Genomic DNA, 111,897 nt, shown 5'->3' with positions numbered 1-111,897 from the left:
TTTGAACTATCGGGAATTGACTGCCAGCCGCTTTATCTCTGAGAATGCCGTCAAGATGGTCGTGCTTTCGCCGCTGCTGGATATGGCTGGTTTTTATCGGCATCCCTTTCGTTTGGAGACCGAGGTGGAGACCTCCCTGGCCATCGAAGCTGAAGATGAAGGGGTATTGTATAAAGGCCGCATCGACGTGCTGCTGCTTTGGAAGAAGTTGTGGGTACTGATTATCGAGTCTAAAAGTGCGCGCTTCAACGTTACCCTCGCTTTACCGCAGACGCTGTTTTATATGTTGAGCGGACCGGAGCCCGTTGCGTTTGCATTAATAAGCAACGGCGAAGATTTCTTGTTTGCAAAGCTTACAAAGCAACCGGTTCCCAGGTATGCCCTCTCACGCAAATTTACGCTGGTAAGCCCCTCCAGTCAGGAACTTGGTGAAGTGCTGCGCATCTTGAAGCGCTGCAATTATTTGTTTCGCCAACAGTGAAGTGCGCTCCAGACTGTAGCTATACCCGCCCGGCTTCGAATATTTGCTGTGCTGTCAGAGCCAGTTGCGGGAGGATATCGAACGCAATGGTCTCCTCGCCGACGAAGGCTCTCTCTTCGTATAGCCCATCCACCAAACTCAATACCGTGACCCGCTCCCGGCCAGGATCGACTATCCAGTATTCGGTAATTCCCCTGGCTGCGTACTCCGAGCGCTTGTAGCGGTAGTCCCGATCTTCGCTGGCTTTGCCGGGAGAGACGACTTCGATCGCCAGTACCGGAGACGGCATTTCTGCGGTGATCGTCGCCCGTCCGCCGCCGATGGCTGCAAACAATTCCTCACTCAACACCAGCACATCCGGTATCCGCACGCGCGGACGACTTCCGGTCACCACGATTTCCGTATCTTTGTGGCGCACAAGCCGCAGGGGAACAAACCGGAGCAGTTGAGCAAGCAAGTAGATGGAGATCACATTGTTGCTGTCGGTTTCCGGGGGCATGGCGACGAGTTCTCCATCGACCAGTTCGTAGCGGGTGTCCGTCCCGTCGTCGAAGGCGAGAAATTGCTCCAGGGTCATTTTTCCGGCGGCTGTGGTCATGGCGATTGCCCTGCACTGTTGGCGTTGGTCGAGACGCTAGCGGGCACCAGGAGCGACTGCTTGCCCCGGCGCTCGATTTTGTAGCCCACCAGGCTGGTCCTCGATGGGCAGCACAGCGCGTCCTGCTCGGCGTAGCGCGAAAAGGAGACATTCAAAAAGGCTGGGTTGGTGAGATAGATGCTCTGCGACGCACCGTCGGTCCGCGAATTCATCGGTACTGGCGAGAGGGTGCCGGCAAATTGGCCGCCCACGAACACGAACGCCTGGTACTGCATGGGCCGGCACATGCCGTCGACGCTCGCGGCAGCCGTCGAAAGCGATGTGCCCGAGAAAATTTGCAACGGACCAAACAGCTTCCAACCGGCTCCCACCACCGCCCGATCCTCCGCGCTTGCCGGTACGCGCACCTGCTCTGCGCAGCGGCCGACGGTGGGGGAGTCGCCCTCGGGCTTCGGCGCTCTGGGGACGGATCCCTCCGGCTTGTTCCAATTGGTGAGCGGTTGGTCAAGCCAGGACGCTCTTGCTGGTGCTATCTGGGCCGCTATCGCAGCCGGGAGGGCAAGCGTTGCCGCTAGTGCAAGACCGATTTGATACATTCCAATGGGGTTGTGCATGCCGGTAAACCTGGGGGGAAGACACCTGCGTTATAGGATACCGGCAGTTCTGTCGCAAGTCCTACTGTTGAGACGCTGCTTGGATTGTTCAGTTTGGCGCAATCACTCAAACTTTCATAATGCGATCGGCCATCTGCCGCAACACCGTCTGCGGCGGCACGGACTTCCCAATGGGTGGGCGGTGCTTGTTGATGGCATCGACGAGCGCACTTTCATTGAAAACCGGTACGGCGGTGCTGTAGGGAAAAGTGTTGATCTGGACATGGTCCAGGGCAAAGCTGGCACGGCTAGGGAAGACTACAGCACCGTTTACGAATACTGCATACTCCGCGAAGAAATTTTTGAGTGCCATGACCTGCTTATCACATTGCTGCAATGGGTTTTCGCCGCGGCTAGATTTAATCGGGCTGCCGGTGTGTGTTTGCCAGGAGCTATTGGTATCGCCTCGGATCGTGCCTGTGTAGTTCTTGCCTTCGATCACAAAAATTCCACGATCACAGAGCAAGATATTGTCGTACCGAATGCTGTCTTTTTTGTAGGGGATTGCCACACCAGTCAACAAAATGCCATCGACTTGCAGTTGATGCAAAAGTAATTTGCCGATTTTTATGTCATACGGATCAGGGCTGCCAATCCGATGTTCCAGTTGCGTGTTAGTAGCTGTTTTCTTTGTATCCGTAAAATTGAAAAATGAGCCAAGACCTCCCCAGAAGGCTGTAATTCCGTCGCCTTGCCATCTGTAGGTTTTGCGAAAAAGCTCGACAGGCAAGATAATCAGGCAGCCAAACAGTACCACGGCCACCAGAGCCAGATAGCCATAAGCCACCCATGCTTGGGGTAAAGGCGTTGGCTGAAATAGACGAATCACTATTGCCGCAACTGCCAGAAAAGCCGCCCCTCCCAAGTTGACCGCATACAGTTGCAAAAATAATTTATGAGGCTGTTTGAACGGACCGACGATACCGACCAGCCCGACGGCCACAACTATCGGAGCCAGCGGCACCGTCAGACCGGCAGGAAACGTGTAGGAACCCTGGAAGGCCGCCATTGCAACGGTGACAATTTTTGTATCAAGCTGCAAGAAAAATAGTCCCAGGCTGCGCAGGTAAATGACGTTAAACCATTCTTGAATCCAGTAAAAGCACCACCCATAGGCACCGAGTATGATACCTAAAAAAATGATGGACATCGAAAACCGAACGAACACAATGAGCAGTTGCCGTCCAACCTCGGAAACACTGAAACCCATTTTTCTGAGCGCTTCCATCGTGATTCCTCCAGGGGAGTGATTGTGATGTCGGTTGCTGGCTTCGTCAGTACTGCGTCGGGCGGGACGTGCCTGATTGCGGTTTGCAGGGATTAGGCAATTGCCGCCCGGGGATCGGGCGGCCTGCCCGGAAAAGCTCGGTGTCCGAGAAGTAGAACGTGGTGGTCCTGCCTGGCCGGCACTGCTTTACCGCCGAGTAGCGCACCCGGTCTATCTGCCACCGTCCCCCGGAGGAGACAAGACGCATGGAGGTCGGCACCAGCCAGCGGCCATTGGAAGATTCAAATCGGACATCGCTGCCTATGGGTGGACGGGCGCGTACCTGCAGGACGAACTGTACCTCCTTGTGCCCCGCGCCTTCGTTCTGCCGGATGCTGCCAGGATCAATCCCTAGGAAGTTGCCCCGGCTCATGACAATCTCCGGTCGGGCTGCGATCGTACTGCGTAGGCGCTGTGTCGTTAGAGACTCCCTCAGATAGCCTTCCATGGAGGCTGTGCTATAGAACTGTTGCACCGTCTCAACCGGCGACAGCGCCACGATGCCCGGCTGCGGGATGGAGGGTCTGGAAGTCTTGGGATTGGCGAGAACGCCGGTTGGCTTCGCGGTGGTCGTCTGCGAAGCGTTATTGGCTTCCAGCCAGTTCCCTGCAACGAAAACCGCCAGAAGCATGGCCGCGACGACAAGCCAGTTCAGCTGCTCGCCGCTGGGCAAAGAAAATGCAAACGATCTGGACGGCTCCTTTTTTGTCGTTCGCCACTCAGGAGGTGGCCGTCGAGGCGGTTGTGATTGTGGTTCTTTTGGGGGCGGAGGGTCAGAGGAGGGTTGCGACGCTCCGGGAGGCGGTTGCTCAATCGAGACGACAGTCTCTCGCTTGTGATTTGCATTGACCTGCGGCGGACGGACAGGTGTCGGGCCTTTGGGTGCCTGGGTATTGGGTGTTTCAGTGAGCGGCTCGACGGAAACCGGCTGGGGTGGCGCGGGCACGGGCGGAGCGAGTGCCTCCTCCAGAGCAACCGGAACGTAGAGACTCCCCTGAGGGCGCAGGACCACCAGATCTTTGGAAGTGCCGCACCAGATTTGGCCGTGCCGATCTTCCAAAAGACACGGCACTCCCGTAGCAAAGCGATCCTCGTGCAAAACCTGCCAGTGCTGCCCATCGAAGTGGCGCAAAGCTTTCTCCGTTCCGCACCAGAGCCGACCGGCTCGATCGACCAGCAGGCACTGAACCCGCTCCGACCAATCCACCGACTGCCAGGTATGACTGTCAATCGTCTGGTACAATAGCCCCTTGTCTGTGCCGCAACACAGGGTGCCTCTCGGATCGCGGGCGAGGCTGGTAATATTCTTTTCCGGAATGATTAGCTGAAAGCTTCGTCCATCGAAAGTGGCAAGCCCCTGTTCGGAACCGCACCACAGGATCGGGTCCACCTCGGCGCCTTCATACAGCAGACAGTTGATGCATAAATCAGGAAGAGTATCCGACTCTGGAAAACGCCATTTGCCGCTGCGACGCTCCGCAAGCCCACGGTTGGTGCCGCACCAAACGACATGCTCCGCTTGTGCGAAAGCCAGGCTGCGTACGTCGCGTTTTGCCAATTCAGGTACGACGTGCCATGCTCCGAAGTGCCAATAGGCAAGGCCCGCGGACGTGCCGCACCAGGGTTTATCGGACTGGTCCAGTAGAGCGAGGCATTTGGCGCTTGCCGCAGGAAACTTCTCCTCGCGGATGAATTGCTGATCTTCAAAACGGCTCAGTCCGCTATCCGTTGCACACCAGACAACAGCTCCATGTTCGAGAAAACTTCGGACACTCTTGATATTCATGTCGCGACCAGTTTCCCTTTTTTGTGGAGTTTTAACCGTTCACTAGAGCCGTCAGCAACGAATAGCGCCGGCTCAACGATGCTGCCAATGTAGTTACCACTGCCTTCAATCTCGAAGGCGGCCTCTACCGCCTCGTGCTCCACAGAAAATCCAGGATCCAAGAAAACTTCGTAGAGAGTTTCATCTTCTGAAAGACCGTAGAACACTCCCCCGTTGTTCGGATTGAGGTGCACTTTCCTGCGAACCCGATAGGTCTCCATGTCCATCGACATCGGACGCATCGAAGTCCACTGGCTGCGGATTTGCTCTTTGATCAAGGTGTTATTGCCAAGTTTCAGGACTCGATTATAGAAATTTATATGCTCTTCTATTGCAGAAGGGTTCAGGGCGGGTTCTACCTGCGCTCTGGACTGACTGTCAAACGGCGAACTTCGGGTGGGCCGATTTTGTCGAGGTGCAGCTACAACTCCTCGATAAGGATCTCTTCCAGCCGGATTGCGCAGTATTTCAACCTGCTCCTGCACCTTCTGAACCGCGCTCTCCAGTTGCTGTACTTTTTGGCCGCCGCTATTTATTTCCTGTTGCTGCATATTCAATTGGGTGACCAGCTGTAGTACTTGCTTGCGCAATGGCTGAATTTCACTACTTTTGCGATTTACTGTGCGACCTAGTGACTGAAGCTGTAACCCGATAAAAACAAGTCCAAGTAGTAAAATTGCATTGATACCGAGGGCCAGGAAAATCAACCAGGACCAATCGGTCCTAGAAGTGGCTGCTGGGGATATCTGTGCCCAAGACCACCGCTCGTAGCTCACGAACATCGCCATGGTCAGCAGACCGCCACGGACGATTATTAGGGACTTTCGCCATCTGCTCCTGTTCATCAGCGACCTCTCAACCAGTTACCGACTTCCACCTTGAGCAGTGCTTTTAACGCACTGATAAACAGTGGCTTGATCACAACACTGCTTGGATCTTGAAGCTTATATTCATTCAGTTCATCTTGCACAAGATCGCGAATCAATGGTGCCGCCTTGGCATAATCGATCCTGCAAGCCAGGCTCTCCTTGGTGGCAGCGTAGGCATTGTAAACTTCAACAAACTTGCGCAAGTGCGCAAAATCAGCCGGAGCCCTGACACCCTTGACAAGCATCTCCGGCTCCAGATGTGTACTCCAGCTTATGATTTCACCTGCTTCGTTCAGAAAATCTTCGCCGGCAAGCTCGACGATCGCTTCTTCTTCTTTTTTGAGTGCGCGCTCGGATTTCAGCAGGCCGTAGGCCACCTCTGCCTTTGGTGAGCCACTAATGCGCAAATCCAGTTTGCTGGAGCTGCCGATGCCTGAAGCTGCTTTAAGAGCATTACTGAACAATTCATTTTGCCTGGCCGACCTGTCGAACACGCGTCCCAGGCTCAACCAGTGAAATGCACGGGCTCCATTGCCGCCTATACATACGTAAGGCAACTCGTTTGCGCCCCATTTTTCTTCCTGGCGCAGGCGTTTGAGCATCAGACCTGCGTAGAAGACTAAGCCCGCCAAACCTAACGTGATGAGGTGGATGAACTGGTAAAGAGAATCACTGGGTTTGGCAGCAGCCAGCAAGTTCGGCAAACGCTTGGTCAGTTGTATGCCATCTGATCTGATGAGAGAACCCGCCTCCGCATAAAAACTTCCCTTCAGGGCTTCAGCAAGCCCTGTGACCCAACTCGCTCCGAAGGCACTCAGAACCTCAGGATTGACCTTGAGCAGATCCAGAAAAATATTCTCACCGGCAAACTTGACGGAGGATTGTTGCAACAGCGCCGTATTGCTCCAGACAGAAATATCAGAGGTGCCACCGCCAATGTCAATACAGACTGTCCTCGCTAGAGAGACTCCCTCCTTATACTGAAAGTAACGGGCAGCCGCTTCGCTTTCTGTCTGGTACCTCAAACTTAATGAAGGAATGCTGAGCATCTCGGTAATTTCCTCCCAGGTATTTCGCAGACTGGCTTGTGAAAAGCCTGAGAAGGCAGTGGGATAAGAAATGTGCCAGCGAATGGCGGCAGCGCCTTTTTCGACGGCCATGGCTGCGCATTGGGCGGCCAGCTGCTTGAGAAAACCGGAGATCAGGCTCTGGTCTTCGGACCATTTAAATCCAGAGGCAATACCGTTTTTGTTCAAGTTGAGCGTTACTATCCCTTCATTGAAGTAGCGAATATTGCCTTGCTGAAAGGGCCACGTCCCTGTGGCGCCGCTTTCGGGACGAAACAGCGTAGGAAATGGTATTTCCGGTTGAATATCCCGTAGGAAAAATGTCGTCAGCCGGTCGCGATCATCCTTCAGTGAAGGCGTAACGTGCAGCAACTGGGCCGACCATTCGAGTGGTTGAGGCTCCGCTCCGCTTGTCGGTTGGACGTAGACATGGGTGGAAGAGGTACCAAAGTCAATTCCGATGGACCACACAGCTTCATTGCATTCTCTAAACTCCAGCTCTTTTAGCAAAAGAACCCCTACTTCCTGCTCGTCTCTGACATCCGGCAGATAGGCGCGGCAGATAAAAGCTGTGGGAGGGGATGTCAGTCGGGTAATCTCCCTCCTGTCGCTCTCGCTGCGCTGAATAATTTGGGTGGGAATTTTGGGAGTATTCTCGGTCCTGCTGTAGGGCTGAGCCATAAATAAATCTTGCGGGCTGCGCAGTGCCGAGTCGCAGTAGGTGTAGTAAAGTTGCCACAACTCGGCACGGAAGTTGGGCCAAACCTCCAAAAGTGGAACGTTGGAGCGACGTTCAATGGTGTCACTTGTATAGGTATATCGCAGAAGAAGATCTCGAAGTCGGCCGTCCACTCCGGCTAGCGGCAGACGCAACTCGATGGTGATAGCACCATTTTTCTCCGGCAGAAAGCTGATTCGCCGTTGGAGATCCTCGGCGCTCAAGTAGTCCAGTAGCTCGCCGGCAATGGGCAGAATCGGCACGACGCTCCGCCCGTCGTAGGTGAGGTTGCGCTGCCCCTCCACCTCTCGAATCGCTTCGAACGGCTCCGTCGAGCTGATGAGCAACAGGCGTTTGGAAAAAAGCATCGCAGCCGTGCGCCACTCGGCATCTCGAAGTGTCTCCTGGCCGAGGCGTCGTACTTTCTCTTTGTCTTCCTTGCGCACCTGCTGCAAAGCGGCAAAGTCGAGGCTGGCCAGAGTCTCGCGGCCAAATAAGGGCACCTGGGCGGGGCGGACGCGCCAGCAATCGGCGATAGACGGATCGACGACGAGCAATTGCACGGCGGGCTCGAAGCCGTCGCTGGGAACCAATCTGGCGGCGGAGTCCTCCAATTTGACTTCGCGGGCCTTGATGGGACTGTTGAGGTAGGAGTAAATTCCGATATCAAGACCCAGGGGGCGATTGCTGGCATCGTGGGCGACAGCCGGGCCGAGATCGCCGATGTACTCCACCAGCAAACCCGTGAGCCGATTGAACCGGTCGCCCGCCTGCACGCTGTCGATGCCGGGGTGACCGTTGAGAGCGCTCATCAGGTTTTGCAGCCAGTGGGCGAGCGCAGATCTTTCTTGGCCGGTCAAAAATGCGGCCGGATTTGTCAAGCCGCCCTCGTCAGCCCAGTTCACCCGCCCGTCGAAACGCCCCCGACTGTCCGCCGCCGTGCAGACGAGCGTGGTCGGAGAGGTCATGCCGACGGGCCGATTGTTGTAGTAAAGGACATAAAGCTTGTTCCAGGGGGTGTCTTCCGACAAAACCCTGTGCGGGCAAAGTCGCGCCGCAGCCCGCAAGAATGCCGAAGCCCGCTCGGGTTGGGTCACCGGGATTTCCAGGAGTTTCGCCTCAAAAGGCAGACTGCGCACTTCCCAGAGGGCGCACAGGGCCAGCAGTCCCCGCCATTCGTCGCGCACCCGCTCGTGCAGAGGATGCTTCTTGTCGAACAGCGCTTTTTCGAACAGCAATGGCCGCGCCCAAATATCCGGAATCGAGTCGATCGAGCGCTCGCCGGCGGGCAGTTTGGGCACTTTGATGCTGACGCCGACATCGGAGAGGAGCACACCGTTATGCGGGGTCCATTGGGTCGCTGCCACTGTGGGCACTTTGTTGACGGTGCTATCTAGTTCCGGCAGCATCGGAACGGCATCTTGCTTACCATCGGTCTGCATCGATGAATCCCCCGGTTATGGGCGTTGGCGGCATTCGTTGTAGAGGGCGTGGACAAACTGGCGCAGGCCGGACTCGGTGGAACCCGACTGGGGCTTGTAGCGGTCGAGCACTTTGGACACATCGTCCGGCGTCCGGTTGGGTCCGTCCGTGTCGAGTACTTTGAAGTGGTCTGTGCTCAGCAGGTGAACTTTTATGCCTTCCTGCGGCTGCTGAATGGTCTGTAGCCAGTTCATCAGGCGCTCACGGTACGAGAAAATGCACTGGGAGTCCTCCTCGCTCTGCTGGGACTGTCCTTTGGGAAAGAAAGCTTTGTACCATTTCGTCCACTTGAGCGGGCCGCCGCGCTCGTTGAGAAACTGATTTTGAAGCTGTCCATAAAAGAACTTCGAAGAATAGGCAAGGGCGAAGCGCAATAAATTGGCGAGCGGCTCCCGCAGGGCTGCACCCTCGGGCAGACTGTCCCAGCCGATGACTTTGGTGTTCAGGCGGGCGGTCATGTAGGTTCTTGTCTGCCGCTGCGCTGCATCTTTGAAAAAATGCAGCGCAGCGGCCGCCGCGTAGATCTCCAAAAAGTGTGGAGGATTGCGCTGCTCGGTGGATCCCAGGCTGTGGAATCCCACGGACGGCTGGCTGTCATTACCGAGCAGATAGACCGAATCGAAGATAGATCGGTCGGCTTCTTTGAGTCGGTCCTGGTAGTAGCCCAGAGCCGCCTGGGAGCGCAGCAGGAATTCTCCGGCCTTCGCCTGCAACTGGGCTGGATCTTTGCCGGGGGGAAACGAAAAGTACGGCAGCAGGAGCGCGCCTCCCAGCCGAAATTGTTGGCGGCGATCTTGAAGAGCGTCCGCGAGCAGCCGGGCCAGGGTGGGCAGTCCGGCCGCCCCCGTGCCCCCGAAGACCGATCCCACCAGAAAGATGCGCGCGTCGTTGTCGTTGCGGATCTGCTCACCAAAAAAGCGCTGCCAGGGCGAAGAACCCAGCAGGTCCACCGAGTCTGCAAAGACCGCCGCGCCGATCGAGGGCCTGCCCAAAAAGCCTTTATCGAGCGAAGCGTTCATTTCCTGTTCGCTGTAGAGTACCTCCATCAGCCCCGCCGCCACCGGATGCTGCTGGCTAAGAAATTCGTACTGAAACAGATCGCGCAGGACCGGTTGCTGGGTATTGGCGAAGGGCGACCAGACCAACGGCTCGGCGGGCACCCACTGCGTCTGCAGAAAAGGGCTGCCTGCATCGGATCCCCGCAAGAGCCGACTGGCTTCGACGTATTTGCCAATCGTCTGTTGGGTTTGACCGACGCTGCCGTTGGCCTTATCCGGATCGACCAGCAGGACATGAATGGGTTGGTCCAGTGCCACAGCGGCCGTCAGGTGCACCAGTGCCTCCACGCACTTGGCCCCCGTTCCGCCGATGCCAATAATGTAGTAACTCACAGATTTGCCTGCCTCAGATTATTTGCGCAACAGTGGACCGCCGAGTGGAACGAGGGCCACCGTATCCGGCGAGCCGACGAGCGTCGGCACGTAGAAGGCGGCGATGAAGTTCAGAAAATAGGCACCGTAAGCAATGTACTGGCTTTGGGCCGCAGGCAAGTTGAAGATGGCAGGTACAGTAACTGCCGCCAAGCCCAGGAAAGCCAAAATGTACCAGAGGGCGACGATCCCGCCGCTGACCACCTTCCAGACAAATTCGCCCATCACCCACCAAAAACAGCCAAGCACGAAACAGACCCCAATCCCGATGGTGCCCAACTGGCGAAAATCCGCGAGCCAGTTCGCCAGCGTCACCCGGCCGGCGGGTCGAATCAGGATGGAGGTTTCGATAAGCGCCGGCCAGAGCAACTGCGTCAGAACAAAGGCGACGACTGCTCCGACGATGGTCCAGATTAAGCCTGCATATCTACCCATGGAAGGCTCACCTACGGATGTAAAAGGGGATGGAAAGCTCTCGCCGGGCGCCGCCCAAGGCGACCGCCTGCAGGCTGCGCAAAAATTGCTTGAGGTGCAAAGTCCGGCTGGGTTCGCCGACGCCGTCCTCGGTGTTCCAGCTGTCCCACCAGGACGGATAACGCCCCGGGGCTGGGCGCAGATTGACCTCAAAAAAATAGTCGCCCTCCTGGGCGTTGCTCAGAAGCTTGGTGTTCACGCTGATCGCCAGGCCCAGGGGCGTGCCGGTCGGCAGCGGGCTCTGCGGCTCGGTAGAACAAGCCGCCGGATCGGAGCGCACCTGCACCGCGTCGACCCAGGGCACAGTCTTGGGACTCGATTCCGGCTCTAAGACCGCGACGCGGCTTTGCCAATCGCCCTGCCCGTCCAGGCCGACAGCGTAAGGAAGCAGGCTCAGCCGCGGACACACCCGAAAAGTCGCCCTGTCCGCCTGGCCCTGCTGGCGAAACCAGAAAGTCCGCCCATCCTCAAGCAGCCCCATGCTGATAAGACCGCCGTCGTCTTGGCTATCGAGCAGCGGCGCTTCCGCGAAGAAATTCACCCCGGCTTTGAGTGGTTGGCCCGAGAAGATGACAAATTGGGCGCTTTGCTCGAGGGTGCGGTTGGCGCGCTTGAGAGCGTCGAAGTAATGGGCGACGTTGGCCTGGGTGCCTATCACCAGGGCGTACACCGGCCGGTTGGCCTTGATCGACCGATTCGCTTCGGCGGTATCGAGGTCGTAGACTCTGCCCGCAAACAAACTCTCGATCCCCACCAGGCCGACGACCCAGTTCTTGTCCAGGTAGCGCGTTTTTAATAGACGCACCAGACTGGTGACGTCGGTGCCGCGCTGGTAGAGATCGGTGACGATGACAGCCAAATAATTGGGCTTTGTCGGGATATAGCGGTCGCTGAGCACCCTTTCAATTTCGGTGTATAGTCCGACGCCGCCGTAGAAACCGGGATCTTTGCCCGCCACGATGTTCAAGCGGCGCTCGGGGAGCGCCTCGACGCGGGTGCCGAATTTGTAGGCCTGTCTTGAAGATTGGGGAAATTGCTGCAGGGCGTCTTCGAGGGCACGCAACAACTCTTGATAGCGCGTGGTCGTTCCGGAGCGGGTGACGTAACCGCGCATCGAGTCTGTCCCATCCACGAACAAGCCGACCTGGATATCCTGCGAGTACTCCTGCTGGTTGGAGCGTGCCAGACAATCGTTCCTGGCGACCAGGCCCGCTTCGCAAGGTGAGGGCGGCGGTGCGACAGAAGTGCAGGCGGCTAGCAAGGATACGGCAAGCGGCACGATCGAGAATCTCAAGCCCGGCAGCCTAGAAGGGTTGAAACAGTATACATATAGCTTCTTGTTGCTGGATAAGCGGCGTGCTTAAAGAAGGTTTTACAAATTGTAGAACAACGATCCGTTGCTAATTTCAGCACAGACCACACTCTTATTGACACATGTACAGACATACATTCATGGCGGACTTCTGCCATTCTGCTCCGGGTCGGCGGGCGGTTGGAGCGGCTGCGGTTGCCGGTCGAGCACACCGGGGCCGTAGTAGTCCATGGCGTCGATGGTCATCCGGCCGCCGGCAAACGTGACGAACGCGGCTCCAAGATAGAGCGCCCCCTGGCGAGCGGCAAGTTCGATGCGCATCATCGCGGTACCGGGCTCGCCTGCCAGCACCCGCAGGTGTCCGAGGTTGTTGGGTTGCAGCAACTTGTTCAAGTCTGCTTCCGTCCGCAACCGCTCGCGCATGCGTGGCCCAAAAAGCTCGATCAGTTGTTCGTGGCGGCGATTGGGCGAGTCAAGCTGTTCGAAGAGCCGCACGATTTCGCCGCGGGCGGCCTGTTGCTGGGACGGGTCGAGGGGGGCAAGGCGCAATAGCCGCATCGTGTTGAACAGCCGATCTTCGCTGGTGGGCAAAAAAGTATCCTGGCGGAATGGTCGCCGCTTTGGCTGGGTCATACTTTGTGGGTCGAAGCCATCGATTTGCCACTGACCGACCACGTTGATGAGGCGCAGGCGCAAGCTGGGCAATGCCTTGCCGTCCGCTCCCCGCCGCTCGATCGTGTAGTTGAATGGGGCATCCGCTATCGCCCGCCCGGATTTGAGTCGACCGAGTGCGCCCGGCGAAACAAGTGCCGAGCGCCCGGCCTCAAACTCGTTGTCGATTTCGTCTCGAAATTCGGCGCTCAGCAGCGCGGGCGCCCATTCTCCCCGGTCTAGCGGTTCGAGAAAGCGCCGGGCAACCTCGTAGCGGGGGTCTGCCGGTGCCGGTTGGAGGTTGGGTTTCTTGACGGGTTCGGCCTGCCTGGGTGGGGTGGAAGCCCGTTTGGGCAGGGAGCGGCGGCGGGGTGTCTGAGGGAGCGATTTTGGCGGGGCATCGGGCTCCATCGGAGCAGGAAGCTGGGCAGCACCGGCATTGGCCAGCAGCCAGATCAGCATGCCGCTGAGAAGACACCCTCTGGGCATCGACAGAACCTCGGAATGGGCCTGTCCTTGAGCCTATGGGCAATGATTGAAAAAAACAACGACAATTCACCCCTCCCGGAACACCAGGTCCTCGGGGGAAACGAGCAGCTTCAGCCGCTGCCCCTCGACTTCGACGACGGTGTCGAAGTGGGTAAAATGGCCCGTCGAGAGAATCGTCACCTCGTCTTCGCGCGACTCCAGATACGTCTTGAAGCCCGCCAGCGACGGGTCGCCGTCATTGAGTTCAAGGTAATCGAGCAACCGGCGAAACAACTTGGGCAGGATCACCGCGTCGTCGGTGATGGTCTCAATGCTTTCCACTTCGAAGCCGGAATTGGTGACATCGGACGGCCACAGGCCCTTGTCCGCCTCGCGCCCCCCGACGGCGGCTTCGGTCAGTACCGTGCGCAGATCCGGAAAGAGCTTGGAGTAGAAAGTTGGGTAGGCAAGGCCCACCGAGAGCAGATGGTGATTGGCACTGGTGCGCAGCAATTCCCCATCGATAAACACATCGCCGCCGTCCTCCCCGTCAAGATCCCCCGCAAAGGCAAAAGCCACACTGCGGCCGTACTTGTCGGCAAAGCGAGTGAGGATCGAGCCCCGCACCGCCTCCGGTTCGGCGGCGCTGACGACTTCGTTGCGGCCGCGGGTCACATCGCCAAAGCCCAAAAACCGCAGCAGTTCGTCAGCAGCGGCCCGACCGTATTCAAAAGGCTGGTGTTGCACGCCCACACCGCTTACCTGCGGCTGGTAGTGCGTTTCGAGCGTATCGACCGCGTCGAGCCGCAGTTGCACCCCACCGGAGCGGTTGGGTCGTACACGGGTCGGCAGTCGGCGCCAGAGATCGGGGTTGTCAGGATAGAACTTGATCGAATCGCCGTCGGGGGCGGCCCCAACAATCTTGTATTGGCCTTTGATCAAAGTCAGCGGCATCGAGGGAACTCCAACAGTGGCAGAGCAAGCCATTGCAGCGATTCATGCATATTAACGCTTAGGTAATCCACGGGCTCAACTGTTAATATGTTTGAACGACTTGAGAGCAAAATGGCAAATCGCGCTCCCCAAACGGAACACCTTGCCGCAAAGCGTGGAAGGTGCCCAAAGCTGGCTCATGTCACAAAGTTGGAATTTGGGGACACTCCAGCTCTAAAGAGGAGTCACTATCTAATTTAAAGCCCGGGCTTTTCTCCCACGAACTTATCAATTCACAACACCCAAGAACCTTACTTGAGCTCGGCGGGGTCAAATTCGGTGACTCGTCCTAGTCGGGCAGCCAGAAATACATCGTAAGCCACGCAGTAGGTGATTGTGACGTCGTTGGCCTTGTTATAGAGACGGACAACTGTACCAGCTCCTCCTGGCTGGAGTGCAATGGGTTCTAGATCTCCGAAAAATAGACGGCGAATCGTATCACCGCCGCCCAATTCATCCCTTAACTTCTGCAACAGCGTTGCATGAAGGCGACTTTGCCCGGTTCCGCTTGCATCCTTCGGACTTTGAAGCGTGAGGATTTTACAAGTTCGGAGGAGGATTGATGCTCCCTAAGGTGGTCTGCTCTCAAAAAACGGGTCCAATCGCTGGGGGCCACCAAGCTCGGTCGCCGCCTGTGTACACTCACAGCAAAACCCGCGTTGAATTTTCGCCATGCCCGACACCCCCCTCGACGAAGAACGCGAACACCGGATCACCATGCAGATTGTGGTCGATGCCTACGGCCCTGAAGAGCAGGCCATGGGCTGGTACTGCTACCTGGAAAACACTTTGCAGTTCCCTTTTTCCGCCTGGTACGTCGATCGGCGACCCAGGACTGGGGGCGACACCAAACGGGAAGTCCAAGTGATCGGCCTCGCCGACTCGGAGAAGTGCGAAGCAGAAATCTACGTGCTGATCGATTGGGAGGGGGACGAACTGCCTGTTCCCCTGCGCTCGCTCGAACCCTTCACGCCGGATGAGAAGACCAGAGAAGCGGTGGAGGACTGGCACTACTGGATGAACCGAGGATACGGCTTCGCAGAACAGGGTGATGAGGATTATTGACTGGGCAGCATCCGACAGAAGCTGCAGATAACCTGGCCCACGCTCAGCAACTGATCCGGGGCTGCTCCCGATTGCGGTGCGTGGGTTAGACTGCCGATACCAGGCAAAGCGACCATGGAAGCACAAGCGCCCGTCTATCAATTTCTGGTGACCCTCCTGGACACAGAGCCTCCAGTCTGGCGCCGCCTACAGGTACCCTCCGCGCTCACCCTCGGCGGTCTGCACACCGTTCTGCAGGTGGTCATGGGCTGGCACAACAGCCATCTGCATGCGTTTCGGATCGGTACAACGCTTTATATGGACCCCGCCTTCGGCAACGACCCGCCCGCCGAGAACGAGTGCATCGTTTCGCTGCACGCCGTGGTCACCGGCGACGCATTTTCGATGATCTACGAGTACGACTTCGGCGACAGCTGGCAGCACGAACTTGTCCTGGAGGCCCGCCTGTCCGCCCAGGCGAAGGTCCACTACCCCCGGTGCACCGCGGGAAGAGGGGCCTGTCCCCCGGAAGATTGCGGCGGCCCTCCCGGATACGAGCAGCTACTCGAAACGCTGAGCGATCTCGAAGATCCCGACCATCAGGAACTGCGAAGCTGGGCCGGCAACTTCTTCGCACCCGAACTGCCGAACTTCAAGCTCATCAACAAGCAACTGCAGACGCTCTTTGCGCCCATGCCCGCCCGCCGCTCCCCAAAGCCGGGCTTCTCCCGCAACAGGAAAACCACCTGATCCACTTTTCCCACGTAGGTGCGCTACCGAAATAGAGCTCCAGTTGCCGCCTGATATCCTGGGACTATATCTTTACTTGCCCAATGCGCGGATGTAGCAGACCGTCATGATTGCCACTCCATCCACGGATTCTACCCAACGGGTCGTCCTCCACGACATTTCTTGGAACACCTTTGAGCAGATGCTGGCGGAGATGGGGGATCATCGCTCCGCGCGGTTGGCTTACTTTGATGGAACGCTTGAGATTATGAGCCCCTCGCCCAGGCACGAACGGATCAACCGGTTGCTCGAAAGGTTCGTACTGGCGCTGACCCAGGAACTTGCACTCGAGGTTTACGCCCTCGGTTCCACCACCTGGAAAATCAAGCCCCTGGCCGGTGTGGAACCGAACTCGTGCTATTACATTCAGCATGAATCGGCTATCCGTGCCCTCGCTCAGCAGAACCGGGAAATCGATCTCACCTGCGACCCCCCTCCGGACTTGATTATTGAGGTAGACATCGCCAGCAGTTCCAGGCCCAAGTTCGCGATTTATACCGCTTTGAAGGTGCCGGAAATCTGGCTGTACCGCGACGAGAAACTTGAAATTTACCACTTCGACGGCACTGCCTATCGGCAGCACCAGCAAAGCCTCGCCTTGCCCGGCCTGCGGATTGCCGACGATTTTGCGCGTTTTGTGCAACTGGCCCAGGCGCTAGGGCAAAATGCGGCGGAGCGGGAACTCAGAACGTGGGTGCGCGATCAAGTCCAACGGCGTCCGGGCGGTGGGCCGCTATAGTGAGAATGCATTTTTGATCGAAGGACTCACCGTGCAGGTCCGTTCGAGAGCCGTTTTTTCAACGATCCGTACCGAGGGGTCGCTTCTGCCTGCGGATCTGCTCGAACGGGTGGCCAAGGCGGACAAGGAACTGGGCGGTCTGCGGCCGGTCGAAGATTATTATCTGGCGCCGGGCGAGAAGCTGGGCGAAGCGGCGAGCCGGTCCTGGCAGAGGTTGCTGGGGTTCTGGAGTGCGTTCAAGGCCAAAAAGGACGCCCTCCTGGGCAACGAGCCTGCGACGACGCTGACCCGCGAGCGGTGGTTGTTGCCGCTATTCGGCGAATTGGGTTACGGGCGGCTTGTCGGAGCGGCCAAAGCCGTGGAGGTGGGCGAGAAAAGCTACGCGATCTCGCACTTTTGGCAGCAGACGCCGATGCATCTGGTCGGTTGCGGGGTGGGGCTCGACACGCGCACTGCGGGGGTGGCGGGAGCGGCGAAGATGAGCCCCCACAGTCTGGTGCAGGAGTTGCTCAACCGCTCGAACATGTATCTTTGGGGTTTTGTCTCGAATGGTTTGAAGCTACGCATCCTGCGCAACAATGTCAGCCTGACGCGCCAGGCTTTTGTCGAATTCGATCTCGAATCGATGATGGAAGGCGGGGTTTACCCGGACTTCGCCCTGCTGTGGTTGCTGTGTCACCAGTCGCGGGTGGAGGCTGAGAAGCCCGAGGAGTGTCGGCTCGAAAAGTGGTCTCGGGAAGCCAGGCAGCGGGGAACGCGCGCCCTCGATCAGTTGCGCAAAGGCGTGGAGGAGGCGATTGCCTGTCTGGGTCGGGTTGTTGGCCTGGAAATTCTGGATGCGTTAAAGAAAGTAGAGAATCCTTTTGCCATGGAATATATCGTGGAGAAGAAAAAGTGATGCGTCAAACTGAACATGTCTACATCGTCACGGATGAGAATATCTTGAGCGGTGAGCCAATTATCAAGGGAACTCGTACACCTGTGCGCGCAATCGTCGAAATCTGGCGCCAAGGCGTCTCGGCTGAAACTATTCCAAGCCGACTACCTCATCTGACATTGGCTCAAGTATTCGATGCGTTAAGCTACTACAGTGATCATCAGGACCAGATCAACTCTTACATAAAGAGTAATCATTTTCCAGAGCGCGTGCTGGAGCCCGTGTCGATCGACACATATGACAAACACACGACGACTTACGAACACATCGTTCTTGATAGAAATGGTCGTGCCATCATCGAGGGCACCCGGATCAAAGTGAAGCACCTGGCCGCTGATCATACCGCCTGGGCTTACGGACCCGAGGCCCTGTTGCATGCCTATCCCCATCTCACTCTTGGTCAAATCCTCTCGGCCCTGGCTTACTATTACGACCACAAAGAGGTAATAGACGCAGAGATTGGCCGCGATGCGGAGTATGCCGATCGCCTGCGCAGCGAACAGCAAGAGGATCCTGTCACCCAAAAGCTACGCAAACTCAAGGAAGCCCTGGCCGCCGAGGGTGATTTCTGAGCCTTGCTTACTACTTCGATGAAAATGCCCCCGGACCAGTGGCGCGGGAACTCCGTCGCCGGGGCGTGGATGTGCTCACAGTGGTCGAGGACGGTAGGGGTGGAACCTCGGACTCTGCCGTGCTCGATCGCGCTATCCAACTGGGACGGGTACTTTTCACCCAGGACGATGATTTGCTCGTCGAGGCGCAACGGCGGCAGGAAGCGGCAACTTCCTTTCCCGGTATAATCTACGCGCATCCGATGCGGGCGAGTATTGCCGAGTGCGTGAACGATCTGGAGATTGTTGCCAAGGCCATGGAGCCGCTGGAAATGGCCGACCGCGTTTGGTTTCTGCCCCTCTGAGCCAGATGGAGTCCGGCAGACGGCTTCCAGGGCAGCCGGTTCATCGTTTATCCTGGACAGGGGAACATAGGATGCTTTTCGGAGGAAGGGGCGACCGTGACCGATGCATCGTTCTTCGACGAGTCCACTGAGCAATCGCAGGTCAAGTCGGCGATCGTCTCGAAGTATTTTTGGGCCTGGGCACAGGTGATGATGAGCGCAGCGCGGAGGTATCCGCAGCGATCCAGCGGCAGGATTGCCTATATCGATCTGTTCTGCGGCCCCGGTGAATACGCAGATGGAGCCCCATCGACACCGCTGAAGGTTTTGGGGCAGGCCGTCGCCGACCCCAGGCTGCGGCAGATGCTGGTCACGATTTTCAACGACAAAGACGGCGATGCCTGCGAAACCTTGCAGCAAGCGATTCAGGATCTTCCCGGCATCAAAATCCTGCGCTATGCCCCGGAAATCTGGAACGAGGAAGTGGGCGAAACTATCGCCCGCCGCTTCAAGCAGATCAGCTTTGTGCCGACGCTATTCTTCGTCGATCCGTGGGGGTACAAGGGGCTGTCCCTGGAGCTGATCAACTCCGTCCTCAAAGACTGGGGCTGCGACTGCATCTTCTTTTTCAACTACAACCGGGTCTCGATGGGACTTGCTAACCCCGCCGTCAAGGCCCACATGGACGCCCTGTTTGGCCCGCCCAGAGCGCAAACTCTGCGCGAGCAGGTGGCGGCCCTGCCCCCGCAGGAGCGGGAACTCGCGGTGGTCGAGGCGCTCTGTCAGGCGCTCAAAGCCGGCGGCAGGTACGTGCTGCCCTTTCGCTTCAAAAACGCCTCCGGTGGCCGCACCAGCCACTACATTGTGTTTGTCTCCAAAGCCGAGCGCGGCTACATCCTGATGAAAGACATAATGGCCGGTGAGAGTAGCCATTCGCATCAGGGGGTTCCGACGTTCGAATATGCCCCCGCTCCACCGCAACGGAAACTTCTTTTTGAGATGTCTCGCCCTCTGGATACCCTGGCGGACGAACTGCTGCAACGCTACGCAGGCCAAAGCCTTAGCGTGGAGCAGGTCTTCCTGCGCCACCACGTCGATACACCCTACGTGATCAAAAACTACAAAGCCGCACTGCTTGAACTGGAGCGCCAGGGCAAGATCCAAGTGCGCGCGACCACTGGAACCCGTAGAAAAGGAACGATGGCCAACCATCTCTTCATTGTTTTTCCCGAGCCGCCGGTGACGCACGACGCTTAAAGTTGGCAGAGTGGTTCTGCAGCCAGGCCAAATGCTCCTCCCAAGCCGGCGGCATCTCGTCCCATACGCGGCCGTCCAGCATCCGCCCACCGGCTTTAGCCGTGTGGCCTCCCCACTGCTTGAAGAAAAAAGCCGCGCCCGCGTCGTGGGTTTGCTGCTGAATATCACGCACCCACTGCGGCTCGATGGGTCTGTGCTTTGGACCAGATTCTCCACCGACGATCACCCAGTCGATGCCTTCGAGGTCCATCCGCAATGCACCCAAAAGCGGCTCGCATGAAAGAAAGCGGACCCTGGCCGGTACCTGCTTCAGATGCTCAATTCGATGGACGTAGTTTTGATCTTCAACGGACACCCCCATCCACAGATTCTCAGGCCACGGCAACCGCGGCGCCAACTGAGTGAGCCGTTCATGGCGCTTGGTGAGCACCTGATAGACGTGCTGCGGCGTTTCGGCAATGACCTGAAAGATCTGCTCTAAATACTCCAGAGGCATCTGTTCGTGAAACAAATCGCTCATCGAATTGACAAAGACGCGACCGGGGATGCGCCACTGTTTGGGCTCCAGAAGCCTTTGCGGATGCAGGGTAAATTGAAAGCCATGGGCGAAATGGTTCTTAAATCGCCTGGTGAGCGCCTCGGCGTAGCAATAGCGACAACCTGGACTGACCTTGGTGCAACCGGTGGTCGGATTCCAGGTTCTGTCGGTCCATTCGATGGCCGTGTGTGTGGTGGTCATGGCTTTCAGTGTAATCTGCTACCACAATTTTGGTGAATTTTTGTCCATGTGCAGTTAGAGGGGCCTGCGGGCGCCGCCCTCGAAATCATCTTCAATCGCCAAACATTTGCGCCGTCCTGTAGCCCAGTTTCGCGGCAAACGGCCAACCGGACGGATGGCTACCGAAGGGACGCTGTGGAGAATGGGCGAGCGTCGAGCAGGACCAAGCTGCTTTCGACGCCTTCAAGCCGACCTGATGCAGGTACTCTGGACGATCGAAGCGGTCGAGCGGCTGGCCTTGATTCGGGAGGAGGCTAGCCGGGTCTCCTCCAAGTGGCCGCAATTTGTGACTTGGGCGTATCGCAACTGTGATCGCCGAGATGGCACGCTTTCCGCTGTCCGGACGTGCCGGTCGCCTGCGGGGGACGCGCGAGTGGGTGGTGGCCCGCACTCTCGATGTCATCGTCTACCGACCGGCGCGCGAGTCGGTGGTGATTGTCGGCATAGTCCACGGCAGGCAGGACTGGCCTGGTGTTCTTCCGTCCGATACGCGTTATTTAGAAAAGGCGTAGTTTAACTTCTTGAAACAAGAAGTTAAACTTCTCGTTAGAACCTCTAAAGCACCGTTGTGTCAGTTACCCATGAGATTTTAGAGCGAGCCCTTGCAACCCTGGGGGAGGTGTTGGCTGAACGCGGTGTCTTTTGCGAAGTTGTCGTTATCGGTGGTGGTGGGCTGGTCCTGCTGAATTTGCTTGAGCGTGCCACCCGGGACATCGATGTGGTGGCCCTGGTCGAAGGGAATCGCTACCAGAGCGCTCAGCCGCTGCCGAGGGTCTTAAGGGAAGCGGCTGCAGAGGTGGCGCTGTTATTGGGGCTGGCGGACGACTGGCTGAACGGTGCACCGACCGATTTACTGCGCGCAGGATTGCCCGAAGGATTTCGCGAGCGGGCTGTGGTCCGCACCTACAAAGCTTTGACCGTGCAGATAGCCAGCCGATACGACCAGGTGCACTTCAAGCTGTATGCAGCGGTGGATCAAGGACCCAAGAGCAAACATTATGCAGACTTGAAGCGGCTCAAGCCGAGCGCTGCAGAACTGATCGCGGCGGCCCGCTGGTGTCTCACCCACGCCGACGGCATCGAGCAGGATTTGCAGGCGGCCTTAAACAGTCTCGGGGTGGCCGATGTCGAACTTTAAAGAACGGCTGCTGGAACACACCTTGACCCTCTTGTGGAGCTTGTGGACGGAACTGGGAGTGGTGGGCCTGCAGCGACACCATGAACGTTGCCTGGTAGATCCTGAAGCGTTGCTGGCGGCGAGCTGGTGGCTGGGCGAGGAAGATCCCAGATTACTGGAGGAAATGTCCGACTGGTGCGCGCAGTACGCTCACTTGCTGGCGCTGCAGCGGATCCGCAGCCTGGAGAAACATCTGACGATTCCGGAGGTGACCGCTGCAGTTGAGCCACTATTTGGAAAATCTCAGAAGGGTAACCCCCACGCCTCAAGCGGCAGGAGCAGGTCTCAGCTTCCGCCGTTGAACCGGTCGTCGCTGCTGCTATTGCGCCTTGCTGCGATCTTCGGGGTTGGCAGCCGCTCGGCCACCCTGGCGGCACTGCTTGCAGACACCGGTAGCGGGCTGGGTGCCACAGAGATTGCCGCAGCCGTCGGTTACACGAAGCGCAACATTGCGAACACCCTCGAAGCGCTTCATTTGGGAGGTATGCTTCACAAGATCGCCCAGAAAAATCGGTGGCTGTTTCGGCTCACTCAACGCAAGCAACTGGTTGAGTGGCTCGGGCCGCTTCCGGAGAACTGGACCGGTTGGCCGTTTGTACTGAGCTTTTTTGTACTGTGGGCCAACTATGCCAAAGAAAGCGAAGGGGCTCCGCTGCTGAGGCGCGCGCTCAAGGCGGCGAGGATTGTCCACGGCATCCGGGCGCAGATGGGGGCTGCCGCCTGCGAACCGCCCCCGCTGGAAGGGGTACCCGAGCAGGATGTCGAACGTATCGAGCGCTGGGTACTGGAGGTTGCTGAGGAGGTGGCGAAGGGGGGATCCGTCTTGCTGAAGCGTTCGAGCCTGGCGGCTCCCCTTGTAGTCAACCTGGCGACCCGCAAGGGGTAGTGCCCATTAGACCTTCTCCATGGCCTCCGGCCGTCGGGCAAGTTTGGCCATCTCCTGTTCGAGGTCGATCCCCAGACCCTGGGCGACCCGCCGGCCGTAGTCCGCGTCCGCCCGGAACAGGTGGCAGATCTGGCGCAGTTGGGTCTCGCGGCGCGCAGCGGCCATGTGGCCGACGATGTTCAAGACCAGTTGCGACTTCTGGTCTTCGCTCATCAACCCACGCTCAAAGAATGCTGGTCATTGGCAACGGGGCTGCCGTTGCTGGTCGTCAGAAGCGGTTCGTCCGGCATAGCTTGCTCCTAAATCCAAGTACTCGATGTAGGGGCTTGCTGCCGTAACCTGGCGTTTGGGTAGACCCAAACGCGTTCAAGGTGACAGATAGCCGAATCGCGCGCTCCACCAAATCTGTCTTAAGGTAAAGATGGCTCCATCGTGATCGGGTTGCTGCCGCGCCTCCCGGTTCGAACAGCGCAACAGCACAGTGGGCCGTCCGTCTTCGTCGAAAGACAATCCCGCTTCGAGGGCTGCCGAACACACTGGACACGCCCATACAGCTGAGTGGGTCGACACAGATTCAGAGTCTAAAATCGGTTGTTCATCTGTGCCGATCTCCTTGGGGAGAGGGTCTGTTTTCGCCTCGGCGAGCACAGAATCTACAGACTCTGTAGGCGGCACAATTGTCGATTCTTCGCGCGAGCGCTGCCCCTGGGTAAGGAGACCGGGAAGGGCATTGCCTTCATGCTCGCGGAGATATCGGCTCAGCAAATGTGATGGCAGAGCCGATGCACCAGAAGCTTTCTCAAGCTGTGATCGAAAGATTCGCATGTCGCCAAAAACAATGAAGCTTTCTTTTGCCCGCGAGACGGCCACGTTCAGCATGTTCGGTTTGGCGTCAAAAAAGAAACTGCCCTTATGAAGCGCATCGTAGACCGACGAAAATATGACGATAGGCCGTTCTGCTCCCTGCAGAGCATGGACGGTTCCAACCGTTAAGTTGAGTATGCCGACGTTTCTCAGTGCGGTGCGAATCAAGCGCGCTTGCACTTTAAAAGGGGTGACAATTCCGACAATTTTTTCAATCGGCTGATTGTAATGGGCCTTCAGAGCCGACCGTTCCCGGACAAGCCAGGCGACAATGGCCTGCGCTTCGATCTCGTTTTGCCAACTGCCCGCGACTCGCTGTGCCTTGCCGTGGATGTCGCAATAAGCCATGGGCGTCAGATGGTGCTCACCCGAGAGCACAGGCATTTTGGTGGGCTCCTTCGTCTTTGGCTCCAGGCGCCCTCTGTAGCATAGTTCGTTGCAGTAGTTGATAATTTGTCGGACGCAGCGGCGGTGTTCGCTCAAAAACATTCCCCGTTGCTCCGGATATTTCTGGTACTTGCTTAGGCATTGGGCGATGCGCATGACAGAGCCCGCCGAAGCGCTGCGCCCGGTTATGTCGAAGTCGGGTTTTTGGGTTTGCTCCGATAACAAACGATGTTTGAGAAGATTCCCGCAATCGATGGCTTCAGGAATCGACCAGACCGGCTCGATTTGTTGTTCATCACCGACCACAAGAGCCTGCCTGGCCAGGGCGAAGGAAGCCCCCGCCACCTCCGGGCTCGCCTGTCCGGCTTCGTCGACAACCAGCAAGTCCAGAAATTCCAACAGCGGGGCGTTGTCCTGTCCAGCTTCGTAGACGCTGAAAAAGCGCGGCAGCATGTAGAACGTGGAGACAAAACAGGGAGTAAGCTTGGCGTAGCGCCGCCATCGGCGCTCCTCCTCTTTGTGTCTTGCGACTCTCGGACCTGTCAGCGCTTTTTGTAATAGTTTCTGCGTTTCAAGAAGCCAGCGCCCCTCCCAGTAATGGGTGGTGAGCAAAAAGGCCAGGTATCTTGCAGTGTCGAGCAGTTCATAGGTCGCTTCAGTAGCTTTCCGGCCATCCTCCGCCGATTGAATTTGCCGCATTGTGTCGACGACGAGCTTTTCGAACGGCTCTGGCAGGGCACTGCCCTGCCAGAGGGTACCCCGCATATGCTCAACCAAATCGATGATTTGGCGGTACCGGCCGTTGCAATCGAGCAGCTCTGATAAAAGCCGGTGGATGCACTCGACGAGTTGCTTTAACTCTCGATGCAGATGCTCAACGGCAACCTGAACCGAATCTATCGCCTGCCCGTATTGCCGTCGAGAATAATCGAGAAAATGCGGAATAGCTTGGCGAACATAATCCTCGTTTTCCAATGTTGCAAAGAAATTATTACTGCCTTTGATGCACTGGAAAGCTTTGGTCTCTTCGTCCGGCTTGGCTGCGGATACCAGGTACAGACCGTAGCTCAGCAACTCGGGCAGCCATCGACGGGCGAGTTCACCACCCATTGGCTCCTGGTTCCCAAAACTGGCGATGACGTTGGTGACTGCCTGGTTGTTAGTCGAGGCCGCTACGATCACGGGTGGTTCGCTGGCTGCGACTGCGCACTCCACCCACAAGCTGGCGACAAGACTTTGCACGAGGGTGGTTTTGCCGGTTCCGGGGGGACCATTGATAGCCAGTACCTCCCCGACTCCGCAGTTGAAAAAGTGGTGCAGTGCTTCGCGCTGCGAAGGCGACAGCGGGTAAGTGCCGCTCATCTGCCCTAAGTGACGTAGGGCTTGCCGACGCTGTTGATCCCGGTCGAGTAACGGGCAAAGGGTGCTCAAATGAGCGCCCGTGAAGTGGTACGCCAAAGGCGGCACAGTGTTCGCGAGCATGTACTCGTAGAGCTTGCGGACGTGTTTGGTGATCCCTGGAATTTGCGAGCCTTTAAAGACATACGCCTCAGGCGCAATGCGGAAGCCTTGCATCTCAAGATTGTCGTACCCCGCTCCTGCCACGTGTTGCAGCATCGTATGGCAGTATTCCCAGTATTTCGACCAATTATCAGTGGGCAGAGCTGCTCGGGAGACATAATCGTTGAATGCTTCGATGGTGCCGATCGTCAGGTATGCCTCGTTCGGTTCGAGCAACCGGCGCGCGATCCAGGGGGTCTGGGAGCCTACAGACAATTGTCCGCAGCGCGACACAACCGCCGGCATCCAGACGGGGGCCACAGAAGCGCCGGAACGCTCGTCAATCAGGCGGATGGGGCACAATTGCACCTCGACAAATTCGGTCTCCTGCTGCGCGACGGTCGGGCCGACTGCCTGCTCACGGGCAGCCTGGGGGCTGAGCGGATCAGGCCGAACGCCTACAGCCCGTGGGTGCGTTTCACCTGCAGTCTGTAAATCTTGGTCGTCCTTTTCAAACAACCACTCGACGATTTGTGCATTGAGGGCTCCTGTCGCCAGTTGCGCACGGGTCACGGCGCGATGGATCGTTTCTTCTTTGAAAACCTGGCCATCAAGCCCCAAGCGCTCTGCATCAAGTAAGCTGGTGTGCCAGTAGCTGATCACATCCAGGCAAGCGTGCTCGATGGAAGTAGCGGGTTGCGTTGACACAGTGTTGGTTGAAGATAAACGGCAGCTTCGAGGATAGCTCACGCTCTATTGTGTCTATACCCAGTGCAACAACTGTGTCGACACGGTGTAGACGCCAAAATCGGCCCAGTAAAATACAGGGGTGAGCCGACCAGCCCAAACCAAAGCCCATGAGTGACACGACACTTCCCGAATTTGTGAATTACTCGCTGCCGGTGGACCGGTTACTGCAACTGGGCGATGCCAACGGCACAGCTATCGATTGGCCCGACTACCTGGCGATGGGGCTGACGGCCGAACACATCCCGCAACTGATGCAGTTGGCGACGAACGTACCTTTGCATACTTCTGAAGAGGAAGTGCCGCAAGTTTGGGGACCGGTCCACGCCTGGCGCACCCTGGGCCAACTGGGTGCCGAGGCGGCCGTCGAGCCGCTGCTCGATCTGATGGGCCAGTTGCCGGAGGACGACTGGGTGTGCATCGAAATTCCGCGGGTTCTGCAGATGATCGGGATGGCGGCGCTGCCGGCCACCCTGGCGATGGTGAGTAATCGCGATCTCTCGACGGACATGCGCGGCAGTCCCCTCTCCGCCCTGACGCTGATTGCCCGCAAATACCCTGAAGCGCGCGAGACCGTCGTGGCGGAACTGACCAGCCAACTGGAGACGGCGGCGACCAACGACGCGGAGTGGAACGCCTTTTTGATTGGCAGTCTTATCGAGTTGGACGGCCTCGAAGCCCTGGCGGCGATCGAGAGCGCCTTTGCCACCGGCAATGTCGATGAAATATTTATCGGCGACTGGGACGATGTACAGGTGGCCTTTGGCCTCAAATCGCCCAGTCGGCTGCCCGGAGGGTGGTTGCCGCCTGCCTTCGGCTTCAGTGGGCGGGCAGGCGACAGCCACAAAGCGCGTAAGCGCGGTACCGACCAGCGGCGCAAGATGGCCAAGCGCTCGCGCAAACAGAACCGCAAGCGCCGCTGAAGTCGGCATGCACGGCCTTTTCAACCGGTGCCGACCAAGCCCGAGGCATCGCGGCTCATGCACCCCGAATTTCGAATTTGAAGCTGGTGTCCGTGGGGCGGCCGGCGACGGTGGCTTCCCAGCCGATGGCCGTAAGAAAGGCTTCCGCCGCGTCGGTCTCGACGACATCGACGCCCCATTCGCCCGGCCTGAGGCTGTAGGGGGCGTTGCCCAGGGCTGGGGTGGTCTTCAGACCCCCCAGTATCAAGGTGTCCGGTAGGCGGCCTTCGCCTTTGCGCTCGCCTGCGCGGTTTTTGGCGAGGGTGCGCCCGCACAGTTCGCCCACCTGGCGGGGGGTAAAAGCAATCGGAAAATAAATTTCCACCAACCAGTGGGGGCTATCCTCCAGGCACCGGCACTGCAAATCCGGGTAAGCGGCGAGCCCTTCGGTGAATATCTGGGCAAATTGCGCCGGGCTGAGCGCTTCCACCGCCGCAGTGGACGTGTCGAAGTTGTGGGACAGCAGCATCCGGGCTCTGAGGGGCTCCGTCATCGCAATACCTCCTGTTGTTCACCGTGAACATTCACCCTTCAGAATGCCACGAAGTCCCAGCAAAAAACCCCCCCAAAAATCGGCACCCTGAGGAGAGAATGCTGCCGTGGGAGGGCTCTTTCAGGCTAAGGGCAAAATTTTGCCGCGGGGCGACTTTTAAAGCTTCTCAATAGAAATTGAGATCACTCCTCATCGTCGGCGGCGGTGTCGTCGTCGTCGTAGAGTTGCTCGTCGTCGTCGACGAGATCGTCGAAATCTTCGTCCTCGGCGAGGGCCTCTTCATCGACCACATTGCGCGATTGCAGCTTGCCGCTGCGCCGCAGCCAGTCGAGGATGCTCTCGCGCTGGGTGGAGGGAAGGACAGCGGCCTTCTGGTGGCGGGGTTCTTCGCGTAACTGAGGGTGACGCATGGGACGGTCCGGCAATTGGGCTTTTTGATGTTAGCGCATCGGACTTAAAGTCCCAACCGCTCCAGCACCGGCCGGGTCGAAACGATGTGCCGCCCGAGGCCGAGCTGCTCGGGGGAGAGGCCCAGGGCAAGACCCACCAGCTGCGGCAGATGCAGCACGGGCAAACCCAGCTTGCGGCCCACCTGGCGTTCGACTTCGGGTTGGCGGGCGTCCAGGTTGAGGTGGCAGAGCGGACAGGGGGTGACCAGGCAGTCGGCCCCGCAGTCGATGGCATCCTGCAGGCGAACGGCCGCCATCGAAAAAGACGTTGGCGTGTCGTAACTCGACAGCGGAAAGCCGCAGCACTTGGTGCGGCCCTCGAAGTAGACGGGGGTAGCCCCCAGCGCTTCGAAGATCTTCTCCAGCGACTGGGGATTGAAGGCGTCGTCTACGCGCCGATGCGCCTGGGCACGCAGTAGATAGCAGCCGTAGAAGCTGCCGCAGCGCAGACCCGTGAGCGGACGGCGCACCCGGGCACGCAAGTTGTCGAGCCCCACGTCCTCCAGCAAGATCCACAGCAGGTGGCGCACGTCCACCGAGCCGTCGTAGTGGTGGCCGCCCCGGGCCAGCAGGGCGTTGATCTCGTCGCGGTAGGCGGAGCCGCGCTCGGCGCGCAGCTTGTCGTTCACCGCCCCCAGCACCCCCTGGCAGGTGCTGCACTGGGTGAGCATGGTCAGCCCCTGCTCCTCGGCCAGAGCGATGTTGCGGGCGTTGACCGCGTCTTGCAATCGCTGCGAATCTTCTTTGAGTGTGCCCGCGCCGCAGCAGGAGGCACTTTTGAGTTCCACCAGCTCGATGCCCAGGGCTTCGGTGATCAAGGCGGTGGAAGTGTACAGTTCCCGACAGGCGCCGCGGGCGACACAGCCGGGATAGTAGGCATATTTGAGGGGAGTGGCGATCATGATTGGGCGTCTTCTTTCTGGATTTCCTCGATCAAGTCGCGCACTTGCGCACAATTCTCGATGGGCCGGTGGCGCAGGGGCATCTTGCCCTTGGCGGCCATGCGCACGCCGAGGGGCACCAGGTTCCACAGCCCCTTAAAGTCGCGACCGACCACCTGCAGGGCGAAGCTGGCTTCGTCCAGCCAGCCGGATTCTTTGATCTGGCGTACCATCACCCGGCGGTGGCGCATGGCGGTGTTGGGCTGAGCCGCCTTGTCGGTGAGCAGTTCGTGGCGGATCTTCTGGATTTGATCGAGGGGCTGGACGCCCATCGGGCAGACCTCGTTGCAGTAGAAGCAGCGGGTGCAGCCCCAGGCAAATTCCGGTTGGTTGTACAGCGCGTGGCGCTGGGCGGTCCGGTCGTCGCGGTTGTCGGCCATCACCCGCTGGGCCTTGGCCAAGGCGTGGGGACCAACAAAATTGGGGTTGACCTCGCGGGAGTTGCACTCGGAGTAGCAGGCGCCGCAGAGGATGCAGTTGCCCGCCTGCTCGACGGCGGCGCGCTGCTCGGGCGTCTGCAGGAATTCTTTTTCGGGCGGGCGGCGAGCGGCCGTGCTCACGTAGGGATCCACCTGGTCGAGGTGCTTCCAGAAACTGGTCATATCGACCACCAGATCCTTAATCACCGGCATATTGCCCATCGGTTGAATCAATATCTCGCCGCGGGCGTCCGCCACATCGCGGATGCGGTTTGCGCAGGCGAGGGCCGAGCGGCCGTTGATGCGCATCGCGCAACTGCCGCAAATCGCGTTGCGGCAATTTTTGCGAAAGGCAAGGGTGCCGTCGATCTCGCCCTTGATGCGCATCAGGGCGTCGAGCACCGTGGTGCCGGGATCGACATCGAGCCCATAGCTTTTGTAATCCGGCGAACCCGATTCGGCCTGGCGGCGGATGCGAATAGTAATTTCCATCTAAAAATACCGGCAGTGTGGCTGGACGTAGCCACCAACACTACCATATCCGCTCGCCGGAACGCCTGGGGCGAATTTTAGTTCAAAATGAACAGTTTGTAATGGCGGCCCGGGATCAAAGTTGCCGGTGTTGCAGCACGGGCAATTGGCGGCGCACCGCCTCCAGACGCATGGGGTTGATTTCGCCGATGGCGATGCCGGTGGTGTCCCCGGCGTCGGAGAGCACGTTGCCCCACGGATCGACGATCATCGCGTGGCCGTAGGTTTGCCGACGCGGATAGTGCTCGCCGGTCTGGGCGGCGGCGATCACGTAGCAGGTATTTTCGATCGCCCGCGCCTGCAGGAGCACCCGCCAGTGGTCCTTGCCGGTGAAGGCGGTAAAGGCCGAGGGCACCAGCAGGACTTCCGCCCCCGCCGCCGAGAGGGCCCGGTAGAGTTCCGGAAAGCGCAGGTCGTAGCAGACCGATAGACCCAGATTGCCGAGGGTGTCGCTGCGCACCACCACCAGGTCTTTGCCGGGCACGATCGAGTCGGACTCGTGGTAAGTGTTGCCGTCGGGCAGGTTGACGTCGAACAGGTGCAATTTGCGGTAGCGGCCCAACTCCTGACCCTCGGGACCCACGAGCAGGGCTGTGTTGTAGCACTTGGCCGTCTGCTCGGCGAGCACCGGGTAGCCGCCGCCCAGCAGCGTCACCGCCCAGTCGCGCGCGGCGGAGACAAGAAATTTTTCGCTCATCTCGGCGATGCGCGGGGCGAGGGCGAGTTTCTCAGCCTCCAGTCCCAGAAAGGCAAAGTTCTCGGGCAGGCTGACCAGGCGGGCGCCGCGGCGCACCGCGATGCCAATCAGCGCATAGGCCTGGTCGAGGTTGGCCTCGATGTCGGCGGTGCTGGTCATCTGGATAGCGGCGGCCAGGTAGCTTTCTATCACTTAAAAATCCTCGTCCATGCTCGGTGCCTCGCCGGTGCTGTCGCGCTTGGAGCCGAGCAATTCCAGGCGGTCGACTTTGATAATCGGGCGCTCTTTAGCTTCTTTGGTGACTTTATCCTGCCAGCGGCTGAAGGTGAGGGCGCCGGACACGCCGATGAGTGAGCCTTTGCGCACGTACTCGGCGGCGATTTCGGCGGTCTTACCCCACACTTCGAGGTCGAACCAGTCGGGTTTGTCCTCTTCGCCCTTGCGCCGCAAGCGGTTGACCGCGAGGGTGAGGGTGCATTTGACATTGCCCGATTCGAAATAGCGCACTTCCGGATCCCGCCCGGCCCGACCGACCAGGGTCACCATGTTCAAACTCATCGCTGCTCTCCCGCGTTTGCCAGTAAAGCATAACAAAACTGCCATCTCCAACGCCCGGCGATGCAGACGCCATACGGGTGCCGCACAAACTAAAAACGCGATTCGAACTGCACCGAGAGGCTGACATCATCGAAGGTCTCGTTGCCGCTGACGCGGGTGACGATGTTGTCGTTGATGCGGTAGCGCAGGCCGAAGATCACCGGCTGGATGTTGTCGGTGATGTTTTTAAAGAGTGAAACCGACACCGCCGGGGTGAGGTCTTTGATCGCCTCGACACCGATGCCGATGGCGATGTTTTCGGGACTGGCGTTCGCTACCCGGCTGGCAAATTCGACGCGCAGTTCGTCCACACCCAGCAGCGAAGCGAGTTCCTGCTCGACCGGCCGGAGGAGCGTCGTACCCACCGCCGGGATGAGCCCGGTCAAAAGCGAACCGGCGTTGCCGCCGCCGCCAATCAGCGCGATGATCTCGGTCTCGTCGCGGTAGGGACTGGAAGTCAGTTCGATGTTCGGCTTGGAGGCGGTGCCGGTGACGGTCGCTTCGACGTCGACCTTCGAGGCGCGGCCGAGGTTGGCCTGGTCGGAAGGCAGACTGGGGTTGATGAGCCCGCCGCTGTCGAGGCGCGCCACCCCGCTGGTGAAAGATTCGCTGACGCGCGCTTCGGCCACCAGGTCCAGGGTCGGATCGAGGCCGCCGCCAAAGTAGAGAGCGTTGCGGCGGCTGCTGTCGAGGCGGAAGCGGGCCACCCCGATGGTGACCGAACCCTGCGGGACATTGATATAGCCTTCGACAGCCAGTTTGCCGAGCGGACCACTCAAGGCCAATAACCCATCGAGCCGAGCGCTCAGGGCCGTAATGTTGACGCGAAACTGCGGGCCGACCCGGATGCGCAGGTCGTCGAATTCGACCGGCAGCGCCGGAGCGCCGTTGCTGTTCGCCGTGCGCAATCCTGCGCCGGAGAGATTTTGAATATCCTGCAGCGACAGCAGCAGATCTCCGGGGCTCACCGTCAGGTTGCCGCCGATGCGCGGTGCGAGCAGCGCCCCGCCTACGCTCAGTTGGCCGTCGATGCCGCCCCTGTAGAGCCCCGGCAGGTTGATGTCGCCGACGATCGACAAAGCCAATTCCCCGCCCGCTCCGTTGTTCGGCAACAGCGCCAGTTCCCCTTCGCCCGTCAGGGGCGCCCCGCCCAAATTGGCCGCAAGTCGGTCGACCAGAAGCCGCCGCCGGTTGAAGCGCGCCGCGAACTGGTCGATGGCGAGGGTCGTCTGCAGCCGGGGAATTTGCACCTGGGTGTTGCGCAATTCGACGTTGCCGTCGATGAGCGGCGCTCCGTAGGTGCCCCGCACGGCGAGGGTCGCTTCCCCTTCGGCGCTCTGCCAGACAAGTTGATCGCTCAAGATGTTCAGTAGCGGCAGGTTCTCACCCGTCAGTTGCGCCCGGATATCGATCTGGTCGTTGTCGGGGTTGAGCAACGGGATGGGCAGACTGCCGACCAACTGGACACCACGCCTGCCGACGCCGATCGCGGTGTTGGCCAGGGACAGCCGCCCGGAGCGCAGGGTCAGCTCCGTGCGCACCGGATCTACCTGGCGGCCGTTGAACTCCAGCGCCTCCGCCGCGACATTCGCTTGAAAGGCCGGCGATGCGAGGGTACCCGTGAGGACCGCCTCGGTATTGATGTCGCCTTCGATTTGGGTACCCGTGGGCAGCAGCGGTTCGACCAGTTCGAGGGGCAAACGGTCGATGACCAGCCGCGCGTTCTGCTCGCCCGCCGGCGACAGGCGCCCCGAGAGGCTGCCGCTGCGCTCGGCGTAGCGGGCCTGGGCCTGGGTGAGCTCCAGGTTGCCGTCGCGGTAATCGCCCGCAGCCTCGACCGTGTCGAGACGGTACTGATCCCACTGCCAGTTGCGCCCAGCCAGCACAAAGCCCACCACCGGGGCGTTGCGGCTGCCGCCCAACCGGGCGCTCAGGTCGTAGCGCCCGCGCAGCCGCCGCAGATCGTCGGGGATAAAGGCACGGGCGGTGGTATCGATGCGCGCCAGGGTCACCTCCGAAGCGCGCTGGTAAACGGCAAGCAACTGCTGCAGCGGCAGGGCCGTTCCCCCGAGGGCAAGGGGGCCCAAATCCATCGCACAGCAGACAGGGCCGCTCTGGTCGGAAAACAGGGTGGTGAGCGAATAAAGTCCCAGAAGCTGCACTGCCTGCTCCAGGCGGCCCCGCTCGACGCGCAGCTCGAAGGCAATCGGGTCGTCCGCACCCAGACCCGCCTGGCCGCCCAGGGTGTAGCGGCTGTTGCCGAGGGTGATGAGCGTCGGCTCGACTGTGAGGCGGTTATTGGCCAGGCTCGCCCGCAGTCGGGTGGGACCGAGGGTAAATGCGTTGAGGCGGCCCCCGCTGAGGGTGGCATCGACGCGGCCTTCGTAGCCGCGGGCGGTGCGCGCGAGGTTAACCTCGGCGTCGAGGCTGCCTTCGATGGTGCGCAGCGGTCCTACCGGGTCGAGCTGCAACCTTTCTAGATCAAAGTTTTTGACTTGGGCGGCCAGTGTGATCAGCCCCTGCTCGAAGTCGAAGTAGCCGCGGCTTGCGGCGATGCGCGTGCGGTCGCTCAGCACGTCGAAAGTGATCAGGCGCACCCCCCGCGGCTCCAACCGCGCCTCGGCGAAGGCGCGCTGGTTGTCGCCCGTCAGGCGCGCAGACAGGGTATCGCCCCGCCAGCGCACCGGGCCGCTCAGCACCGGGGCGCGGTAGCGGCCCACCCCGGCGCCGCGCACCCGCAAGTCGAGGGCCAGGTCCGGCTGCTCCAGATTGCCCCTAAAGGTGCCGTTCCCATCGAGCTGCCCGTCGACGCGCACCGGCAGCGGCAGGGCTGTCAAGTCAAACCCGTCGAGGGCAATGCGCAAGTCGGCTGAGCGCAGGAGCGGACCGGGAGCGCCGCTCAGGTTGGGCCGCAACTCGCCGTCGGCCGTCAGGCCGTTGAAGGTGAAACGGTCGAGCTGCACGACTTGATCGCGCAGGCGAAAGGCAGTTGCGACGGGCGGCAGCAGCCGGTTGTTGACGAACGGCCGGGGGACGGTGAAGGTACCGGATCCCTGCAGCGAAGCGAGCGACTGCAAGCTGCCGCTCACTTCAACTTGGCCCTCGGCCGTACCGCCTAGAGCTGGGCTCGCCAGCGACAGCGGCACCGCGGCGACGGTCAGCTGCGCGCCGAACAGGCGGCGGCCGACCAGGTTCGCCTGGCCGTTTGCCAGCAGCTGCGCCGCGGTGCCGTCCAGTTGCACGCGGGTATTCTCGACAAACAGTTCGCTGCCTGCGAGCACGACGGTGCCGGTGCTCGAAAAGGCTTTTCCCTGCAACCGGCCGTCGCGCTGGTTAAAGTCGGCCCGCGCCAGCAGCCGGTTGGCAGGCCCGGCGATGCGCGCCTGAAAAGCGAGGCGGCCTACCCGCTCCACCGGCAGCCGGGCGTCGTAGCGCGCCAGAATCTCCTCCGGCACCACGTCCCGGCCGGTGGCCACAATGTCGACCTGCGCCTGCGCCCCGGGGGCAAAGTTCAGATCCGTGCGGCCCGCCACCTGGCCGCGGGCGATCTCGAAGCGAAAAGGGCCGCTGAGACGCAAATTGGTAAGCTGCTGCTCGGCCTGAAAGTTATTGACCACCAGCCGGTCGACCTGCACAGGGGTCTGGGCGCGCACCCGGGCGGTGGCTGTGAGCCTGTCGGGTCTTGCCAGCGGAATGCGCGCCTGCAGCGCGGTGCGCGTCACTCCGCGCACTGGCACCGGCGGTGAGGTAAAGGCCGGCACCAGTTGCTCCAGGGGACCCGCGACGATGAGATCGAGGCCCAGATCTTCGGGGAGGTTGAACGCCCCGGTGCCGCTCACGCGCGATCCGGCGAGCCGCCCCTCGATGCGCTCCAGGTTGAGCTTCGGCCAGGCGAGCTTTGCTGCGACATCGAGGTTGGTTAGGGGTGCGCGATAGGGTCTCAACAGCAGTTCGCCCCCGGTGAGCCTGAGTGGCCCGCTCGCCGCGAAGACACCGTTTTTGAGCCGCAGTTGCACCGCCCCTTCGGCGGTTCCCCCGCGCACCGACAGATCGCCCAGGTTGAGCAGCACCGCCGCCGTCGCCACCGGGATATTGCGCAACCGGGCGTCGATCGTGGTATCGAAGTCGTCGAGGTCGCTATTGCCCTCGGCTTGCACCTCGCCGCGCCCAAAGGGTGCATTGAGCGTGTAGGCGGCTCCTGTTGGGCCAATGTCGGCCAGCACGTCGATGCCTGTGAGTGTAAGGCTCTTGCCCCCCAGCACCCGATCGTCGTAGACGAAGGTCGCATCGTCGATTTCCACCCGGCTTAAAAGCTTATCGATGGTGCCGCCGCTCCGGGTCTCGCCCGCGGCAAAGGAGGGCAGGTTAAAGCGGCCCTGCGCGTCGCGCCTGAGCCGCAGCACCGGCTTCTCGACGCGGATGCGCGCATCGAGACCCTGGCCGAAGGCAAAGCGCAGCAGATTGAACCCGACGCTGGCGCTCGGCGCTTCGAGCAAGTCCGGCTTCTTGGGCGAAGCGACACTCACCGGACCCACGGCGATCCGCCAGGGCAAAAGCGCCTGCAATCGACCCAGGCGCACCGGCGTCTTCAGGGTGCGGCTGAGCTGTACTTCCGCCTGGGCGAGGGCGGCAGGCCCCAGCCAGACGGTCCCCAACCAACCCAGAACAACCACAAGCAGCACCAGAGCGCCACCCAGGAACAACAGCCGCCGGAATTTCACCAGCTCAACCCAAAGAAAAGTTAAGCTTCAGTCTAAGGGAAAGCGCCAAAATTGTTCACCTCCATTGCGAGGGAACCGCAGCCTTAGCCGATGTGCTTAATCAAATGCTCGGCAATGCGGTCCGCCGCCCCGGGACTGCCCATGCGTTCGATGCCGTTGCGGCGGATGCGCTCGCATAGCTCCGCGTCGCCGATCACCTGTTGGATGCGCCGGGCGAGCGTCTCGGGACCGCCGCTCACCAGTTGCACCGATTCGCCCAATAGCCGCGTTTGCGCCTCGGCAAAGCGATAGGTAAACTGCGGCCCCTCGCCGGGCATCGTGAAGACGGGTTTGCCGAGTCCCACGCACTGCTCGGTAGCGGTCCCGGCCATGGCGATGGCCAGTTGGGCGCGGTGCAGGCATTCGGCGAAGCGCCCCCGCTCCAGGTGCACCGCCAGATCCGCCCGGCGCAGCAACGCTCCTTCGAGGCGCCAGCCGGCAGGCAGGTGGGCACCGATACCCGCATCCTCCAGGCTGCCCGCCCGGGCGCACAGCACATGCACGGGTCTATCCGGCACCTCCCCCAGCCGTTCGACCACTTCGAGCATGCGCGCCAGGTTGCGATAGGCCTCCGGCGGGCGCGATCCCGGCAACAACAGCACCACAAGCGCTCCCTCGGGTATCGCCAGGGTGGTGGTCGGCTCCAGCCGGTCCATCATCGGGTTGCCCAGATAGGTCGCCCGCGGCACCCAGCGGCCGAGGTTCTCGGCGGTGAGCCGGTCGCGCACGTAGGAGGCCAGACAGGCCGGCCGGGTCATCAGCCAGCGCTCCAGCGGCGTGTAGTCGCTGGGCCGCCCCAGCTGGTAATAGTCGGACTTGGCGGTGCCCACGAAGGCGTAGGGCGCTCCCGTCAGGTAAGCCAGGGTGAGGACGACGACATCGCCCACCGCCAGGACCAGATCGCAGCCGGGGGCCAGCCTGCGCAACGTCCGCCACTGTTCGAGGGTGAGCTTGCCGAGGCCGCCGCGCACGTCCTTCCAGAGCTCGCGCACATCCATATAGATGAAGCCCCCCGAGGGCATCGTGCGCGTCGGGCCGACGATCTCCATGCCCAGGGCGCGGTAGGCCTGCCCCTCACCGACAATTGGCAGGGCGAGCACCTCGATGTCGTAGGCGAGCAAGGCCTCGGCAATTCGGGTGGCGATCAGATCCTCACCGTGACCGTTGCTCAAGCACAACAACCGCTTCTTCGACACGTGTATTCCCGATGCCTCGGCTGGCCCGACGCCGCTACTGGTGCATATTGTAGCCGCCTGCCAGTCGCCGCTGGCGCCGCGCTAAACTGGATAAGCCGAGCGAGAACGTTGAACTTGTACATTCCGAGCATCGAGGTGCGCCTGCTGCGCGAAGGCCTCGTCGAATCCGTCCACTACTGCGAGGCGGTCGTCGTCGATCACCGCGGTCGCACCCTGGCCCACGGCGGCAACAAGCAATTGCCCACCACCTTCATCCGCTCGGCCCTCAAACCCTTTCAGGCGCTGCCCGTCCTGCGCAGTGGCGCCCACCAGGCCTACGCCATGGACGACGCGGATCTGGCCTTGCTGTGCTCCTCCCACAGCGGCGAACTGGTGCATGCCCGGCGTGCCTTCAATTTGCTCTGGCGCATGGGGCTCGACCCTGCGATACTCGTCTGCCCGGTACCCCCAGGCCGCACCAGCCCGCTCGAGTACAACTGCTCGGGCAAGCACGCCGGCATGCTGGCTGTCTGCCGGCAACGCTCCTGGACCACCGAGCGCTACGCCGACCGGCGCCACCCGGTGCAACTATTGGTCGCCAAGACCCTATGTGAATTGCTCGCGCTTCCGTTCGACGAACTGGTCCAGGCGCGCGACGACTGCGGTGTACCCACCTACCAGTTGGCGCTGGCGCAGATGGCCTGGCTGTACGCCCAACTCTCTTCAGGCGAATCGGCCGAACTCGAATGCCTCGCACGCGCGATGATCCGCGAACCGGAGATGGTGGCAGGCGAAGGCCGCTTCGACACAGTCCTGATGCAGATGAGCGGCGGCGACCTGGTGAGCAAGGCCGGTGCTGAAGGGGTGCAGTGCATCGGTCGCACGGGTCAGGGCATGGGACTTGCCATCAAGGTCTACGACGGTTCCGACCGCGCCAAGTACCCGGTGGTCATTCATCTGTTGCGCCAGTTGGGCTGGATCGATCCGTCGGTGGCCGACGCTCTGGGCGACCGCTTCGCCGTACTGGGCGAACACCAGCGTCTCGAAGTGGTAGGCGAACTGGAGATGGCTTAGAGCGGTTTTCAGTTGCCCAGACAACGGCAGGCCGTCTGGAAAGCTCGATGCAACGGTTGGTATCCTGACACCTGGCTTGGCACGACAATCTGTGGAGCGAGAGGCGGAACCTCCTTCGGGTTCCCCTCTCGCGCTCTCCCCCTCCCCGCGTCGAGGGGGTGCCACCCCCCGACACCCCCCGGACCTATTGGCGCGGTAGGCGGGAGACTCGGTGCGTGGGCTTGGCTCATTTTTCTTGTGCGTGCACGCTTTGCGTGGCGACTGCGCCGAGATAGCTGGCAGGCAATGTCGCCGGGCTATTTCATGTCGATCTACGCGGATTCGATATGAGTAGTTGCTCCAGTTCGATGAGTCCCGGCACAACAATATCTGCAGCCGGATGAGCAGTCCCGGAAGGATTGATCCATGCAGTGGACAGGCCCGCCGCTTTTGCTCCCAAAATGTCGCAGCGCAAACTGTCACCTACAAACAATACTTGCGAACGCTGAACACTATCAATCTCAAGCGCCTCCACAGCCATCTCAAACAGCGCAGGCGAGGGCTTGATGCTCCTGATGTCAGAAGAAAATACAACCCCTCGAATATGTCAAGAAGCCCTGCTCGATCGAGTTCTTGCAACCATAGCTCCTTACGGGACCAGAGATTCGACACCAATCCAAGTCGGCGGCGATGGGAAAGCCGTTTCAACGCATCGGCAAATGGTGGCGGAACTGTGCCGAGTTCGTGAAGCGCCACCACAAGTTCAATCTCTTGCAGGTGTTTTGCACTGAGGTTGGGTGTGACGCGCTCGAGAACCTCTCGGACTTGCGGAAAGTCGTCGTACTTGAGTGGGTTTTCGTAATCGAGGGCCATGGAGTTGTAACAGAGCCGGATAATCTCCTCCACTTGCTTGGAATCAAGACAGCCGCCCAAGCCTGCGTAGGTGAAGGCAAAGTTCTCCTCCGGGCCGAATCGGTCCTCGCCGAACATGAACGTCCCGTTCATATCCAGGAGAATAACCCGTGCTTGTTCGAGATGTTGGAGAGCGGGTCGAGTTTCAGCCACTCTTGAGTACATCCGTTGCGGCCTATTCAGCGGCCCATCGTCAAGGCAAGTTTGGCACACTGATCACCGGCAAGTACCTGCGGGAGCGGACATGCTCTGGAATCCGGCTGGAACTCACGGGCTGAGCGGTTCTCGCAAACCTCTGCTGACTGCTACGTGTAAAGCCTGGGCTTTTCTAAGCAACCCTTCTTGATAAATCTGCATCAAGACTATCAACTGGAAGCGCTCCCCCTCGGCCAGTTCCCCTGCCTGCTGCCTGTCAAGCAATGCACTCAATTGCTCATCTTGCTTGGGAGACATTTGCAGTGCAGTCAACGCGAGGACTTCTTCATCGGACATTTCAGCGATTTTTTGGAAATTTTGGGATCTAGAAACCACGGGCAGCAAAGATAGGGCGATGGCATCGACTAGAATATCGGCGACTTCACGACTGACCAACTTAGCCAGGGATTCGGCGCGTTGGTACATCTCATCGGGGAGGCTAATGGTGATCTGAGTGCTCATCGGTGTCTGCTCGTCGCTCGGGGTTGCAGATGCATTCTGGGCTGGTGGACATGGGTCTAGCGGCAGCGCAGCGCTTCGAGGTCGACCTGGGGTAGACGGGTGCGCTCGGAGCCGCCCAGCCGGTCCATCGGGCCGCCGCGCACGTAGTAATCGCCCGTGCGCACCCCGCCGCCGATGGGCCTGCCGCCGCCAAAGAGCATTCCGAATAGACCCCCCAGCATGCCGCCGCCCCCGGCGGGGCTGTTGCCGGCGTCGAGCACCTCGACGCGGATATTGATATCGGCGCGACCAGGGCCGCGGTTGGTGATGTTGGCGGTGGAGGCGAAGACCGCCCCCTGCTGGTCGCGCAGTTGCTCAGTAAAGCTGAAGCGCACGTCGGAATAATCGTTGACCTGCCAGCACAGCCGGTCGAGGCGCTCGCCGGTGGCGACTTTGTAGGTGCTGTAGAGATTGGACAAGTCGCCCGGGAGGCTGATTTGTTCGCTTTGGGCGTTGCCGCTGCCGCTGCTGAAGCCGCCGCGCGCTTCGTAAATCTGCGAGACGAACCGCCAACTGCCGCGCACCCACTCGGGCACCACTTCCTCAAGTCCCAGCGAAAACGCCGAACCGCTCGCACTGGCGCGGTAAGGGGTGCGGCGCCGTTCGCCTTCGGCGCGCTCGGTGCTCGCCCGGCCGCTCAGGGACGGTTCTTCGACCGCGGCCACCCCCAACTGCCGCCTGAGGGCGTTGGCGTCCTTGCCGTCCACCTGCCCGTCGCCGGTGATGTCGGCGCGGCGGCTCTGCTCTTCGACGAGCAATCCCGAGCCGTCCAGGTATTGCTCCAGCAAGGTGAGATCCGCTCCCTCGGTTTTGCCGTTGCCGTCGATATCGCCCGCCTGCTGGGCTGCGAGCGGCCCGACGGACAACATCAGCAGCCCAGCGGCAAGCCAGACGCTTTGGATCGACGGGCGGTACATAGTCATCATCTTGGCGACAGCCTGCGGGGGCAAAGGGTTCCTCGATTGGCCCAACGGGTCAGGGGGCAGAGCCTGGTATCGGTCACAATGAAAGTGTAGCGAGGGGCAAGAATCGTTGTCATGATCCTCAAGCGCGAACACTTCGATGAAAAGCAAGCCCAGCTCTATGATGTGATCATCGCCGGCGGCGGCGCCGGTGGTCTGTCGGCGGCGGTGTACCTGGCCCGCTACAACCTCAAAGTCCTGGTGATCGAAAAAGGACGCGGCCGATCGTTCTGGATGCAGGATCTCTGGAACTATGTTCCCCGGGTGGTTAGCGGCAAAGAACTCATCGAAGGCGGCAAGGAGATGGCCCTGCACTACGGGGCCGACTGGCTCAACGGCTTTGTCGAAGCAGTCACCGACACCGGCGAAGAATTCCAGGTGCGCGTCAAGTACCGCTTCAAAAACAGCGACTACCCGGTCTTCCGCGCCAAATACCTGATCGCCGCCACCGGTCTGATGGATGTGCTGCCGCAGCTGGAGAACATGCAGAACGTCTATGAGTACGCCGGGTACAACCTGCACGTCTGCTTGATCTGCGACGGCTACGAGATGACCAACCGGCGCGCGGCCCTGATCGCGGGCAGCGAAAAGGCGATCAACACCGCCTTCGTGCTCAACTGGTTCACGCCCTACATCACCGTGCTCACCCTGGGCGCCTATCCGGTGGGGGACGAAATGCGCGCCAAGCTCGCCGACCACGGCTATCCGCTCATCGAAAAGCCGATCGCCCGCTTTTTGGGCAAAGACCACGTCATGGACGGCATCGAGTTTGCCGACGGCACATCGATCAAAGTGGATACTGGCCTCATTTCGATGGGTTCGATCCGCCACGACGGCTATCTCAAAAATCTCGATTTGCTCACCGACGGCGGCGACATCGTCACCGAGTACGACTGCCGCACTTCCCACCCGCGCGTCTTCGCACTGGGCGATCTTAAAAAGGGTCTCAACCAGGTGTCGATCGCCGTGGCCGACGGCACCCTCGCCGCCACCGCCATCTGGAAGGAGATCCGCCGCGCCAGTGCCCCGCGCAAGTGGACAGCTCCGCTACAGGAAGCGGCTGCCCGAGCGGAGGAGTCAGCTCGCCCAGAAATTAGCCTTGGAGCGCCGCGGGGAGGTTAGGGAACTTATTTGCGCACCTGCGCATAAATGCGCGTGGGCAGGCCCCAGACATAAATAAAGCCCTCGGCGGCTTTGTGATCGAAGCTGTCCCCTTCGGAGTAGGTGGCCAGCTCCACGTCGTAGAGCGAATAGGGACTTTTGCGGCCCACGACGGTGGCGGTTCCTTTGTGCAGGCGCACGCGCACCACACCGCTCGCCCGTTGCTGGGTGAAGTCGATGAACCCGTCGAGGGCGCCGCGCAGCGGACTGTACCACAGACCGTTGTAGACCAGTTGGGCGTAGGTGTCCTCGACACCGCGCTTGTAGGCGGTCACCTCCCGGGGCAGGGTGAGCGCTTCGAGGGCCTGGTGCGCCAGGACCAGCACCACCCCGGCCGGGCATTCGTAAATTTCGCGCGATTTAATCCCGACCAGGCGATTTTCGACCATGTCGATGCGCCCGACGCCGTTCTCCCCGGCCAGGCGGTTGAGTTCGCCCACCAGCTTCACCCCGCCCAAGGACGCTCCATTCAAAGCCACCGGCACGCCGCGCTCGAACTCCAGTTCGATGTAGGTGGGCTGGTCGGGGGTGTCCGCCACGCATTTGGTCATCGCGTAGACCTCCTCGGGCGGTTCCGCCCAGGGATCTTCGAGGACGCCGCACTCGACGGAGCGGCCCAGCAGGTTGAAGTCGATCGAGTAGGGCGATTTTTTCTTGACCGGGGCGGGGATGCCGTAGCGCTCGCCATAGGCGATCGTCTCCTCGCGGGACATGCCCCACTCGCGGGCGGGGGCGAGCACTTTCAGTTTCGGGTCGAGCGCGCCGATAGACACGTCGAAGCGCACCTGGTCGTTGCCCTTGCCCGTGCAGCCGTGGGCGACGGCGTCGGCCCCTACCGCCTGGGCGCACTTGACGAGGATCCGGGCGATGAGTGGCCGGGCGAGGGCGGTGGCGAGCGGGTAGCGCCCCTCGTAGAGGGCGTTGGCCTGCAGGGCCGCAAAGGCGTAGTCGTAGACAAAATCTTCGCGGGCATCCTGGACGATTGCCTGGTCGGCGCCGGAGGCGAGGGCCTTCTGGCGGACGGCTTCGAGATCTTCACCCTGGCCCAGATCGGCCGCCAGGGCCACCACCTGCTCCACACCCCATTCGTGCTTTAGATAAGGAATGCACACGCTGGTGTCCACGCCGCCCGAGTAGGCCAGTACGACTTTCTTCGCCCGCATCGCAACCTGCTTGTTGAATATCTGTCCGCAGCCATCTTAACGCGCGGGTCGCTTTGCCTTGGATGGGAACAGCCGGTTACAGATGTTCAGCGCATGGCCTGCTTTCGAAAAACGATCGCGATTGTTAATGTGTTGGCCGACGGACCGGCTTGTGCAGCCCTAGAATAGTAGCCTGACTTACTTTGCCGCCCTTGCCGTGAGCCTTAAGGAACTTCAGCCCCAACTGCTCGCCCTTTCTCCCGAAGAGAAAGCTCAGGCGATTGAGCTTTTGGCTCAAAGTCTTAGCAATTCCTGGCGTGGCGTCACGAAAATTCCCGATGTCGTCGGCGGTGACGCCTGCGTCGCCGGAACCCGTATCCCGGTTTGGGGCTTGATCAACTACCGACGCCTGGGAGCCGACGATGCTCAGATTCTCGCGGCCTTTCCCCAACTCACGGCTGCGGACCTGCGGAACGCCTGGGCTTATGCACAAGCCTTTCCCGACGAAATCGAGATTGCCATTCGGGATAACGAGAACGCATAGCTCATGGCCCAGTTGTATGCCGACGAGCAATTTCCGTTTCCAGTCGTCGTTTTGCTGCGGGCACTGGGACATGACGTATTGACGGCTCAGGAGGCCGGCCAGGCTACCAAGGGCATACCAGACGAACAGGTATTGGACTTTGCTGCCAGTCGACAATGCGCTGTTCTCACCCAAAATCGTCGCCATTTTGTGCGGCTGCATCGCTTTTGTCCGGAGCATGCCGGAATCGTCGTCTGCTCCGAGGATTTGAACTGGCAGCGGCTTGCTGACAACATCCACAGGGCGATCGAGGATGAAGAGGAGAATCTGGCAGGAAAATTACTACGGGTCAATCGTCCTCCCTCATGAAGCATCGTGGCAGCCAGCGGGTGATGGGTAGACTTGCTTGAACCTCACGGCCGGTTAGCATAGGCGGACGATGAGCCTGCGTATCTACGGCAACCGCTTGCTGCGCACCCCGGGCGGACTCGATACCCGGCCTACTTTAGGGCGGGTGCGCACGGCCGTCTTCGGTCGCTGGCACGGCCGGGTGGAAGGCTGCCATTGGCTCGATCTGTGCGCCGGGGCGGGCACGATGGGGGCCGAAGCCCTGGCGCGCGGCGCGGCAGAGGCAATCGGGATCGAGCAGGCGGCCGGGGCGGCGCGCATCGCCGCGGCCAACTGGGACAAGATCGCCCCCGGCCTCGGGACGATCCACAAAACGGACGCGCTTACCGGTGTCGCCCGTCTGGCAAAGCAGGGCCGGGTGTTCGATCTCATCTACTTCGACCCGCCTTACCGTGGGGAGCTTTACCTGCCGGTACTGGAGGCGGTCGTTGCCTGCGGGTTGCTGGCCGACGACGGCGAACTGGCTGCCGAGCACGGCGAAGATTTGCCGGATTTGCCCGAGGCCGTGGGTTCTCTGGTGCGACTCGATCGGCGGGTCTACGGCGGTACGGTGGTAAGCTACTACGGTTTTTTGGGCGCGGCGGCGAGCAACTCCTGCGGGTGACTCGGGGGGAGGTTGCCGTAGGAAATCAGCTCCTGGCAGATTTCGCGCACGATGGGAGCGGCGGTGGTGGAGCCGAAGGCGTTACCGGACTTGGGTTCATCCAGCACCACCAGCACCACGTAGCGTGGGTTGCGCGCCGGCAGATAGCCCACGAAGCTGGTGATCTTTTTGCCCGCCAGGTAGCCGCGCCCGCCGATGTTGGCTTTTTGGGCGGTGCCGGTCTTGCCGCCGATGCGGTAGCCCGGGATGCGCGCCGGTTTGCCGGTGCCCTCTTCGACGACGTGCATCATCATCTCGCGCACGGCGACGGTCGCCTCGGAGGTGAAGATGCGCTTGGTCGATCGGTGCTCCGGTTTCCAGAGCACCTGGCCTTCGTCATTCTCGAAGGCGCGCACGAGGTGGGGCTGGATGGCCATGCCGCCGTTGGCAATCGCCCCGTGCAGGCTTGCCAGTTGCAAAGGCGTGAGGGCCACCCCCTGGCCGAAGGCCACCGTCGCCACCTGCACCGGGTATTTGGCGAACTGGGTGCGGTTGGTGATGATCCCGCGCGTTTCGCCCGGCAGATCGACGCCGCCGGCTCCCCCGATGCCGATTTCGCGCAGTTTGTCGTAGTACGCGGTGGGCGGCATTTTTTGCATCAGGCGGATCATGCCGATGTTGCTGGAGACCATCAGCACCTTGGTGACCGAAATCGCCCCGCGCGCCCGCCGGTCGTAGTTGCTGAGCGTATAGCGGCCAAAACTCATCGAACCGGAGTCGTTGACGACGGTGTCGGGGCGAATGGCCCCGGCGCTGAGGGCGAGGGCGACGTTGACCGGCTTAAATGTCGATCCTGGTTCGTACAGGTCGCTCACCGCCCAGTTCTTGAAATGGGCGGGCGGAAATTCGCCGTAGCGGTTGTTGTCGAAACTGGGGCTCACCGCCATCGCCAGAATTTCGCCGCTCTGGGGCTCCAGCACAATGGCGGCACCCCGAGTGACGCGGTTGGCCTCGACGCCGCGCTCCAGGGCAAGGCGGGCGGCACGCTGCACGCGCGCGTCGATGGTGAGGGCCAGACGGCCGGGCTCGAAGCCTTCGAACGCCTCGGTGGGCAGGGTGCTTGCCAGCGGCAGCCCCCCGGGGCCGAGGGTGACCGGGTAGCTCGACGAGGCGCCGGTGAGGCGCTTGTGGTAGAACTGCTCGACGCCCCCCTGGCCCTGGCCTTCGTAGTTGAGAAAGCCCACCAACGCAGCGCTGTTGGCCCCGTCCGGGTAGAAGCGGCGGCGGCGCGAACCGAACTCCAACCCCGGCAGCTTCGCCTGCACGATGCGCTCGCGGGCATTTTCGCCCAGGCCGCGGGCAAGGGCGACGGTGCGGCGATTTTCAGTGAGGCGGGCGGCGATTTCGGCCGCGGGCCGACCGGTGGCCTGGGCGAGGGCCAGGGCCATCTCGGAGCGCAGCGCCTGACGGTGCTGGGCGGCAAGCTTGGCCTCCAGCGCCTCGCGATCGACGCCTTTTTGTCTGGAAGCCTGGCGCGAGGCGAGCAATTTTGCCTCCGCGTCGATCAAAAACGGGTGGGCGTAGAGATCAAAAATCGGCTCATCGAGGGCCAGGGCCACCCCGCGCCGATCGACGATTCCTGCCCGGGGCCGCTCGGATTTGACCGTGCGCTCGCGCTGGAGGGCGGCACGTTCCTGGAGGGTGCTCGCCTGGGTGACCTGCAGATCGTAGAGGCGGTAGCCCAGACCGCCCGCCGCCGCGAGTACACCGATGCCCACCAGCCACAGGCGGGAGGTGGTTTGCCGCCGGATCGAACGCATCAGTAGCCCGCCGGAATGGCAAGGGCCAGATCAGGGGCCGCAGCCTGGGGCAACGGCTTGAGGGGACGCTCGGGAGCGGCCGGTACGCTGAGCGCCTGGGCGGGGGTGGCCACCCTGAGCGGCGTGTTGAGGGCGACGCTGCTTGCCAGGTTGCCGGTGAGCGCTTCGCTAAAAAGCGCCAGTTGCCGCGACTGCGTGCGCAGGCTTACCAACTGCCGGTAGCCGTCCTCCCAGCGCGCCTGGGTCTGAAAAGTCCACCAGTACAGGCCCGAGGTGGCGACGACCAGCAGCGCGAGGACACCGATGCCGGCGTTGCGCGCCGTGCGCAGCCCGGCAGCCAGGCGCAGCGTTTTTAACTCCTCCGGGGTGGGCGGGGCGGCAAGGGGACGTTCGAGCGGCAGCACGACGCCGGTATTTGGGGAAACCTGGCTCTGGGGTAGGGCGTTCACGATCGAGACTCCTCACTGGGTGAAAGGCGGCGGGCCAGGCGCAGCCTGGCCGAACGGGCGCGGGGGTTGGACTGGATCTCAGCTTCGCCGGCTGTGATCGTTTTGCGGGTGAGCACTTCGAGACGGGGATCGGCGCGCCAGCGGTGCTTGACCGGCCGGTCCTCAAGGCTGTGGAAGCTGATGACGGCGAGGCGTCCTCCCGGTACCAGCCAGTCGGGACTGCGCTCAAGAAAGGTTTCCAGAGCTGCGACTTCGCCGTTGACGGCGATGCGCAACGCCTGAAAGACGCGGGTGGCGGGGTGGATGGGCTGGCGGGTCGGGATGGCCGAGGCGACTACCGCGGCCAGTTCGGTGGTCGTGCGCAAGGGGCGCCGCTCGACGATCCGCCGGGCGATGCGCCGCGAGAAGCGCTCCTCACCGTAGCGCCAGAACAGGTCGCTCAACTGCTCGGCGCTGCAGGTGTTGACCAGGTCCGCCGCCGTCTCGGCCTCGCCCCCGCCGTCCATGCGCATGTCGAGGGGCGATTCGAACCGCCACGAAAAACCCCGCTCGGGGCTATCCAGTTGCATCGAACTGACGCCCAGATCGGCGACGATGCCGTCGAAGCGCTCCTCCCCCGGCTCGAATTCGGCAAAGTTGATGTGTTCAAAGCGCACCCGTTCGCCGAAGGGGGCCAGGCGTAGCCGCGCCTGCGCAAGGGCGTCCTCGTCTTGATCGAGGGCGACCACCCGGGTGCTTTCGGTGCGCAAGATGGCCTCGCTGTGCCCACCCAGGCCGACGGTGGCGTCAAGGTAGAGTCCGCCGGGGTGCACCTGCAGACCGACAATAGTTTCTTCCAACAGGACCGATCGATGGAGAGTGTTCACTGCGGAGTGGGCGCGACCTGGATAACCTTGAGTCAGCCTAAAAAATCGCGGAGTTCCTGTCAAGTCTTGTCGCATATTTTCGGGAGTCGATGTGTTCGAAACCGATCGCGGCAATTTTTGACAATTGAGGCAAGCATTTGGAAATCTCAAACTGAAGCTTGAAGGCCGCCCCGCAGGTGCATAGTCGGGTGCCCCGGCAAACTGATAGCATCGAAACGCTCCATTCAACCGGCCTGCATCCCATGCGCGTCTCCTTCAACTGGCTTCAAGAGTACGTCGAATTTGATTTCACGCCGTCCGAACTGGCCGAGAAGCTGACCATGGCGGGCTTCGAAGTTGAACATGTCGAAGATCGGCGCACCTGGGCGGCCGGGGTGGTGGTGGGCCGGGTGCTCGAGTGCGCGCCCCATCCCCAGGCCGACCGGCTGCACGTCTGCCGGGTCGATATCGGCACGGGCCGATTGCTCAACATCGTCTGCGGCGCTCCCAACGCCCGCGCCGGCATCTACGCGCCGGTGGCCCCGGTCGGCACGTATCTACCGATCAAAGACTTGAAACTGCGCGCCGCGAGCATCCGGGGTATGCCGAGCGAAGGCATGCTCTGCTCACTCGAAGAGTTGGGCCTCGAAAAAGCCTCCGAGGGCATTCATATCTTTCCCGAGGCGTCGCTGCCCCTTGGCCTCGACGTGGGACCGCTGCTCGGCCTCGACGACGCGATTCTCGAAGTGGCCTCGACCGCCAACCGCGCCGACGCCCTCAGCATGGTGGGGATCGCCCGCGAGGTGGCGGCCCTGACCGGCGGCATCTTGCGCCTGCCCCTGGTCGATGCGCCCCTGGTGCCCAGGGGCGATCTGGCCGCCCGGATCGCCGAGCCGGAAGCCTGCCCGGTCTATACCGCCACCTTATTAGAGGAAGTCGCCGTCGGTCCTGCTCCCGACTGGCTGCGCGAGCGCCTCGAAAAAGCCGGCATGCGCCCCATCAACAATGTCGTCGATGTCACCAACTACGTGCTGCTCGAATGGGGCCAGCCGCTGCACGCCTTCGATGCCGACCGGCTCGCCGCCGGTACCCTGGGGGTGCGCTTCGCCCACAAAGGCGAGCAGCTGGTCACCCTGGATGGAACCGAGCGGCCCTTGACACCCGCAAATCTGCTCATCACCGCCGGCGAGCGGCCGGTTGCCCTCGCCGGGGTGATGGGGGGCGAGGCCACCGAGGTGGGCGGACAGACCCGGCGCATCGTGCTGGAGGCGGCCATCTTCGACCCGCCCGCGATTCGCCGCTCCGCCCGCGTCTTTGCGCTGCGCACCGAGGCTTCGGCGCGCTACGAACGTGGTGTGGACGCCTCCGCCCTCGAACACGCCCTCGGCCGCGCTCTGCAACTATTGGCCGATTGCGCAGGGGCGCGCGCCGTCGTCCAGGCAACCGACGATTACCGCCGTCGCGAGAACCGCGTGGTGTCCCTGCGGCCCGAGCGCCTCGCCCAGATCCTGGGCGAAGACATCCCGGATGCGGAGATTGCCCGGGTGCTCAAGAACCTCGGCTTCGACGTACAGACGGGGCCGCAGGAATTCGCCGTCACCGTACCGGGTCATCGATTGCGCGATATCGAGCGCGAAATCGATCTCATCGAAGAAGTGGCGCGCGTCGTCGGTTACGACCGCTTCGCGCCCACCCTGCCGCCCCCCGCCGACGGCGGCTATCTGCCTTTTGAGGACTTTATCGAGCGGCGGGTGCGCTCGCTCTGTCAGGGAGCGGGGCTCACCGAGGTGGTGACTTACTCGCTCGCCCCGGACCGCGACCAGCAGCCGGTGGTGCTCAGCAATCCGCTGAGCGCCGAACTCAACAGCCTGCGCACCAATTTGATCGACGGCTTGCTTGAGATCCTGCGCTTCAACCGCTCCCAGGGAAACATGCCCTTTCACGCCTTCGAAGTGGGGGTCGTCTTTTTGCGCTCCGACGAGGGCATCTTCGAGTCGGGCCGGCTTGGGGCGGTGATGTGCGGCGAGCCTGCGGTGGGCGACTGGCAAAAACTCACCCCCCCCTTCGATTGGTTCGCAGCCAAAGGCGTGCTTGCGGCGATTTTGCAGCCGTGGCAGATCGAAGTCGAATACCAGGCCGACCGCCGGGACGAGCGGCTGCACCCGGGGCGAACGGCTTCGCTGTGGGTATCGGGCGAGCGGCTCGGCACCCTCGGCCAGCTTCACCCCCGTCTGGCTTCCCGACTGGATCTACCCGAGCAGACGTTTGTATTCGAGATCGATCTCGATTTTTTGATCGACCTGGTGCGCGAGCGGCCGGTCGAATTTCGTTCCTTCTCCCCCTTTCCTCCGGCGGCGCGGGACTTGTCGTTCTATGCCCGCGAGGCGCTCACCGTCTTCGAATTCGAGCGGCTCATCCGCGAGCAGGGCGAACCGCTGCTCGAATCGGTCGCGCTGCTCGATGAATTCAAGGGCCAGGGGGTGCCGGAGGGCTGCCGCTCCCTCGCCTTTCGGATGGTTTACCGCAGCGACCACACGCTCACCGAAGAGGAGATCACCGCCGTCCACCAGCGCGTCCGGCAGGCTCTGGCCGAGCGCTACTCGGTCGATCTGCGCAGCTGATGGAACGCGACTATTTTGCCCTCCTTGAAACAATCGAGCAAAAGCGAGCGGTCCAGGGCTGAAGAGATTCAGTCCTGGACCGCTCGATTGCCGTGTTCCTGGTCTGGAGCGCCTAGGCCTTGGTGGTCAATTGGCGGCGAATGTCGCGCAGGGCGTCGGCCCAGCGCGGGTCGGGCTGGTTGGCCTCGTCGGAGGAGACGGTGGTGGCCGCTGGCCGATCGCGGCGGCTGTCGCCCTGGCGGCGGCCGCCGTCGCCCTGACGGTCGCGCTGGCTTTTGTCGACTTTGCGGATCGGCGGGCGGCCGGTGCTAATCGGACCGGCGGCGCGGGCCGGGACGGGGCGGGGAGCAGCGGCGCTCTCCACCTGCGGTTCGGTCGCTTCGCTGCCGGCGGCCACGGCGGGGGCGGGGGCGGCGGCTTCGCCGTCACCTTCGTCGCTGCGGTCGCTCTTGGCCTTGGGCTGGGCCTTCTCGACGCGCAGGGCGACATCTTTGAAGCTGACGCCGTTGAATTGCTCGATGAAGCTGTCGGCGGCTTCGGGGGTGGACACGGTCAGAAAACCAAAGCCCCGGCACTTGCCGGTCTTGCGGTCGGTAATCACTTTGAGGGAGACCACTTCGCCGGCGGGGGCGAAAATCGCCTCCAATTCCTGGCGGGTGACCTCTTCGGGCAAATTTCCAACGTAGAGTCGAACGGACATACGCAACTCCTAATGCGATGAACCAGGAACACAAACCATGGACAAAGACAGGCGCAGGCGCAAGGCCCCGCCTTCGTTTGCAGCTCGATCTCGATGCGGACCATCCCCTGGGAAGGGCTGGGATCGGATGTCTCCTCCGTGGCCTCTCATAGACACGACAGAGGAACGCGACCGCAACCGTTCGGCGATGGGCAAAAATAGCATAGGTGTAGGTAAAGCTTGGATCCGAGGGTGTCCGAGTTACTGTGAGTGCCGTGGGCCTAAGCGGCCCGGCCCAAGACGGTCTCAGGTAACCCCGATGTCCCGGCGTGATCCAGAGTAGCGCAAAGTGCTTCGAATGGGCAGTGTCCAGAGAAACTTCCAAAAGACGATGCCGCAGTTGACTTCCCTGCTCGATGCCATTCCCTTCGCCCCGGCCGACTGGCCGGGTCCGCTGGCGCTCGTCGGCGGCAGCGTGCGCGACGCACTGTTGAACCGCACCCGCGTGCCGCTCGATTTGGATTTCGTCTGCCCCGGCCCGGTCGCCGAGCGCGCCCGCGTTCTGGCCCGGCGGTTGGGGGCCGGTTTTGCCGTCCTCGACGCCGAGCACGAGATCGTGCGGCTGGTGTTGGATTCGGGGATCACCCTCGATTTCGCCCGCCGGCAGGGGGCCGACCTCGTGAGCGACCTGGCCCGCCGCGACTACACCGTCAACGCCATCGCCTGGGACGTGCATGCCGGGGAACTATTCGATCCCTTTGACGGCCGGGGCGATCTCACCCGCCGCACGCTGCGCGCCATCTGTGAAGCCAATCTCGTCGACGACCCGCTGCGGTTGTTGCGGGGCTATCGCCTCGCGGCCCAGCTGGATTTTGCGATCGAGCCCGCCACCCGCGCCTGGATCGGCCTGCACGCCCACCGGCTCGCGGCGGTCTCCGCCGAGCGGGTGCGCGAGGAACTGTGCGCCCTGATCTGCGCCCCCACCGGCGCCGACGCGCTGCTTGCCACCTACCGCGACGGGTTACTCGCCGACTGGCTGCCGGAAATTGCTCCCATGGAGGCGATTGGACCGAGCGGTTACCACCACCTGCCGCTCATCGAGCACACCTTCGAGGTGATCCGCCAGGTGGACGGTGCGATTGCTGATTTTGCCGAGCAGGTGAGAGCCGACATGGACCGGCAGGTCACAGGGGGCCACAGCGTCCGGACTCTGGTGAAGCTTGGGGCGCTGCTGCACGACATTGCCAAGCCCCCCACCAGCAAACTCGATCCGGCGAGCGGCCGGATGAGCTTCATCGGCCACGAGAGCCTGGGGGCGAACATGACCCGGCAGATTCTCCAGCGCCTCAAATTCAGCCGCGACGAGGAGCGCTGGGTGGCGGCCCTGGTGCAGCACCACTTGCGCCCCGGCCAGCTGGCCGCCCACTGGCCGCCCAGCAACCGGGCGGTCTATCGCCTCTGCCGCGATCTGGGCCAGATGCTCCCTGCCCTGCTGATGCTGGCCTTGGCCGACCGGCGTTCGACCCTCGGCCCCCAGGTCGGCCAAGACGACCTGGCGCGGGCAGTGGAACTGACCGGGCGGTTGCTGGGGCACTACTACACCCCCGGCGACCCGCTCGCCCACCCGCGCACGCTCATCGACGGCAACGGGCTGATGGCCGAATTGGACCTTAAGCCGGGGCCGCGGGTGGGCCAGTTGCTCGCCGCCATCCAGGAGGCCCAGGCCACCGGTGAAGTGACCGGCCGCGAGGAGGCGCTGGCGCTGGCGCGGACGCTGTTGTAGGCACAAAGAAGGGCTCGGCAAACCGGAACCGCCGTAGAGCGACCCGTTCAATCTGTTCTTGTAAACAATTCCAGGGGCAAATGGGCGTAAGTCTCGTTGTATTCCTCGCTCCCCGGCGAAAAACAGGAGACGATCACCCCCCGCTCGCTGCCGGTGTAGGGCGAAACGTAGCAACTGCCGGTCTTGGGGTTGAACTTGAGGTACACTCCCCGCTCGTCGATGGGGTCGAACGCCAGGGGCGGCTCGGGGTAACCGAAGGCGGCAAGATACCCCCGCAGAGCAGACACCGCCGATTCCACCGCATCGGCGCAGACGCCGATCATCTTGTACTCGGCAGGTCCGGCCAGCCGGACAAGCGCCCGGCGCACCAGAGCGCGATCGGCAAAGGCGCTGTTCTCCAGAATGCGCTGGGCTTGCTTGTCGTTCAGTTCGGGCGATTCCATCGCTTTAATGTCTGTCCACACTTGGTTGCCAAATCAGTATGACTGGGGCACCGACCGTTTGATCAAGCACCTGCCCGGCGCTGCCACCGGCGACGGCCACCTCGACGAAGCCGTGGCTGCCCACCAGTGCCAGCGTCTCTCCCCGAGGAACATCGCTGTAAGTGTGGCCACCGGGAATGGTCCACTTTCCCAGAACGACACTCCATGGTCGGCCCGCGACAACCCCGCCCGGAAAATTGGTAATCAAGTTCCCGAAGCGATCGACAGCCTGGATTGCCCCTGCGTAGCCTTCCGCCGTTGCCCGGCAATCGGGCAGATCCAATACCACCAGGCTTGCCGCATCGATGGGGCGGCCCAGTTGCTCGAAAGGTACGCCGCTCGACAGGTGGGCGCCCACTGGGGCAAAGATGTCGCGCCCGTGAAAGGTGGCGCTCGGGGATGGGGTGCGCCAATAGCGAAATTCCGTAAGTTCGACGGCAGCCACCGCCGGGGTAACAGCCAGGATGCCGCTGAGCAGGCCGTTGTCGGGAGCGACGAAAAATGCCTCCTCGCAGCGGACGGCTACGGCCCGCCGAGCACCGCCCACCCCCGGATCGACCACCGCAACGTGCACCGTACCTGCCGGAAAGTACGGACAGGTACTCGTCAGACAGAATCGCCCGGCGGCGATGTCCTGGGGCGGCACCAGATGGGTGAGGTCGATCACCTGCACCTGCGGAGCAATGGCGGCGATTGCCCCCTTCATCTGGGCAACGTAGCCGTCTGCCAGGCCAAAGTCGCTCAGCAGCGTGATGAGTCCCATCCCTAGGCGCGTTCGACTAAGAACGTGTGCAGGAGTTCGCCGCTATTTTCAGCCTGGATCGGTCCGACGGCGGCGAGTGCGCGCTTCCAATCGGCAAGCGGCACCGCCACCACCTCCAGGCCCAAATAGATCTGGCCGATGCTCCAGTCTTCGAACCAGGATGAATCGGGGTCGGCCACTTCCCAGAGCAAGCCGCCCCCGACCTTCAGTACCCGCCGCACCGCCGCGATTACCGCTTCGCTGTAGGCCAGGGGCATAAACGGGCTGAACCCCGCCGCGATCACCAGGTCGAACTGGCCCTCGGGGTAGCGGTCCAGATCGTGGGGTGGCGCCTCCTGCAGGTCCTTAAAAAGCTTCGAGTTGAGCTGGGGGGCGCGGGCGCGCACGGCCCGCACCATCGCCCCGTCAAGATCGGTGCCCCAAAACAACGCTCCCCACTCCACCCACGGATCGGTCAGAAAACTGGGGCCACAACTGATATACAGGCAGCGCTCGTTTTTTTGGGGGCGGTGGACCTGCCAGAAGGGGGCTCCCAAGCGCGCCGTGAGCTTGCCCGCCAGCGTCTCGCGCCAAAAAGGCAGCGCCTGCACCTCGTCCGGCAACCGCCCAGAAAGCGGCAGGCGGGAATTGTTTTCGCGCTCCCGGTGCTCCGCCAGCGCCTGAAGCATCGGTATCCATTCACTTTGCAATGCGTTTACCTCTCAACAGATCGGCAATCCGCCCATCAATGTCCAGGCGAAGACTTGTAGAACCCAGAAAAATTATGGATAAAACCCGCCTTTGACAGGCAGTTTGCCTGTTTGTCACTTTAGTACGAAAGATGCAGGTCATATTTGTCCACGAAAGGTATGGCGCAGGACTTCGCTCCCTAGTGAGCCCGCAATAGACTGCTTTTGTTTGTCTCGTTGTTTGTTGTGAGGAGTGGGCCATGGTTCGAAAAGTCGGCGGGGTTGCATCCGTTGTAGCAGCGTTGGGTCTGTTGCTGAGCGCTCGGGCGCAGGCGTTCGAAATTGCGGGCACCACTTCGCCCTGGCCGGTCGGCGGCACCTTCGAGCTGTGGCAACTCGACAGCCTCCTGCGCCGTCCTGCCGCCCCCGGACCGTCGTCCGCCGCTGGTCTGGAAGACCCGGTGAGCAATGCGGTCGTGGCCGATTTTGACTTTGAAGCGTTTTTTGAGCCGCTGGAGGCAGCCGTTCCGGGCGGCAGCGGCAACTTCAGCTCGGCACTGCTGGCAAAGTTGGGCGGCGGTCAGGTCGGCTTTATCGGCAGCAGCCTCGCCAATACCAGTAGCGGCATCTATGCCGTGGGTATCGACGGAACGGGCCTCAGGCGGATCGTCGATACGACCACGGCGGTCCCGGGCGGCAGCGGCCGGTTCGTCAACGGCGGCTTCGACGTGCTGGGCATCGAAGGAGAGAATCTACTGTTCACCGGCACCGACGCCGCAGGGGATCTGGGTTACTTTCTGGCGAGCGGCACGTCCCTGGCCCGCCTCGATGCGGAGCGCTTCGCGCTGCCCGGCGGGGCGGAGCTGTTCGACATCGAAGGCATCAAGATCGACGGCGGCCAGTTTTTCTTTCGGGCGAGCTTTTTTGAGACCTCCGGCGGCACCGCCCGCGAAGGCATCTTCAGCAGCAATCTGGATCTAAGCGGTCTTTCGACGCTGCTCAGTACCGCCGGTTTGCCGCCGAGCACGGTCTTCGCCGCCGACACCACCGACCTGCGGGGTCTCGACGTCCAGGACGGCAACGTCGTCGCCATCACCGGCACCCGCGACTTCGGCGGCTTCGTTCCCCAGGGCCTCTACGCCAACTTCGGCGGCGATCAAATGGAAATCGTCGTCCTCGGTGAGACCCGCGCGCCGGACGGGGGGGTGTTCACGAGTTTCTCAGCTTCGCGCAATGTCTCCCTTGATGGCACGTCGCTGGCCTTTTTGGGGCGCACCGACGCGGGCCAGAGCGGCGTGTACGCCTACGTGGGCGGCAGGCTCGTCACAATCGCCAATCTGGGCACGGCGGACCCCAACGGTTCGGGTAACCTGACGGCCTTCGGCGGGAACGTGCTGGTCGAAGGCAGCCGGGTCTACTTTGACGCGCTCAACGGCAGCGGACAACTCACCAACTATGTGGCGAACCTGGACGGACAGATCCTGGGCACCTTTGAGTCCGACGGCAACATCTTCGTGCCCACCGACCGCCGCGACGGCGACATCATCGTCAACGCTCCTTTTGAGACCACCGAAATTCCCGAACCCACCGTCGGGGCAGCAGGCGGGATGCTGGCGCTTTTGGGTGCGGCGGCCTGGCGGCGCAGGCCCCGCCGCCGGGCGCGGCCTGTGGCAAGAAGCTAGAACAGGACAGGCTCAAAGCCCCCCGACTCCATCTCTTTGCGGGTCTGCACCTCATCGCTCGACTCCTCCCGCGCATAAGCCGGCGGTTGCATCAAGGGCTCGCTCCCCCGATTGCTGAAGGCGCACCCGAATCGAGCCCACCCGTCCCGCCAGTTCCCACAACCTGCCCCGATAGACCCCCCAGAAGTCTTTGAGTGCCTGGGCTTCTTTGCCGGTCGCTTTTCTTTGTTCAGCTCTTTTTCAACTCGAAGCGCACAAACGGTTCAGGCAGTGCCGGACTCAGGAACGAACAACCGCGCAGCAAATCGAGGGGCATCTTAGTTGCGGCTCGCTAGAGATTCGACGTGGTCAAAGTCAAAAATATATCGTTTCTTTTCCTTGGAAAACTGGATCGGAACGTGGACACCCGGAAGGTTCAACTCCTGAGTGAGCAAACCAGCAACTGCTAGCGCCAAGCCTTCCGGCTGATAATCCGTTTCATTAAAAATCAAATCTTGCACTTCGACAATAACCCCTAGGCTCACAGGGATTTGAGCGGAGACAAGATCCATGCCCCTATTTAGATAATTGATTTCCTCTTCGGTCAGCCACTTCTTCAGAGAAGCAGCTGGCTCAATACTGCGAAGGGGCGGTTTTAACGTTAGCAAACCAATGGAATAGTTAGATGAAGTCGCATAATGCTCTTCCTGGCAAGAGAGACGAATGTCAGCAAAAATTTCAACAGCAATACCCCAAGTAGTTTTAATAAACCGGTAGTGAAAGGTACTCATGTTTCACCTCAAAACTGGAGTATTCGAAAAACAGAAGCTGCAAAGTAGTGCTCGACGCCAAAATCTGTTCCTCTCTGTACATACTCTAGTGTAGGGTCTGGGTTTCCTCCAAACATCCTGCTGTACTGATTCATCCATGCATCCGGATCGGGCTGCTCATCTACATTGACGAATTTCAGTTTCGACAATTCAGCTTCATTGATTTGAAATTCGATGACCTCCAGATCTGGAAACCTTCGTTTTCGCAACGCAAGATACCGTTCTGCTTCTGCCCTGCTTGCCCAGGCATAGACACCTGGCCCAAATTGGGCACGGTCCCGTTCAGAAGGCCAGGGTTCACCTGTGCCTCTCAATCGTGCTCTGTCTTCTGGACCCTGCACTGTATAGAAAGTCCAATTCAGAGGCTTATCCCTTTTCCGGCAGGATCATTATCCCCAGATCGGTGGGGACTTTTGGGGATGGGTTCGAGCTTGTGGCCGTCGGGATCTTCTTGAAACTGCCCTAATTTTCCAGCCGCGCCAACTGCTCCGCCAGGATCGCCGCTTGAGCCCTCTGCTCGGCGAGTTTGGCGCGGCTTTCGGTCACCAGTTCGGCCGGGGCATTCGCCAGGTAGCTCGCGTTGTCCAGCCGGGCGGCGAGCACGCCGCTTTCTTTATCCAGCTTCTCTAAAGAGCGCCGGAGCTTTCCTGCCAGGGCCGCCACGTCCACCAGCCCGCCCAAAGGCAGCATCACCTGTACGGTACCGGCCACGCCCACCGCCACCTGCTTGAGGTGCTCGTCGGCCACCTCTTCGAGGGGCAGTTGCTCGACGCGGCCCAAATGGGCGATGGCCTGGCGGGTCGCGTCGATGGCGGCGCGCTCCTCGGCGTTGCGCGAAGCCAGGCGCACCGCGGGCAGGGTGCGCAAAGGCGGCACCTGGGCAAAGGCGCGCAAGTTGCGGATTGTGCGCACTATCTGCTGCATGAGGGCAAATTCGGCAGGGGGCTCCGCGGGCAGGTCCGTTCCCGTGGGAAAGGGCTGCACGCAGATCGAAGCCACTTCTAGGGGCTGGTGGAGTAGTTGCCAGATCTCCTCGCTCAGGTGCGGCATCCAAGGATGCAGCAGGCGCAAGGTCCGATCGAGCACGGCCGCAAGCACCTGCTGGGCACCTCTGCGGGTCTCAAGCGCCTCCAGGCGGGGCTTGGCCAGCTCCACATACCAGTCGCAAAAATCGTCCCAGATAAATTCGTACAGAGAACGCGCCGCTTCCCCGAGGGCGTAGCGGCCCAGTAATTCGTCGATCTGCCGTGCTGTCTGGCCCAGCCGACCCAAGATCCAGCGATCTTCTAAGGTGAGCGAGCCGGGATCCGCTGCCCCGAGTGCGGCGGGGGTGAGTTCATCCAGGTTCATCAGCACGAAGCGGCTGGCGTTCCAGATCTTGTTGGCGAAGCGCTTGCTCGCATCGACCGCGCCCGATTCGCCCGTCTTGCGGTTGTAGTCAAAGCGCACATCCTGTCCGGCCCCCGTCACCTCGCGCACGAGGGTGTAGCGCAGAGCGTCGGTGCCGTACTTGTCCATCATTTCGATAGGGTCGATGCCGTTGCCCTTGGTCTTCGACATCTTCTGGCCTTTTTCGTCGCGCACCAGGCCGTTGATGTAGACGGTCTCAAAAGGAATCTGGCCGGTAAATTCGCCCGCCATCATCGCCATGCGCGCCACCCAGAAGAAGATGATGTCGAACCCGGTCGACATCAGCGCGTTCGGGTAAAAGACTCCCAGATCCTCGGTCTGGTCGGGCCAGCCCAGGGTGGTAAACGGCCACAGCGACGAGCTGAACCAGGTGTCGAGGACATCTTGATCGCGCTGGAGCTGCACATCCGGCCCGTAGCGCTCACGGGCGACGGCGAACGCTTCCGCTTCGTCGTGGGCCACCACGTACTCGCCCTCGCTTCCGGCCACAAACCAGGCGGGAATCCGGTGCCCCCACCACAGTTGCCGGGAGATGTTCCAGGGACGGATGCGCACCAGCCAATCGCGGTAGACCTTGCCCCAGCGCTCGGGCACGAAGGCGGGCTGATTCTGGCTGTCGAAAGCTTCGAGCACGCGCGTGGCCATCCCCGACACATCGAGAAACCACTGATCCGACAGGTACGGTTCGATGGGCACGCCCCCCCGCTCGGAGTAAGGCACGTTGTGGACGTGATCTTCGATGCCCACCAGCCAGCCTTCGGCCGCGGCCCGTGCGACCACCTGCTTGCGCACCACGAAGCGATCGAGCCCTGCGTAGGGACCGGCGTTCTCGTTGTAAGTGCCGTTCGGGTTCAGCAGGTTGATCATCGGCAAACCATGGCGTTTGCCGATTTCAAAGTCGTTCGGGTCGTGGGCGGGGGTGACTTTGACCGCGCCGGTGCCAAATTCGCGATCCACCGCCTCGTCGCCCACGATCACAATGCGCCGCCCAAGGATCGGAAGTTCCGCTTCGCGGCCGATGAGGTGCTTGTAGCGCGGATCTTCCGGGTGCACCGCCACTCCCGTATCCCCCAGCATCGTTTCGGGGCGCGTGGTGGCCACCACCAGAAATTCGTCGCTATCTGCCACCGGGTATCTGAGCTGCCACAGGTGGCCCTTTTCTTCTTTATCGTCCACTTCCAAATCCGAGACCGCTGTCTGGGAAGCCGGGCACCAGTTGACTAGATACTTACCCCGGTAAATCAGACCCTTGCGGTGCAGGTCCACGAAGACTTTCACCACCGCCCGGTTGCGTTTCTCGTCGAGGGTAAAACTCTCGCGCGTCCAATCGAGCGAGAGCCCGAGACGTCGCAACTGGCCGCGGATGGTATCCTGCGACCGCTCTTTCCAGGCCCAGGCGCGCTCCAGGAAAGCCTCGCGCCCCAGATCGAAGCGGGTCTTGCCTTCTTGGCGCAGTTGTTTTTCAAGTACCGTGTGCACGGCGATGCTCGCGTGGTCGGTCCCCGGCAGCCAGAGGGTCTTGAAACCTTTCATGCGCCGGTAGCGCACCACCACGTCCGGCAGGGTGAAACAGAGGGCGTGGCCCATGTGCAGCGAACCGGTGACGTTCGGGGGCGGCAGCACAAGGCTAAAAGGCTTCCCCGGGCCGTCGGCGGCGGGCGAAAAGAAGCGGTGCTCCTCCCAGAAGCGCTGCCAGCGAGGTTCGGCGTCAAATGGATCGTATTGACTGGGTAGGGTGCGCGCCATTTGGACTGGTGGGAACGAACGATGCTCTCCAGTGTAACGTCCGCCGATTTGTGCCCGAGGATGCTCCAGTCAGGAGCTATGGCGATTACGCCTGTTTCCAAAGGCACTGTCCTGTTCGATCGATACCTATCGACGGGCCCCAAATAGCTTCCCGCACCACCGCCAATCCTGCGTGGAATGACGTGCTCCACTCGTACCGTATCGGAATGACCACGTTGCCATGGGTGTCAATATATCCAACTTTGAAGGGGTAGTAAGGGTATGCATCGGTGTCTTTGTTTTTCATGAACACCTGAGCCAGACCTTCGGAGAATTCCCCGACAGCGTCGAATTGCGGTTCAGTAGCTAGCCGTCCCTCCGCGTCGATGAACCCCCATTGTTTGCCAAGCCGCACAGCCGCAAACCCGTTGCGAAAGCGCCGGGCGTCTTCGAATTCAGGAAAAATAACAATCCGGCCCGACTGATCGATGTAGCCGTGATTGCTGTCGACCTCAACCTGGGCGAGTCCTTCGCTGAAGCTCCAGGCCCAATCGAAAGATGGTTCGATAATCTTCTTGCCTATCCTATCGATATACCCTAACAAAATGCTCTCTTTCCAACGCACGGGTGCGAGACCTTCACAGAAATGCCTTGCATAATAAAATTGTGGGGATATAATCCAGTTGCCTTCCCTGTCGATATAGCCCCAGTTGCCGCAATTTCGCTCTTCGGGAACTGCCGCCGCTGCTACCCCCTCCGAGAAGTCGTCGACTTCGCTAAACTGAGGTGAGATCACAAATATTCCGCCTGAATCGATGTAGCCGTAGCCTGAATTTCCTCGCCAAACCGCGGCCCTGCCCTCATAGAAGTGGCGCATACTTCGGTGCATAATCCAACCGTCCTTATCGTAGAGGACTGGGCCACTGAATTCTCTAGGCTGGTTTGTAAATCCTGTGCGAAATACGGGGCTTCCTTTCTGGTCGATGTAACACCATTCGTCATTTAGAACAACCAAGGAAAATCCCTCGTGAAATTCCTCAGCTCGATCGAATCGGGCCTGGATGCTGAAGTTGCCTACACTGTCTATATAACCCCACATACCTGCTTTCAAAGCCGGGTAAAGCATCTTCATGGCTTCCACTCAAGCTGTGGAAACCTGCTGGTCCATGTCGGGTGTATCGTCGCGTCCCCGTCCTTGGGATCTACGGAGTTGTCGCTTGAGCCGGGAACCAGTTTCCATTTCTGGACAGTGCTGTCAAGTTGCGCCTTTCCGTGCCAAGACCAAGTTACTTTGCGCAGTGGAACCCAAATTGCATTCGCGCCCGCCGCACCAGTTGGTTGGTACATCAGGTACATTGAGAAGCTTTCATCGACTTCTGCTCGATTGATCGGTGGGGTTAGCGGAATATTGAATGATTTTGACAAGGGTGTTCTTGGGCTGTCACTAGTTCTTATTACGGTTGCAGCGTAATTATATGTACTGCAGTCAGCCGCATTTGTACCTTCGGAGACTGTGCAATCAAGAACCCCAACCCCAACAAAGCGTTCCCATGTATTAGTATCAGTTCGAAAACGCCGTCGATTAATATTGGCTAGTTGCACCCATTCCCATTTTCCCGAAAACCCAGTTGGATTTGAGAGCCTGGTGCGATTAAAAACAATCCCTGGGCTTGAATTGTTACTGCCAAAGGCTAGGGTGTAAGTATTGTCCCAACCTCCTCCGACGGTTACAGCGCCCGTAATAGCCGTAATTTTTGCTGTAGGCCGCAGCAAAGTGAGAGTGGTACGCGCGCTCACGGGCTGGTTATTGGCCGTAACGTTGATGGAGACCGCCCAATTTTGCTGGCTGCTGCCATCCACCCAATAGTAGGCAATGTTGCGCTTGGTGATGTCGGTTGTGACCAGTGGAGTCACTGTCGCAGCCTCAATACTGGGACTATAACCTGCAATTGAACTCCCGGGAATCATCCACTTGAGAGTCGTGATTACCGGATTCGGCGCCGTCAGCTCCTTACCATTCTGGTAGAACTTCACTGTCAACGGAATCTGTTGACCGACGATGACCCGTTTCGGTGTCTTGGTGTCGGTAATATCCTCACCGTTGTAGAAGAGACGGGCGGTGATGGGCACACTGCAGGTCGGTGCGGCTTCGGTGCTGATGGCGTTGCTGATGGCCGCCAAACCCAGGCAATAGGCGAAGCGGAAGACCGAGCCACCCTTGGTGGGATCGCCGCCGTTGAGGGAGGTGCCGTAGTAGTAGCCGTCGCTGCCCTGGATGACAGAAGTCGGTGCGACTCCGTCGTCCCCACCGCTGAACGAATGCAGTACGGTGAAAACCCCATCGGTCGTAATCTCGTAGAGAATTCCCTCACCCTGCAAACCGCCGCCATAGGTGCCGCCGATGAAGCTGGAACTGCTGCCTACCGCAGACCGTTCCCAGGTCGTGGGCCCCGCCGCTGCTGTTGGTGCCATAAAAGGCGCCGTCGGTACCTTGAACCAGACCTCCATAGGGGTTCACACCCTCGGGAAATTTTCCAAATCCCTCGCCTGGAGGAAAGATGTGAATCACATCCACCGAGGAAACTTGCGAGCGGACAGCGGTTGAAGCCGACAGCCACACCAACCCGACAAAAATAATCCCCAGCAAAACCCCCGGCCACCGCCAAAATCGCGCGTTCATATATTAAGCCTGGAAAAATCCCATAAATCTTAGCTTGCGACTCGCAGTCATGGGTTAAGGGCGGGTTATGCTTTTGTCGATGATTCCGTGTTTTCTGCGCAGCAGCTCTGCCGTAGGGGGCTGGCGAAGTCTTCCATAGTAAGGAAGGCAACTTGCGATCGGGGGCCTGGCTGATTACCGTGGTGGCAGTGGCAGTTAAGGAATCGCAACATGCTTGTCGGCCTGCACAACCACACCTGCTTCTCGGACGGTCGCTATAGCCCCGCCGCCCTGGTCGCCCAGGCGGAGGCGCTGGGATATGAGCGGCTCGCCATCACCGACCACAACTCGGTGGCGGGCTGGCAGAGCCTCGAATCGCTGCCCGCCTGGGTGGTGCCGGGAATTGAACTGAGTACCCTGAGCGACGGCGGCACCGAGGTGCACATCCTGGGCCTGTGGCTGGAGCCCCAGGGCCGCCTGCTCGAACACACCCGTACTTTTCAAAACGAATACAACCGCGTGTGGCGCGACGGCATTCAAGATGCCACCGGCGACGCGGAGCTAGCCACCCTCGCTTTTGACCCGACCACCCGCGATCAAGTCATCGATCACCTCGGTTCAACCGTCGGCGCTCTTAAGGCGCTGCACGCCTGGGCCGCCGCCCACAGCGACGCCTACCTGGAGCGGCTCAGGCCGCGCATTCCCCACTGGCGCGACGGCATCGCCTGGCTGCGCGAATCGCAGGCGACCGTGGGCCTCGCCCACCCCCAGCGCTACCCGGATCTTCCTGAGATGGAAGAGCTGCTCGCAGCCGTCGATGCCATCGAAGTGATCCACCCGGATCATCCCCTCGACCGGCAGCAGTACTGGCTGGAACAGGCGCAAAAGCGGGGCAAAGCCTGCTGGGGCAGCCACGACTACCACGGCTGGTCGGGCTCTCAACGCGACGGCCTGCTCCCGCCTATCGGCCTCGAAGACGGCTGGCTCAGTTCGAGTCGGTGCGCGAATACGCCTTTGTCTTAAGGGCGCTGTCGTCGAAGAAGTTGGTCTGGTAGACCTCGATGTGACTGAATAGCGTCGTCACGAACGCAAAGAGCAAAAACGGCAGCGAGACGACGATAATCAGCCCGATCGCTCCGAGGGCCAGCACCGGCGAGCTTCCCATCAACGACAGCGACAGCGCCAGGATGACGAAGATGCCGATGAGCCACACGACGACTTGGCCGTAGATGTCCCCGAAGGTCAGCGTACAGACAAGTCGATATTTTTTGGTGAATTTGTCCAGGCCGTTCATATTGCGTCCCTCCGCCTTCCTTCGAGGAATTCAACCGAATACATAAATTGTAGTGAGCTTCTGGAAGGCGTTGAGAATGATTGCGATATATTTCGGCGACCAGACTCTAAAATGGCAGCCGCTTCGTCAGGTTGGCGTGGTTCTGGGCGCGCAGATATTCGACAAAGCTGAGGAGTTCCTCGTCACTCAGTTCGTTGCGGCTGCGCTTGCCGTAGGTCTGCACCAGATGGCTGCGGCCGGCCTTGGCGTCCATGTCTATGGCGGACATCAAGCTCAAGCTCTCAGTCATCAGCGCGTCGCGGTCGAACGGTTCGCCCGCTGCCTCCAGGGGCTCCTCCCCGAAAGGGGCGGCCGGTTCGATGTCCGCTTCCGGGTAGAGCGGGCCGCTGTTGTCGAACAATCCCGGCCGCGCGGGCTGGGGAGCGGCGTCCGCCTGCGGGGCGGCCATCGGGGAAGCGGGCGGCGGTACGACCGCGAGCAGCCGGCCCGACTCCAGACCGGCGAAGGAGCAGGCGCGCAAAATCGCCTGCTCCTCGGCGCGGCCGACGTCCGCGGTATTTTCGCAAGGGGCGTGGGCGGTAAATTCCTGCTCCGCGAGCACCAAGGTCGCCCGCACCACCAACCCGTCACCCAGGGCCGCGACTTCGGTGCGCAGGGCGCGCAGGTCCGATTGGCGAGCTTTGTCCAAAACTGTCTTTAGTGCTGCGTCCATATAATGATCCCGACTTCGCGCTAGCCGTAGTTTAGAGCACCGGCCGTTAGGAAAGCCAGCGGGTGAGCAGATTGCCCACCTGATCGAGCGGCGAAAGCGCGGGCAGGTCCGCCCGGCGCACCTCGGTGAGCACGCGATTGCCCAAAGGCGTCAGCCGAAAGCGATCGGTGATGCCCTGGCCGTCCACTTCGCGGCGCACCACCCCGACTCGAAAAAGCCACATCAGTTCATCCTCGGCGGCGCGCTCCGAAAGGGTCTGCCGGGTCAGGCCACCTGCACGGGCGTGCTCCCCTGCGAACTCGGCCACCGCGAGGCTGCGCTCGGCCATCGAAGCAAGCCCCGCCGCTCCAATCGCCCCAAGGCGGACCGCCCGCACCGCCCGTTCGACTGTCTGAAGGTCGAGATCCACCGCTAACCCGCCCGTTTTGCCGAATCTTTGTTAGTGTAAAGTTATGTTAACCACAGCGATTATAGCAGTGTTGTTGTTGGGGTGGGCTATCCACCTGATCGAGCGGGGCTGGCGGCAACGGGAGGAGGACCTGGTGCTCGCGGGCGGCCTGGTTGTGCTAACTGCCGGAGCCGTATTGCTGGTTTATTCGTTGCTCTCGCGCTTGTTTGGCCTCTAGTCGGGCACTGAGCGGGTGCCTGACATCGGGAATGCACAACTTTCACCAACTAAGCAAAAATTCCTACTGAATCTTAAGGTTTGTTGCGCAGCCTATGGTATAGTGAAGCCGAAAACCTGCTTTCGCAGCCGATCTGGTTCATCGGGGGAAGATGTTGAGCGAATCGCCGGCCGAGGGATCCCAACCGACAATGGTGGGTGATTCCATGGCAGATTACCACGCGCTGAGGCGGCGGATCTATCTGACAGTTGTCGTCATTGCTGCTTTTGCGTTTGTGGTGATCGGTTTCGCTTATTCATTGAATACGGCTTTAAGTTACCTTCTGGGTGCGGGCGGTGGCCTACTATACTTTCGGATGCTCGATCGCAGTATCCAGAGTATTGGCGATGGCGACCGCCGTCTGGGAGGGCCGGCGCGCGTCGGACTTTTCGCCGTCCTGATGGTGATGGCAATCAAGTCCGGATCACTCGAGATTCTGCCGACTTTCTTTGGTTTTTTGACCATCAAGGCGGCGATCCTGGTCGACACTTTGCGGACGCTGTTCGGTGACGTTTAGACGGGTTGGCACTTGGAGGATGGTTGGATGGAGTTAGCGTTGGCAACCTTGGGCAATCAGCCTCTCATCGCGGCGGTGGAAGTCGGCAAGCATCTGACCTGGCAACTCGGTCCGCTCAGCGTACACGGCCAGACGATGATCACCACCTGGGTGGTCATGCTCCTGCTTATCGGGCTGACCTTCATCGGCACCCGCAAGTTGCAGAGGGTGCCCTCCGGTCTGCAAAACTTTCTGGAATACGCCTACGACTTGCTCGCCAGCATCGCCCGCAACCAGATAGGTGAGAAGCAGTACCGCTCCTGGGTACCGCTCATCGGAACGATTTTTCTGTTCGTGTTGTTTGCCAACTGGCTCGGTCAGTTGCCTCTGCGGCTTTTTCATATTCCAGAAGGCGAATTGGCTTCGCCGACCAACGACATCAACACGACCGTGGCACTGTCCCTGATCGCTCTGGTTTCCTACATCTATGCAGGCTTGCGCAAGTCGGGTTTCGGTTACTTCAAGCATTACTTCGAATCACCGATTTTGGCGGCGGTGTGGGTACTCGAATTTTTCACCCGTCCCCTGTCCCTCAGCATTCGACTTTTCGGCAACATCCTGGCTGAGGAGTTGGTGGTGGCGGTGTTGATTTTGCTGGTACCGATTCTGGTGCCTGTGCCCCTGATGATCCTGTTTTTGCTGACAGGTGCGATTCAGGCGCTGGTGTTTTCGACGCTCACCGCGTCCTATGTCGGTGAAGCGGTCGAGGACCACGACGACCACCATTAGTCCGACGGTGGTCTCAATACACAATGGACGTTTTATTAGGAGTGTCGCAATGAACGATATTACTGCTGCTGCTTCGGTGATCGCTGCCGCCCTCGCGGTCGGCCTGGCGGCCATCGGTCCCGGTATCGGCCAGGGCAATGCGGCGAGCAAAGCCGCCGAAGGGATCGCCCGTCAACCCGAAGCCGAAGGCAAGATCCGCGGCACGCTGCTGCTGTCGCTCGCCTTCATGGAATCGCTGACCATCTACGGTCTGCTCGTATCGATCGTGCTGTTGTTCGCCAACCCGTTCCGGGGCTAAGCCGCTGGCGGAGGGGTTGATCGTGGATATGCTGTTTGACCCGGGTTGGGCCGCTCACCTGCTGCTTTTGGCGGCCGAGGAAGCGGCGGCGGCGGAGGCTGAATCGGGAGGATTGTTCGACTTCGGCGGCACGCTGGTGCTGCAGATTGTCAACTTCCTGTTGTTGATGACCATCTTGAGCGCGGTCTTCTATGGACCGATCTCCAGGGTGATCGAGGAGCGCAGCGAGTACATCCGCTCGAATGCCGGCAGCGCCCAGCGCCGCTTCGACGAGGCCAAGGCCCTTGCCGATCAGTACGAGCAGGAGCTGCGCACCACCCGCCTGGAGGCGCAGCAGGTGATCGCAGCGGCAGAAGCCGAGGCGCAGAAGATCCGCGCCCAGCAGCTTGCCGAAGCCCAAAGAGAAGCCCAGGAGCGCATCGCGCAGGCCCAGGCCGATCTGGACAAGCAGAAGCAGGCGGCTTTGGCCAGCCTGTCGGGGGAGGTGGAGGCGATCAGCCGCACCCTCAGCGAGAAGTTGTTGAGCGATTCGGCCAGGAGGTTCTGATGGATTGGATGCCGCTGGTTCTGGCTGCCGAGGAGGCCGAAAGCCGCGGGTTCAGCCTCAATCTGAACCTGCTCGAGACCAACATCATCAACATCGCCATTGTGTTTGGGTTGCTCATCTTCCTGGCGCGCGGCTACTTTGGCCGCGTGCTGGGCGAGCGCAAGAGCGAGATCGAAAACGGCATCCGCGAGGTCGAAAACCGGGGCCGCCAGGCGGAGCAGGAACTGGCGACCGCCCGCCAGAACCTCTCCCAGGCCCAGGTTCAAGCCCAGCAGATCCTCGCTTCTGCCCGCACCAACGCCGAGCGGGTGCGTGCCCAGGTTCTCGATCAAGCCCAGATCGATATCGCCCGGGTGCGCGAGACAGTCGATCAAGACCTGCGCAACGAGCAGCAGCGCATCCTCACCCAGGTGCGCCTCAAAGTGGTGGGCGACGCCCTCGCCCGCCTGCGCGAGCGCCTGCCCGGCGAACTCGACGAGGCCACCCAGCGCCGCCTGCTCGATCGCAGCATCCAATTACTGGACTAGACCATGCAGCAAGGCAAAGACAGCGAACAGATAGCCCAGCGCTACGCCGAGGCACTCAAAGAACTCGCCCTTTCCGAGACGGGGCTTCTGGAGCAGTTTGGCAACGACACCGACGGAATGCTCCAGGTGATGGAGGAGTCTCCCGATTTCGAGCGCTTCCTGGTAGTGCCCATCATCGCCATGGCGGACAAGAAGCGCCTGCTGGTCGAAGCTTTTGGCGGCAAGGTGCATCCCTACATGCTCAACTTTTTGCAGTTGATGGTAGACCGGCGGCGGATCGCGCTTTTGCGCCCCGTCTGCACGAGCTACCAGCGCATCTTGCGCGAGCTGCAGCAGACGACCCTGGCGGAGGTGATCTCGGCGGTGCCCCTGAGTGAAGAGCAGGCGAGCGCTCTCATCGAGCGCATTCGTCGGCGCACCGCTGCTGTGCGCGTCGAGTTGCGCCGGCGCGTCGATCCAGAACTCTTGGGCGGCATGATCATCAAGATTGGCGACGAAGTAATCGACGCCAGTCTGCGCGGCCAGCTGCGCAAGCTCACCTTGCAGCTCACGCTTTCTTGAAAATCGAGAGGTAGCCATGTTCACGATTCGCCCGGACGAAATCAGCTCCGTCATCCGCGATCAAATCCAGAAGTACAACACCGAACTGCAGGTGACCAACGTCGGCACGGTGCTGCAGGTCGGCGACGGCATCGCCCGCGTCTACGGTCTTGAAAAGTGCATGGCCTCCGAACTGCTCGAATTCGAGGACGGCACGATCGGCATCGCCCTCAACCTCGAAGAGGACAACGTCGGCGCGGTGCTGATGGGCGCAGGCCGCACGATCGAAGAAGGCTCCACCGTGCGCGCCACCGGCCGCATCGCTTCGATTCCGGTGGGACCGGCCTTCTTGGGCCGGGTCGTCAATGCCCTGGCGATTCCCATCGACGGCAAGGGCGACATCGTCGGCAGCGAAACCCGCCTGCTCGAATCGCCCGCCCCCGGCATCATCAAGCGCAAATCGGTCTACGAACCTTTGGCGACGGGCATCACCGCCATCGACGCCATGATCCCGATCGGCCGCGGTCAGCGCGAGCTGATTATCGGCGACCGCCAGACCGGCAAGACGACGATCGCCATCGACACCATCCTCAACCAGAAGGGTAAAGGCGTCGTTTGCGTCTACGTCGCCATTGGCCAGAAAGCTTCTACCGTGGCTCAGATCGTCGAGGTGCTGCGCTCGCGCGGCGCCCTGGAATACACGATCATCGTCGCCGCCAATGCCAACGAGCCTGCCGCCCTGCAGTACCTGGCGCCTTACACCGGTTGCACCCTGGGCGAGTACGTCATGTACAACGGCCTCACCCTGCCGGGCTCCGACAAAAAGATCAACGCCGCCCTGCTGGTCTACGACGATCTCTCCAAGCAGGCGGTGGCCTACCGCCAGATGTCGCTGCTGTTGCGCCGTCCGCCGGGCCGCGAAGCCTATCCGGGCGACGTGTTCTACTTGCACTCGCGCTTGCTTGAGCGCGCCGCCAAACTGAGCCCCGATCTGGGCGAAGGTTCGCTCACCGCCCTGCCGATCATCGAGACCCAGGCGGGTGACGTCTCGGCCTACATCCCCACCAACGTCATCTCGATCACCGACGGCCAGATCTTCCTCGATTCGGGCCTGTTCAACTCGGGACTGCGCCCTGCCATCGACGCGGGCATCTCGGTCTCGCGGGTGGGCGGGGCCGCCCAGACCAAGGCGATGAAAAAAGTGGCCGGCAAACTGCGCCTCGATCTGGCCCAGTTCAGCGAACTGGAGGCCTTTTCGCAGTTTGCCTCCGACCTCGATAAGGCCACCCAGGCCCAGCTCGCCCGCGGTCTGCGCCTGCGCGAAATCCTCAAGCAGCCGCAGTACTCGCCCCTGTCGGTGGCCCAGCAGGTGGCGATCATCTATGCCGCCACCAACGGCTACCTCGACGACATCGACGTCAAAGGCATCCAGCCCTTCAAGCAGCAGTTCCTCAACTATCTCGATTCCAGCGTGTCTGAGTACGGCCAGGAAATCGAGACCACCAAAGCCCTCACCGACAAAGCGGTGGACCTGCTCAAAAAGGCGCTCAACGACTTTAAGACGACCGTCAAGAAGTAGGCGCAGATTTCGTTCAACCTCAAAGGGCGCGCAGCTGAAGCGCGCGCCTTTTTCTTTGGGACGATTGTGCGCATGAAGCAGCAAAAGGTATGGTGACTACCTGGGCGCACAGACAGCCCCGGATCTGACCGGCGTGTGGGTGGTGGGCGAGCGGGCCACCACGATCGCCGGTGAGTGCCAGTGGGAAACCCAGGTAGGGCAGATCACCTTGCCTTGAGTCGGTGCTTTTTCGGCCCGAGGGCGTCCATTTTTTATGGCTTGTTGACGGGTTGGCTCCCGCTCCCGGCGCTGCTGTTGCCGTTGGGCGTGGGTACCGTCCCCTTGTAGAGCAGCGCCTGCTGGGGGGTGCCGATATCGATTTGGTTCTGCTCCAGGGCCAGGCGCACGCGCAGGCGGAATTCGCGCCCCACCGCCCACTGCTGCCCCGGCTGGGTGCGCAGCCATACCCGAATGAGCGCCCCGGTCGAAGAGAGCGCGTCGACTCCCAGCACCTGCGGCGCTTCGAGCATCTGGGCGTGCCACTCGGGCTCGTCGTACATGGTGCGGGCGATGTCGCCAATCACCGCCAGGGCGCGGCGGATATCGGTGTCGTAGGCGACCTCGACGGCAAAATCCACCCGCGACCAGGTGCGCGTCAGGTTCTCCACCTGGGCGATGGCGCTGTTGGGAATCGTAATCAGCCGCCCTTCGCTGTTGCGCAGTTGGGTGACCCGCAGGCTCAGGTTCTCGACCGCGCCTGAGACCGCGCCGATCGCCACCACATCGCCGATCGCAAACTGGTCCTCCCAGAGAATCAGGCAGCCGTTGACCAGGTCTTTGACCAGGTTTTGCAGACTAAAAGAAATCGCGAAGGCCACCAGACCGCCGATGGCGAGCACCGAGCCCAGGGGCACTCCGAGAAACGAGAGCGCTGAGCCGATGGCCACCAGGTAGATCATAAAAGTCTTGAGGCCCTTGAGCGCCTGGATGGTGGTGGCGATGCGCAGGGACTTGCGCTGTACGTCCGCCAGGTCGAACAGGTCGTTTTCTTCCCACACCTTCGAGAAGCGTTCGATCACCGCGTCGCCGATCCGGTTGGCGAGGCCCGCCACAAACCAGATCCCCAGCAGCACGAAGGGGATGCGCAGCACCTGAAAGGCATAGGCCCGCGTCCAGGGAAAGATATACAGCACCACGGTGGCCCCGACGACCCAGGCGACCGCCTGTGCCCAGTCGAGCAAAAACCCGAGGATAGCAATCAAGCTGCGGCGGCGCTGGAGGCTGAACTGCTGGCGCAGCGCCTCCAGAAATTGCCTCCGGTGAAAGTCGAAGTTCTCGGCGGGGGCATTTTCGGTGGCGACAGGGGCCTGGTTGGCAGCCCACTCCGCCTGCTGTGCCTGTTCTTCGGCCAACTGGCGGTCGCGGCTTTTGATGAGCTTTTGCAGCAACCAGATAAGCAGACTGATCCCGGCCACAGCACCCACGGCGAGGGCGGCCCAGCGCCACTGCCCGTCGAAACTGGCGGGCTGACGCTCCTGCAGCGCATTGCGCAGTAAGCTTTCGAGTACGGAACGCCAGCGCTCCGCCAGATCGTCCTGGGTCAGGCCGTAGTAGTCGGCGTCGGCGGCCGTGACCGTGACGATCTTGAGCGGGTTGGTGTGGTAGTCGTCGATGGCGAAGATGACGTTCGCCCCGTTCAACTTGGAAATATAGATATAAGTCGATTTCGGGTCATAGTTGGTGAAATAGTCCCGCGCCCGGTCATTGTCCGGGGGGGGCAAAGTTGGTGCTGCCGGGTCGGCCTTCTGCCCGTCGTCGCCCACGACGGCCTTGACGCGGACATCCGGGGCGACGATGCGCTCGAGGCTTGCCTCGACCAGTTCGGCGCGCACTTCGACGGGGAGCAACTTGCCGGGGGAGGTGCGGTTTCTGACCGTCGGTGATGCGACATCAAAAATCCGCTGCCCTTCGAATTTGACCGGGGCAATTTCGATTTCGCCGAGTCTTTGCACCCCTTCGGGCAGGCTGTCGGTAGCTTGTTCGCCCAAACCGGACAGGCTCAGTTGGGCCTGTGCGGGTAGCGCCCACCCGACGACCAGCCAGGCGCCGAGTAGTACCGCACCCAGCCAGGCGCCGAGGGTGCGCCCGTCGCCGCCCCGACTTCGGTTGTTCATATTCAGAAATGACATACTCTCAACGATAAAGCTGCAATCGGTCACTGCCTCTCGGGAATGGGGGAGTCCGAACGCTTTCGTTCCACTGTGTCAACCCTGCAACTTATCTGCAAATCTTATCGCTGCAGCGATTCTTCGCGTCCGTGTCGATAGTAACCCGGCCGCGGGTATGGACGACGTGCTAGGGTGTCCACATGCCTTTTCAGCGCTCCCGCTCCCATGCTCGGCCGCCGAAACTGCGGCTGCCCATCGTCTTCAACCGCGAGGAGTGCGAAGCGCTCACCCGCGCCCTGCAAACGGCCATCGACGCGGCTTCTCCCGGCAGCGACGAGCTGGCTTTGCTGTATACTCTGCTTCGAAAAGCCGAGCGCATCGAGCGGAAGCTAACCCGTGAAACCCCAACCGACTGGGATAATCTCGACGACGATTAGCGCCGCGCTGCTGGCCGGCTGGCTGGTCTGCGCTCCGGTGGCGCGCTCTGAGGAGCCGCTTTTGGTGGGTGCGAGCTTCGAGGAGGTGGATCTTGCGGGTGGCTGGCACGACCGCTGGACGCTCATCAAGAGTGTGGATACCAGCCTGCGGTATCTCTCTACCCCGGCAGCTTCGCGCGCCTATCCACGCCGGGGGATCACCCGCGAACGGCTTGCTGCGAGTCTCAGGCGCTTTCGGGCCATCTTGAAGACTTCGCCTAGCGCAGAAGCATTCAGCGTGCGGGTGGGGCGCGAATTTGACCTCTATCGGGTCAATCCCGAGCCCGACAGCCCCGAGGTGCTCATCACCGGCTACTTCGCGCCGGTCTACCGGGCGAGCCGCAAACCTACCGCAACCTACCGCTACCCGCTCTACAAAACCCCCGGCGACCTTGTCACCGACGGCGTGCGCGGTCTCGGTCAGCGCACCGCCGCCGGGGTGCGGCCCTACCCCACCCGCGCGCAGATCGAAAAGCAGAATTTGCTCGCAGGCCGCGAACTGATCTGGCTGGCCGATCCGCTCGAACGCTTTTTGGTGCACGTCCAGGGCTCGGCGAAGCTGGTGCTGACCGACGGTGCGACCCGCTCGGTGGGCTTTGCCGCCAAGACCGATAGGCCCTACCAGAGCATCGGCAAGGCGCTGGTGGCCGACGGCAAAATCCGCGAGGAAGACCTGACGCTGCAGGCGGTCAAAGCTTACTTTCGCGCCCACCCGGAGGAGCTTGAATCCTACTTGCACAAAAACGAGTCCTACGTTTTTTTCCGTTGGACCGACGACGGCGGTCCCTACGGCAGCCTCGGCTTTCCGGTGACGGCGATGCACTCGGCGGCGATGGACAAGAGCGTCTTTCCGCCGGGGGCACTGTTGTTCATCCAGGCCCAGACCCGCGCCGGGATGCTCCGGCAGTTCGTGCTCGACCATGACACGGGGGCGGCCATCCGCGGGCGCGGCCGGTTGGATCTGTTCGTGGGCACGGGGCCTGAGGCGGAGGACCGGGCCGGGCAGATCAATGCCCCGGCGCGGCTCTACTATCTGTTGCTCAAAATGCCCGCCAGCATTTGATAAGCTAGGTACGCTGTTTTTGGCCCTGGGCCTGACTGGAGAGGCATTTGACACGAGCCACCGAATTGCCGCCTGCACTGGATACATTTTTGCTGGAGTTGATGACCATCCAGCAGACGGCTTCCAAGCAAATTGCCATCCTGGGTTCCCGCCACGTCCCCCTCGGCCATCAGCAACTGATCGAAATCTTGAGCTACGCCCTGGCCCTCACCGGCAACCGCATCCTCACCAGCGGCGCCGCCGGCACCAACCAGGCGGTGATCCGGGGTGTGGTGCGCGCCGATCCCAACGCGCTGACGGTAATCTTGCCCCAGAGTCTGGATCGCCAACCGCGCGAAACCCGCGACCAGCTCGAAAACATTATTCATCTGGTCGAACACCCCGAAAACAACCACATGCCCCTAGGTGAGGCGAGCGTCGTCTGCAACCGTGAAATCATCGAAAAGGCGCAGCAATTGATTTGTTTTGCCTTTCACGACTCGCGAGTACTGCTTGAAGGGTGCGAATTTGCCGAGGAGTTGCGCAAGGTCGTGACGCTTTTTTACTTCGATTGAGACCGGCTTGTTCGTAGACATCGGCCGTCGGGTAGGCTTTTCCCGGCCAGGCGCGGCTACTTTTTCCACCAAGCTGGGCGCGCAGGTACTGGTCGCCAGGGGTCCGCGTCAATCTGGCAACGTGTATAATACACACATACATACACGCTATACACATTATGCGTACCAACGTCGAACTTGACGACGCGCTTCTCGAAGAAGCCTTCCAATTGACCAACGTCCGAACCAAGAAAGAATTACTGCAGCTGGCACTGCAAGAACTTATCCGCGCGCGCAAGAAGCGCAACTTACTCGATCTAAGCGGGCAAATTCGATTTGCCGATGATTTTGACCCCGAAGCTCTGCGCGTGGATCGTCGTGTTTCTGGTTGACACCTCGGTGTGGGTGAGTATTCTTCGCGATCGCACCGGGATGGCGAGGGAGTGTTTCGAGCGAGTAGTCGGTGACGAGCCAGTATTTTTGAGTCGCTTCACGCAGATGGAGTTGCTGCAGGGTTGCCGCGATCAGCGCGAATGGGTGCTGTTGCAAACCCATCTCCAGGAGCAAGACTACGCTGAACTATCGGAATACGCCTGGACACAGGCAGCGCGCATCTACTACGACCTGCGGCGGCGAGGATTAACTGTCCGCAGCAGCATCGATTGCTGCATCGCTCAGCTGGCCATCGAGCGCCGACTTGCACTTGTGCACAGTGATCGCGATTTCGAAGCGATTCAGCAGGTGCGCGCACTTTCTTGCGTGCGATTTTCCTGCATATAACAGGCCATGGAGGGAGGAACCTCAGCTGACCATCGATTCGCCCAAATAGCTCCGGCGTACTTCTTCGCAGACGAGTAGTTCATTGGCCGGACCTTCAAGGGCGATGCGGCCGTTTTCGAGCACGTAGCCCCGGTCGGCCAGTTTTAACGCCTGCAGAGCGTTCTGTTCGACTAAGAGCACCATCACTCCCTGGGAGCGGATGCGCTCAATGATCTGAAAGATGCTTTGCACAATCAGCGGTGCGAGGCCCATGCTGGGCTCGTCGAGCACCAGCAAGCGCGGTTTGCCGAGTAAGGCCCGGCCGATGGCGAGCATCTGCTGCTCGCCTCCCGAGAGGGTGCCGGCGCGCTGGTAGCGGCGCTCCTTGAGAATCGGAAACAGATTAAAAATGTCTTCGAGGTCCGTTTCGATGCGGTCGTTGCGGGTGTAGGCGCCCATCTCCAGGTTTTCGAGCACCGTGAGGCGCGAGAAGATGCGCCGCCCCTCCGGAACGTGCATCAGCCCGGTGCGGACAATCAGGTCGGCCGAGAGCCGGTCGAGGCGCCGGTTGTCTAAAAGCACCTCCCCGGCGGTGGGCCGGATGAGGCCCGAGATGGTGCGCAGCAGCGTCGATTTGCCGGCGCCGTTGGGGCCAATCACCGTCACCAGTTCCCCCGCTCCTACGTGCAGATTCACCTGGTGCAGCACTTCAATTTGCCCGTAGCCCGCCGTCAACCCCCGCACTTCCAGACCGGTACCCATGCTGTCGCTCGTTTGTTCTCTGCCTATTAATACACGGCGCACACCATTTGGCTGATTGCCCCACCAAAAGTAAAGCCTGCACCGGTTGCGGCGCAGGCTTTGCAGGCGTGGTTTGGTGGGGCTACATCATGCCGCCCATGCCACCCATACCGCCCATGCCACCCATACCGCCCATGTCGGGGGCACCGGCGCCGGCTTTTTTCTTCTCGGGCTTGTCGACGATCAGCACCTCGGTGGTGAGCACCATCGCGGCGATCGACGCGGCGTTCTGCAGCGCCGAGCGGACTACCTTGGCCGGGTCGGCCACGCCCGCGGCAAGCATGTCGACAAATTCGCCCTTCATGGCGTCGTAGCCGATGTTGAAGTCCAGCTCGCGCACCTTCTGGGCGATCACCGACCCTTCGACGCCGGCATTATCGGCAATCTGGCGCAAAGGCGCCTCCAGGGCGCGGGCGATCAAGTCCGCACCGGTCTTCTCGTCGTCGGCCAGTCCCGCCTTGATGGCGTCGATCTTCTTGGTCAGGTGCAGCAGGGTCGTACCGCCGCCCGGCACGATGCCTTCTTCGACCGCCGCTTTGGTGGCGTTGAGGGCATCTTCAATGCGCAGCTTGCGGTCTTTGAGTTCGGTCTCGGTCGCCGCACCGACTTTGATTACCGCCACACCGCCCGCGAGCTTGGCGAGGCGCTCTTGGAGCTTCTCGCGGTCAAAGTCGGAGTCGGTGTCCTCCATCTGCTTGTGGATCTGGGCGATGCGCTTCTCGACGGCGGCTTTGTTGTCTGTACCGGCCACGATCGTGGTTTTGTCCTTGGTGATCGTCACCTTGCGGGCCTTGCCCAGCATGTCGATGGTGACGTTTTCGAGCTTGAGGCCGATGTCCTCGGAGATCACATCGCCGCCGGTGAGCACCGCGATATCTTGCAGCATCGCCTTGCGCCGGTCGCCGAAGCCGGGGGCCTTGACCGCCACGCAGTTGAGCACGCCGCGCAGTTTATTGACCACCAGCGTCGCGAGCGCTTCGCCTTCGAGATCCTCGGAGATGATGAGCAAGGGCCGCCCGGCGCGGGCAACCTTCTCAAGCACCGGGATCAGATCTTGAATAATCGAGATTTTTTTGTCGGTGAGTAGAATGAACGGCTCGTCGAGATCGGTGATCATCCGCTCGGTGTCGGTGACAAAGTAGGGCGAGACGTAGCCCTTGTCGAACTGCATGCCCTCGACCACATCCAGTTCGGTGACCAGGGACTTGGATTCTTCGACGGTGATCACGCCTTCTTTGCCGACTTTGTCCATCGCCTCGGCGATCATCTGGCCGATTTCTTCGTCGTTGCCCGAGGAGATCGTCGCCACCTCGGCGATTGTCTTGTTGTCTTCGACCGGCTTGGCCATGGCGGCGATTTCTTGCACCAGCTTCGCCACGGTCTTCTCCATGCCGCGCTTGAGGCTCATCGGGTTGGCCCCGGCGGCCACGTTGCGCAGGCCCTCGCGGATGAGCGCCTGGGCGAGCACCGTGGCGGTGGTGGTGCCGTCGCCGGCCACGTCGTTGGTCTTGGAGGCCACTTCGCGGATGAGCTGAGCGCCGGTATTTTCCAGCGGATCTTCGAGTTCAATTTCTTTGGCGATGGTGACGCCGTCGTTGACAATCTGGGGCGCACCGAATTTTTTCTCAAGCACGACGTTGCGGCCCTTGGGTCCGAGGGTCACCCGCACCGCGTCGGCCAGGGCGTTGACGCCCCGCTCGAGCGCCCGGCGGGCCGTCTCGTCAAACACAATCATCTTTGCCATTGCACACTCTCCCAAATAGTAAAATCGCGCCGCCTGTCCTACAGGGTGATGGCGAGGATATCTTTCTCGGCAAGCAAAATGTACTCTTCGCCCGCCACCTTCAGTTCGGTCCCGGCGTACTTGGCGTAGAGCACCTTGTCGCCCACTTTGACTTCGAGGGGCAACCGGTCGCCTTTGTCGGTGATCCGACCTTCGCCCACCGCCGTCACCTCGCCCACCTGGGGCTTCTCCTTGGCCGTGTCCGGCAGCAAAATGCCGCCCGCCGTCTTCTCTTCCTGCGCCAGAACCTTCACCAGCACCCGATCGCCGAGGGGCTTCAGGGAAGATGCCGCTACGGTAATAGTTGCCACAGCACTTTCTCCTTGGAGACCAAATTTTCATTCATCACGTTAGCACTCTCTTTAGTCAAGTGCTAACGCTTCTCCCAGGGGATCGCTTCTTGAAAGCGGGACGATGGCCGGGATTTCGTTGGACTTGTCGTCCGCTTTGCGGTCTCAAATGTGTTTGCCCTGTGAACAGTACCGAATTCATGCAACAGTAAAGCTCTACGTCGGTGCTGAGACAATTGCACCGGCCGCCAGTCCCCCGACGCCGCGAAGGATGCCCACCAAAAAGGGTGCGACCGTCGTTGCTGGCCTGACACCGCCAATTGCGCCTGCCGAAGGGCCTCAGAGCGTCCTGCTCCCGCTGCCAACCTCCGGTAGAACCGCTCCATCAAATCCGCCGTTGTCCGGTCCCCCACCGGCCACAGCGCCAGCACCTGGCTTCTCGTTCCCGCCAGGGCCAGTGCCCGCCTGAGCCCCTGCACCCCCTCGCCGCCGACGACTGCACCGGCTCCGCTCTGGCAGGCCGACACCACCGCCAGCTCGGTCCCTTCGAGATCGAGCCCCTGGGCTTCGAGGGCGGTGAGCACGCCGTCCTCGGTCCCCGAGGAGCGGGCGTTGAAGCCCGCCAGGGCCACCCCGGAGCGCAACAGCGGCTCCTGGAGCCCGATTTCTTTCTCAGCACCGCCTTGATCTTTGAGGAAGAAGCCGTGGGTGGCCAGGTGCAACAGGGCGGGGGAGCGAGTCGCCTTGAGGGCGTTCTCGGTGGCCCGCGCCCCAGTCAATAGTTCGGTGGAGGGAATGCCCAGCAGCCGGGCGACGGCGGCAGCCTCGACTTTGGCCCCAGGGAGGGGCCGGACGGTAAAGCCCGTCAGGGCGGGGGAGCGCAGGTTCTCCTCCAGGCGCGTCTCTGCCCCGTAGTCTGGCCCCGCCCTCTGTTGGGTGGCAGGGGATAGGCCGGCGGCGGCGCGGGCGAAGTCCGGCCCGCCCAACACCAGCGGCGCGGATCGAGGAGCCGAGCTGGCCTGGGCCAGCCGGGGCAGTTCGCGACCGGAGACAAGGTAGGTGAGGGTGTGATCTTGCAGCAGAGGGTGGCCATCTTGTCCGACGAGGGCGGCGAAGGGCAGGGTGTTGAGCTGTCCGTCGGGAGCAATGAGCAGGTGCTTGGCCTGCAACTGACTTCCCAGGGGGGCGAGGAGTTTTTGGTGCAGAAGGCGGGCGAGCTTGTGGACCGGACCATCGACGGGCGAGGTGGGATCGAGCAACCACGAGTGCCAGGCGGTCACCAGATCGTCTATCTGTCGGGCATCGCCAAGATCGACACCGAGGGGTGCTCCAGTGGGTCGCAACAGGTAGGCGGCGTAGCGCGATGCCCCAAATTGCCGATCGGGTGTGGCTGCTTTCGCATCGAAGGGGCGGTAGAGCACGAACTCGACGAGCACGGCGTCCTTGGGGAGGGCCTGCTGGACGGCCTGGAGGCTGAGCGGGCGGGTGAGCATGCGCAAAGGGCCGCCGGTACCCTCCAGGCCGTCCTCCAGTCGGCGAACCCGCTGCCGCAATTCGCCCACCCGGGCCTGGTATTGCTCGGAAGGCAACGGGCCAGATTCCTGAAAAACGAGGGAGGCCAGTTGGGCGCGGGCATCGGCCAATTGCTGCAACGGCTGCTGGCGGTCGGCAGGCAGACGTCGGCGCAGGCGGGCGAGGGCAAGGGTGGCCTCTTCCAGCACCCGCCCTTTGCGGCTAAGGGCGGCGGTGAGGGCGAGGCGGGCGGCCTCGGGGTCGTCCCCGAGGCGGGCGAGGTGGAGCCAGAGGGCAAAGTCGGCGGTGTCTTTGAGGGTGGCGAGGTAGGCCTGGTTTTGCGATTGGGAGGTGGAAGAAAGGTTGAGGGCGAGGTTTTGTTCCTGAATGTCGATGGCCTTTTGGAGGGCCTGGCGGGCGTCGTCGAGCCGGTCCTGGCCGAGGCGCAACAAAGCCAGCTCCTCAAAGCCAGTGGCAACATCCGGGTGCTCCGGTCCCAGGAATTTTTCGCGGAGGAGCAGGGCACGCCTGATGAGCGGCTCCGCCTCCGTGTAATCGCCCCGTTTTCGGCGCGGGATGGCCAGATTGACGAGGCTCTGACCCACCTCCGGGTGCTCGGTCCCCAGGGCCTTCTCCAGGATAGATAGGGCGCGCTGGGACAGCGGCTCGGCCTTCGTGTAATCGCCCAGCCGCCCGTACAGGGTAGCCAGGTTGTTGAGGCTTCTTGCCACCTCCGGGTGATCGGGCCCGAGGGCCTTCTCCAAAAGGGCCAGGGCGCGCCGGAACAGTAACCCGGCCTCCGTGTAATCGCCCAGCCGCCCGTACAGGGCAGCCAGGTTGTTGAGGCCTCTTGCCACCTCCGGGTGATCGGGCCCGAGGGCCTTCTCCAAAAGGGCCAGGGCGCGCCGGAACAGTAACCCGGCCTCCGTGTAGTCACCCCGTTCCGCGTGCAGGGCTGCCAGGTTGTTGAGGGTCTGGATCACATCCGGGTGCTCCCCTCCCAGGGCTTTCTCGCGGATGGCCAGGGCGCGCTTGTGGAGCGACTCGGCCCCGGCGTAGTTGCCCCGATCGATGTACAGGACCGCCAGACTGTTGAGGCTTCTTGCCACCTCCGGGTGATTGGGCCCGAGGGCCTTCTCGCGAATGGCCAGGGCGCGTCTGTAAAGGGGCTCGGCCCCGGCGTAGTTGCCCTGCTTGAGGTACAGATTGCCCAGACTGTGCAGGCTTTGGGCCACTTCCAGGTGCTTCTCTCCCAGGGCCTTTGTGCGGATGGCCAAAGCCCGTTCGGCCAGGGGCTGGGCCTCCCTGTACTGGCTCGCTTCCCACAACTTCACGCTCTGATCGTACAGCCGTTGCGCTTCGACCAGTTCCTCGCTCGGTTGTGCCTGAACAGGATAAAAAGGGCAAGCACCATTCAGGCTCGCCACCAGTGACAAGGTGCACAACCACCGACGGGCGCTACGACTCAGAGGAAAAGATAACAGCATCTCCCCAACATCCACTTTCATTCGTACTTGTGCACGGCCCCGGCACCCGCACCCGCATCCATCCCCGATGCAGGAACGTTCTCTGCAGGATCTTGCTTTGCCTCCTGACAGCTCCAGCGGTTCAGCTCCGCCTCCAACGCCACACGGTATCTGCCGCTTCCGGCAATGATGGCTTCGCGCTCCGCCGCCGTCCTGGCCTCCGACCCGCCAGCCGCCAGGGTCTGCAGCGAGCGCAAGACGAACGCGTCCACCTGCTCGCCGCCGGAGACGAGTATCTGGGGAGAATGACTGCCTTCTACCAAGGTGCCGTCAACCCCCAGGGTGACCTCGATCACGGCGAAGCCCTCCAGTCCGGACGGTACCGGGGCCGACGCCGCCAGCGCCGAGCATACGCTTTGCGCACCCGACGGCAAGGCGCGGGAGCCACTTGGGTTCCGCACCTCATCCGGGAGCGAGCCGGTGTCTGTCGCCGGGGGCTGCTGCACCCGAGCCGTCCCCGCCCTGTCGGGGTTTGCGACAGCCTTGGGTACTTTGGCTAAGCCCCCCGGCGATGCTTTTGGAACGGAGGGGCTGCCATTGTCCTCGACCCTGGGCACGCTCCGCCCTGCCTGTGGCCCTTTCACCGCGATCGGGTTGTGCCTGTTTGTCTGCTCAGGAGGCCTCACGGGGAACGCGGGGGCAACCGTCCTGAGAGAACCGCCGCTCGCCGCCGAATTCGGATGTTCCGCAGGACTTCCCGCCCGACTCGAAGCAGGGCGGCGAGAGTCACCAGTGGTAGGTTGTGGTCCTCGCCCATCCGGCGGATGAAAGACGGGCTGAAACTCTGACGGCGCGAGCACGAACAGCGCCCAGGCCGCGGCCACCGCCCCCGTCGCCAAAGATGCCGCCCGCGGTGAACCGGTTGACCACGACCCTGCCTGCGCCGGGCCTGCCAGTAGCTCGTTGAGCAGCTCTCCCTCAGGGCCACCGGCGGATTCGGGCTGTGCAAATTCGGTCCCTCGCCACCCCGAGCGGCGCACCATTTCCGGAAACACCCGCTCGAATGCCGCTTGGGCCACCGTGCCAGGGGCTGCGCGGCTCCCGGTCGCGGCCTGCCCTCCTCCATCCGAGAGTCCTCGGCAAAAGGCCGTTCCGCCGCATTCGTCTTCAAAGCTCTCTTCCAGGGTCTCCGCCAGCCTCCCGGCGGCGCGCTTGAGCTTCTGGCTCACCCGGCCGGGTGTCAGCCCCACCGATCGGGCCACCTCCTGTTGCCGCTCCCCGCGCAGGTGTACCCGTTCGATGAGCACCCGCTCCGCTTCCGCCAATCGCTCCAGTGCTCGCAAAAACCGCTCCCGGCACTGATCTTCGAGCAACTGGGTTTCGGGGCCGCCGCCACCGCTTGCGACCGTCTCGCCCAAGGCGGGCAGTTCCCCATCCTGGCGAGCGTCTCCCACCGGCGCGTCGAGGGACAGGGGCGCGTGCACCCACCGCTTCAGCCAGCGGCGCACGCGCCCTCCTTGCGTCTGCGGCGCCCGGCGGCCCCAGTCGGCATCGATCTCGGAGCACAAACGCTTGTACACCGGTAGCAGGACGTACACCTTGAACCAGGGCCCAAAGTGGCCCCGCTCGGGGTCGAAATGGGGCAGGCGAGCGTGGACCATGAGCTTCACCTCTTCGCTCAACAGTTCTGCGTCGAAGCGCGGGTGGCTCCCCGCGGGCGAGCGTCGGCAGAACTCCCGACACAGCCGGTCGAGCACGCTGTGGAACTCCCCAAGACCCGCCCGAGCCGCCTCGTGCTCCAGCCGCCCCAGGTGCTGAATTCTCTGAGCAGGAAGTAGACCCGGTGCGCCAACGACCTGCTGTCGTTTGCATTCGATGGGTCTTATTGCCAAAGCTAGTCGGTGCAATTGCTCCGCCCTGCTTTTATGGGGGAACCGCCGCTCGAAAGGAACGCTGCTGTCCACTGGTGTGACCTCACACTGCCGGAAAGGGCTGAAAAGGAAAGACGGCTGCGGGCAACGGTTTTGATAACACAAATACCGCTGCACAGTGCTAGGGGGAATGATAGCGCAATCCGGTTTGCGCAATCTCCTCGAAATAGGGAGTTGCCGAGCGACGGCGGTCGGCAGACGCCGCGCAAAGGCCCTTATTTATTGGACGGACGGACACCCGGACGTCGCTTTTCGGGCGGTATCGGAAAAAAAGTTTTGGCGGGGGGCTAAACCCGACGCGCGTTTTTGGATACAAGGGTTTTGAGACAGAACGCCCTTGGCAGGATGGCCGAACAGCAGCCCGCACGGTAGGTTAAAAAACTTGCACGGGTGACTGTTTTGCGCAAGATCTGCTCCCGTTTGCCCTCGCAAACTTCGGGGGTTGCCGCTATCGTTCGGCCGAGGGTTTGGGAGGTTCCATTGAGATGGTTTGCAAAGGCAAGATGGACGGACAAACAGGTTCTACCGGGAGAGCCGCCCATGGCGTTTTTCTGTTTTGTATCCCGTCCGTTCACTTCTACCAGCCCAACCCCGTGATCGATGACTGGGACCAGTCGCTCACGTTTGAGAGTGGGGGCAGGAGCCGCCTTTTGGGTCGACGACGAATACCTGCACATCGGCAAGCCGCTGCTTTCCAGCATGGGGTACCGCTTCGGCGGTGGCTGTGCCGCCGGTGTCCGGCTCGATGTCGGAGTGCTTGCCCAACTGCTCAATCCGCTTCGCACTGCGGGATAAGTGTGTGCCGCAGGTTCTGCGCCGCTTGCCACTGTCTTCGGACGCGGCGTTCGGATCGCGGCTGCCGACCGCCACGAAGCGCCCGTTCCCCGCTCCGCAGCCAGCAACGAGTTACGCGAATGAAACCAATGAAACTATTGAGCCGGCGCACCCCCTGTTCCGACAGCAGTTCGCTGTTGTCTTCGCTTGACTATCGCCTGTATCGCCTGGGCTGGAACCACCGTCTGCATTGTCATCCCCATCCCGTCACATACGTGCTGATGAGCTTGAGCTATCTATACCGCAGGGGATTCAAAGAGGCGGCGGCACAGCACGCTGCCCAGCACGCCGACGACGCGGGCCAGTAGGTTTGTATCCCAATGGTTGGACCGGTTGTTTGGATGCAATCGCGGCAGCCTGTCCGTTGGGCAATTTCTCGGACCTTTTTCGTACCGGCGCGCTCCCCCGAGCGCCGGCTTGGCGGGGGACCCGGGGCGATCCGACTGCGTACCGACCCCCCCCGTGCACACATCGAGAAGGGACACTAATTTGTGGAGCACCCCCAATGGCAAAGCTAGAGCACCTGAAAATACTCCTTTGCGGAAGTGCACAGTTCTCGGCGTGGCGGAGGGCCAACGGGGGCATTCGGCCCGATTTGTCGGCGGCGGACCTGGGCGGAGCCAACCTGGGTGGAGTCGACCTGGGCGGAGCCAACCTGGGTGGAGCCGACCTGGACGGAGCCGACCTGGGTGGAGCCGACCTGGGCGGAGCGGATCTGGAAGGGGCGAACCTGGGCGGGGCAAACCTAAGCGAGGCAGACTTGAGAGGGGCGAACCTGAACTGGGCGAACCTGAACTGGGCGAACCTAAACTGGGCCGACCTGAGCGGGGCGGACCTGAATGGGGCGAACCTGAACTGGGCCCACCTGAACTGGGCCGACCTGAGGGAGGCAAACCTGGGCGGGGCAGAACTGAACAGAGCGAACCTGAGGGAGGCAAACCTGGGCGGGGCGAACCTGAGCGGGGTGAGCCTGAGCAGAGCGTTCATGAGCGGGGCGGATCTGCGCGGGGCGGACCTGGGCGGGGCAAACCTAAGCGAGGCGGACCTAGGTGGGGCGAACCTGGGCGGGGCGAACCTGAAAGGGGCAGACCTGGGCGGGGCGAACCTGGAACGCACGAGTTTGAGGGGGGCGGACCTGCGCGGCGCGGACTTGCGAAGGACCCGACTCACCGGCTGCTCCCTTGAGGGGGCAGTTTTGGAAGGCTGCCAGGTTTACGGGACCGCTGCCTGGGACGCCAAAATCGACGAGAGCACCGACCAACGCAACCTCGTCATCACCGACGTGGGCCAGCCCGCGGTGAGCGTAGACAACTTGAAGATCGCCCGGTTCCTCCACTTGCTGATCGACAACGCCGAGATCCGAGATGCCATCGACGCGATCACCTTCAAGGCGGTGCTGATCCTGGGGCGCTTCTCGCCGGAGCGCAAGCCCGTCCTCGACGCCCTGCGGGAAGCATTGCGCGAGCGCGATCACCTGCCTGTCGTGTTCGATCTCGCCACAACCCAAAACCAGGCAGCCACAGAAACGGTCAGGATTTTAGCGGGCCTGGCGAGGTTTGTCATCGCCGACCTCGCCGACGGCAGGAGCGTTCCTGCGGAGTTGCACTCGATTGTCCCCGACATGGATAGCCTGGCGTTCGTGCTCATTGCGGAGGAAGGCAGCCGGGTGCACGGGCAAATCGAGGGGCTCATGCACCGGTCGAACGTCGTGGAAGCCGTTTTCGAGTACGGTTCGCCGGAACACCTCCTGGCCTCGCTTGGGGAGGGGGGCGTTGTCCCCGCCGAGGCGAAGTCCGAGCAATTGCGCGTGAACAAACAAGTGAGGACCCGAAACGAGGGGAACGCGTCGCTGCTCGAGTGTGGCTGCGCTGAAAGCTAACAGAACCCAGTCGAGGAGGAGACCCAATGATCTTGATTACCGGCGCCACCGGCAACAACGGGGTGGAAATCGTCCGATTGCTTGCGCAGAAAAACATCTCAGCGCGCGCACTGGTGCGCGACTCCAAGCGGGCCGGCGCTGTCGCGTTGCCCCACATCGAGGTTGTCGAGGGGAATTTCGACCGCCCCGAGACTCTCCTTGCCGCCCTCGTCGGCGTCGATCGGGCGTTCCTGCTCACCCCTTCCTCCGAACGCGCCGAAAGCCAACAACTCGCCTTCATCGACGCGGCCCGGCAAATCGGTATCAGGCACATCGTGAAATTGTCGCAGTTTGGTGCCGACACCCGCTCTGAGGGCCGCTTCCAGCGCTACCATGCGGTGGTGGAGGCGGCCGTGCGGGCGTCCGGCCTGGCCTGCACGTTCCTAAGACCCAACCTCTTTATGCAGGGACTGCTCAATTTCCGCGCGGTTATCGCCGCCCGCCAGGCCTTCTACGCGGCGGCCGGCGACGCGAAAGTCAGCATCGTCGACGTGCGCGACGTCGCAGAGGTCGCCGTGGCCGCCCTGACGGAGAGCGGCCACGAAGGGAAAACCTACGAACTGACCGGCCCCGAAGCACTCACTCACACCGAGATGGCAGAACACCTCTCCGCCTCGCTGGGGCACCACGTCGCCTTTGTCGACATCCCGCCCGAAGCCATGGGCGAGGCCCTGCGCGGTGCCGGGCTCCCACCCTGGCAGGCGGAGGGATTGATCGAAGAGTACGCGCTCTACCGGCGCGGTGAGGCCGAGGCGATCACCTCCGGCGTCCAGGACGCGATTGGCAGAACGCCGCGCAGTTTCAATGCGTTCGCGCGCGACTACGCGGCGGCGTTTTCCTGATGGGCAAGGCCGCCCGGATTCTGCCAGGCGCATTTTTAGGTTCTGTTGACGGATGAGAAGAAAGAGCTTTAATTTCAATAGGAATTAATGATTGTCATGCCTTCTCAGTACCTCGGATTTCTACAACAGGGCTAGCCGAATGGACAATCTATCAAACTACGGGAGTGGATGAAAACAAGATGTCAACAGAAGAAATCGCCTTGTTGGTAACGACTTATTTTGACAACATGGCAGCCATGAATGTAGATGAATGGTTGACAGTTTTTGCTGAAGATGCCGTTATCCATGACCCAGTTGGAGACCCTCCAAGATCTGCACACAAAGATTCTCATCGGTTCTTCAAAACAATGTCCAACTTTTTCGAAAAGATAGAAGTGTCGAAAGACGACATTTTCTTTGTGAAGAATGGGGCAGCAGTCAAGTGGAGGATGCAAGTCGTCACAAAGAACAATCTCCACGCCACTTCCGAGGGAATCAGTGTTTTTGAAATGAATGATGCGGGCAAGATACAAAAAATATCATCTTATTGGGATGAAGCAGCAATGATGTCGAAACTTAGAGGCTCTTTGTAAGTTCAGTCTTGGCCCTACATGCAGTTTTTTTCCCTCCGCCCCCCAAGCATAGTCCTGTACTCACGTCTACTGGCGGAGGATCGTGGGTCGCCCCACAAGCGCTCGAAATTCGCGAATTGTTCGACGAGTTGATGGAGGAAAACATCCCGCCCGCCCCAGGCGGCGCGTACGAGCCTGCGACCGTAGGCGGCGCCGCGATCCCTCACCCGCCGAAGCAGGGCAGGACTACACCGAAGCGACAGCCACCGAAGATGAAAATTGATGGCAGGGGTGGTCAGCGCGCCACCGGCGCACCGTAGAGGGCACTGAGTTTGCCGAGTTCGGCGCGGATTTGCTCCACGAGCGCTCGGGGTTCTTCGACGACGGCCTCGGCCCCAAAACCGAGCACCCAGCGCTTGAGATCTTCGAGTTCCGAGACGTGCATCTGCAGCCTGAGCGAACCGTCCGCGAGGGTGGTGCTCACCTGGGTCGGGTGGAGCAACCGGCCGCGCAAGGCCCGGGCCGCTCTGGGGGTAAGGCGCACGCTCACCCGGGTGACGGCGGTGCCCAGTTGCAGTTGATTAATTTTGTCGATGACCGGCCGGGGGTCAAAGGCCGGGTCGCGGGTGAACTTGTCGCCCAATGTCTGCATGACTTGGATGCGGTCGACTCTGAAGGCTTCGAATTGTTTGGTGCCCAGGTCGTAGCCAATCAGGTACGGCTCGTAGCCGCGCCAGACGTAGAGCAAATAAGGGTTGACCTGGCGGGTGATGGGTACCTCGCCGGGGGCGGCGTAGCCAATCAAAGTCTGCAGGCCCGATTCGAAGGCGTCGCCCAGTTGTTGCCAGACTTCGAAATCGTTGAAAGTGGCGGGCAGTTCGGCACTGGTGTGCAGGTAGTCGCGCACCGTCTCCAGGTCCACCCAGGCGAGTTTGGGCAGATGGTGCACCAGTTGGGCGATGGCCGACTGGATTTGCTGTTCGTAGAGGGTGCCTTCGGCAGCGGCGAGTAGACGGTTGCCGGCCATCAGCACGAACAGTTCGCCCTGGGTAAGGGGCAAGGGCGGCAGTTGCCAGGTGGTTTCGCGGTAGACGTAGCCGCGGACCCGATCGACCACCAGCGGCGCACCGTATTCGTCGCGCAGAGTCAGCAAGGCCCGCTGCACGGTACCGGTGCTCACCCCGAGGGCTCGGGCGAGTTGGGCGGTGCTGCGCGCCTGCCCGAGGCGGACGAGCCGGTCAATTTTAAGTAGGCGGTCGAGTTGTTCAAGCGAGACGTCGGCCATGGGTAATGCTGTCCCCCGCGCGAGAGTACCGAGTGTTCCATAGGGAAATTTCGACGGCTATGGACGTTGGATAAAGAAATGGGAAGTTCAGATAGACTGAGGGCGTCGCAGCCGGCCTCCTGGCTTCATGCATTTTGAAGACGCGCTCGAAGTGGCAGACGCGGCCGTTTTCTACGGTCGCACCGACGAGCTGGCGACCCTGGAGCGGTGGCTGGCCCGGGAACACTGTCGCCTGATCGCCGTTGTAGGTATCGGTGGGGTCGGCAAGACGGCGCTTTCGATTCGATTGGCCCGCCGGGTGCAGCCCCACTTCGAGCGCGTGCTGTGGCGGTCGCTGCGCAATGCGCCGCCCTTGAGTGATCTGCTGGCGGAACTTATCGAATTGATCGCAGGTAGCCCGCAGACCTCCCTACCGGTCACGGTTGAAGGCCGCACCACGCAACTGTTGGCACAACTGCGGCGGTGCCGTTGCCTGCTGATGCTCGACAACGGCGAGTCGCTTCTGGGCGGCGGTGAGCGGCCGGGGAGCTATCTACAGGGTTACGAAGGGTACGGCGAACTGTTCAGGCGGGTGGGAGAATCGGTGCACCGCAGCTGTCTGCTCATCACCAGCCGCGAGAAACCCGACGAGGTGGCGGTGCTCGAAGGGGAGATGCTGCCGGTGCGCTCGATGCGGCTTGGGGGATTGCAGCAGGGCGAAGGGGAAAGGATTCTGGAAGTGTGGGGATTGAGAGGGACCGACGGGCAGCGGCGGCAGTTGGTGGAGCGTTACCGCGGCAATCCCCTGGCGCTCAAGATCATGGGCGCGACGATTCAGGAATTGTTCAGCGGCGACATTGGCGCCTTTGTGGCCCAGGACGCGGTGGTCTTCGACGGACTGCGCAGCTTGCTCGATCAGCAGTTCGACCGGTTGACCGCCTTTGAGAAGCAGGTGATGTACTGGCTTGCCATCGACCGCGAAGGGACGGAAGTAGCACAGTTGCAGGCGGACATCGTCCCCTCGGTCACCGCGCCGCGCCTTTTGCAGACGCTCGAATCGCTTCTCAAGCGCTCGCTGATCGAACGCAGCAGCGCTGGATTCACCCAGCAACCGGTGGTGATGGAATATACGAGCGAACGGATTATCCAACAAGTCTGCCGGGAGATTGTGCAGCAGGAGGCGGTTTTGCTCAAAAGCCATGCCCTGCTCAAGGCCCAGAGCAAAGACTATATCAAAGAGACCCAAACCCGGCTCATTGTCGGACCGCTGCTCGACCGGTTGCTAAATCATCTGAAAAGTAAACAGCACATCGAAACCCGGATCGCCTGCCTGCTCGCCGACCAGCGCGAGCAGACGCCCCTGGAGCCGGGGTACGTGGGCGGCAATCTCATCAATTTGCTGTGCGCCCTGGGGACGGATCTCAGCGATTGGGACTTTTCGGGCCTGTGCGTCTGGCAGGCGGACTTGCAACGCGCGCCGCTGCGGCGCACCAGTTTTGCCCGCGCCGACTTGCGCGGGAGTGTCTTTGGTCAAACGTTCGCAGGCATTTTATTAGTCGCCTTCAATCCGGAGGGCACGGTGCTCGCCATTGGCGACGACAGCGGCGAGATTCGCCTGTTGCGCGCCGCCGACGGCCAGCAGCAGGCCCGTTGCACCGGCCACACCGACGCGCTGTGTGCGATGGCCTTTCATCCGGAGGGTAATCTGCTGGCCAGCGGCAGCGAAGATCTGAGCGTCAAGCTGTGGGCGGCGGGTTCCGGTCAGTGCCTGGCCACCCTCACCGGGCACACCGGCTGGGTCTATGCGGTCGCTTTCGCCCCGGACGGCCGCACGCTTGCCAGCGGCAGCGTCGATGGCACCGTGAGGCTCTGGGACGTGGGCACGGGTCTTTGCTTGAAGATCCTGTGCGAACCTGGGGGGCAGTTCTGGTCGGTGGCTTTTGCCCCGGACGGCCAGACCCTCGCCACCGCCGGCCACGGCCACGCGATCAAGCTCTGGCAGGTCAGCAGCGGCGCATGCGCGCTGAGCCTTGAAGGCCACACCGCTCAGGTGCGCTCGGTGGCCTTCAGCCCCGACGGCCGCACCTTGGCAAGCGCCGGTGTCGACGGCACCGTCAGGCTGTGGGATGTGCCGCTCGGTGCGTGCCTGATGGTGCTGGAGGGCCACACCAGCCGGGTGCGCACGGTGGCCTTCAGCCCTGGGGGGCACCTGCTCGCCAGCGGCGGGCACGACCAGACAGTCCGGCTCTGGGAGGTACGCTCCGGGCGGTGCCTGCGGGTTTTGCCGGGGCACACCGGCCAGGTCTGGTCGCTGGCGTTTCACCCGAACGGGCGCACCCTGGCAAGCGGCAGCATGGATCAGACCGTCCGGCTCTGGGAGGTCGATTCGGGTCGCTCGCTCAAGACTTTTCAGGGCAACTCCGGCTGGATCTGGTCGGTGGCCTTTCACCCCGGCGGGCACCTGCTCGCCAGCGGCAGCATGGACCGGCTGGTGCGCCTCTGGGACACCCGCACGGGCCAGTGCCTCAAGACCCTCGCCGGTCACGGCTGCTGGGTGTGGTCGCTGGCGTTTCATCCGGGCGGAGAGATACTCGCCAGCGGCAGTTTCGATCAGACCGTCAAACTGTGGGAGGTGGACACCGGGCGCTGCATCCAATCGCTCGCAGGCCACACCAACTGGATTCGCGCCGTCGCCTTTTCCCCGGACGGTGCTCAGATCGCCAGCGCCGGCGTCGATCAGACCATCCGGCTCTGGGCGTGGCCTGCCGGGAATTGCACCGCCGTACTCACCGGGCACACCGGCTGGGTGCGCTGTGTCGCGTTTGGCCCCGACGGCCGACAGCTCGCCAGCGGCAGCCTGGACCGAACCATCAAAATCTGGGACGCCGCTACGGGCGAGTGCGTTGCGACTCTGGGCGGGCACCGCGGCCAGATTTGCGCCGTTGCCTTCAGCCCCGACGGCAGCCTGCTGGCCAGTGCCGCCGAAGATCACCTCGTCAAACTGTGGAACCTAGCCACAGGAGAGTGCGTGGCGACCCTCGCCGGACACTGCGGCCCGGTCTGGTCGGTGGCCTTTGCCCCAGATGGGTTGCACCTGGCGAGCTGCGGCCACGATCAGGTCGTCCGGTTCTGGGATGCCGGGAGCGGTGCGCTCACCGCCACCCTGCGCGGCCACAGCGATCAAGTCTGGTCTGTGGCCTACGACCCGCGCGGCGAGACCCTGGCAAGCGGCAGCCAGGACAAGACCATCCGCTTGTGGAACCCGGCTACCGGCGAGTGCCTGAAGATCCTGCAGGCCGAAAGGCTCTACGAAGGCATGAACATCGCAGGCGCCGTCGGCCTCACCGAGTCCCAGATGGCCACCCTGCGCGCGCTTGGGGCGGTCGGAACTTAGAAAGCCCTGTGCGGCCGCTGTCAAAGCTTCTTGAGCTTTAATTTCTCGCCCCGGCGCGGGTGAGCAATTCGACGATGCGGGTAAACCGACCCGCCCGCGCGTGGCTCAGGGCTGTGTAACCGCTGGTATCCCGGGCATTCACGTCCGCTCCCTTTTGAATCAAAAAAGCCACCATCTGCTCGCGTCCGCTCGCGGCGGCAGCAATCAGCGGCGTCCAACCGCTCTCGTCGCGCGCGTCAATTTCCAGGCCGCCAGCCAGCAGTCGCTCGGCCTCCGGCAGTCTGCCCGCCGCCGCCGCCTCCACCAGGGGACGCCCCCGGCCGGTCGCAGCCCGAGAAAGCATCGGAGCGGCGGCCGGCGGGGTGTCTGCTGTGCCGGAACGTGTATGGATGGGCCGCTCGATCTGCGCGAGCCGAAAATCAAGCCAGGCGTCGTCGTAAAAAGCGGCCAGGGTGCGCCTGGACTTCTCGGTGAGCACCTGGACGTTGGTGAACTCGATGCCGTAGTAGAGAAATTTTTGGCCCTCGAAGGGGTACATCACATCGCCCGTATCGGTGCTGTGGGGTAGGCCGAGGGCATGGCCCAATTCGTGGGTGGCGATGACGCGCAACTCGTCGGCACTGCGCAGTTCAAGATTTTCGGTGGTGAAGTTGGGAATCGGCACCGGCAGGAAAAAACCCAACAGTCCCGTGGGGATCTGCCGCCGCCGCCAGTGCTGAAGTATCAAAGTAATGCGCGAGCGGACGCACACACCATAGGATCTGCCGCCGCTGCGCATCTGCACCTGCATGAAGCCGGAGGCGGTCGTATTCGGCTCGAACTGCCAGGCCACTGCCACATCCGCATCGGCGCGGTCGCGCGTCTGCTCGAAGACCGGCTTGCCGCCGACGCCCACATCGTTCCAGGCTTTGATGGCGTCGAGCAGCGTCTGCAGGTACTCGCCCTCGCGCTCGGCGGCGGATTTGGGGATCGGATCGATAAAGACCTGCAGCGGCAAGGATTCGGCAAGCCAGGCGCAGGGACGATAAGCCTCCCCGCCGGGAAATTCACCGCTCGAATCGATGGGCTGGGCCGCAGCGACGGTACAGAAAAATAGAGGCAGAAGCAGCCCAAGCGCGTATTTCACTGGAATTTGGGGAAGAGATGCTAGAAATATCTACCACAATTCCCGGCGAAAAACTACGGCAAAATCCCCCGCCTCAGGTACGCTTTGCGAGGCGCTCCTGCAGGTAGGCGATGGCCTCCTCAACGGGTAGGGTACCTTTGTCCTTTTCGCCCTCGACGCGGGTGCGGACCGCCACCGTGCCGCTATTCGCCTCACTTTCACCCACCACCAGCAGCACCGGCACCTTGGCGGTCTCGCCGTTGCGGATCTTCTTGCCCAGCCGTTCGCTGCTCGCGTCGACCTCGGCGCGCATCTCCAGGGACACGAGGCGATCTTTGACCGACTCGGCATAGCCCACGAACTGGTCGGTGACGGGCAAAATCCGTACCTGCTCAGGGGCGAGCCAGAGCGGAAAATCGCCCGCAAAGTGCTCAATGAGGATGGCGATGAACCGTTCGAGCGAACCGAAGGGGGCGCGGTGGATCATCACCGGGCGGCGGCGGGAGCCGTCCTCGGCGACGTACTCCAACTCGAAGCGCTCCGGCAGGATGTAATCGACCTGGACGGTGCCCAGTTGCCACTCGCGGCCGAGGGCATCTCGGAAGATAAAGTCGAGCTTGGGGCCGTAAAATGCCGCTTCCCCTTCGGCCACGAAGTACTTGAGACCCAAGTCTTGGGATGCTTTGAGGATAGCTGCCTGGGCTTTTTCCCAGGCTGCGTCGGAGCCGATGTATTTGTCTGAGGTCGGGTCGCGAAAGGAGAGGCGGGCGGAAAAACCGTCGCCCAACTGCAGCGAGCGGAAGACGAACTGGATCAAATCGACGACTTTTTTAAATTCGTCGTCCAGTTGTTCGGGCGTCACAAACAGGTGCGAGTCGTCGACCGTAAAGCCGCGCACGCGCGTCAGGCCGCCCAACTCGCCCGACTGCTCGTAGCGGTACACCGTCCCGAATTCGGCGAGGCGGATCGGCAGCTCCCGGTAGGAGTGTAACTCCGACTTGTAGATCTGGATATGGAAAGGACAGTTCATCGGCTTCATCACGAAGCCTTCTTCGGCCCCTTCCTCCTCGCTTGTGGCCATCAGCGGAAACATGTCGTCTTTGTACTTGAACCAGTGGCCGCTGGTTTTGAACAGGTCCACGCGGGCGATGTGGGGGGTGACTACCTGCTGGTAGCCGCGCTTGACCTGCTCCTTGCGCAGGAATTCTTCGAGGATATAGCGCAGCAGGGCTCCTTTGGGGGTCCACAGCGGTAGACCCGGCCCGACCAGATCCGAGAAGACAAACAGTCCCAATTCGCGGCCGAGTTTGCGGTGGTCGCGCTTTTTGGCCTCCTCCTCGCGGCGCAAAAATTCTTCGAGTTGCTCGGGGGTCTCCCAGGCGGTGCCGTAGATGCGCTGCAGTTGGGCGCGCTTCTCGTCGCCGCGCCAGTAAGCCCCTGCCACCGAGCGCAATTTGAAGGCGTTCGGGTGGATCTCGGCGGTCGATTCGACGTGGGGACCGGCGCACAGATCCCACCAGTCGCCGGTGCGGTAGAGGCTCACCGGCGCGTCGTGGTCGAAGCCTTCAAAGAGTTCCAGTTTGTAGGGCTCCCCCAGCGCTTCGAGGCGCTCGCGCATCGCCTCGCGCGGCACTTCCTCGCGCACCAGCGGCAATTTCTGCTGCACGATGCGGCGCATCTCTTTTTCGATCTTTTTGAGATCTTCGGGGGTGAAGGGAGTCGGCCGGTCGAAGTCGTAGTAGAAGCCGTTCTCGATGGCCGGGCCGATGGTTACCTTGGTCTCCGGGAAAAGCTTCTGGACCGCCATCGCCAGGATGTGGCTGGTGCTGTGGCGGATCCGGTGCAGTTTTTCGGGGTCGCTTTGCCGGAGAATGTCGTTTTCCATAGCCTTCGAGTCGCAACTGCAACCGCCATTGTGGCATTTCAAAGCGCCAAAGCGGCCGGACAAAGTCCTCCGCGCAGGCTGCCGAAAAGTCACGGCGAGCGCGGCTTAATGGGCGTTTAATGTCACTCCACTACGATGCAATGCGTTTGCGTATTGCTGGGTACGGAGGGCAAGCAGATGTTCAGTTTCAAATTGGGTGGCCTGGTGGGTAGCCGCGCGCTCGCGGCGCTGTCGGCAGCCGCCCTGACGGGTGCGGCGCTCGGGTCGTCGGCAGCCCTGGCGCAGCCGACCAAAGTCGGGACAATCAGCTTCATCGGTGAAGTGACCTTCCCGACGGCGACGTTTTTTGACAACACCCAGGTCGGGGGACTCTCGGGGATCACCTACGACGCCGAGCGCAACGTCTACTACACCGTTTCGGACGACCGCAGCTCGATCAACCCCGCCCGCTTCTACACCGTCGCCATCGATCTGGCCGCCAACACCCTTGCCGGGGTGCAGTTTACCGGGGTGACCACCCTGCTCGACGGTGCGGGCCAGCCCTTCGCGGCTTCCAGCATCGATCCCGAGGGGATCGCCTTTACCGGCAGGACCGTTTACATCTCCTCGGAAGGGGAAGTGAGCAGCACCCGCATCGTCGATCCGTTTGTCAACCGCTTTGCGCTCAACGGCGAGCAGAACCGCGAACTGCCGGTGCCGCTCAAGTTCTTGCCCTATCCCGCTACTGTTCCCACGACCGTGGGCATCCGCAACAACCTCGCCCTGGAAAGCCTGACGCTTACCCCGAACAAGGCGTTTCTCTACAGCGCCACCGAGAACGCCCTGGTGCAGGACGGACCCCAGGCCTCGCTCAGCGAGGGCAGCCCCTCGCGCATCCTGCGCTTCAACACGCTGTCGGGTCGGCCGACGGCGGAATATCTCTACCCGGTCGAACCCATCCCGAACGCGCCGGTGCCCCCGGAGGCTTTCGCCACCAACGGCCTGGTGGACTTGCTGGCCCTCGACGACGAAGGGACGCTCCTGGCCCTGGAGCGCGCCTTCTCCGAGGGGGTGGGCAACACCGTCAAGCTCTACGAAATCTCCACCGCCGGGGCGACGGACATCCGCGACATCGGCAGCCTGAGCGCCATCGACATCGCCCGGGTCAAACCCGTCCAGAAGCGGCTGCTGTTGGATCTGGCGGTGCTCGGCATTGTGCTGGATAACCTCGAAGGGCTCACCCTCGGGCCGACTTTGGGCGACGGGCGGCGGGCTTTGATCCTCGTGAGCGACAACAACTTCAGCGAGACCCAGTTCACCCAGTTTCTCGGTTTCGCCGTCGATCTGGTGCCGGGACGCTGATTCAGCCCTGCTCCGAAAGCCAGGCGATGGCGGCCCTGAGCCAGGCTTCGGTCTGCTCCTCGCCCGCCATCGCCGGGGCGACCGCATCGAGGGCGCGCACGACTTCGCCCGGCGCGAAGCCCAGGGCCAACAGCGCCAGCTCGACTTCTTCGTAGACGCGCGAGGAGGCGCGGGCACCCATAGCACTCAACCCCGACTCCTCGCGCCACTTCGAGAGGCGCGAGCGCAACTCCAGAGCCAGGCGCTGGGCGGTCTTGGCACCGACGCCCGGGGCAAGGGCGAGGGCGCGGGTGTTGCCCTGCAAAATCGCCTGCACCAGTTCGGTCGGAGCGAGCGTCTCCAGCAGCGCCAGGCCCATGCGCGGTCCGATGCCGCTCACAGAGACCAGCTGGCCGAACAGTTCGCGCTCGCCGGGTTCCAAAAAGCCGAACAGCTGCATGGCATCCTCGCGCACGATCATCAGGGTGAAGAGTTTGACCTCTTCGCCGATGCGGGGCAATTTGCCGACGGTGCGCGCGTGGGTCCACACCCGGTAACCCACACCGCCCACATCCACGGTCGCCCAACTCTGGCCACTGCGCGGACCCACCTCCGCGAGCATGCCGCGCACAAAAGTGATCACACCCGACTCGGCTCCTTACGCCAGAGTAGGCACGAGAGCCAGTTGACCAGCACGTGGGCCACCACCGGCACCACCAGATTGCCGGTCGCGAGCGTCGCCACTCCCAGTACCAGACCGATGAGCGTCGCCCACAGCGCGTAGGGCCAGTGCCGCCAGTCCCAGATGTGCAACAGGCCAAACAACAGACTGCTGGCCACCAAGCCGATGGCCGGCAGCGCCACGCCCCGAAACAACAGCTCCTCGCTGAGCCCCGGCAACAGCCCCAGCCAGACGCGGTCGAAGCGGCTCAAAGGCGTCAGCACCATCTCCATATATTGATCGGCGCTCTCGCGGTAGGCAGGCCACCACTGATAGACCGCGAAACTCATCGCCCCGATGGCAAGCCCCAGACCGACACCCTGGCCAAGGGCGAGCCACGAGAAGACCACCGGTAGATCGATGCCAGCCAAACTGCGCCAGATCTGGGCAATCAGCAGCAGCACGATCGCCGAGAACGCCAGGGTCAACAGCAGCTGGGAGCGCGAAAGATCCATAAGTGAGTGCTTCCTGCAGCGGGTGCCTCGATCTTAATCGTTCCAGTCCGGGTATTTTAGCCGAAGGCACCCGACATTTCTGCAATCGGAACTATTCCCGATGTTGCTTGACGACGATCAATTCTTAGGAGACGATGACTACTAACTTGCTTCGCTTGTTACAAAACTACAGTCGACTTTACTGTCCCGCTTGCCGGTCACCTTGGAGCCATGGAGCAGATCGAGTTTATCGTCCATTCAGACGGCCGCGTCGAAGAGCGCGTCACGGGGGTCGCCGGCAGTCGTTGCTCGGAGCTCACCCGTTCGATCGAGCAGGCGCTTGGCCCGGTACAGCATGTGCAGCCGACTTCCGAGTACTTTCAGCAATCGAATATTGCCCAGCCTTTGTGGAATACTTCCCAGACCCACTGACACCTCGCAGAGCCGCAGGAGCCGACCTATGTCCCATTTCACCCAGATCAAGACGCGCATTCGCAACCTGGACTCGTTGGAGAAGGCCCTTGTCGACCTTCAGATCGCTGCCGAGCGCGGCAATGTCTCAGTGCGCGGTTACCGCGGCGAGACCCGCCCAGCCCAACTGGTGATCCGCCAGGACAACGGACACGACGTCGGCTTTGTCTGGAACGGCCAGGAATACGAGATAGTCACCGACGTTCAATTCTGGCAGCAGCCCTGGACGGTCGAGCGCTTCTTGGGCAAGGTGTCTCAGCGCTACGCCCTGCACACAGTGCTGGCCGAGTCGGTCCCCCAGGGTTTCAATCTGGTCACCCAGGAGAACCGCGAGGACGGCACGATGCGTCTGGTGCTTCAGCGCTGGAGCGCCTGAGATGGCGGCGCAGCAGCCCGCGCCCGGCCGCTCCGGCTTCGAGCCGGAACTAGGCGGTCTGCTCCGCGACGGTGTCGAGCGTTCAGGTCATGAACCCGAACTGGGTGGAGCTCTACGGCAGAAAGGCGTCTACGTCGATGAAGTGACCTGTATCGGCTGCGGTCACTGCGCCTACGTGGCCCGCAATACGTTTTACCTCGAGGCCGAGTATGGGCGCTCGCGGGTTGTCGATCAAAATGGCGACGCGACTGAATTGATTCAAGAGGCGATCGACTGCTGCCCGGTCGATTGTATCCACTGGGTCGATTACACCGAGCTTCCCGCCCTCGAAGAGCAGCGGCGCTACCAAGAAATTCCCGATATCGGCTTACCGCCCACGGCACGCAAAGTGCGCTCGCGCCGCCCGTCGGTGCGACGGCCCAGGCCCAAGGATTAGGGTGTAGGCACACCCAACTCCCGCAGCCGACGGCGAGCTTCCTCGCGCAACGGAGCGGTAGGCGCTTCGAGGTAGAACTCTTTCCATAGCCTGATGGCCCGCTCCCGGTTGTTGGCGGCGCCAAAAAAGGCGGCGGCGTTTTCCTTCATCACCGCCGGTGCCCCGGGTTCGGCGGCGGCCCGCGCGAAGTAGTTTGCTGAGCGGGCGTAATCGCCGAAGTGGCGAAAGGCGACCGAGCCCGCAAGCCGCCACAGATACCAGGTGCCGGTGTTGCCCAGGGCGTCGGGGCGGCCGGGGTTGGCCCCGGCGCCGCGCACGAGGATTTCTAGGGCGTGGGCCGGCTCGCCCATCGATTCGGCCACGGCGTAGTTGGCCTGGGCATAGGCTAACAAGAACCGGGGATTGAGGGTGGTGATTGCCTCCAGGTAGTCGGCGCTGCGGCCGTAGCCGTCTACAAGTCGCGCCGGCCGGTCGCCGAAGTACTGGACGTACTGCAGCCACAGCCAGTCCGCATACAGGTTGCGGTAGCCCAGGCAGGCCGAACCCAAAAGGGCGGCCGGGGGTAGCGGGGCGGGAGGTGAGAGCGCTGTGCCGGGTTTTGCCTCCAGGCGCGGCCATTGCAGTACCAGGGCACCCACGCCGAGGGTGCAGGCGGCCAGAAGTGCCCAGGCGCCCTCGCCGGTTACGAAGCGGCCAGACACTGCACCAGTTCCCGGCCCGCCGCCTGACCCGAAAGAAAGGCGCCCTCCACCCGCGCACCGCTGCACCAGCAGCCGGCCAGGAGCAATGGGGCCGGCCGGGAGCGGGCCAGAAACGCCGCATCGAGGGGGTTGGCGGGCATCGCGTAGCGCCAGCGGTGCACTTGCACCCATTCGGGACGGGCCAGGGCGAGCGGGGTGAAACCCCCCAGCTTGCAGGCACAGTGTTCGAGGACCCGCTGGGCGGTTTTTTCAGCCACGGCGTCGAAGTGCTCCCGGCTGAAGTCCGGCAGCGTGTGCACGACGAAAGTGGTGGCTTTCGGATCGCGGCGCTTGCTCGAATCGAGGGCGCTCCAGGCGACAATCGGGTCGTCCTCCCAGCGCAAACCCCGAGGCAACCCGCCGGGGTCGGCGGCGCCATAACCCGCCATCACCGCCAGACAGGGCAGAAAATCGACGGCGCGGGCCGGGTCGAAAGCCGATACATCTCCAAATTCGCCGGCGATTGCCAAACTTTGCTGCGGGGGCGGCGTGAGCAATACGGCTCTGGCAATTTCCACTCCCCGGTCGGTCGTCACCCGCCAGCGGCCGTTCTCCTCCAGAGCGAGAGCGGTGGCTTTGGTCTCAAGCCGGATATCAAGTTCGTGGGTAAGCACCTTGGCAAGCGCCGTCATCCCCTGCGGGCAGATATAGCGCGCCGAGCGGTGTGCGGCGTCCGGGGGATCCAGAATGCCTTGTTTGAGCGTCGGTACGCCGTCCAACCAAAGGGTGATCTCGCCGTCTGCGATCAGCGGCTCTACCACCTGCCGAAAAGCTTCGCTGCGGCAGGTGAAATATTGGGCGCCGTGGTCGAGGCGCACTTCTCCCGAGGCTGTGGCCACGCGCCGGGTGGCAAGGCGCCCCCCCACCCCCCGCGACTTTTCGACCAGGCGCACGGTAAGGCCGGCTTTGCGCAGCACCCCGGCGGCTGCGAGTCCCGCCACACCCGCTCCGACAATCAAGACATCGTGCATGCCCTCCAGCCTAACGCGCCGGGGCAACGGGCAGGTGGCGTTAAGATGAAGGCACAAAGCTGGAGAAGTTGCGATGAGAGAAACCTTTGAAGACGAGGTTCTCGAACTGAATCGGGATAACGTCGAGCTGGTCCTCGACGAATTGCGCCCCTATTTGATGTCCGACGGCGGCAACGTCGAACTCGTCGAAATCGAAGGGCCGATCGTCAAACTGCGCCTGCAGGGCGCCTGCGGCTCCTGCCCCAGTTCGACCTATACCCTGAAGCTCGGTATCGAGCGGCGCATGCGCGAACTCATTCCGGCCGTTGCCGAGGTCGAACAGGTTCTCTAAGGCATATCCTAAAATCAAAAAGCCCCCGCTTGCGGGGGCTTTTTGTCGGCAACAGGAATCCCTCCTAGCGGCCGCAGGCAGCGTTGTTCTGCATATGCTGTACGCCCGCCCCGGCTGCGGCACCCACGACCGCGCCGCCGATTCCACCTAGCAACAGACCGCCTGCCCCGCCGTAAGCGGCACCTTTGGTGACGCTGTCCTGCTTCGCTTCGCCCTGGCAGGTGTAGCTGTTCTCACCGGGGTTTTTCGCTTTTTTCTGGCTGACACGCGCCTTTTCGGTCCGAGTGCTCTCTCTGGCTTCACCAGCCTGGGCCAACAAAGCGGCATTTACGCTCAGACCCATGGCGAGCGCGGTCAACAGGGCAAAAGATTTGCGCATCGGGGTAACCTCGTCTCTCACCCTTCGATCCTATTCAACCTGGCAGCTGTCTCCATGCCTCCCACGGCATAGGCTGGCGGGCCGAATCGCGGAGCGCGGCGGTATACTGAGCGAGCCGATTGGTGCTCGCCGCTTTGAATGCGCCGTTTCCCTGGACCCGCCGCCACGTTTTGAGCCTGGAGGATTTCAGCGCCGCCGAGTACGCCCTGGTATTGCAGACAGCCGGTAGCTTTCAGCAGGTGCTCGCCCGGCGCAACCGCAAAGTTCCGACGCTGCAGGGCCGGATTATCGTCAATTTGTTCTTCGAGTCCTCGACGCGCACCCGCACGAGCTTTGAACTGGCGGCCAAGGCCCTCTCGGCGGATGTGGTCAACTTCTCCGCCGCTACCTCCTCGCTCACCAAGGGCGAAACCATCTTCGACACCACCCGCACCTTTCTGGCGATGGGCATGGATATCGTCGTCGTCCGCCACCGAGACAGCGGCGTACCCCATGCCGTCGCCCGCGACCTCGAACAACTCGGTAGCCCCGTGAGCGTGATCAATGCGGGCGACGGCCAGCACGAGCACCCCACCCAGGCGCTGCTTGACCTGTTTACCCTCTGCACACTGCTGGATGCCTACGATCCTCGCCCCGAGTTGCTCGCGGGCAAAAAAATCGTCATCGTCGGCGATATTCTTCACTCGCGCGTCGCCCGCTCGAATCTGTGCAGTCTGGTCACCTGCGGGGGCGAGGTGCACCTGGCCGGGCCGCCGACGCTGTTGCCCGGCGAATTTCGCCAGTACGGCGCCACCCTCCACCACCACCTCGCCCCCGCCCTCGAAGGGGCGGATTTTGTGATGACCCTGCGCCTGCAAAAAGAACGCATGGGCGATTATCTGCTGCCCAGTCTGCGCGAGTACCACCGCCTCTACGGGATCACCCGCGAGCGGCTCGCCCTGTGCAGTCCGGGGGTGCGCCTGCTTCACCCCGGCCCGGTCAACCGCGGCGTCGAACTGAGTTCCGATTTGCTCGACGATCCGCGCCTCAGCCTGGTTTCCCAGCAGGTCACCAGCGGTGTGGCGGTGCGCATGGCCCTGCTCTATCTGCTTGCTGGGGGCAAGGCGGCTTGAAGATTTCCTTGCGGGGGGACCGCTGCAACGGCAACACTGGAGAGAGGTGGAGTTAAGTAGACAATGACCGAAAAAACGGCAGGCCGCCACCCGCGCGACTGTCAAGTTGTCGTGATCGGAGCTGGAATTGGCGGATTGACGGCCGGGGCGCTTCTGGCCGCCCGCGGCTTCGATGTACTGGTACTCGAACAGGCTTTTGTACCGGGGGGGTGCGCCTCGACTTTTAAGCGGCGCGGGTTCACCTTCGACGTCGGGGCTACCCAGGTGGCGGGGCTCGAACCGGGTGGGGTGCACGAGCGCATCTTCCGCGAACTCGGGGTGGAGCCGCCCGCCGCCCGGCCCTGCGACCCGGCCTGTGCGGTGTACCTACCGCAGGAAACGGAGCCTATCTGCCTGTGGCGCGACCCGGAGCGCTGGCGCGCAGAGCGCATCCGTCACTTTCCCGGCAGTGAGCGCTTCTGGGCGAAGCTGGACCAGCTCTTTGAATTGAGTTGGGATTTCAACTCGCGCGAACCGCTGCTGCCGCCGGTACGACCCGAGGAGTACCTGGCCCTGGCCGCCAAGCTCAGACCCCGCACGCTGCTGACCTTGCCCTACACCCTGCGCACCGTCGCGGACCTGCTCAGAGACTACAAGCTTGCGGATGACCGGCGGCTCAGGCGGTTCCTGGACATGCAGCTCAAACTCTACTCGACCGTCGAGGCGGACCAGACCGCCGCGCTGTACGGGGCGGTTTCCCTGGGAATTACCTGTGATCCGCGGGGGCTCTTTCACCTCGAAGGCAGCATGCAGACCCTCAGCGACCGCCTGGTGGAGGCGCTGCGCCAACACAACGGCCGGCTTTTGACCGGCCAGAAGGTGACGGCCATCCACACCCGCCACGGCCTGGCCGCCGGGGTCACCGTGCACGACCGCCGCAGCGAGCGCGACTGGGAAGTGCGCGCCGCTCAGATCGTGGCGAATGTGCCCGTCTGGAGCCTGCCGGAACTGGCCGGTCCGGCCCTCACTAAAAATTATCGCGAGCGAGTCGACAAGCTCCCGGAGGCCCCGGGAGCCTTCGTCGTTTACCTGGGTGTGCGCTCGGAGGCCGTTCCGGTGGACTGCCCGCCCCATCTGCAGTTTCTGTACGATTACGACGGCCCAGTGGCTGAAAACAACTCGCTGTTCGTCTCGGTGAGTCAGCCCGGCGACGGCCGGGCCCCCCAGGGCTGCTCCACAATCATCGCCTCCAGCTTCACCGATGCCAAAGCCTGGAGTGCCGCGGCGGACTACACCGCGATGAAGGAGCGCTACACCCGCACTGCCATCGAGTTGCTTGGCCGGTACTTTCCTGACCTCGAAGCCCACCTGGTGCACGTTGAAGCGGCCACACCGCGCACCTTTGAGCACTTTACCGCCCGCCCCCACGGCTTCGTGGGCGGTATCGGTCAGCGCCCGAGTCAGTTCGGTCCTTTTTCGCTCTCCAACCGCACGCCGGTCGAAAACCTCTGGCTGGTGGGCGATAGCACCCACCCCGGGGAGGGCACGGCCGGGGTGAGCTATTCAGCACTCAACTGTGTGAAGCTGCTCGAAACCTCCGTTTCCTGAATTTTAAGCACCAGCGCGCCGTTCTTGCGCTCGAAGAGACAGAGGCAGTCTATCGGCTTCTGAGTCTTTATTTATGTCTCAAAACTGCTCCGGCAGACCGATTGTTTATAAACATCTAAATATAGGGTTTCAGCAACTGCAATGGCTTCTGATTGAATTGCTGAGATTACTCATGCTGGAATACAGAATAGGGAGCGCATGGCTTGTCCTCGGGCGCACTGTTGATTGTGTTCTCCCCATTTCAAGGGATAAATGAAGACGATATGCAAAGAGTGATTTCCTCCATATCAAGGAGGACGAAGCGTCTGTTAGCCGGTGACACTGTCTTTAGCATTTAGATTATGAAGAGGATTCCAAAATGCAGGAACATATCCGCAAGATCAGCGCTCTGGTGTTGAGCGGAGCAGTCTGCATGGGGATGGGTACTGCGGTTTTGGCCCAGAGCAGCCCCAGTCCGTCGGGCACTTATCAACCGGGTGATAAAACCAATCAGGTACCGCCCACAACGACCACACCCGAGCCCGGCCCCGCCGGCACCCCGCCAAGCCCGAGCAGCCCCTACGGTGCCCCGGCTCAGCCGTCGACCACGCCGCCGTCTTCCACCAGCCCGTCGACTACCCCGGCCCCGACAGCCCGGACGATCGACCTCAACGCCGTAACTTCTGCACAACTGGTTCGTGCCGGTCTCGACGAACCTTCCGCCAAACTCATTGAACAGAACCAACCCTACACCAAGCCGGAGGATGTTCTTCAGGTGCAGGGTCTTTCCGAACAGACCAAGGCGGCGCTCAAAGCGAACATGGATATCCTCAGAGCCAATCCCAAAATGAAGTAGGCCAAGATTTCGACTGAAGATACAACTCGGATAGCAGCATTACCGGCCTGGGAGCTTTCGTGAACTTCGCCTTTCTCCCAGGCCGTTTCCTGCTTTTTTGCCTACTTTACCGGGGCAGGCATTTCTGTACGGATCTACCTGGGATTGGTCGTCGCAGCCGTACCGCTTGGCGGGACGGTGGTTGGGTTCGGGGTAGGGGTTGCGGAGGGCTGGGGGTTGAGTGTCGAACCGGCTGGTGAACCTGGGGAAGCCGGGTTGACAGTCGAGGGACTGCCGGCCGGTCCGGGCGAAACGGTCCCGCTCGGATTGCTGTAAACACCAGAGGAACTGGGATTGACGTTTGTTCCCGGTTGATTCGGACCGGCATAAACGGGGGTAGCAGGCGGGTTCGGGTTGATCGGGCTGCTGTTGGGCACTGTTGCAGGTCCGGGGGCGGTTCCTCCCGGGGTGGTTGTAGTCTGGGCTGCCGCCGGAAACAACCAAGCGCTTGCGGTGGCCCCGACAGCCACCACGGCGACAAGCGCGCGGGTCAATCGAATCATGCCGGTCTCCTGTATGTCCTTCTGCCAGGTTGCTGTCGATAGTGACCCTCGCCCCCTGCCCCAGGTGGGAATCTGTGGACGGTGGCGGCTGGCGTTTGGCGCGGTTGGACCGGCTGCGGCATTCTGGTGTTGAACAGCGGGGGAGCGGGGTCGAGTGAACGCGGTTCGGATCTGGGCAGTGGCGAGCAACGTCTTTCGCGAGTCGGTCCGCGACCGCATTTTGTATCTGATTGCCCTGTTTGCGGTGCTGTTGCTGGTAGGGGCAAGGTTACTGCCGGACCTCAGCGCCGGGGCCGAGTACAAAATCATCCTCGATCTCGGCCTGGGGGCGATGCACCTGTTTGGCCTGGTGGTGGCTATCTTCCTGGGCACCAACCTGCTCAGCAAAGAAATCGACAAGCGAACGATCTTCGTGCTGCTCTCCAAACCCCTTGGGCGGGGGGAATTTATCCTGGGCAAGCACCTGGGCCTCGCGGCGGTGATTGCTCTGTTGGTAGCGGCGATGGCCCTTTGTTTTTTCGGGGTGATCTGGATCGAGCGGATACCGATAGATGGCCTCGGTTCGCCGTTGTTGCTCTCGATGGTCTTTATCTACATCGAACTGCTGTTGTTGGTGGCGGCGGCTTTATTTTTCGGAAGCTTCGCCAGCGCGGTGATGGCTTCGATCTTTACGCTGTGTCTCTACTTAGTAGGCCACTTCACCCAGGATCTGCTCAAACTCGGCCGCCTTGCCGGCAGTGCCTCCATCGAGCAGACCACCCGGATTCTTTATTTGATCCTGCCGGATCTTGAACGGCTCAATCTGCGCAACGGCGCCGTCTTCGGCCAGATTCCACCGACAACCGAACTGGTGCAAGCCGGAGCCTACGGCCTTCTCTACACCGGCATCCTGCTCGCTCTTGCCATTACCGTTTTCGGTCGCAGAGAGTTTTGATTCTGCTGCTTCTGTCCTAAACTTACTGTTTCAACAGTCGAGCCAAACTGGGTAGCGCTTCGCAGTAAGTCGGATGGATGTGGACGGATTGTTCGAGGACCTTCCAGGTTGAATCTGCCTGCATGTGGGCGAGCAGCACATGGACGATTTCCGCCGCCTCGTAACCCACCAGGGTCGCCCCGAGAATTTTGTCGGTGTCTTCGTCCACCACCAGCCGATAGAAACCAAGGTCGTGTCCCCACTCGATCGCCCGGGCGATGTGGGCCATGGGCAAGGTCACCGAGCGCGCCCGATGGCCCTTGGCCAGCGCCTGATCGAGCGTCAGCCCCACCCGCCCGACCTGCGGTTCGGTGTAGACCGCGTAGCCCAGCACCCGATCGGAGCGGGTGCGCTCCTCGCCGCCCAAGATCGCCTGCAAGCGCCGGTAATCCTCCCAGGAGACGTGGGTGAAGGCGGGCTGCCGGGCCACATCGCCGATGGCGTACACCCCCGCAGCGGTGGTGCGAAAGTGCTCGTCGATGGCCACGTAGCCCTGCTTGTCAAGGGCGATGCCCGCCGCCGGAGCGCCCAGGGCAGCGGTGTTCGGCGTGCGGCCGGCGGCGGCGAGCAGGGCCGCCTCCCCCCGCAAAATCTGTCCGTCTTCGAGGGTAAGCGCGCAGATACCGTCCTGGTACACCGCCTGGCTCACCTCGCTCTGCAGGTGCAGGTGGATGCCGTCCCGGCGCAGGGCCTCAGCCAACACTTCGCCCACCTCCGGTTCCTCGTGGTTGAGCAGGCGCTCGTGGTTATGGACGATGTGCACCTCGCTGCCCAGGCGCGCCAGTCCCTGCCCGAGTTCGAGGCCGATGTAGCCGCCCCCCAGGATCAATGTGCACCTGGGCAGGGTTTCGAGGTCGAAGATGTTCAAGTTGGTGAGCAGAGGCAACCCCGCCAGGCCGGGCAGTTCGGGAATGGTAGGCCCGGTACCGGTGTTGATGACCACCAGCGGTGCCTGCACTTCCACCCCGCCGCCGACAACGGTGGAGGAGCCCGCAAAGCTTGCCTCGGCATGCACGATCTGCACGCCTGCGTCGGCGAGCCGCTGCTCGATGCCCTGGCGGAAACTGGCGCGGATGCCCCGCACCCGCTCCATGACCCGGGCAAAATCGACCGTCACCTCGGCGTGGATACCCAGCGGAGCCGCCAGTCGCGCCCGCCCGGCGGCATGGGCGGCGGCCAGCAGGGCTTTTGAAGGCGTGCAGCCGTAGTTGATACAGCTTCCTCCCAGCGCCCCGCGCTCGAAGAGCACCACCCGCCGCCCGGAACGGGCCTGGTCCACCGCCAGCGGGACGCCCCCCTGGCCGCTGCCGATCACGATCACATCCGCCTTTTCCATCGCCGTGCCCCCGCTCTACACCCACGATTATTCCGGTTTTCGCGCCGATGGGATATGAGCACCGTCGCCCTTCGCGCAAATGAATCCATCGGGGCCGGATGGACGTACTCATCATGACAACAGCAAGTTCCCGAATGCCGCTGTTCCCCCCTCGCCCCCAGGAGTGACCCATGCACCAGTTTCTGACGGCCTTTCTCTGGCCCATCCCCATCCAAACAGAGCACCTCGCCCTGCTCTGGATCGGTATGGCGCTGATGGTGCTGAGCGTCCTCGAACGCTACCGCATCTTTTGAGGCCCGCCATGTACCCGGCAATCGACGACTATCTGATCGGGCGCGGCCTGGTGAGCGAACGGCAACTGCGGCGGGCCAGAGAACTGGCGCAACTGTGGCAGGGAACCGTGCCGGTGGTGCTGTGGAAGCTGGGCTGGATCGACTTGAACACGTTTGCTGTGCTGCTCGAATATTCGTCTTAAGCGGGAGGGGCGAGTTCGGATCCGTCCTGGCGCGGTTGACGGGGCTTGGCTCTTTGGGGTAAACCAGCGGCGTTATCTACTCGAATGGCCACCAGTGGAGACCGCCGCCCCTTCGCCGACAGTGCTTGTAAATGCCAGAGCCCGCCTCGGGGAAGGTCCCTGCTGGCACCAACCAACCCGGAGCTTGTACTGGGTCGACATCTATAACCACCGGATCCACCACTACGACCCGGACACCGGCACGGACCGTTTTTTCGATGCAGGCGAAGTGGTCGGTTGCGTCGCACCGGCGGGGGAAAACCGGCTCATCCTGGCCCGGCGCCACGATCTGGCTTTTCTAGATATCATCGACAGCACGGTGACGCCGCTTCTCGATGTCGAGGCGCCGCGGCCGGGGGTGCGCTTCAACGACGGCAAGTGCGACGCCGCCGGGCGCTTCTGGTTCGGCTCGATGGACCCTGCCGGGGGCGAAGGACGCCTGTACCGCTACGACCCGGACGGTGCGCTGCACCTGATGGAGACGGGGATTTTTGTTTCCAACGGCCTCGGCTGGAGCCCCGACAACCGCACCTTTTATCTCACCGATTCGTCCCAGCAGACGATCTACGCCTACGACTTCGACTTTGAAAGTGGCCGGATCGTCAACCGGCGCCCGTGCGTGGATCTCAGCGGCGCACCGTTTTTTCCCGACGGCCTGACGGTGGACCGGGAGGGCTGCCTCTGGTCGGCGATGTGGGACGGCTGGTGCGTCATCCGCTTTGCACCCGACGGCCACGAACTGCTGCGGCTCCCCCTGCCCGTGCAGCGCCCCACCTGCTGCACCTTCGGCGGAGCGGATCTGGGCACGCTCTACATCACCAGTGCCTCGGTGGGCCTCAGCGAAGCGCAGATCGAAAAGAGCTTCCACTCCGGGGACGTGTTTTCAGTCCAGGGCCTTGCCGTCGGTTTGCCTACCCATGGCTTTGCGGGAAGCCATAATGTAAAAAGTCTGTAACGAATTTTCCATGTCCGAAGCCGTCGAGCCGCAGCCGGGTGAGCGCCGCAACTGGGAACTGCTCAAGCGCGTCTGGCCTTTTGCCCGTCGGCAGGTGCGCCTTTTTATACTGGCCTTGGTCCTGCTGCCGCCCCTGGCCACCGCGAGCGCCATCGGCCCGATTCTCATCCAGCGGGCCATCGACGGACCGGCCAAGACCGGCGACATGGGGCTTCTGCATTGGCTGGCGTTTTTGTTCGCCCTTACGGTGCTGGTGCGGTTGGGTCTACAGGCCTGGCAGGGCTATTTGCTGCAGCAGGCGGGCCAGCGGATGACCGCCGACATCCGCTCAGCACTTTTTGACCACGTCACCCGCCTATCGAGCAGCTACTTCAGCCGCACGCCGGTGGGCAAGCTGATCACCCGCCTCACCAGCGACGTCGAAGCGTTGGGCGAAGTCTTTTCCACCGGCGGCGTGGGTATCCTCAGCGATGCCGTCTCGATTGTGATCGTGGCCGCCTTCATGTTCACGCTGCGCTGGGATCTGGCCCTGGTGGTAGTAATCTTACTCTTCCCGATCACCGCCATCGTCATCTGGTTTCAGAACACCTACCGGGCGGCCAATTCCCGCGTGCGCGAGGCGCTTTCCAACCTCAACGCCATCTTGCAGGAAAATCTAATCGGCGTGAACGTCGTGCAGATGTTCCGCCGCGAGGGGCGCAACGCCGAGCAGTTCGACCGGGTCAACCGCGGGTACATCAAGTCGGTGGACGAGACGATCCTCTACGATTCGGCCCTCTCGGCGGTGATGGAGTGGATTTCGCTGGTGGCCATTGCCGGGGTGCTCTGGTTCGGCGGCGGCCAGGTGCTCCAAAATGCCATTACTTTTGGGACGCTGGTGGCCTTTATCCAGTACGCCCAGCGCCTGTTTGATCCGATTCGCCAGTTGGGCGAGCGCTTCACGTCGATCCAGTCGGGCTTTACGTCCCTGGAGCGGATCACCGACATCCTCGATGAACCCATCGAGATCAAAGACCAGGACAAACCGTTGCAACTGCCCGCGGACGGTACCGGAGAAGTCACGTTTCAAAACGTCTGGTTTGCCTACAAAGCGGACGAATACGTGCTCAAAAATGTCAGCTTCACGATCAAACCCGGCCAGACCGTGGCCCTGGTCGGTCCCACCGGCTCCGGCAAGAGCACGATTATCCGGCTGTTGTGCCGCCTGTACGAACCCACCCAGGGGCGCATCCTCATCGACGGCGTCGATATCCAACTGATTGCCCAGGAAGAGTTGCGCCGCCGCATCGGGGTCATTTTGCAGGAGGGGTTCCTCTTCTCCGGCGATATCAACTCGAACATCGCCCTTGGTGAACCCTTCAGCGAAGAAGAGATTCAACAAGCCGCGCGGGCGATGAACGTCGATCGCTTCATCCGCGAGTTACCGAACGGCTACAAGACCCAGGTGCGCGAGCGCGGCAACAACCTTTCCGGCGGCCAAAAGCAGCTGTTGGCCTTCGCCCGCGCCGCCGTGCGCAACCCACGCATCCTGATCCTTGACGAGGCCACCGCTTCGCTCGATGTAGGCACCGAGTCGCTCATCCAACAAGATCTGGGTCGTCTGCTCGAAGGGCGCACCTGTATCATGATCGCCCACCGGCTATCCACCATCCGCGACGTCGATCGCATTTTGGTGTTGCGCAAAGGTGAACTGATCGAAGACGGCAGTCACGAACAGCTATTGGCCCAGCACGGGCTTTACGAGAGCCTCTACAAGCTACAGGCTCTGGCCTCTTGATTCAGTAGCGAGGAAAACGAGGGGTGAGTGAGCAACAACCGCCTGAGGGTACTCCTGAACAGGAACCAAAATCAGCATCAGTTGGCTCTTCATCTCCAGACTTAGGCAGAGATAACGCGGGCTACTCAATAGAACCAAAGACAAAACTTGGTTATGGGTCAAGGAAGTTGTGCTGAGTGCTTCGGAGAGCATTGACCCTATCGGTCGAGCATTGATGGGCGATTTTTGGAGAATAGTATATCTTACTATTCAAGATGCAATCGCTCTTAGCGTTTTGCTGCGCATCCCAGGACTGATTGTAGAGTGGATTATTGGCAGGAGCTTTGCAAGTTTTGACGTTTGCCTGGATGAAAACCCGCTTGGGCCAGCTTTCTATGCATGCTTTATTATAGTAATATCTGATTTTTTGCTTTGGGCGCTCCTGGCTGTGCGTATCATTGTGCGCTTTGTGAAGGACTTGAGAGATTCATAATGTATAAATCAAAACAGAAATTTCCTGATCTTTACACTGAGGCAAAGAGTGCCTTAGCCTCGTTGCCAAAGCAAATACTTGTCGGCTTCGCATTATGGATTTTCATGCTTTCAGCTACAAAGGGGGAGCCGTCCCCAGAGATTGTGGCCTTTACATTTATACTTACAATGTTGCTGGTGGGAGTAGATGAATGGCTCAGCTCGGAGGCGACGGATGTCTCAGCCAATTCATCGCAAGTAAGTTCTGTGGAGCCGACTACTATCGTTGCGCAGGGAAGTATTTTCGCTGTAATAGGTACTTTGCTTTTCGCTCTCACCTCGTCAATTGCTGTTACTATTTTGGGCACTTTCTCAAGCTGGCTACTCATAGATTTCTTGCGTTCGCTGTATGGCAAGTCAATGCAAAAATCGGTTTCCAAACGGTCGAGTCAAGGTGGACAGCCTACACTTCTCAAAATGTCCCAGGGC

General features: G+C 61.6%; 112 protein-coding genes and 1 pseudogene (2 of these 113 only partly in view). 56 read left to right on the top strand and 57 right to left on the bottom strand.

Annotated features, from left to right (window positions below; all coding sequences use genetic code 11):
• A protein-coding gene (locus GLL_RS15340) for a hypothetical protein (protein WP_011142966.1) crosses the window boundary here: on the top strand, window positions 1-481 show its 3' portion. 155 nt of this gene lie to the left of the window's left edge; 481 of the gene's 636 nt are visible here — the last part of the coding sequence; its start codon lies off the left edge, out of view; it ends in the stop codon at window positions 479-481.
• Window positions 482-500: 19 nt separating this feature from the next.
• Here GLL_RS15340 and GLL_RS15335 read toward each other — a convergent pair whose 3' ends face one another.
• The 11 genes from GLL_RS15335 to GLL_RS15285 all read right to left on the bottom strand — a co-directional run bounded on the left by GLL_RS15335 (window position 501) and on the right by GLL_RS15285 (window position 14,249).
• On the bottom strand, window positions 501-1,079 hold the full coding sequence (locus tag GLL_RS15335; RefSeq protein ID WP_011142965.1) for a Uma2 family endonuclease: 579 nt from the start codon (window positions 1,077-1,079) through the stop codon (window positions 501-503).
• Window positions 1,076-1,693 carry an LppP/LprE family lipoprotein gene (locus GLL_RS15330; RefSeq protein ID WP_011142964.1) on the bottom strand — a complete coding sequence of 206 codons (618 nt, stop codon included), beginning with the start codon at window positions 1,691-1,693 and terminating at the stop codon, window positions 1,076-1,078. Before GLL_RS15330 ends, GLL_RS15335 begins: the two co-directional genes overlap by 4 nt.
• A 106-nt stretch (window positions 1,694-1,799) precedes the next feature.
• The gene (locus GLL_RS15325) at window positions 1,800-2,960 is read right to left on the bottom strand and encodes a nuclease-related domain-containing protein (RefSeq protein ID WP_011142963.1); all 1,161 of its coding nucleotides are present in this window, start codon (window positions 2,958-2,960) and stop codon (window positions 1,800-1,802) included.
• Between the two features lie 46 nt (window positions 2,961-3,006).
• A complete protein-coding gene (locus tag GLL_RS15320) occupies window positions 3,007-4,785 on the bottom strand; it encodes a two-component regulator propeller domain-containing protein (protein ID WP_011142962.1) in 1,779 nt (592 codons plus the stop codon).
• Window positions 4,782-5,612 (bottom strand): DUF948 domain-containing protein, encoded by an 831-nt coding sequence (locus GLL_RS15315; protein WP_164929153.1) that lies wholly within the window; start codon window positions 5,610-5,612, stop codon window positions 4,782-4,784. The genes GLL_RS15320 and GLL_RS15315 overlap by 4 nt, the downstream gene beginning before the upstream one ends.
• 56 nt (window positions 5,613-5,668) lie before the next feature.
• Complete coding sequence (locus GLL_RS15310; RefSeq protein WP_011142960.1) at window positions 5,669-8,920, bottom strand: hypothetical protein; 3,252 nt, start codon at window positions 8,918-8,920, stop codon at window positions 5,669-5,671.
• Window positions 8,921-8,935: 15 nt separating this feature from the next.
• A complete protein-coding gene (locus GLL_RS15305) occupies window positions 8,936-10,351 on the bottom strand; it encodes a hypothetical protein (protein ID WP_011142959.1) in 1,416 nt (471 codons plus the stop codon).
• A gap of 18 nt (window positions 10,352-10,369) precedes the next feature.
• A complete protein-coding gene (locus tag GLL_RS15300) occupies window positions 10,370-10,825 on the bottom strand; it encodes a hypothetical protein (protein WP_011142958.1) in 456 nt (151 codons plus the stop codon).
• A gap of 7 nt (window positions 10,826-10,832) precedes the next feature.
• Window positions 10,833-12,158, bottom strand: coding sequence for a hypothetical protein (locus GLL_RS15295; RefSeq protein WP_164929152.1), 1,326 nt, complete (start codon window positions 12,156-12,158; stop codon window positions 10,833-10,835).
• Between the two features lie 156 nt (window positions 12,159-12,314).
• Window positions 12,315-13,289: a hypothetical protein gene (locus GLL_RS15290; RefSeq protein ID WP_164929151.1), complete on the bottom strand. Its 975-nt coding sequence runs from the start codon at window positions 13,287-13,289 to the stop codon at window positions 12,315-12,317.
• A 93-nt stretch (window positions 13,290-13,382) separates the two neighbouring features.
• Entirely contained in the window at window positions 13,383-14,249 is an 867-nt protein-coding gene (locus GLL_RS15285) for a nuclease (RefSeq protein ID WP_164929150.1), read from the bottom strand.
• A 711-nt stretch (window positions 14,250-14,960) separates the two neighbouring features.
• Between GLL_RS15285 and GLL_RS15275 the strand changes: the two genes are divergently transcribed.
• The 8 genes and pseudogenes from GLL_RS15275 (at window position 14,961) to GLL_RS15245 (ending at window position 19,949) form a co-directional block, all read left to right on the top strand.
• Entirely contained in the window at window positions 14,961-15,353 is a 393-nt protein-coding gene (locus GLL_RS15275) for a calcium-binding protein (RefSeq protein WP_011142954.1), read from the top strand.
• A 114-nt stretch (window positions 15,354-15,467) separates the two neighbouring features.
• A complete protein-coding gene (locus GLL_RS15270) occupies window positions 15,468-16,082 on the top strand; it encodes a plasmid pRiA4b ORF-3 family protein (protein WP_011142953.1) in 615 nt (204 codons plus the stop codon).
• A gap of 106 nt (window positions 16,083-16,188) precedes the next feature.
• Entirely contained in the window at window positions 16,189-16,860 is a 672-nt protein-coding gene (locus tag GLL_RS15265; protein WP_011142952.1) for a Uma2 family endonuclease, read from the top strand.
• Between the two features lie 31 nt (window positions 16,861-16,891).
• Window positions 16,892-17,758, top strand: a complete 867-nt coding sequence (locus GLL_RS15260) for a hypothetical protein (RefSeq protein WP_011142951.1) — start codon at window positions 16,892-16,894, stop codon at window positions 17,756-17,758.
• A pseudogene (locus tag GLL_RS23770) lies at window positions 17,755-18,021 on the top strand (DUF433 domain-containing protein); the annotation flags it as partial. The gene GLL_RS15260 and the pseudogene GLL_RS23770, both read left to right, overlap by 4 nt.
• Complete coding sequence (locus tag GLL_RS23765) at window positions 18,007-18,369, top strand: DUF433 domain-containing protein (RefSeq protein ID WP_407919997.1); 363 nt, start codon at window positions 18,007-18,009, stop codon at window positions 18,367-18,369. The pseudogene GLL_RS23770 and the gene GLL_RS23765, both read left to right, overlap by 15 nt.
• Window positions 18,366-18,713, top strand: coding sequence for a DUF5615 family PIN-like protein (locus GLL_RS15250; protein WP_164929709.1), 348 nt, complete (start codon window positions 18,366-18,368; stop codon window positions 18,711-18,713). Before GLL_RS23765 ends, GLL_RS15250 begins: the two co-directional genes overlap by 4 nt.
• A gap of 96 nt (window positions 18,714-18,809) precedes the next feature.
• On the top strand, window positions 18,810-19,949 hold the full coding sequence (locus GLL_RS15245) for a three-Cys-motif partner protein TcmP (RefSeq protein WP_011142948.1): 1,140 nt from the start codon (window positions 18,810-18,812) through the stop codon (window positions 19,947-19,949).
• Here the strand turns inward: GLL_RS15245 and GLL_RS15240 are convergent.
• Window positions 19,909-20,688 (bottom strand): DUF5131 family protein, encoded by a 780-nt coding sequence (locus GLL_RS15240; protein ID WP_011142947.1) that lies wholly within the window; start codon window positions 20,686-20,688, stop codon window positions 19,909-19,911. The two genes, GLL_RS15245 and GLL_RS15240, sit on opposite strands and share 41 nt — an antisense overlap.
• A 347-nt stretch (window positions 20,689-21,035) precedes the next feature.
• Here GLL_RS15240 and GLL_RS15235 point away from each other — a divergent pair, with 347 nt between their 5' ends.
• Genes GLL_RS15235 through GLL_RS15225 form a run of 3 tightly spaced genes read left to right on the top strand, consistent with a single transcriptional unit; the run spans window position 21,036 to window position 22,790 of the window.
• Window positions 21,036-21,239 carry a type II toxin-antitoxin system RelE/ParE family toxin gene (locus GLL_RS15235; protein ID WP_011142946.1) on the top strand — a complete coding sequence of 68 codons (204 nt, stop codon included), beginning with the start codon at window positions 21,036-21,038 and terminating at the stop codon, window positions 21,237-21,239.
• Between the two features lie 56 nt (window positions 21,240-21,295).
• Window positions 21,296-21,865, top strand: a complete 570-nt coding sequence (locus GLL_RS15230; RefSeq protein WP_011142945.1) for a DUF6036 family nucleotidyltransferase — start codon at window positions 21,296-21,298, stop codon at window positions 21,863-21,865.
• Window positions 21,852-22,790: a hypothetical protein gene (locus tag GLL_RS15225; protein WP_011142944.1), complete on the top strand. Its 939-nt coding sequence runs from the start codon at window positions 21,852-21,854 to the stop codon at window positions 22,788-22,790. The genes GLL_RS15230 and GLL_RS15225 overlap by 14 nt, the downstream gene beginning before the upstream one ends.
• A gap of 6 nt (window positions 22,791-22,796) precedes the next feature.
• Here the strand turns inward: GLL_RS15225 and GLL_RS15220 are convergent, their stop codons facing one another.
• Window positions 22,797-23,003, bottom strand: coding sequence for a catalase-related domain-containing protein (locus tag GLL_RS15220; protein WP_164929147.1), 207 nt, complete (start codon window positions 23,001-23,003; stop codon window positions 22,797-22,799).
• Between the two features lie 153 nt (window positions 23,004-23,156).
• Complete coding sequence (locus GLL_RS15215) at window positions 23,157-26,249, bottom strand: DEAD/DEAH box helicase (RefSeq protein ID WP_164929146.1); 3,093 nt, start codon at window positions 26,247-26,249, stop codon at window positions 23,157-23,159.
• A 149-nt stretch (window positions 26,250-26,398) separates the two neighbouring features.
• Here GLL_RS15215 and GLL_RS15210 point away from each other — a divergent pair, with 149 nt between their 5' ends.
• Entirely contained in the window at window positions 26,399-27,211 is an 813-nt protein-coding gene (locus tag GLL_RS15210) for a hypothetical protein (protein WP_011142942.1), read from the top strand.
• A 55-nt stretch (window positions 27,212-27,266) separates the two neighbouring features.
• Here the strand turns inward: GLL_RS15210 and GLL_RS15205 are convergent, their stop codons facing one another.
• The 8 genes from GLL_RS15205 to GLL_RS15170 form a co-directional block, all read right to left on the bottom strand.
• Window positions 27,267-27,743 (bottom strand): DUF2656 domain-containing protein, encoded by a 477-nt coding sequence (locus GLL_RS15205; protein ID WP_011142941.1) that lies wholly within the window; start codon window positions 27,741-27,743, stop codon window positions 27,267-27,269.
• 182 nt (window positions 27,744-27,925) lie between these two features.
• Window positions 27,926-28,153, bottom strand: coding sequence for a DUF3134 family protein (locus GLL_RS15200; protein WP_011142940.1), 228 nt, complete (start codon window positions 28,151-28,153; stop codon window positions 27,926-27,928).
• Window positions 28,154-28,197: 44 nt separating this feature from the next.
• Window positions 28,198-29,094, bottom strand: coding sequence for a CoB--CoM heterodisulfide reductase iron-sulfur subunit B family protein (locus tag GLL_RS15195; protein ID WP_011142939.1), 897 nt, complete (start codon window positions 29,092-29,094; stop codon window positions 28,198-28,200).
• Window positions 29,091-30,044 carry a succinate dehydrogenase/fumarate reductase iron-sulfur subunit gene (locus GLL_RS15190; protein ID WP_011142938.1) on the bottom strand — a complete coding sequence of 318 codons (954 nt, stop codon included), beginning with the start codon at window positions 30,042-30,044 and terminating at the stop codon, window positions 29,091-29,093. Before GLL_RS15190 ends, GLL_RS15195 begins: the two co-directional genes overlap by 4 nt.
• A 115-nt stretch (window positions 30,045-30,159) precedes the next feature.
• A complete protein-coding gene (locus GLL_RS15185; RefSeq protein WP_164929708.1) occupies window positions 30,160-30,969 on the bottom strand; it encodes a carbon-nitrogen hydrolase family protein in 810 nt (269 codons plus the stop codon).
• Window positions 30,970-30,972: 3 nt separating this feature from the next.
• Window positions 30,973-31,338, bottom strand: a complete 366-nt coding sequence (locus GLL_RS15180; protein ID WP_011142936.1) for a single-stranded DNA-binding protein — start codon at window positions 31,336-31,338, stop codon at window positions 30,973-30,975.
• An 89-nt stretch (window positions 31,339-31,427) separates the two neighbouring features.
• On the bottom strand, window positions 31,428-36,098 hold the full coding sequence (locus tag GLL_RS15175) for a translocation/assembly module TamB domain-containing protein (protein WP_011142935.1): 4,671 nt from the start codon (window positions 36,096-36,098) through the stop codon (window positions 31,428-31,430).
• Between the two features lie 83 nt (window positions 36,099-36,181).
• Complete coding sequence (locus GLL_RS15170) at window positions 36,182-37,333, bottom strand: lipid-A-disaccharide synthase-related protein (protein WP_011142934.1); 1,152 nt, start codon at window positions 37,331-37,333, stop codon at window positions 36,182-36,184.
• A gap of 114 nt (window positions 37,334-37,447) precedes the next feature.
• Here GLL_RS15170 and GLL_RS15165 point away from each other — a divergent pair, with 114 nt between their 5' ends.
• Window positions 37,448-38,386, top strand: coding sequence for an asparaginase (locus tag GLL_RS15165; protein ID WP_231848239.1), 939 nt, complete (start codon window positions 37,448-37,450; stop codon window positions 38,384-38,386).
• Window positions 38,387-38,687: 301 nt separating this feature from the next.
• Here the strand turns inward: GLL_RS15165 and GLL_RS23760 are convergent, their stop codons facing one another.
• The 4 genes from GLL_RS23760 to GLL_RS15150 all read right to left on the bottom strand — a co-directional run bounded on the left by GLL_RS23760 (window position 38,688) and on the right by GLL_RS15150 (window position 40,899).
• Entirely contained in the window at window positions 38,688-38,906 is a 219-nt protein-coding gene (locus GLL_RS23760; RefSeq protein ID WP_011142932.1) for an HAD family hydrolase, read from the bottom strand.
• Window positions 38,849-39,370 (bottom strand): hypothetical protein, encoded by a 522-nt coding sequence (locus GLL_RS23305; RefSeq protein WP_231848238.1) that lies wholly within the window; start codon window positions 39,368-39,370, stop codon window positions 38,849-38,851. Before GLL_RS23305 ends, GLL_RS23760 begins: the two co-directional genes overlap by 58 nt.
• A 174-nt stretch (window positions 39,371-39,544) precedes the next feature.
• Entirely contained in the window at window positions 39,545-39,934 is a 390-nt protein-coding gene (locus tag GLL_RS15155) for a hypothetical protein (RefSeq protein WP_011142930.1), read from the bottom strand.
• A gap of 56 nt (window positions 39,935-39,990) precedes the next feature.
• On the bottom strand, window positions 39,991-40,899 hold the full coding sequence (locus GLL_RS15150) for a dockerin type I repeat-containing protein (RefSeq protein WP_164929144.1): 909 nt from the start codon (window positions 40,897-40,899) through the stop codon (window positions 39,991-39,993).
• A gap of 111 nt (window positions 40,900-41,010) precedes the next feature.
• Here GLL_RS15150 and GLL_RS15145 point away from each other — a divergent pair, with 111 nt between their 5' ends.
• Window positions 41,011-42,057, top strand: a complete 1,047-nt coding sequence (locus tag GLL_RS15145) for an NAD(P)/FAD-dependent oxidoreductase (RefSeq protein ID WP_011142928.1) — start codon at window positions 41,011-41,013, stop codon at window positions 42,055-42,057.
• Between the two features lie 5 nt (window positions 42,058-42,062).
• On the opposite strand, the gene GLL_RS15140 is transcribed toward GLL_RS15145, so the two are convergent.
• A complete protein-coding gene (locus GLL_RS15140) occupies window positions 42,063-43,259 on the bottom strand; it encodes an argininosuccinate synthase (protein ID WP_011142927.1) in 1,197 nt (398 codons plus the stop codon).
• Between the two features lie 196 nt (window positions 43,260-43,455).
• Here GLL_RS15140 and GLL_RS15135 point away from each other — a divergent pair, with 196 nt between their 5' ends.
• The 3 genes from GLL_RS15135 (at window position 43,456) to rsmD (ending at window position 44,773) form a co-directional block, all read left to right on the top strand.
• Window positions 43,456-43,782 (top strand): DUF433 domain-containing protein, encoded by a 327-nt coding sequence (locus GLL_RS15135; protein WP_011142926.1) that lies wholly within the window; start codon window positions 43,456-43,458, stop codon window positions 43,780-43,782.
• A 3-nt stretch (window positions 43,783-43,785) separates the two neighbouring features.
• A complete protein-coding gene (locus GLL_RS15130) occupies window positions 43,786-44,130 on the top strand; it encodes a DUF5615 family PIN-like protein (RefSeq protein WP_011142925.1) in 345 nt (114 codons plus the stop codon).
• A gap of 70 nt (window positions 44,131-44,200) precedes the next feature.
• Window positions 44,201-44,773: a 16S rRNA (guanine(966)-N(2))-methyltransferase RsmD gene (rsmD, locus tag GLL_RS15125; RefSeq protein WP_011142924.1), complete on the top strand. Its 573-nt coding sequence runs from the start codon at window positions 44,201-44,203 to the stop codon at window positions 44,771-44,773.
• Here the strand turns inward: rsmD and GLL_RS15120 are convergent.
• From GLL_RS15120 to rsmH, 3 genes are read right to left on the bottom strand one after another with little or no spacing between them, the layout of a single operon-like run.
• On the bottom strand, window positions 44,731-46,572 hold the full coding sequence (locus tag GLL_RS15120) for a peptidoglycan D,D-transpeptidase FtsI family protein (RefSeq protein ID WP_011142923.1): 1,842 nt from the start codon (window positions 46,570-46,572) through the stop codon (window positions 44,731-44,733). The genes rsmD and GLL_RS15120 overlap by 43 nt on opposite strands.
• Window positions 46,572-47,021: a hypothetical protein gene (locus GLL_RS15115; protein ID WP_011142922.1), complete on the bottom strand. Its 450-nt coding sequence runs from the start codon at window positions 47,019-47,021 to the stop codon at window positions 46,572-46,574. The genes GLL_RS15120 and GLL_RS15115 overlap by 1 nt, the downstream gene beginning before the upstream one ends.
• On the bottom strand, window positions 47,018-47,962 hold the full coding sequence (rsmH, locus tag GLL_RS15110) for a 16S rRNA (cytosine(1402)-N(4))-methyltransferase RsmH (RefSeq protein WP_011142921.1): 945 nt from the start codon (window positions 47,960-47,962) through the stop codon (window positions 47,018-47,020). Before rsmH ends, GLL_RS15115 begins: the two co-directional genes overlap by 4 nt.
• Before the next feature lie 167 nt (window positions 47,963-48,129).
• On the opposite strand from rsmH, the gene pheT reads away from it, so the two are divergent.
• On the top strand, window positions 48,130-50,487 hold the full coding sequence (gene pheT / locus GLL_RS15105; protein ID WP_011142920.1) for a phenylalanine--tRNA ligase subunit beta: 2,358 nt from the start codon (window positions 48,130-48,132) through the stop codon (window positions 50,485-50,487).
• A 112-nt stretch (window positions 50,488-50,599) separates the two neighbouring features.
• On the opposite strand, the gene GLL_RS15100 is transcribed toward pheT, so the two are convergent.
• Window positions 50,600-51,187, bottom strand: coding sequence for an RNA recognition motif domain-containing protein (locus tag GLL_RS15100; RefSeq protein WP_011142919.1), 588 nt, complete (start codon window positions 51,185-51,187; stop codon window positions 50,600-50,602).
• Window positions 51,188-51,557: 370 nt separating this feature from the next.
• Between GLL_RS15100 and GLL_RS15095 the strand changes: the two genes are divergently transcribed.
• Window positions 51,558-52,949 carry a CCA tRNA nucleotidyltransferase gene (locus tag GLL_RS15095; RefSeq protein ID WP_164929142.1) on the top strand — a complete coding sequence of 464 codons (1,392 nt, stop codon included), beginning with the start codon at window positions 51,558-51,560 and terminating at the stop codon, window positions 52,947-52,949.
• Between the two features lie 47 nt (window positions 52,950-52,996).
• On the opposite strand, the gene GLL_RS15090 is transcribed toward GLL_RS15095, so the two are convergent.
• Genes GLL_RS15090 through GLL_RS15080 form a run of 3 tightly spaced genes read right to left on the bottom strand, consistent with a single transcriptional unit; the run spans window position 52,997 to window position 54,862 of the window.
• Window positions 52,997-53,392 (bottom strand): DUF1824 family protein, encoded by a 396-nt coding sequence (locus tag GLL_RS15090; protein ID WP_164929141.1) that lies wholly within the window; start codon window positions 53,390-53,392, stop codon window positions 52,997-52,999.
• A gap of 4 nt (window positions 53,393-53,396) precedes the next feature.
• On the bottom strand, window positions 53,397-54,194 hold the full coding sequence (locus GLL_RS15085) for an SAM hydrolase/SAM-dependent halogenase family protein (protein WP_011142916.1): 798 nt from the start codon (window positions 54,192-54,194) through the stop codon (window positions 53,397-53,399).
• A 2-nt stretch (window positions 54,195-54,196) separates the two neighbouring features.
• Complete coding sequence (locus GLL_RS15080) at window positions 54,197-54,862, bottom strand: class I SAM-dependent methyltransferase (protein WP_011142915.1); 666 nt, start codon at window positions 54,860-54,862, stop codon at window positions 54,197-54,199.
• A 260-nt stretch (window positions 54,863-55,122) separates the two neighbouring features.
• On the opposite strand from GLL_RS15080, the gene GLL_RS15075 reads away from it, so the two are divergent.
• Window positions 55,123-56,544 (top strand): hypothetical protein, encoded by a 1,422-nt coding sequence (locus tag GLL_RS15075; protein ID WP_011142914.1) that lies wholly within the window; start codon window positions 55,123-55,125, stop codon window positions 56,542-56,544.
• A 317-nt stretch (window positions 56,545-56,861) separates the two neighbouring features.
• Here GLL_RS15075 and GLL_RS15070 read toward each other — a convergent pair whose 3' ends face one another.
• From GLL_RS15070 to GLL_RS15050, 5 genes are all read right to left on the bottom strand, one after another.
• On the bottom strand, window positions 56,862-57,314 hold the full coding sequence (locus tag GLL_RS15070; protein ID WP_164929140.1) for a hypothetical protein: 453 nt from the start codon (window positions 57,312-57,314) through the stop codon (window positions 56,862-56,864).
• Between the two features lie 8 nt (window positions 57,315-57,322).
• Window positions 57,323-57,667 (bottom strand): YdhR family protein, encoded by a 345-nt coding sequence (locus GLL_RS15065; protein ID WP_164929139.1) that lies wholly within the window; start codon window positions 57,665-57,667, stop codon window positions 57,323-57,325.
• A 148-nt stretch (window positions 57,668-57,815) separates the two neighbouring features.
• A complete protein-coding gene (locus tag GLL_RS15060) occupies window positions 57,816-60,509 on the bottom strand; it encodes a valine--tRNA ligase (protein ID WP_011142913.1) in 2,694 nt (897 codons plus the stop codon).
• An 85-nt stretch (window positions 60,510-60,594) separates the two neighbouring features.
• Complete coding sequence (locus GLL_RS15055) at window positions 60,595-61,620, bottom strand: WG repeat-containing protein (RefSeq protein ID WP_164929138.1); 1,026 nt, start codon at window positions 61,618-61,620, stop codon at window positions 60,595-60,597.
• A complete protein-coding gene (locus tag GLL_RS15050) occupies window positions 61,617-62,996 on the bottom strand; it encodes a choice-of-anchor tandem repeat GloVer-containing protein (RefSeq protein ID WP_011142911.1) in 1,380 nt (459 codons plus the stop codon). Before GLL_RS15050 ends, GLL_RS15055 begins: the two co-directional genes overlap by 4 nt.
• A gap of 382 nt (window positions 62,997-63,378) precedes the next feature.
• Here GLL_RS15050 and GLL_RS15045 point away from each other — a divergent pair, with 382 nt between their 5' ends.
• Window positions 63,379-64,170 (top strand): PHP domain-containing protein, encoded by a 792-nt coding sequence (locus GLL_RS15045; protein ID WP_011142910.1) that lies wholly within the window; start codon window positions 63,379-63,381, stop codon window positions 64,168-64,170.
• Here the strand turns inward: GLL_RS15045 and GLL_RS15040 are convergent.
• From GLL_RS15040 to GLL_RS15030, 3 genes are all read right to left on the bottom strand, one after another.
• Window positions 64,133-64,441: a hypothetical protein gene (locus tag GLL_RS15040; RefSeq protein WP_011142909.1), complete on the bottom strand. Its 309-nt coding sequence runs from the start codon at window positions 64,439-64,441 to the stop codon at window positions 64,133-64,135. The genes GLL_RS15045 and GLL_RS15040 overlap by 38 nt on opposite strands.
• Before the next feature lie 106 nt (window positions 64,442-64,547).
• Window positions 64,548-65,153 carry a hypothetical protein gene (locus tag GLL_RS15035; protein WP_011142908.1) on the bottom strand — a complete coding sequence of 202 codons (606 nt, stop codon included), beginning with the start codon at window positions 65,151-65,153 and terminating at the stop codon, window positions 64,548-64,550.
• Between the two features lie 46 nt (window positions 65,154-65,199).
• Window positions 65,200-65,562 carry an Npun_F0494 family protein gene (locus GLL_RS15030; RefSeq protein WP_011142907.1) on the bottom strand — a complete coding sequence of 121 codons (363 nt, stop codon included), beginning with the start codon at window positions 65,560-65,562 and terminating at the stop codon, window positions 65,200-65,202.
• Between the two features lie 43 nt (window positions 65,563-65,605).
• On the opposite strand from GLL_RS15030, the gene GLL_RS15025 reads away from it, so the two are divergent.
• From GLL_RS15025 to atpA, 8 genes are all read left to right on the top strand, one after another.
• Complete coding sequence (locus tag GLL_RS15025) at window positions 65,606-65,779, top strand: hypothetical protein (protein WP_011142906.1); 174 nt, start codon at window positions 65,606-65,608, stop codon at window positions 65,777-65,779.
• Between the two features lie 205 nt (window positions 65,780-65,984).
• Window positions 65,985-66,335, top strand: a complete 351-nt coding sequence (locus GLL_RS15020) for an ATP synthase subunit I (protein ID WP_164929137.1) — start codon at window positions 65,985-65,987, stop codon at window positions 66,333-66,335.
• 27 nt (window positions 66,336-66,362) lie between these two features.
• Window positions 66,363-67,103: a F0F1 ATP synthase subunit A gene (gene atpB / locus GLL_RS15015; protein WP_011142904.1), complete on the top strand. Its 741-nt coding sequence runs from the start codon at window positions 66,363-66,365 to the stop codon at window positions 67,101-67,103.
• Window positions 67,104-67,152: 49 nt separating this feature from the next.
• Window positions 67,153-67,401: an ATP synthase F0 subunit C gene (atpE, locus tag GLL_RS15010; RefSeq protein ID WP_011142903.1), complete on the top strand. Its 249-nt coding sequence runs from the start codon at window positions 67,153-67,155 to the stop codon at window positions 67,399-67,401.
• Between the two features lie 28 nt (window positions 67,402-67,429).
• Window positions 67,430-67,948, top strand: coding sequence for a F0F1 ATP synthase subunit B' (locus GLL_RS15005; RefSeq protein WP_231848457.1), 519 nt, complete (start codon window positions 67,430-67,432; stop codon window positions 67,946-67,948).
• The gene (locus GLL_RS15000) at window positions 67,948-68,475 is read left to right on the top strand and encodes a F0F1 ATP synthase subunit B (RefSeq protein WP_011142901.1); all 528 of its coding nucleotides are present in this window, start codon (window positions 67,948-67,950) and stop codon (window positions 68,473-68,475) included. Before GLL_RS15005 ends, GLL_RS15000 begins: the two co-directional genes overlap by 1 nt.
• A gap of 3 nt (window positions 68,476-68,478) precedes the next feature.
• Window positions 68,479-69,036, top strand: coding sequence for an ATP synthase F1 subunit delta (gene atpH, locus GLL_RS14995; RefSeq protein WP_011142900.1), 558 nt, complete (start codon window positions 68,479-68,481; stop codon window positions 69,034-69,036).
• A 16-nt stretch (window positions 69,037-69,052) separates the two neighbouring features.
• Window positions 69,053-70,594, top strand: coding sequence for a F0F1 ATP synthase subunit alpha (gene atpA / locus GLL_RS14990; RefSeq protein ID WP_011142899.1), 1,542 nt, complete (start codon window positions 69,053-69,055; stop codon window positions 70,592-70,594).
• 251 nt (window positions 70,595-70,845) lie between these two features.
• Here atpA and GLL_RS14985 read toward each other — a convergent pair whose 3' ends face one another.
• On the bottom strand, window positions 70,846-72,747 hold the full coding sequence (locus tag GLL_RS14985) for a mechanosensitive ion channel family protein (protein ID WP_164929136.1): 1,902 nt from the start codon (window positions 72,745-72,747) through the stop codon (window positions 70,846-70,848).
• Window positions 72,748-72,941: 194 nt separating this feature from the next.
• Between GLL_RS14985 and GLL_RS14980 the strand changes: the two genes are divergently transcribed.
• From GLL_RS14980 to GLL_RS14960, 5 genes are all read left to right on the top strand, one after another.
• A complete protein-coding gene (locus GLL_RS14980; protein WP_011142897.1) occupies window positions 72,942-73,178 on the top strand; it encodes a hypothetical protein in 237 nt (78 codons plus the stop codon).
• Window positions 73,138-74,280: a murein transglycosylase A gene (locus GLL_RS14975; RefSeq protein ID WP_197530014.1), complete on the top strand. Its 1,143-nt coding sequence runs from the start codon at window positions 73,138-73,140 to the stop codon at window positions 74,278-74,280. Before GLL_RS14980 ends, GLL_RS14975 begins: the two co-directional genes overlap by 41 nt.
• A 101-nt stretch (window positions 74,281-74,381) precedes the next feature.
• On the top strand, window positions 74,382-74,834 hold the full coding sequence (locus GLL_RS14970; RefSeq protein WP_011142895.1) for a hypothetical protein: 453 nt from the start codon (window positions 74,382-74,384) through the stop codon (window positions 74,832-74,834).
• Window positions 74,835-74,992: 158 nt separating this feature from the next.
• Entirely contained in the window at window positions 74,993-75,205 is a 213-nt protein-coding gene (locus GLL_RS14965) for a type II toxin-antitoxin system VapB family antitoxin (RefSeq protein ID WP_011142894.1), read from the top strand.
• Window positions 75,192-75,593, top strand: coding sequence for a type II toxin-antitoxin system VapC family toxin (locus tag GLL_RS14960; RefSeq protein WP_011142893.1), 402 nt, complete (start codon window positions 75,192-75,194; stop codon window positions 75,591-75,593). Before GLL_RS14965 ends, GLL_RS14960 begins: the two co-directional genes overlap by 14 nt.
• A 21-nt stretch (window positions 75,594-75,614) precedes the next feature.
• Here the strand turns inward: GLL_RS14960 and GLL_RS14955 are convergent, their stop codons facing one another.
• The 5 genes from GLL_RS14955 to GLL_RS14935 form a co-directional block, all read right to left on the bottom strand.
• Entirely contained in the window at window positions 75,615-76,334 is a 720-nt protein-coding gene (locus GLL_RS14955; RefSeq protein ID WP_011142892.1) for an ABC transporter ATP-binding protein, read from the bottom strand.
• 121 nt (window positions 76,335-76,455) lie between these two features.
• Entirely contained in the window at window positions 76,456-78,117 is a 1,662-nt protein-coding gene (groL, locus tag GLL_RS14950) for a chaperonin GroEL (RefSeq protein WP_011142891.1), read from the bottom strand.
• A 38-nt stretch (window positions 78,118-78,155) separates the two neighbouring features.
• Window positions 78,156-78,467, bottom strand: a complete 312-nt coding sequence (gene groES / locus GLL_RS14945) for a co-chaperone GroES (protein WP_011142890.1) — start codon at window positions 78,465-78,467, stop codon at window positions 78,156-78,158.
• 62 nt (window positions 78,468-78,529) lie between these two features.
• Window positions 78,530-81,403: a CHAT domain-containing tetratricopeptide repeat protein gene (locus GLL_RS14940; protein ID WP_231848236.1), complete on the bottom strand. Its 2,874-nt coding sequence runs from the start codon at window positions 81,401-81,403 to the stop codon at window positions 78,530-78,532.
• A 59-nt stretch (window positions 81,404-81,462) separates the two neighbouring features.
• Window positions 81,463-83,181, bottom strand: coding sequence for a sigma-70 family RNA polymerase sigma factor (locus GLL_RS14935; protein ID WP_164929134.1), 1,719 nt, complete (start codon window positions 83,179-83,181; stop codon window positions 81,463-81,465).
• Window positions 83,182-83,955: 774 nt separating this feature from the next.
• On the opposite strand from GLL_RS14935, the gene GLL_RS14930 reads away from it, so the two are divergent.
• From GLL_RS14930 to GLL_RS14910, 5 genes are all read left to right on the top strand, one after another.
• The gene (locus tag GLL_RS14930; protein ID WP_164929133.1) at window positions 83,956-84,150 is read left to right on the top strand and encodes a hypothetical protein; all 195 of its coding nucleotides are present in this window, start codon (window positions 83,956-83,958) and stop codon (window positions 84,148-84,150) included.
• A 119-nt stretch (window positions 84,151-84,269) separates the two neighbouring features.
• Window positions 84,270-84,497, top strand: coding sequence for a hypothetical protein (locus GLL_RS14925; protein ID WP_164929132.1), 228 nt, complete (start codon window positions 84,270-84,272; stop codon window positions 84,495-84,497).
• Window positions 84,498-84,694: 197 nt separating this feature from the next.
• Window positions 84,695-86,068, top strand: a complete 1,374-nt coding sequence (locus GLL_RS14920; protein ID WP_011142886.1) for a pentapeptide repeat-containing protein — start codon at window positions 84,695-84,697, stop codon at window positions 86,066-86,068.
• Window positions 86,069-86,094: 26 nt separating this feature from the next.
• Window positions 86,095-86,949, top strand: coding sequence for an SDR family oxidoreductase (locus GLL_RS14915; protein ID WP_011142885.1), 855 nt, complete (start codon window positions 86,095-86,097; stop codon window positions 86,947-86,949).
• A 179-nt stretch (window positions 86,950-87,128) separates the two neighbouring features.
• Window positions 87,129-87,521 carry a nuclear transport factor 2 family protein gene (locus GLL_RS14910; RefSeq protein ID WP_011142884.1) on the top strand — a complete coding sequence of 131 codons (393 nt, stop codon included), beginning with the start codon at window positions 87,129-87,131 and terminating at the stop codon, window positions 87,519-87,521.
• A gap of 274 nt (window positions 87,522-87,795) precedes the next feature.
• Here the strand turns inward: GLL_RS14910 and GLL_RS14905 are convergent, their stop codons facing one another.
• Window positions 87,796-88,785: a helix-turn-helix transcriptional regulator gene (locus GLL_RS14905; RefSeq protein WP_011142883.1), complete on the bottom strand. Its 990-nt coding sequence runs from the start codon at window positions 88,783-88,785 to the stop codon at window positions 87,796-87,798.
• Between the two features lie 127 nt (window positions 88,786-88,912).
• On the opposite strand from GLL_RS14905, the gene GLL_RS14900 reads away from it, so the two are divergent.
• The gene (locus GLL_RS14900; protein ID WP_011142882.1) at window positions 88,913-92,158 is read left to right on the top strand and encodes a WD40 repeat domain-containing protein; all 3,246 of its coding nucleotides are present in this window, start codon (window positions 88,913-88,915) and stop codon (window positions 92,156-92,158) included.
• 37 nt (window positions 92,159-92,195) lie between these two features.
• On the opposite strand, the gene GLL_RS14895 is transcribed toward GLL_RS14900, so the two are convergent.
• The gene (locus GLL_RS14895) at window positions 92,196-93,284 is read right to left on the bottom strand and encodes an ankyrin repeat domain-containing protein (protein WP_011142881.1); all 1,089 of its coding nucleotides are present in this window, start codon (window positions 93,282-93,284) and stop codon (window positions 92,196-92,198) included.
• Between the two features lie 73 nt (window positions 93,285-93,357).
• Window positions 93,358-95,148 carry a threonine--tRNA ligase gene (thrS, locus tag GLL_RS14890; protein ID WP_231848235.1) on the bottom strand — a complete coding sequence of 597 codons (1,791 nt, stop codon included), beginning with the start codon at window positions 95,146-95,148 and terminating at the stop codon, window positions 93,358-93,360.
• 177 nt (window positions 95,149-95,325) lie between these two features.
• Between thrS and GLL_RS14885 the strand changes: the two genes are divergently transcribed.
• A complete protein-coding gene (locus GLL_RS14885; RefSeq protein WP_164929131.1) occupies window positions 95,326-96,489 on the top strand; it encodes an esterase-like activity of phytase family protein in 1,164 nt (387 codons plus the stop codon).
• A 1-nt stretch (window position 96,490) separates the two neighbouring features.
• Here GLL_RS14885 and ruvA read toward each other — a convergent pair whose 3' ends face one another.
• A complete protein-coding gene (ruvA, locus tag GLL_RS14880; protein ID WP_011142878.1) occupies window positions 96,491-97,111 on the bottom strand; it encodes a Holliday junction branch migration protein RuvA in 621 nt (206 codons plus the stop codon).
• Window positions 97,108-97,644, bottom strand: a complete 537-nt coding sequence (locus GLL_RS14875; RefSeq protein ID WP_011142877.1) for a CPBP family intramembrane glutamic endopeptidase — start codon at window positions 97,642-97,644, stop codon at window positions 97,108-97,110. Before GLL_RS14875 ends, ruvA begins: the two co-directional genes overlap by 4 nt.
• A gap of 210 nt (window positions 97,645-97,854) precedes the next feature.
• On the opposite strand from GLL_RS14875, the gene GLL_RS14870 reads away from it, so the two are divergent.
• Genes GLL_RS14870 through GLL_RS14860 form a run of 3 tightly spaced genes read left to right on the top strand, consistent with a single transcriptional unit; the run spans window position 97,855 to window position 98,906 of the window.
• Window positions 97,855-98,055 carry a DUF2997 domain-containing protein gene (locus GLL_RS14870; protein WP_011142876.1) on the top strand — a complete coding sequence of 67 codons (201 nt, stop codon included), beginning with the start codon at window positions 97,855-97,857 and terminating at the stop codon, window positions 98,053-98,055.
• A gap of 28 nt (window positions 98,056-98,083) precedes the next feature.
• On the top strand, window positions 98,084-98,470 hold the full coding sequence (locus GLL_RS14865) for a DUF1257 domain-containing protein (protein WP_011142875.1): 387 nt from the start codon (window positions 98,084-98,086) through the stop codon (window positions 98,468-98,470).
• Window position 98,471: 1 nt separating this feature from the next.
• Window positions 98,472-98,906 carry a ferredoxin gene (locus tag GLL_RS14860; protein WP_011142874.1) on the top strand — a complete coding sequence of 145 codons (435 nt, stop codon included), beginning with the start codon at window positions 98,472-98,474 and terminating at the stop codon, window positions 98,904-98,906.
• On the opposite strand, the gene GLL_RS14855 is transcribed toward GLL_RS14860, so the two are convergent.
• On the bottom strand, window positions 98,903-99,607 hold the full coding sequence (locus GLL_RS14855; protein ID WP_011142873.1) for a hypothetical protein: 705 nt from the start codon (window positions 99,605-99,607) through the stop codon (window positions 98,903-98,905). The two genes, GLL_RS14860 and GLL_RS14855, sit on opposite strands and share 4 nt — an antisense overlap.
• Window positions 99,589-100,617 carry an NAD(P)/FAD-dependent oxidoreductase gene (locus tag GLL_RS14850; RefSeq protein ID WP_011142872.1) on the bottom strand — a complete coding sequence of 343 codons (1,029 nt, stop codon included), beginning with the start codon at window positions 100,615-100,617 and terminating at the stop codon, window positions 99,589-99,591. Before GLL_RS14850 ends, GLL_RS14855 begins: the two co-directional genes overlap by 19 nt.
• A 73-nt stretch (window positions 100,618-100,690) precedes the next feature.
• Here GLL_RS14850 and GLL_RS14845 point away from each other — a divergent pair, with 73 nt between their 5' ends.
• The gene (locus GLL_RS14845; RefSeq protein ID WP_011142871.1) at window positions 100,691-100,948 is read left to right on the top strand and encodes a NifU family protein; all 258 of its coding nucleotides are present in this window, start codon (window positions 100,691-100,693) and stop codon (window positions 100,946-100,948) included.
• 64 nt (window positions 100,949-101,012) lie between these two features.
• On the opposite strand, the gene GLL_RS14840 is transcribed toward GLL_RS14845, so the two are convergent.
• Window positions 101,013-101,327, bottom strand: a complete 315-nt coding sequence (locus GLL_RS14840; RefSeq protein WP_164929130.1) for a hypothetical protein — start codon at window positions 101,325-101,327, stop codon at window positions 101,013-101,015.
• Between the two features lie 122 nt (window positions 101,328-101,449).
• Between GLL_RS14840 and GLL_RS14835 the strand changes: the two genes are divergently transcribed.
• From GLL_RS14835 to GLL_RS14820, 4 genes are all read left to right on the top strand, one after another.
• Window positions 101,450-102,439, top strand: a complete 990-nt coding sequence (locus tag GLL_RS14835) for an aspartate carbamoyltransferase catalytic subunit (protein ID WP_011142869.1) — start codon at window positions 101,450-101,452, stop codon at window positions 102,437-102,439.
• Between the two features lie 63 nt (window positions 102,440-102,502).
• Entirely contained in the window at window positions 102,503-104,026 is a 1,524-nt protein-coding gene (gene crtD / locus GLL_RS14830; RefSeq protein ID WP_011142868.1) for a C-3',4' desaturase CrtD, read from the top strand.
• A 358-nt stretch (window positions 104,027-104,384) separates the two neighbouring features.
• Window positions 104,385-104,861 (top strand): photosystem II extrinsic protein, encoded by a 477-nt coding sequence (locus tag GLL_RS14825; RefSeq protein WP_011142867.1) that lies wholly within the window; start codon window positions 104,385-104,387, stop codon window positions 104,859-104,861.
• Between the two features lie 696 nt (window positions 104,862-105,557).
• A complete protein-coding gene (locus tag GLL_RS14820; RefSeq protein ID WP_011142866.1) occupies window positions 105,558-106,337 on the top strand; it encodes an ABC transporter permease in 780 nt (259 codons plus the stop codon).
• Between the two features lie 22 nt (window positions 106,338-106,359).
• Here GLL_RS14820 and GLL_RS14815 read toward each other — a convergent pair whose 3' ends face one another.
• Window positions 106,360-107,712, bottom strand: coding sequence for an FAD-dependent oxidoreductase (locus tag GLL_RS14815; protein WP_011142865.1), 1,353 nt, complete (start codon window positions 107,710-107,712; stop codon window positions 106,360-106,362).
• A gap of 170 nt (window positions 107,713-107,882) precedes the next feature.
• On the opposite strand from GLL_RS14815, the gene GLL_RS23485 reads away from it, so the two are divergent.
• From GLL_RS23485 to GLL_RS14790, 6 genes are all read left to right on the top strand, one after another.
• Window positions 107,883-108,005: a hypothetical protein gene (locus GLL_RS23485; RefSeq protein WP_269446155.1), complete on the top strand. Its 123-nt coding sequence runs from the start codon at window positions 107,883-107,885 to the stop codon at window positions 108,003-108,005.
• 8 nt (window positions 108,006-108,013) lie between these two features.
• Window positions 108,014-108,187 (top strand): DUF2949 domain-containing protein, encoded by a 174-nt coding sequence (locus GLL_RS14810; RefSeq protein ID WP_164929129.1) that lies wholly within the window; start codon window positions 108,014-108,016, stop codon window positions 108,185-108,187.
• A gap of 94 nt (window positions 108,188-108,281) precedes the next feature.
• The gene (locus GLL_RS14805; RefSeq protein WP_011142863.1) at window positions 108,282-109,181 is read left to right on the top strand and encodes an SMP-30/gluconolactonase/LRE family protein; all 900 of its coding nucleotides are present in this window, start codon (window positions 108,282-108,284) and stop codon (window positions 109,179-109,181) included.
• 10 nt (window positions 109,182-109,191) lie between these two features.
• Window positions 109,192-110,958 (top strand): ABC transporter ATP-binding protein, encoded by a 1,767-nt coding sequence (locus tag GLL_RS14800; protein ID WP_011142862.1) that lies wholly within the window; start codon window positions 109,192-109,194, stop codon window positions 110,956-110,958.
• Window positions 110,959-111,127: 169 nt separating this feature from the next.
• A complete protein-coding gene (locus GLL_RS14795) occupies window positions 111,128-111,430 on the top strand; it encodes a hypothetical protein (RefSeq protein ID WP_164929128.1) in 303 nt (100 codons plus the stop codon).
• Window positions 111,430-111,897, top strand: partial view of a BON domain-containing protein gene (locus GLL_RS14790; protein WP_164929127.1) — the 5' portion only. The gene runs 303 nt beyond the window's last position; only the first 468 of its 771 coding nucleotides appear in the window; the start codon lies at window positions 111,430-111,432; its stop codon lies beyond the right edge, outside the window. The genes GLL_RS14795 and GLL_RS14790 overlap by 1 nt, the downstream gene beginning before the upstream one ends.

Source organism: Gloeobacter violaceus PCC 7421 (assembly GCF_000011385.1).
GTDB classification, from domain to species: domain Bacteria; phylum Cyanobacteriota; class Cyanobacteriia; order Gloeobacterales; family Gloeobacteraceae; genus Gloeobacter; species Gloeobacter violaceus.
This window is presented reverse-complemented; position numbering and strand designations above follow the sequence as displayed.

Coding starts and splice junctions, on each gene's coding strand:
- GLL_RS15335 (WP_011142965.1), bottom strand. CDS start 1,079: ATGACCACAGCCGCCGGAAAAATGACCCTGGAGCAATTTCTCGCCTTC.
- GLL_RS15330 (WP_011142964.1), bottom strand. CDS start 1,693: ATGCACAACCCCATTGGAATGTATCAAATCGGTCTTGCACTAGCGGCA.
- GLL_RS15325 (WP_011142963.1), bottom strand. CDS start 2,960: ATGGAAGCGCTCAGAAAAATGGGTTTCAGTGTTTCCGAGGTTGGACGG.
- GLL_RS15320 (WP_011142962.1), bottom strand. CDS start 4,785: ATGAATATCAAGAGTGTCCGAAGTTTTCTCGAACATGGAGCTGTTGTC.
- GLL_RS15315 (WP_164929153.1), bottom strand. CDS start 5,612: ATGGCGATGTTCGTGAGCTACGAGCGGTGGTCTTGGGCACAGATATCC.
- GLL_RS15310 (WP_011142960.1), bottom strand. CDS start 8,920: ATGCAGACCGATGGTAAGCAAGATGCCGTTCCGATGCTGCCGGAACTA.
- GLL_RS15300 (WP_011142958.1), bottom strand. CDS start 10,825: ATGGGTAGATATGCAGGCTTAATCTGGACCATCGTCGGAGCAGTCGTC.
- GLL_RS15290 (WP_164929151.1), bottom strand. CDS start 13,289: ATGCTGATCTGGCTGCTGGCCAATGCCGGTGCTGCCCAGCTTCCTGCT.
- GLL_RS15285 (WP_164929150.1), bottom strand. CDS start 14,249: ATGCCGCTGACTTTGATCAAAGGCCAATACAAGATTGTTGGGGCCGCC.
- GLL_RS15275 (WP_011142954.1), top strand. CDS start 14,961: ATGCCCGACACCCCCCTCGACGAAGAACGCGAACACCGGATCACCATG.
- GLL_RS15270 (WP_011142953.1), top strand. CDS start 15,468: ATGGAAGCACAAGCGCCCGTCTATCAATTTCTGGTGACCCTCCTGGAC.
- GLL_RS15265 (WP_011142952.1), top strand. CDS start 16,189: ATGATTGCCACTCCATCCACGGATTCTACCCAACGGGTCGTCCTCCAC.
- GLL_RS15240 (WP_011142947.1), bottom strand. CDS start 20,688: ATGACCACCACACACACGGCCATCGAATGGACCGACAGAACCTGGAAT.
- GLL_RS15225 (WP_011142944.1), top strand. CDS start 21,852: ATGTCGAACTTTAAAGAACGGCTGCTGGAACACACCTTGACCCTCTTG.
- GLL_RS15220 (WP_164929147.1), bottom strand. CDS start 23,003: ATGAGCGAAGACCAGAAGTCGCAACTGGTCTTGAACATCGTCGGCCAC.
- GLL_RS15210 (WP_011142942.1), top strand. CDS start 26,399: ATGAGTGACACGACACTTCCCGAATTTGTGAATTACTCGCTGCCGGTG.
- GLL_RS15205 (WP_011142941.1), bottom strand. CDS start 27,743: ATGACGGAGCCCCTCAGAGCCCGGATGCTGCTGTCCCACAACTTCGAC.
- GLL_RS15200 (WP_011142940.1), bottom strand. CDS start 28,153: ATGCGTCACCCTCAGTTACGCGAAGAACCCCGCCACCAGAAGGCCGCT.
- GLL_RS15195 (WP_011142939.1), bottom strand. CDS start 29,094: ATGATCGCCACTCCCCTCAAATATGCCTACTATCCCGGCTGTGTCGCC.
- GLL_RS15190 (WP_011142938.1), bottom strand. CDS start 30,044: ATGGAAATTACTATTCGCATCCGCCGCCAGGCCGAATCGGGTTCGCCG.
- GLL_RS15180 (WP_011142936.1), bottom strand. CDS start 31,338: ATGAGTTTGAACATGGTGACCCTGGTCGGTCGGGCCGGGCGGGATCCG.
- GLL_RS23760 (WP_011142932.1), bottom strand. CDS start 38,906: ATGGCTGTGGAGGCGCTTGAGATTGATAGTGTTCAGCGTTCGCAAGTA.
- GLL_RS23305 (WP_231848238.1), bottom strand. CDS start 39,370: ATGAACGGGACGTTCATGTTCGGCGAGGACCGATTCGGCCCGGAGGAG.
- GLL_RS15155 (WP_011142930.1), bottom strand. CDS start 39,934: ATGAGCACTCAGATCACCATTAGCCTCCCCGATGAGATGTACCAACGC.
- GLL_RS15150 (WP_164929144.1), bottom strand. CDS start 40,899: ATGATGACTATGTACCGCCCGTCGATCCAAAGCGTCTGGCTTGCCGCT.
- GLL_RS15145 (WP_011142928.1), top strand. CDS start 41,011: ATGATCCTCAAGCGCGAACACTTCGATGAAAAGCAAGCCCAGCTCTAT.
- GLL_RS15140 (WP_011142927.1), bottom strand. CDS start 43,259: ATGCGGGCGAAGAAAGTCGTACTGGCCTACTCGGGCGGCGTGGACACC.
- GLL_RS15130 (WP_011142925.1), top strand. CDS start 43,786: ATGGCCCAGTTGTATGCCGACGAGCAATTTCCGTTTCCAGTCGTCGTT.
- rsmD (WP_011142924.1), top strand. CDS start 44,201: ATGAGCCTGCGTATCTACGGCAACCGCTTGCTGCGCACCCCGGGCGGA.
- GLL_RS15120 (WP_011142923.1), bottom strand. CDS start 46,572: ATGCGTTCGATCCGGCGGCAAACCACCTCCCGCCTGTGGCTGGTGGGC.
- rsmH (WP_011142921.1), bottom strand. CDS start 47,962: ATGCGACAAGACTTGACAGGAACTCCGCGATTTTTTAGGCTGACTCAA.
- pheT (WP_011142920.1), top strand. CDS start 48,130: ATGCGCGTCTCCTTCAACTGGCTTCAAGAGTACGTCGAATTTGATTTC.
- GLL_RS15100 (WP_011142919.1), bottom strand. CDS start 51,187: ATGTCCGTTCGACTCTACGTTGGAAATTTGCCCGAAGAGGTCACCCGC.
- GLL_RS15095 (WP_164929142.1), top strand. CDS start 51,558: ATGCCGCAGTTGACTTCCCTGCTCGATGCCATTCCCTTCGCCCCGGCC.
- GLL_RS15090 (WP_164929141.1), bottom strand. CDS start 53,392: ATGGAATCGCCCGAACTGAACGACAAGCAAGCCCAGCGCATTCTGGAG.
- GLL_RS15085 (WP_011142916.1), bottom strand. CDS start 54,194: ATGGGACTCATCACGCTGCTGAGCGACTTTGGCCTGGCAGACGGCTAC.
- GLL_RS15080 (WP_011142915.1), bottom strand. CDS start 54,862: ATGCTTCAGGCGCTGGCGGAGCACCGGGAGCGCGAAAACAATTCCCGC.
- GLL_RS15075 (WP_011142914.1), top strand. CDS start 55,123: ATGGTTCGAAAAGTCGGCGGGGTTGCATCCGTTGTAGCAGCGTTGGGT.
- GLL_RS15070 (WP_164929140.1), bottom strand. CDS start 57,314: ATGAGTACCTTTCACTACCGGTTTATTAAAACTACTTGGGGTATTGCT.
- GLL_RS15060 (WP_011142913.1), bottom strand. CDS start 60,509: ATGGCGCGCACCCTACCCAGTCAATACGATCCATTTGACGCCGAACCT.
- GLL_RS15055 (WP_164929138.1), bottom strand. CDS start 61,620: ATGAAGATGCTTTACCCGGCTTTGAAAGCAGGTATGTGGGGTTATATA.
- GLL_RS15050 (WP_011142911.1), bottom strand. CDS start 62,996: ATGGAGGTCTGGTTCAAGGTACCGACGGCGCCTTTTATGGCACCAACA.
- GLL_RS15045 (WP_011142910.1), top strand. CDS start 63,379: ATGCTTGTCGGCCTGCACAACCACACCTGCTTCTCGGACGGTCGCTAT.
- GLL_RS15040 (WP_011142909.1), bottom strand. CDS start 64,441: ATGAACGGCCTGGACAAATTCACCAAAAAATATCGACTTGTCTGTACG.
- GLL_RS15035 (WP_011142908.1), bottom strand. CDS start 65,153: ATGGACGCAGCACTAAAGACAGTTTTGGACAAAGCTCGCCAATCGGAC.
- GLL_RS15025 (WP_011142906.1), top strand. CDS start 65,606: ATGTTAACCACAGCGATTATAGCAGTGTTGTTGTTGGGGTGGGCTATC.
- GLL_RS15020 (WP_164929137.1), top strand. CDS start 65,985: ATGGCAGATTACCACGCGCTGAGGCGGCGGATCTATCTGACAGTTGTC.
- atpB (WP_011142904.1), top strand. CDS start 66,363: ATGGAGTTAGCGTTGGCAACCTTGGGCAATCAGCCTCTCATCGCGGCG.
- atpE (WP_011142903.1), top strand. CDS start 67,153: ATGAACGATATTACTGCTGCTGCTTCGGTGATCGCTGCCGCCCTCGCG.
- GLL_RS15005 (WP_231848457.1), top strand. CDS start 67,430: ATGCTGTTTGACCCGGGTTGGGCCGCTCACCTGCTGCTTTTGGCGGCC.
- GLL_RS15000 (WP_011142901.1), top strand. CDS start 67,948: ATGGATTGGATGCCGCTGGTTCTGGCTGCCGAGGAGGCCGAAAGCCGC.
- atpH (WP_011142900.1), top strand. CDS start 68,479: ATGCAGCAAGGCAAAGACAGCGAACAGATAGCCCAGCGCTACGCCGAG.
- atpA (WP_011142899.1), top strand. CDS start 69,053: ATGTTCACGATTCGCCCGGACGAAATCAGCTCCGTCATCCGCGATCAA.
- GLL_RS14985 (WP_164929136.1), bottom strand. CDS start 72,747: ATGAACAACCGAAGTCGGGGCGGCGACGGGCGCACCCTCGGCGCCTGG.
- GLL_RS14980 (WP_011142897.1), top strand. CDS start 72,942: ATGCCTTTTCAGCGCTCCCGCTCCCATGCTCGGCCGCCGAAACTGCGG.
- GLL_RS14970 (WP_011142895.1), top strand. CDS start 74,382: ATGACCATCCAGCAGACGGCTTCCAAGCAAATTGCCATCCTGGGTTCC.
- GLL_RS14965 (WP_011142894.1), top strand. CDS start 74,993: ATGCGTACCAACGTCGAACTTGACGACGCGCTTCTCGAAGAAGCCTTC.
- GLL_RS14955 (WP_011142892.1), bottom strand. CDS start 76,334: ATGGGTACCGGTCTGGAAGTGCGGGGGTTGACGGCGGGCTACGGGCAA.
- groL (WP_011142891.1), bottom strand. CDS start 78,117: ATGGCAAAGATGATTGTGTTTGACGAGACGGCCCGCCGGGCGCTCGAG.
- GLL_RS14930 (WP_164929133.1), top strand. CDS start 83,956: ATGACTGGGACCAGTCGCTCACGTTTGAGAGTGGGGGCAGGAGCCGCC.
- GLL_RS14925 (WP_164929132.1), top strand. CDS start 84,270: ATGAAACCAATGAAACTATTGAGCCGGCGCACCCCCTGTTCCGACAGC.
- GLL_RS14920 (WP_011142886.1), top strand. CDS start 84,695: ATGGCAAAGCTAGAGCACCTGAAAATACTCCTTTGCGGAAGTGCACAG.
- GLL_RS14915 (WP_011142885.1), top strand. CDS start 86,095: ATGATCTTGATTACCGGCGCCACCGGCAACAACGGGGTGGAAATCGTC.
- GLL_RS14910 (WP_011142884.1), top strand. CDS start 87,129: ATGTCAACAGAAGAAATCGCCTTGTTGGTAACGACTTATTTTGACAAC.
- GLL_RS14905 (WP_011142883.1), bottom strand. CDS start 88,785: ATGGCCGACGTCTCGCTTGAACAACTCGACCGCCTACTTAAAATTGAC.
- GLL_RS14900 (WP_011142882.1), top strand. CDS start 88,913: ATGCATTTTGAAGACGCGCTCGAAGTGGCAGACGCGGCCGTTTTCTAC.
- thrS (WP_231848235.1), bottom strand. CDS start 95,148: ATGGAAAACGACATTCTCCGGCAAAGCGACCCCGAAAAACTGCACCGG.
- GLL_RS14885 (WP_164929131.1), top strand. CDS start 95,326: ATGTTCAGTTTCAAATTGGGTGGCCTGGTGGGTAGCCGCGCGCTCGCG.
- GLL_RS14875 (WP_011142877.1), bottom strand. CDS start 97,644: ATGGATCTTTCGCGCTCCCAGCTGCTGTTGACCCTGGCGTTCTCGGCG.
- GLL_RS14870 (WP_011142876.1), top strand. CDS start 97,855: ATGGAGCAGATCGAGTTTATCGTCCATTCAGACGGCCGCGTCGAAGAG.
- GLL_RS14865 (WP_011142875.1), top strand. CDS start 98,084: ATGTCCCATTTCACCCAGATCAAGACGCGCATTCGCAACCTGGACTCG.
- GLL_RS14860 (WP_011142874.1), top strand. CDS start 98,472: ATGGCGGCGCAGCAGCCCGCGCCCGGCCGCTCCGGCTTCGAGCCGGAA.
- GLL_RS14850 (WP_011142872.1), bottom strand. CDS start 100,617: ATGCACGATGTCTTGATTGTCGGAGCGGGTGTGGCGGGACTCGCAGCC.
- GLL_RS14845 (WP_011142871.1), top strand. CDS start 100,691: ATGAGAGAAACCTTTGAAGACGAGGTTCTCGAACTGAATCGGGATAAC.
- GLL_RS14840 (WP_164929130.1), bottom strand. CDS start 101,327: ATGCGCAAATCTTTTGCCCTGTTGACCGCGCTCGCCATGGGTCTGAGC.
- crtD (WP_011142868.1), top strand. CDS start 102,503: ATGACCGAAAAAACGGCAGGCCGCCACCCGCGCGACTGTCAAGTTGTC.
- GLL_RS14825 (WP_011142867.1), top strand. CDS start 104,385: ATGCAGGAACATATCCGCAAGATCAGCGCTCTGGTGTTGAGCGGAGCA.
- GLL_RS14815 (WP_011142865.1), bottom strand. CDS start 107,712: ATGGAAAAGGCGGATGTGATCGTGATCGGCAGCGGCCAGGGGGGCGTC.
- GLL_RS23485 (WP_269446155.1), top strand. CDS start 107,883: ATGCACCAGTTTCTGACGGCCTTTCTCTGGCCCATCCCCATCCAAACA.
- GLL_RS14810 (WP_164929129.1), top strand. CDS start 108,014: ATGTACCCGGCAATCGACGACTATCTGATCGGGCGCGGCCTGGTGAGC.
- GLL_RS14800 (WP_011142862.1), top strand. CDS start 109,192: ATGTCCGAAGCCGTCGAGCCGCAGCCGGGTGAGCGCCGCAACTGGGAA.